This window comes from Nonlabens sp. MB-3u-79 (assembly GCF_002831625.1).
GTDB lineage: Bacteria > Bacteroidota > Bacteroidia > Flavobacteriales > Flavobacteriaceae > Nonlabens.
Map to the genome: position 1 here is coordinate 692,057 of NZ_CP025116.1, position 115,343 is coordinate 807,399.

Sequence of the window (115,343 nt, forward strand, 5' to 3'; positions counted from 1 at the left end):
GAACATCTGCATTTACCGTACCTACTGCTTGAAAAACATTACGGGAGCTACTAAAGTCAACCAATCTTATACTGGACTTTATTATATAAGTTCCACTTACAGGAACGGTATACGTGTTGTTGGTCGCACTCCATATTCCACCACCCACATTGCTAGTGACAGTGGGTAATGGGACCGTATTGAAACCATTCCTTGTAATTGTGGCATTGGTATCACCTCCAACTCCATTTCCTAAAGAAGCTGTAAAAATAACTGATGACCTAGCTATCTTCTGCCAAAGGACCCCATCAAAAAAATAATAGCCCTTGGTGGTAATATTAACCGTCTTTCCTGCAGGTGCTCCAATAACTGCTTCAGTTGCATATACCATAGCACCGGTTTGTGCCGCTGTATATCTGGCATCCTTACCTTTTATTTGGTCACCTGTTAATCGTGGAGCCATAATACCTTCGGCAGTAGAGCCATCGATTGCTATGGCAGTAATGTCTAAGGTAGTTTGTGGAGTATTAGTATTTACGCCTACTTGGGAAAAAGCTGCTGTTACAGCCATAATGACAAAACTGAATATTACTAATTTTTTTAACATATACAAAGGGGATTATAGAACTTGTGTATAAAGATTCACGCTGTAAATCTAAGCTATTTAATGAGATAAAAGTTTTATAATAATAAAGCTACTAGACAATTAAGGCGATCCAATCTATGAGCCCCCTATGTTAGTATACCTTAATAAATGAAGGTATAAAAGTAGCATGTTGCCTTAGACGGGTAAGTTAAAACAATAGGAAAGACGTGGAACTAAGCAAACACAAGAGGGACAGAAACTCTTGTGCACATCGAGTTGGAAATTCCTGTGGAATTTCCAAAGTAGGGGAAAACAAGCAATTACTTTAACATTCCTATGTCTAGTGAAACTCAGATCTACCTATTAATATCTATAAATTTTAAAATTGGAAATAAATAAACTGCTCACCACTGCCTTTTGCTATAACTATCAGGAAAATCATTACGGCCCAAAACACACCTAAAACCCAAGGTGATGTTTTTTGAGATAATTCTTTCATGGAGCTATTCCGCATCAACCAATGACACAAAAACAAGAAACCAACAACAGTACAAACTTTTATAATACTAAAAGTATCTAGTATATTTTCTCCATTGGTTTGCATATAAAACATAGATTTTATCATATTCCAAGCAGTATCAAAGGATCTCGCTCTAAAAAACACCCAAGTAATATTTACACAGGTAAAGGTTATAAATGCTAAAACGATACCATTCCATTTGGTTATTTTAAAGGGCAGGTAATGTTTTTGTACCCTTTCAAGAATCAGATAGGTGCCATGCAGCCCCCCCCAAACCATAAAAGTCCATGCGGCTCCATGCCAAAGACCTCCTAAAAGCATGGTTAACATAAGCGCAACATACATTTGGGTAATACCATTTCTATTGCCACCTAATGGGATGTATAAATAATCTTTCAACCAACTCGATAATGTAATATGCCATCTTTTCCATAAATCTGAAAAACCTAACGAAGCGTATGGATACTTAAAGTTATCTGGCAAAACAAAGCCGAGCATTAAAGCAATACCTATAGCACAAGTAGAATAGCCTGCAAAATCAAAAAATATTTGACCGGAAAAGGCTAATGTACCCGTCCAAGCATCTACACCGTTTAATAATTTAGAAGAACCAAAAACATCATCAGCTGTATCTGAAAGTAAGGTGTCTGCTAACACCACTTTCTGAAAAACACCAATAGTCAGTAAAAAGAGTCCCCACACAAATTGATTAAAAGTGGCTCTTTTTTCTTCATAAAATTGTGTGATTAAATCTTGAGCTCTTACAATAGGTCCTGCTACAAGTTGTGGGAAAAAGGTAACATAAAGTGCAAAATCTAAAAACGTTTTGGCGGGTTGGATTTTACGTTTATACAAATCTATGGTGTAAGACATGGTTTGAAAGGTGTAAAATGAAATACCCATAGGTAAAATAATATCCATAGGTCTGGCTACAAACTCAATACCAAAGGTGTTTAACAGACTTACAAAAGATTCCAAAAGAAAATCACCATATTTAAAAAAGGCTAAAAATCCTAAATTAACAAACATGCTGAGCAGTAGCCAAAACTTTCTCTTTCGAGGGTTCTCTTCTGTGGTTAACTGTTTTCCAGCCGTCCAATCTACGAGTGTAGAAATCCAAAGTAAAATAACTAATGGCGGATTCCACAAGCCATAAAAAATATAACTTGCCAAAAGCAACATTCTTTTTTTATTAGACCAATTGAATATTTTTGAATAGTATAAGGTTAATACAATTACGAAAAACACGACAAAACTTAGGGAATTAAATAACATGTTTAGTTGGTTTTTAGGTTAGTAATGGTATTGTCTTTTAGCATTATTTTTGCCAATTCAGTGGTAAATAATTTGGCATCTTTAACCGATAAATGCGACCATTCTGGGCATTGCATGTGCTTAAATTGCTCGTAATCTTCAAAGTGATATGATTTTACCTTGGTTTGTGAAACCAAATCGTCCCAAAAATCTTTTTTTGGTAAAGCAAAGTTCTCTCCAGCTCTTACGCCGCCCGAAGATGGGCAACGAATTAAAATGATTTTTCCGCCTCTTGCTTTAAATTTTTCAGCATCTTTTAGAAAAAATGCCATTGTAGCTGCTTTATCCGGTGGTGGAGCAGATTGTCCCAGATGTTTCCAAACATTCATTATGCTATTTGCAAACGCAGTATCTGTGACTGTTCTTTCCATCATTTTTAAATTTCTATCCAATGTTGTTATTTGGCCAAATTCATAAAAAGGTGGCATTGGGCTAGGTGGAATTCGGGCGCCAATTTTAATCGTTTTTAATAAGGCTTTCAGATCTATATTACCGTCTAAATCTTGTTCTCCAGAGGACAATAAGGCAAAGCTTTGTTGCAAGGGAAGCGATAACTGATGATTAAATCGTTGTGCATAAGTTCTGTCTTTGTAATAATCCACTCTAGATTGTGGCCATGCCCAAGGTTCTGCATCAGGAAATGTGGTTGAAAAGAATAAACCAGGAGTTACGCCAACAATTAGAGTGCCGGCATAATCTGTATTTTCAACAATATCATGAAAAACAGGTAAGGGAGAACTTCCCACATTTGCTAATTGAATCGGGCGTTTTCCCGTTTCATTTTCCCATTGATCTAATTGAATATCAAAAAGTGTTCTTGATGAACCAATTAGGACTGTATTTTCTGGAGATAAATTGGTAAGTCTATGGCGTTGCACAGACCAAAGTGCTTTGTTATCGTCTATATTTGGCTCATAACCTTCTGATCGCCAAAATAGTTCCAATGTTGTAACAGCAACAACAGTTAATAGAAGCGCAACTATTAATGATTTTTTTAGATTCATAATGTTTTGTTTTAAGGCTATAAGAGCGCATGTTTACAAATTCTCAATTTATTATTGAAATATTTAAGTGTTTTGAAATGAGATATATCCATTAAGTGCTTTACCTGTGTAGAGATCACACCAGCTGCTTCCATCGTATTTTCTAAATCATCAGAAGAAGTGAATGCTTTGGCAGTTTGATGATTTTCTGTTTTTCCCCCAACGAATAATAGGCTAGGATTATTAATATTACGAAGGATACCTATCATACTGTCGGCCTTATTGGCAGTGTGCTCTAAATAAGCTTTGTGTCCAATATTGAAGTCTACTACTTCGTGAATTACATGCATTGTTGTTTGCTTTGTGTTTTCAATTATTTATGTTCTTATATGGTAATAATTAAAGGCCACAAAGATGCACAAGCAGATTCGATTTTTCATTGATCTGAGATAAAAAGTACTATAAAAATGTTGATCTATGGTAAGAAATTATTTTTTGATTGCAGCTTTTTGCGCAAGCGGCTAAAAGATTCATGGGTTATCCCTAAATAAGAAGCTAATGAATAGTAGGGAACTCTAAGTTCAATACCAGGATAGCGTTTAAGCATATTTGCATAACTCATTTTTGCTGTAGTATCCAGGTCTAATACTTTACAAACTTTAGCATCATGGTGCCTCATATGTTTAAGAAGTATGAATTCTTTATGATCAACAAAGTTTATATAAATATGATTGAAGTTTTCGGATTAGTATAAGCGGTCGTTTTAATGCCGCTTATACATTGTTGTATGCCGTTTTTTTATTTTTCAATTTCCTCAAGAACGAATTCAGATTTTTTGCCATAAAGCGTTGTAGTCAGATGCAATTGCTTACCGACTAATTCATAGTCCAGTACCCAATTCACACTGTCTTTTAGTAACACATTTATTTTTCCACCCGATGGTTTTAATTCGTAAGTTCCATTCATTCTCAATTCCGAATCAATTCTTTGCGTATAAATTCCGCTCTCATTGAATTCCATTACATTATTGTCGTAGGTCTTTTTCGCATCTTTTATGAAATTTTCTAATTCTAATGAATCGGTGAATATCTCTTTAAAATGCTTTGAAATTGAAACAGAATCGGTCTGAGTATTCAGATAAAAGTCTCGACTATCAACTGAAATAATTTTCCATTCTCCAACTACATTCGTACGTTCATTTTGAGCGCAAGAAACAGTCAGATTAATTAAAAAGAGTAACGTCAATATTCTATTCATAGGTTTGAGTTCAAATGACACACAAGTGGTTATACCACCTTAAACATAATCGATAGCCCTTTAACATATGGGATAAAAGCAAGTGTGGACCAGCAGCTGCTTATAGGTGTAAATATGATGTTTTATACTGTTTTTGTAACAAGACCTAGTCGTTGATAAAATCGTCCACTTGCAGCCCTCTATTTGCGCTATAGCTCCGTCCATATGGCCGCACAACTGCATACTACGGGTATTTCAATGTAAGGGCGGGCCATTTTATTTAGCGGTACTTGGCTCTAATAAATAATCTACATAGGGGTTCTTATTTTTTGACCAAGTTAAATCGGTTTGATCTCTAATTGTAGATGGGCTATTTGGCATTGGCTTATAGTATGGATCTCCTTTATCAAAACCTATAGCAGTTAGTTTTATTCTACCGTCAGTCATCATATCAATTTTTGAATAACCAAAAAATGTAGCTGATCCTGGGCTACCACTATTTCCTGCTATAATTTGATAAGTACCATCGCCTCCAGGTTGCATACGTTGGTAATCATGCACATGTGCCGACAGCATCGCTACCACACGATTTTCTTTTAATTTAGGCCACAACACTGGTCCCTCAGGAATTCCTGCATGTCCCGTTTCTGGTTTTCCACTTACATAATATGGCTTATGCCCTAATACAAAGACATGATCAATAGCTGGATTTTCTTGATATTCAGTTACCTTATTGACAATCCAAGGAGTAGGGATTTGACCTTCTAAACCATAAGGATTTTCTTTTGTTGATGAATTATATGTGTCCGTATTCATCAACACAAATCCAATATTTTCTCTTACAAAAGAGAAGGTCATTTGATTGTTAATACTATCCATACCTATAACATGATCTCTATCATCCGGCATATAATCACTCATCTGATTCATCCATATTTGAGTAGCTCCTTCCAGTGGCCATTCATCATGGTTAGGTACGTTATAATCATGCCAATACAACATTTCATGGTTTCCTGGAACGGCAACCATTTCAATACCAGAATCACTGATACCACTAAAGTCTTTATTATTATACAATTTGTTCCATGCTTTAAGTTGGCTTTCCAGATTCTCAGTTGTAGATTCTGCCAAAACCATATCTCCTAAAAAGAAAAACAAATCTGGTTTACGCTCTAATGCTGCTATTTCTTTCCAAATACGTTTTAGGGGCTCTAAATTTGCCGTAGAACCATTGGTTACGGCTGCGTCATGTTGCTGGTGTCTGTCTACCCGGTTACAACCTAAAAATGTAAAACTAAAACGAACTGAATCTTTAGGAGTAATTTTTAAACCTTCTTTTTTTGTCAGTAAAGTTGTATTGGAATTTTCTTTTGAGCGACAACTTATAAGTAATCCTGTTATTATCAATAGTAAACTGAAGTATTTGATCATTTGATTAGTTGTTTTTAAACCTATTAATATCTCTTTATTCTGTTTATTAATGATACACAAAGTGTTGGTGTATGAAATATAGCGCGGGTTAGCACTTAACTTAGCAAGTACTCCCCCAACGGAAAATCAGCTCGGATTTTCAGAAGTAGGCGAGAACTAGCCATTAATTATACGCGATGTTGGCAACCGTTATTTTTTAAGTATTTTAAAAGTAGCATTTTTATCATGGCAGGAAATAGTTAGAAAGTATATTCCTGGAGCACCTTCAATTTTAACATTTACCACATCTGTGTTTTGTAGATTTTGACTTGCCATTTCATTTCCGTAAACGTTCCTAACGATAAGAGTAACATTATCACAGTAACTTCCAAGTTGGATAGATACATTTTCGTCTGTCGGATTAGGATATATAAGTAATTCACTTTCAAAAATATTATCAATCAAACCAACTGTGTTTAAACTAATGCAGGACGATGTATCGGAACAACCATTATAGTTAACGATAACCGCATAACTTCCGTTAGTTGCAGGAGTATAAGATTGGTTATTAGCTCCCGTAATGGACGCTCCAGTGGAGCAGTTGAGCCATTGATAATTAGCCCCTGCCTGGTTTGCAGTCAACGATGAACCATTTTGTGTAACAGACATGTCGAGTGGGTTAATTGTCAAATTTAATATTACACTCGAGTCACAACCTGCCGAATTGGTATATGTAAATGTTGCTGATGTATTGGAGGAGTAATAAGTAGTTCCATTAATCCATGTGTAGGAGCCACAAGCAGTAATATTGTCTATTCGTTTATTGCAGGAATTAGCGCCCTGCTGATACATTAAATTCCATGCTATTTCTTGCCCCACTTTATGCGCCATCCATGAGCGCCATTGGGTTGCGTCTGAGCAAATATTTGGTGCAGGCGGTAATGTACAGTCACTTGTAAGTATAGTGTACATGTATGTTCCAATTGCTTTATTTACGTCACTACTCAAATGCCAAGGATCACCAATTGGATAAATCAAGACCCCTGGTATTTCTTCTATCATCTGAGCTATGATAGTTCGCAACGGAACATTGCGAGCATATGGCAATTCTGATTGATTAATCATCTGTCGAGCTGTTCCTAAATCTGTCTCTACATCTGTAGCGTTTAAACGCTTATCCAACCCATATAACATTGTCACAAGCCCTGTGCTTGCATCATCTTGTAGCGGATAACCAAAGGAATAGTCAAAATTAGTAGAATCAATTCGATACAAATGGGTCGACCCCATACTTGATCTACCATAGTTCAAGTGAACTGGCGCAGTAGCTCCATATTGCAATGTTTTTTGATTTCCCGAAATTACCCATTGCAAACCAGTTAATATTCCATTTTCTGTACTTGTTCCACCATGGTTATACACCAGGTTTGTGTCACTTATGTTACAGCTTTTAAAAGGGGAAATAAAGGTAGGCTGACCAGTGAAATGAACCTGACCTAGAGCGGTATTTCTAGTGTATTCGGCAACATCTGCAATTGTATCATTATAGTTGTACTGGGACGATGAAGCACTTCTTTTCAAAAGAGTTGAATAGATTGAAGCAGCAGCTAAATAGGCTCCATTAGGTGTAGGGTGTGGACTTGAAACATCTCTTAAGTTACCGGGTAATGACTGCCATGCTAGGCCAGCAGGAATAACTTGAACAGGAACAGTTGCTCCTTCTGCTGTTCGGTAGGCAAACTCTTCAAAATGGTTGATAAAGGTTGAATCTTTTGCCCATTCCATCATAAGTAATGGGACTGCACCACCACTATGAATTACGGATCCAATTTTATTTACTCCTAACGAAAAATAACCAGGCATTGTGGAAATAATATACGGGTCTGCATTAATTACCACATAGTCCCAATCTGTACCGTTATTTCCAGTTAAATTATTTATTCTAGCTGTTCGGTTATCAGGCCAGTAGTAGTATTGCGTAAGAGAATGACAATAGTAGTCGCGATTCGCTGTGAATTGCCCGGCAATACCTGTGCTAACGGTTTTGGTTCTATAAATATCTTCCGATACTACATTAATATTTAAACTGATGAGGGGGTCTAAAGATAGGATACTTTGTAATTCTGTGGTAATTTGATTAGGCGAAAACTCTTCAAAATTGTCCTCAATCGAATTACTGGTTCCCATAACCAAAATGTTTAATGTTCCGTCTCCGTTGACGTCAACTGGAGATGGCTGTGCTTCTACCGTTAAAGTAGATAGCAAACAAAATAATGTGCTAATCAAAATCAATTTAAATCTTAATTTCATATTTTAATTATCTTTAAGTGTGCTCATTACAAGACGAGAATAAAATTAGATGGTTGCTAACGTGTTTGTGTATGATTAGTGGCGGTCAACCTTGTAAATAGCTTGTCACAAGGTTGAAAGATAATTAATCTGTATCGACTTTGATTACGGCAAAACGTAGCCATTAATTATACACGATGTTGCCACACGTTTTTATTTTTTATTTTTATATGTTAATATACTTCCTCTTGGAAAGTACATTAGACTTAAAGACTCTTCATTATATCCAAGTATTTCATATTTCAGAGTATCCGATTTATTTGTCAATATTAAAAACTCTCCTAGTTTTAATTTAGTATCAGCATATTCGGGCAATTTATCAGTCACTTTGTAGTCATAAATATCGCTTGAGTCAGTTTCCATTCCTTGATAAAACATTATCCATTTCCGATTCTTAATTTCAATTCCAGCGAGTGTATCTTTTTCGTCAATCCAAATTCCGTTTTTAAAATATGTTGTATTCTCTTTAATTGAGTTTTGAACATTTGAATCGTATTCGCTATTGCTATTTACAATTTGCATATAAACGAAAAAAAAAGTTATGGGAATCAATCCAATAATTATTTGCCAGAACTTATAATTCTTTAATTGTTTAGTCGGTTTATTCAGGAATAAAAAAAGTATTCCAATAATCATTGAAATGAAGAATAAATATGTGGGCCACATTTGTTCTGTAAACATCCGAATATTCATCACAATTCCGTAAATCAAATATGAAATGGCAAATAGTCCAAGAGGTGTTTTAAGGTTTGTCATTCTTGAATTTAGGTTTATTTTCAAATGTGTGGTAACTGTTTATATCTACCCAAATATATTCCTTATCAACTAAAAATCTCTGAATAAGCAAATGTTTACTGATTCTTTATCCAGCCGTCTCGTCTTCCTCAACTAAGGTTTAAGGAAGTAATCTTCATCTTTATGCCTGATTTACTAAATAAAGAAAATCCCATATCAGGCGTTTTTAAGAATACAACCACCTTTAATGTTCTTACATTGGTTCTTACATCTTAAAAACAAAAAACCCTTAACTCGCTATTTACTAGCTTGTTAAGGGTTTGTATCAGTTGTCCCACTAGGACTCGAACCTAGAATGACGATACCAAAAACCGGAGTGTTACCATTACACCATGGGACAAAATCGGTCGCAAATTTATAACAATTCTCAATTTCAGCAAATAAAAATCGTATAAATTTATAAGGAACCTTCTTTAATCCAAAAAACCAGCTTTCATAAGCCTTAAAACCAAATGGATGCATCGCTTTTTTATGAAATCAGGGCTGCTTGACATACGCTAACTTCCTATTTAGCGTTTAGAAAAGTCATAACCAGAGGGGATGCTATAAGAAAAACACCTGCCTCAGCACATTCTTTAAACAAAGCAGAATGCAAAAAAGGAGTTTTTTATGCTAATAAGTTCAGATCATACTTCTTATTTTATGGGTATTAAGGTCATAAAATCTTATTTTCGCCAGAGTTAATCACAACTATGAAATTCAACTACGCACAATTAAATAAAATCATAGGCTGGGCTGTATTTGCCATAGCATTATTCGTTTTTTGGAGTACGGTAGAGCCTACCGTGAGTTACTGGGATGCCGGTGAATACATCGCCACTTCTTCCAAACTCGAAGTAGGGCACCCACCAGGAGCACCTCTTTTCCAGATGATGGGTGCTGTTTTTTCCATATTTGCCCTTGAAGCAACAGATATTGCTTATACTGTTAACCTTTTGGCCGTATTCTCTAGTGCGTTTACGATTCTATTCATGTTTTGGTCGCTCACCCTTTTATTAAAAAGACATATTCTAAAGGACAAGGCAAATGATATCATGGTTTTAGGAGCTGCAGCAGTAGGTTCTCTTGCCTTTGCCGTAACAGACAGCTTTTGGTACAACGCCGTTGAAGCAGAAGTCTATGCCCCAGCTGCATTACTGATGAGCGTCCTGTTTTATATAGGCTTATTGTGGGAACGCGACATGTTATTACCTCGTGGCGACCGCTGGCTTATTCTTATTTCTTTTGTAGTTGGACTTTCTTTCGGAATTCACTTTATGGGAATTCTTACCATCCCTGCCATAGGATTACTATGGTATTTTAAGCATTATAAAAAAATCACCCTATTCAACTTTATCGTGGCAAATGTTGCGGTGATTGCTGTATTGCTTTTTGTATTTAAATTGTTGCTCCCCTACACCCTTAGTATTTTCGGTTACTTAGAAGTGTTTTTTGTCAACGATATCGGACTTCCTTTTAACTCGGGTACCATTATCGCCTTATTACTTATTGTTGGGTTATTTGCTTTTTTAATCTCGCTTTCGCGAAAGCGTAACAAACCACTCCTCAACACCATCACGCTCTGCATCATGTTTGTTTTAATAGGATTTTCTTCCTGGACCATGTTGCCTATAAGAGCAAACGCAGGAACACCTATCAATGAGAATGCACCTAATGATGCGCGTGCCTTACTGGCTTATTACAACCGAGAGCAGTACCCATCACCTGGATTATTTTACGGCGAGTCCTTTACAGATATGTATGCTGGATACAATCCGGACAATCCAGATACAGAAGATAACGAGGCTTTTAAAGACGAAAAGCCGAAGTATGAAAAAGATTATAAATTAGGTAAATACGTCATCGTTAATAATTATAAAGATGCGATTCCTAATACCAACGACCGTCATAAAGGATTTTTCCCCCGTATGACAGATCCTTCCCGAGCCACGAACTATATAGAATTTATGGGTGGTCTAAATTATACTGTCAAAGAAGAATATAAAAACAACCAAGAACTCCTATCGGTACTCGATGATTACGAGCGCAGGCTGCAACGCGGTGCCATTGACGTAGATGAATATATAGAAGTGCTGGTCTCCCTGCGCGATGCGGTAGATATAGATAAACCTAGTTTTGTCAATGACATGCGCTACATGGCTAACTACCAGATCAGTTATATGTACATGCGTTACTTTATGTGGAATTTTACGGGTAGACAGAACGATGTGCAAGGAGAATGGGACTCCTATGACGGTAACTGGCTGAGCGGTATCAGTTTCATTGATGAATGGAGACTAGGTACTCAAGACGAATTAAGTGATGATATGCTCCATAATAAAAGCCGCAACACCTATTTCTTCTTACCGCTTATTTTAGGAATCTTAGGCGCTGTTTTTCATGCCCGTAAAGATTTAAAGTCTTTTTATGTGACTTTAGCCTTATTCCTTTTTACCGGGCTGGCCATCATCGTATTCCTGAACCAAGCGATGTTTCAAGTAAGAGAACGAGATTATGCTTATGTAGGGTCCTTTCTGGTATTTAGTATGTGGATAGGTATGGGCTGTTATGCCGTTTATGAAATGCTCTGCGACCTTATGAAATCTAAACTCGCACAGGTCCTTTCCTTGACAGCTTGTTTTGCCGCTGCACCACTACTGATGGGATATCAAAACTGGGACGATCATGACAGATCTGATAAATACACCGCTCTTGCTAGTGCAAAAAAATACTTGGACAGCTGTTTACCTAATGCCTTGATCTTTACCATAGGAGATAATGATACCTTCCCTTTGTGGTATGCACAAGAGGTAGAAGGTTACCGTACCGATGTACGAGTCGTGTGTACATCCTTATTAAGTACCGACTGGTACATGGACGATATGAAAAAGAAAGCTTGGGATAGTGAACCTGTTCCTTCTACGCTTACACATAGCAAATACAAATTTGGAACGCGCGATGCCCTGTACTATACCGATAAAGAACGCATACAGCAGCGCATGAGAGACTTAAATCAAGATGCCACCTATATGTTTCCTGACACCATGAAATTAGATCAATGGATGGATTGGGTAGCCAGTGATAAAAAAGTCACTCAAGAGCAAATGAGAAATGAGCACTTTGAGCACACCTTCCCTACTAAATCTATTTCTATACCGGTTAATAAAGAAGCGGTTCTTAGAAATGGTGTCGTAAAACAAAAGGATGCTGATAAAATTGTAGATGAAATAGTCATTAACATAAAAGACGATGTGATCTATAAAAACAGAATGTTCATGCTGGACATTATCAATGCTAACAACTGGGAACGTCCTATTTATTTCTCTGGTGGTGCCTTCGGTGATGAAGATTATATATGGATGAAGGAGTATTTGCAGCTCGATGGTTGTGCCTACCGATTGATCCCTATCAAATACACTCCAGAAGATGAGCGAGATCCATTTGATATGGGAAGAATAGATCCTGATTATGCTTATCAAGTGATTAAAAACTGGGAATGGGGTAATAGTGGCTCAGCAACTATTTATCACGATGTAGAAACCAGACGCAATAGTGTGGGTTACAGAAGTAATATTGCTCGAGCCTCTGAGGCTTTAGCTAAAGACGGTCAATTTAAAAAGGCAGAAGAGCTTTTAGATCTGGGAATGAAACACATGCCTTTAGAGTATTATGGCAACTACTCCATGCTGGAACCTTTTGTTTCTGGTTATTACGAACTGGATAAAAAAGAAAAAGCAAGAGACTTATTGAACAAGATTATTTTAAAATATCAAGATGAATTGGATCATTACAACGCTTTAACACTCGCTGAGCAAGAGGTGAACTACTCGCGTATACAACAGGCAGTTGTTCGATACAACTCTATCACTGAAGTAGCTGTTTATTACAATGATCAAGAAATGATCGATAAGCATGTAGACACCTATAACGACTACTTTGAACCATTTGTCAGGTATTTAAATGACGCCTATTACATTCGTAAAGATGGTGAAAACTTAGAAGGAGTCTTTCCAGATTCTGCGGCAGCAACAGAATTGAGAGATCTTCTCGATAATTCGGTTGATAATGTAACCACGGCACGAGAAGAATTGCCTGCAGATACGGTTGAATAAAGATGGGGTTTTATCCAGATCGAGTTCCAGATTGGTTTTCTAAGCTTTTTTCTAGTTACCACTGGCATGGCGACCGGGAGGATAAAAAGGTGTACCTAACTTTTGATGATGGCCCTACTCCAGAGGCAACCGAGTTTGTCCTGCGCGAACTCGCAAAACACCGGTTTCAGGCGACGTTTTTCTGTATAGGGGATCAAGTCGCTAAAAACCCTGAAATCTATGATCTTGTGCAAGAAAATGGTCATCGTGTGGGAAATCATAGCTTCCATCATTTAAACGCTTGGAATACTAGCAAAGATGATTACCTCAACAATGTGGATCATTGCGCTGAACTGGTTAGCTCCAACCTTTTTAGACCGCCTTACGGACACATCACAGTTAAAACAGCTACAGGCTTAAAAGAAAAAGGCTATAAGATTATTCTTTGGGATGTTCTTTCAGGAGATTTTGATCCCAATAGAACTTCAGACTCTTGTTTAAAGGCTCTTAAAAAGAACACTCGTAACGGCAGTGTTATTGTCTTTCACGATAGTGAAAAGTCATTTGAACAGCTACAAAAGATCTTACCTTCATACTTGGAATTCCTGAAAGAAAATGGATGGACCAGTAAAGTCATCTCTGAGGCCTAACATAAGGCCAAATGTATAGGGTTTTGTAAACGAACCTTTTATATAATTGGAGCTTTAGTCGTGGTTACCCAACCTTGCAACAGAACTGTTTTATGGACCTCCATCCACAACAGGCTAATGAAATTTTTGTAGTTGGTGGATCAATGTATTGTCATCTTGTGCACCACTTTGTCGCCACTTCATCTCTCCATTTTTATAGATGATAAAAGTAGGAACCCCTTTGATTCTAAGCGCTTCTGAAAGCTCTTGATTTTTCTCAATATCAATTTTAATAACCTTGGCCTTATCACCTAAAGCAGCTGCAACATTTCGAAGCACCTCATTCATAGCAACCGTATCTTCGTTCCAGTTCGTAAAAAAGTTAAACAACACTGGGACATTTGCACTAATCAGCTCACCGAACTTTGACATATTCACAAATTAATTGTTTTCAAATGTACATAAAAACAACAATAGAAACACAAATCAATTTCTAACAGGCCTTTAAACATTGATTTTTGCACTATTTCGCACTTTTTTTTAACGTAATCACCGTAATTTCTGGCCATATTCCCGCTCGACCTGAATATCCTAAAAAGCCAAACCCTCTGTTGACATTTAAAAACTGACCAGCTTCTTTATAGATTCCAGCCCATTTTTTATACACAAACCAGGCCGGGCTTAATTTGATAAACCCAGGAATCTCAATACCAAATTGCATTCCGTGTGTATGACCGCTTAGGGTAAGCTGGTACTTTTTATCGTCTCCTTTTACCTGTAAATCCCAGTGCGTAGGATCATGACTCAACAGTATTTTAAACTCTTCATTAGTTAGACCAGTTGCCGCTTTTTGAAGGTCACCATATTTAGGAAAACGACCTCCTCCCCAATTTTGAACCCCTACTATTTGAATGGAATCGGCGCCACGTATTATTTTATCATTCTCATCGAGCAACAACTTCCAGCCCATATCCTTTTGGACTTGATACAATTGCTGCATGTTTTCTTCTTTAGCTTTCTCAGATTCCCACTGCACATAATCTCCATAATCGTGATTCCCTAATACGGAATAAACGCCATCTTTTGCGCTAAGAGATCCGAAAACACCTTCCCAGCCGTCCATTTCTCTAGCCTCATTATTAACCAGGTCTCCCGTAAACAAGATGACATCGCCTTGTTGTTCATTAGCGAGATTTACAGCATACTCCACTTCTTCCCTATCGTCAAAACTCCCGACGTGAATATCGCTCAACTGAGTAATTTTATAACCGTCAAAAGCCTCTGGAAGATCATCAAAAGAAAGTTCGTATTCTCTAACTTGGTAATTGTATTTACCACGCCACGCACCGTATAAAATAGCACCAAAAGGAAGCGCGGCCATTGCCAAACCAACTTTTGCTATAAACGCTCTTCGTCCAGGTAAAAAGGACGAATCTGGTTCTTGCTTTCCTGAAAACCTACTGATCAAACCTTCTAAACTTCTGTAAATATCCTCGCCAAACATGAACGTAAAAAACACAAGTTTTAATACAAAAAATGCCAGCACTAACGTAATGGCAAAATCCCTGGAGTCAGACATCTGAGTTCGATCTGGATGCCATAAAAATTGTAAAATCACATTTAAAATCACTCCTATAGATACCGCTAGGTACACCCATTTCCACCAGTGGTCTCCGGATAAGGTGCGTATTAATTGAAAAGCATAAGTTTCTAGTGCGATAAAAATCGCCAGGACAATAAGGGGTATAGTCATAGCGCAAAATTAATGCGATTATATTTTTAAAACGTTGGTATAGCGTTAAAGCCTTCAAAGGAAAAATTTATTCAAAAGTCAAAAGACATTTGACTCATCTTTCAAGCTTCGACAGTCGTGAACAGAATTTTTCTTTGTTGGATCTACTTGTAATTAAGGTATAAACGAATCGAAGTGGCCTTTCCAGAGCATTTCAGATATTTATAAAATAAGAATTGGCAAGCTTCGTATTTCTTTAACTTAAAGAAGTGGATTTAAAAACCCAACTTGTTTTAGTTTTGCGACTTCATTCAACCAATTCAACACTCCATAAATTTTGGCAAAAAACGATCCTTACGCCGCATTACGTTTTAGAGAATTTAATATTTTCTTATTGATGCGATTTTTATTGGTCTTTGGTTGGTCCATGCAGTTCATTGTGATTGAATGGCAAGTGTATTCACTTACCAAAGACCCTTGGTCCCTTGCTATCATCGGCCTCATGGAGTTTGCCCCTGCATTTGCCATGGCTTTATTTGCGGGTCATATTGTAGATCAAAGAGAAAAGCGCAATCTTCTAGCCTTATGCATCGGCGCTTTTTCATTGATTAGTTTGGGGTTGTTTTTATTGACTTGGCCAGAAGTCGTTGGCGATTGGTCAACTGATACTGTTTTGTATTCTATTTATGCTTTGGTCTTTTTCGGCGGGTTTTTGAGATCCTTTTTCGGGCCTATATTATTTTCACTGATTGCGCTTATCGTCCCGAAGAAGGTATATCCTAATGCAGCAACTTGGAGCAGTTCGGCCTGGCAAATTGCCTCTGTTGTTGGCTTGGCTTTTTCTGGTTTTGCGATCAGCTGGTTTGGTGTGCATTGGTCTTTGTGTATTGTTTTTAGTTTGGTCGTGCTTTCCTTTTTTAGCGTTTTTCTAATTTCTAAAAAGCCCATTTTAAACACTAAAATTAATGAACCCATTCTCAAAAGTTTAAAAGAAGGGCTGAGTTTCGTTTACAAAACCAAAGCCATTTTAGGAGCCTTAACTCTAGATATGGTTTCCGTTCTTTTTGGAGGTGCGGTTATTTTACTACCCATTTTTGCTCAGGATATTTTATGTGTAGGTAGTGAAGGTTTTGGAGTACTGCGTGCGGCCCCTTCGGTAGGCGCGATACTCACCATGATTGCAACTGCTTATATTCCTATTAGCAAGAATGCAGGGGTTAAATTACTAGTGGCTATTTTTGGTTTTGGCGTCTGTATTATTGTGTTTGGCTTGTCCTCTATCTTTTGGGTATCTGTAGTTGCCTTGTTTTTTAGCGGTGTTACTGATGGTGTTTCTATGGTCATACGCCAGACGATTCTTCAACTTAAAACACCAGATCACATGCGGGGCCGCGTGGCTTCTGTAAACTCCATGTTTGTAGGTTCTTCCAACGAGTTAGGCGCTTTTGAAAGTGGTCTCACTGCCAAATTAATGGGTACTGTTACCGCAGTGGTCTTCGGTGGCACCATGACTTTAATCACCGTTGTTACCACAGCAATTGTATCTCCAACCTTTAGAAAGCTGGATTTGAGAAAGGATTTTGAGCATAATGATAAGGACTAAATTCACTCCTTACGGCAACTCTTTATAACAATTCCGCTTTCGCGAAAGCGAAACACATACCCACCTATTTGCCCTAATTAGAACCCTTGATGATTCCGTCATTAGCATTTTTCTGTGTATAAAAATTGAGTTTTATATATTAGGAACTGCATTTAAGTCTGCTGAGAATTTTATCTTTAACCTCCACAAAAATTTACCATGACAAATAACGGTACAGACGATAAAAGATTATTTCTCCTAGATGCTTATGCCTTGATTTTTAGAGGTTATTACGCACTTATTAAAAACCCACGAATCAATAGTGCAGGTATGGATACCAGTGCCATTATGGGTTTTACCAACTCGTTATTTGACGTGATAAGAAGAGAAAAACCAGAATATCTAGCCGTTGCTTTTGACAAAGGAGGCAGTCATGAACGTGTAGAGCTTTATCAAGACTATAAAGCAAATCGAGACGCGACTCCAGAGGCGATAAAAATAGCAGTTCCTTATATTCAGCGTATTTTAAAAGCCATGCATATTCCTATTGTGGTAGAAGAAGGAATTGAGGCCGATGACTTGATAGGAACACTTGCCAAACAAGCCGAAAAAGAAGGTTTTACCACTTATATGGTCACCCCAGATAAGGATTATGCACAGCTGGTGTCTGAAAATATTTTTATGTACAAACCTGCCCGAATGGGAAATGGAATCGAAATATGGGGCATTCCTGAGGTGCAAAAGCGATTTGAAGTAGAGCGACCAGAGCAAGTGATCGATTACCTCGGGATGATGGGTGATGCGAGTGATAATATCCCTGGACTACCTGGCGTAGGAGATAAAACAGCTAAGAAATTCATAGCCGCTTATGGTTCTATGGAAGGTCTTCTTGCAAACGTTGAAGATCTTAAAGGAAAAATGAAAGAGAAGGTGCGCGATAATGCAGCCTTAGGGATTCTTTCTAAAAAATTAGCCACCATACGATTGGATTGCCCAGTGACATTTAATGCCAAGAACTACGAGCTAGACGATCCCGACGTAGAAGCCGTTCATGAGATTTTTGACGAATTGGAGTTTCGTCGTGCTAAGGAAACTATGGCAAAGATTTTTTCTAAAGAAGTCGCGCCAGAGAGTTCTTCAAGTTCGAATTCGAGTTCAAGTTCTTCTGCAGGAGCAGGTCAATTCTCCCTTTTTGATGCTGCCGGTTCAGGAACAGCCGCAGAAACTGAAACAACTGGTCGTAAAACACTTGCTTCTAGCGATCATTTATACCAGCTGGTAGAAGAAGGCATGGGAACTAAGTTGTTCTTACAATCCTTAATGCAACAATCTAGTGTTTGTTTTGACACAGAAACTACAGGCTTGGATCCACTAGCAGCAGAGCTAGTAGGAATTGCCTTTTCATGGGAAAAAGGAACCGGTTTTTACCTTCCTATTCCTGAAGATCAAGAGGCAGCACAAAACATGGTGGACCAGTTAAAACCATTTTTTGAAAGTGAGCAGATTGAAAAAATTGGCCAAAATTTAAAATATGACATTAAAGTATTGGACAAATATGGTGTTCGTGCTAAAGGACCTATGTTTGATACCATGCTGGCTCATTACTTGATCAATCCAGACATGCGCCATAATATGGACGTGCTCGCAGAAACCTATCTCAATTATACGCCACAATCTATTGTAGAGCTAATAGGAAAAAAAGGGAAGAACCAACTTTCCATGCGCGACGTGGAACTGGAAAAACAAAAAGAATACGCCGTTGAAGATGCTGATATCACCTTTCAATTAAAAGAGAACTTCACGCCAGAACTTGCTAGTGCAGGAACTGACAGTCTTTTTAAAGATATAGAAATGCCTTTACTACATGTACTGGCTGCAATGGAAATAGAAGGAATCAATCTGGACGAAACCTTTTTAAGATCGCTTTCTGGAGCTTTAGAAACAGACATTACCCAACTGGAAGCTGCTATTTATGAAGCTGCTGGAGAAGAGTTCAACATCGGCTCTCCTAAGCAATTGGGGATTATTCTTTTTGAAAAACTTCAATTGGTAGACAAGCCTAAAAAGACCAAAACCGGTCAGTATTCCACTGCCGAAGATGTGTTGAGCTACCTCTCTAAAGATCATGCGATCATTCAAAATGTATTGGACTACAGAGGCCTGGCAAAATTAAAATCCACTTATGTGGATGCGCTCCCAAGTCAGGTAAATCCTAAAACAAAGCGTATTCACACCAACTATATGCAAGCTGTTGCTGCGACAGGACGTTTGAGCTCCACCGACCCTAATTTACAGAACATTCCTATCCGAACAGAGCGAGGTAGACAGGTGCGTAAAGCATTTGTACCTAGGAATGAAAACTACACCCTACTCGCAGCCGACTATTCTCAGATAGAATTGAGAATTATTGCTGCATTGAGCGAAGAAGAAAATATGATGGCTGCCTTCCAAAATGGTGAAGATATTCACGCTTCTACCGCGGCAAAAGTTTTTAATGTAGCCTTAGAAGATGTCACCAGAGAACAACGTAGCAATGCCAAAACAGTCAACTTTGGGATTATCTATGGAGTGAGTGCTTTTGGACTGAGCAATCAAACCGATTTATCTCGTAGTGAAGCTAAAGAACTGATCGACACCTACTATGCCAGCTACCCTAAACTACGTGCGTACATGGATGATCAAGTTAATTTTGCTCGTGAAAACGGCTACGTAGAGACCGTATTGGGAAGACGTCGTTATTTAAAAGACATCAATAGTTCTAACGCAGTGGTGCGAGGCGCAGCCGAGCGCAATGCAGTAAACGCACCTATACAAGGAAGCGCAGCCGATATAATTAAACTTGCGATGATCAATATCTATAAAAAGTTTGAAGAGATGAATTGCAAATCAAAAATGTTGCTGCAGGTGCATGATGAATTGGTTTTTGACATTCATAATGACGAGCTGGAAGACATGAAAAAACTCATCCAAGAGGAGATGCAAAACGCTTATAAAATGTCGGTGCCGCTAGATGTGGAAGTAGGTACAGGACAAAATTGGTTAGAAGCGCATTGATAGTAGGCAGTAGGCAGTAGGCAGTAGGCAGTAGGCAGTAGGCAGTAGGCAGTAGGCAGTAGGCAGGCAGTAGGCAGTAGGCAGTAGGCAGTAGGCAGCAGGCAGTAGGCAGGGCAGGCAGCAGGCAGTAGGCAGTAGGCAGTAGGCAGCAGGCAGTAGGCAGTAGGCAGTAGGCAGGCAGTAGGCAGTAGGCAGTAGGCAGTAGGCAGTAGGCAGTAGGCAGTAGGCAGTAGGCAGTAGGCAAAAAAGCTCCAAATCAATAAATTGATTTGGAGCTTTTTTGTATAACTAACCTTTTCTAATAGGAAGTTATAAGTCTGCTTTATAAGATATTACTGTACCACCAGCTTTCTATTGATGATGATACCACGGGTATAAACCTTAAGTATATAGATTCCAGTTTTAATAGCACTGATGTCTAATAAGTTGGTCTCCTCTGTTACTGACAATAAAAGTTGGCCTGATAAGTCAAATACATCAACTTGATCTATCGCTTTTGAAGATTCTAAATTCACCACATTTATCGCTGGATTAGGATACACTTGTAGATCTGTCTGGTTGGTATTTTCCTCAGCGATACTTAACGTATTTTGATAGACCCGCACGAAATCAATAACCATGCTGCTCTGTACAAAATTAGGATCTATGGCTCCTGCTACTCCACCCATAGCGATATTTAATAAAAAATACTGGTCTTCATAAAACGGATAGGTATTGACATCTTTTATTACAGGGTTATAGGTGTAAAAAGGCTGGTCATCTATTAAAAATGTGATTTGTTGTGGCGACCAGTTCATGGAGTAGACATGAAAATCATTAGCCACATCTTGTAGAGTAGTCGATTGAAAATTTCGAGTATTCCCAGAACATCCAACACAATTGGTATGTAATGCTGCAGATACATGATTCAATGCTCCTAACCCGTGCTCCATAATATCTATCTCTCCACAAAGTGGCCAGTTGGTCGTTCCATAGGTACTGTCCCAGTAACCACCATCTTCATTAATGTTTTTTCCTAAGGTCCATATCGCAGGCCAGGTTCCATCACCGAATGGTAACTTTGCTCTCACATCTACCCTCCCATAAGTAAAGGCATACTTAGAATTCAATCGAGCACTAGTGAATTGCTTGGTCACTCCTTGATCGGTAAAGGCTTCCCTTTTTGCAACAATATTTAAAAAGCCATTCTCTACGTAAGAATTATCTAACCTATTCGTATAATGCTGTTGTTCTCCGTTGAACCAATTTCCACCAGCAGGCAGTTGTGTTTGATGGAACCATTTGGTTGCATCAATAGGATTATTAGTTCCCGGAGTATTAAACTCATCGGACCATACTAAATCTGTATACACCACATCTATAGGGTTAGGAGTTACTGCTACCGCACCGTTGTTAATCTCGTCTATTAAATAGGTGCCGGCAGTATTTACTCCATAATCTATAAAAACAGTCACTCGGCTGTACTGCCCCATCGCAGAGACAACATTTCCAGTTCCGCTTTCGATAGCGTTTGAGAAATCAAAATTAATGTCTGACCAGGTGTTTGCAGTTCCTGGAGTTTGTTGAATTACTTCTACATCTGGTTGATTCCCAATTTCTAGCTTTAGCACAATACTATGAGCATTGGGATCAAAGGCATAAAATTTTAAGGTCACATTTTGATCGGTACTTAAATCTACAGCTGTAGCTACATCTCTAAAAAAACCTTGATTAGGCTGACTCCCGTTATTAAAAAACTGACCTACATTATTTGCGGCTTGAACAGGGTCACTTCTAAATGAAAAAGAGGATCCAGAAAAACCCGTAAATGAATATTGATTGTTTTCAAAGTCTAGAGGAAATTGTTGCGCCTGCGCAAATTGAACACCACAAAAGAACAGCAACAAAAAACGTAAAGGAAACATTAAACATATTTTCTGCTAAATTAGTACGGAACTATCGAACAATAAAATAAAAAAACGCAACAAATACTATACAAAATCTTGATATGCCCTATAATATAAGGATTATAAAGAGTTAAAGTGACTTTTATGCCCTACCTATACGCTCGTATCAAAACCACTACAGGATCTGTAAATTCATCTATTGATAAAACAAATCCATCGCTGGTAAAAGACTGCATAGAAGCTGATGTTCTTCCTTGATCATCGGCATTTTGATTAACAAATTGTGCAGCAAAGCATCTGTTGGTCGAGGAGTAATTCCCTACTCTATTGATACTTGCCCCACTAGCAGCGCCTGAAATTGCAATTTGTTCTATAAATGGTGCTGTGGTAGTAACCTTAGCATAACCAAATGTATAACCCACACTATTGTCACCATTATTACCATTATCACTCCTCTCATAACCATCGTTAACCGATTCTGTATTACTTATCGCTGTAAATTCAACTGTTCTAGGATTGAAAGGGATTCCAGTGATCGTTTTTGTCCCTAGCATATTGTCACCTGCACTAATCACCATTCTGCCTATAAATACTTGAGGCTTATTCTCGCTAACCACTAAATTCCATTGATCAGTTTCCCACAAGTAGAATCCAGTCGGAGTTACATCGGCAGTTCCTGTATTCCATACCATGGTACCTTCGACTAAGGGCCCACCATTGGGATTTATTAACGGCGTAACGCTACTTAGCGCAATTCTAGGAATAAGCATTCCTGAATCTGCAGAGTTAACATCCAATGCCGCCTCAGGAGAATCAGTTCCTATACCTACTTGAGCCCCAGCTGCATTAAAAAGAAAAAGAAAAATAGATGTGATAGTTTTAAATAACATATGATTTTTTTTGCAATTTAAGTGTTTATCGCATCAAAGCAGAATTTACTCACACCTCAAGCTAAGAATTCGTTCAAACGGACTTAATTAAGTTTATAAACGCATTAAGATACATAAGACCTGTTGAAATTTAACAAAAGTTGTGTCTATTTATCGTAAAATCAGTGAAGTACCAAAGAAGAAATGTCTTAATAATTATGGAGCATAGCAACTCTTCTATCGCCTTTATGAAAAAATCAATGCTTATCTATACGCTTTGAACATCACCACAATCCGGTTGCTCCTGCTACCTGAAGAAGGACCCCCAAGAAAACGATCTACATTTAAGGTAAATCCATCTGTGCCAAAAGTGGTCAATGAGGCACGTATCAATCCTTCTTGATTATCAGAGCCATTGTTGTCTCCATTATCGTGTATAGGGTCAGCATTACTATTCACAAAATAGGCTGCAATACAATGATTTTGAGAAGCATAAGTACCTATATTGTTAATGCTAGAACCATTTGTACCAAAAGAGATCACCTGTTGGCTTGAAATACCACCATAGTTGGTCGCATAACCTGTCATTTGTCCACTAGCCATACGAACATCGTTGCTGTTATTAGTTCCTGATCTGTATGCACCGTCATTATAATCTTGAACTCTATTAATCGCTGTAAACTCAATAGAAGTGGGTTGAAAGCCTACTCCAGTAATTATTTTAGTGCCGGAAGCGTCAATAATCATTTTTCCAAAATGAAGAGTCTTCTGATTGCTACTAAGAACTTGATTCCATGTACCTCCTTGCCAAAAATAATATCCTGCAGGTTGGATACCGGTTACCGCGGTGTTCCACACCATCGTTCCTTCTGCTAACACACCCCCATTAGGATTGATAACAGAAGTAGCATCGGTAGTAGATAATACATCTATTCTAGGCAACAATACACCAGAATCAGAAGAAGCTATATCCAAGGCCGCCTCAGGGGCATTTGTTTCTATTCCAATTTGAGCATCAACCACATAAAGACAAAAAATAAAAAATAAAAAAGTTAATATATTTTTATAAAACATAATGATCATTTGTGCAAATCTATATATTTGTCCCATACAAAAAAAGACTGTTCCTACAATTGGAGTCTATAAATCGATGAACGTTACTTATTTAAGATTAAAAACAAGTGTTTTACTTTTGTTCCATGATTAAAATTATCTAAAGCTCTACTTTTTTGAAACAAAATCAATAAAAACGGTTGTACTACTTGTTAAAAGCATAAGAAAAAGAAGGTAGAACTAGTATGATGATAGCTTTTTAAAGCTCCTGTTTTGAACTGAATTATATGCCATATCCACCTCTATTTTTATGGTAAATAACAGACAAGTCCTCTCTTATCTTCATCAACGCAAAAGAAAGTATAAAGCTAAAACCTCCGGCAGTCTACATAAATCCGCTTGCGTATTGAAGTAAGAAAAACCAACCCTAATACCATCACCAAGCAATGAAGTTATGATGTTGCTTTCTAGTAATTTCTCGTATAATTCTTGATCTCCTTTGATATTAAAAATAGAAGAATGATTTTTTCTAGAGCAAACTACAGGAGTAAGAAGACCGCGTATCTCAAAAGCAGCCTTAGCTGTTTTTGACAACTCCTTTACTGTAGCTGACACCTTCTTCCATCCCAATTCACAAACCTTTAAAATAGCTTGTTGCAAGCTGCTAAAGGCAATCATATCTTGATGCCTAAGTTCAAAACGGCTTATAAATGACACATTAAAATTCATGACATTTCGGGCACTTGTAAAACCGATCTCCTTAGGGAAAATATGTTTCTGTACTTCTTCTTTTACACATATAAACAGTTTCCGTCGCCAGCATGTACCCATTTGTGGCAGGACGCAAGAATGATGTCTATTTCGCTTTCGCGAAAGCGGAATTAAACACTTACCTCTTTAATGCAAAATGCCCTTTCACTAAAGGTTTATTAGGGATTTGAAGTGTGAACCAATAGGTACTGGAAGGCAATGGGTTGTTCAAATAGGTTCCATCCCAGCCCGGTCCTTCGGGAGACATTTGAAATAGTAATTTGGCGTTACGATCATATATGTATATAACTGCCGTTGGAAAAGTATTTAAACCGTCCAGTGTCCAGTAATCGTGAAAACCATCTGCGTTAGGAGTAAAAAACCTTTGATAATCCAGCACTACAAACTCTTGCGTAAGCGTTCCACAACCGTTTTTATCTCTTATCCTCACCGTATGAAATCCTTTATACAATCCATCAAAGAAATTACTGTCTTGAAAAGCACCATTATCAACTGAGAATTCATAATCACCCGGTCCAGAAACAATAAATTGAGCTGTATTATCACCATTTCTAAAGTCTTGCGTCACAATATCATCAATCACGGCAATGTCAGAGGCTAATGCTACTATAGTCAGTGCGCTCTCACAACCAAAATTATTAGTAACCCTTACCGTGTAACTTCCAGGCTGGTTTATAGCTATTTCATTTAATGTAGCACCACTCTCGCCAGTACTCCAGTCGTAAAAATCAAATCCAGACTCCACGCTTAACCTAGTCGATGCCGCGGCATCTACACAAACAATGATATCCTCTTGAGGCGCAAGTACCGGTCGAGGTCTTATCGTAATATTAAAATCTGTGTCACTAAAACAAGATGTCCTCGTTTCTGTAACACGTACAAAAACAGGTTGCGGATTTTGAGTGTTTATAAAATTAGCACCTAACGCATTTTGATTCATCGTACGATCTGTATTACTGGCATAAAAACGCACTTCATGTAAAGAGGGATCAAGACCGTTTAAAATACCTGTATTTTGAGTACTTAAAGTCACATTTAAGAAGCCATCAAAATCATCATCACACAAAAACAAGTCTGCGGGCACTCCTATCGCTGGCGGATTAGCAACAAACAACGGCGCACTAATTGCATATTCACAAGAAAGACCTGTAGGATCAATTACTTTTATATAATAGGTTTCTTCTATCAAAGTTGCTATAAAGGATGATCCCTGGGGATTCAAATTATTTTCTGCATCGGCCGCTGTAAAATGGTAGGTAATATTAAAATTGGCAGAATTTGCAACCAACGTATCAATAATGGTAGCAAAGTCAAAAGATTCTGTCGTGTTATCCGAACAAATAATGGTAGGATCTGCGTCGGTCAGCACATTAGTATCATCTACGGTCAACACAAACTCTGTAAAATCTGTACAATCAGAATCGTTTCTTATGGCACGAACAAATATCTCTTGAGGATTAGAAGTATTTACATAGGGAAAAGTAAGCGCATTGACTCCTATATTGGCATCATTCAAAGACTCATGATAAGTCACAGAGACTCCTGTTTGACCCAAAAGAACATCTGCATCTAAAGGCGTAAAATCAAATTCTCTAAAACCATCTTGAAGACCAAAATCATCACAAACATCAAGATCTGTAATGGGGTTTGCTGTAGGTGATGGAGGTAAGTCTGCACTACCACTAGTAGAAAGAGAAAAACCGCCTTGCCCTATTGCGAGACCCACAATAATGTAGTATACCTCGCCAGCATTAACACTTAATTCTTGTAAAAAACCGTTACCCAACTGGCCAGGTCCTTCGGTAGTGTCAACTTCTGTATCGTTTAATCCAGTTTCACCGGTTACGCCTGCGGCAGCTGGATTGGTACTAGAACATCTTATTGCAGCTCCTAAGTTATTGCAATCGGTCACTGGACCGAAAACAGCAAAATCATAATCGGCTTGAGGTGTATCAGGAGTTAAGGCAAACCTAAACGATCCTGTAGTTTCCATTTCTACTCTAAACCATACTTGATCTGTCTGGAAATTAAAACAAGTAGGTGTTAAATTTCCTGGCTGTGCAAATTCATCTGTCCCAATACCAGAAGGGTTAATTCCTAAATCAGTGTCTCCACAAAGAAGGATCGCATTATTGCAATCATTTGGATTTTGAGCAAATCCTATTTGGAAAAACAACACAACACAAAAGAATAATATTTTTCTCATAGGAAAATTTATGGCCCTACAAACCTAATACTTCCAGCAACTTATTCAAGTCTTTTGCTGTATTAAAATAGGAAAAACTTACTCTTATTCCGTCACCACGCAATGAAGTTATAATATTGTTTTCTAGTAATTTCTCGTATAATTTTTGATCTCCTTTGATATTAAAAATAGAAGAATGATTTTTTCTAGAGCAAACTACAGAAGAGAGAAGGTTTCGTTTTTCAAAAGCAGCTTTAGCTATTTTTGACAAGTCTTTTACTGGATCTGACACCTTCTTCCAGCCCAATTCATGAACCTTTAAAATAGCTTGTTGCAAGCTGCCAAAGGCAATCATATCTTGGTGGCCAGGTTCAAAACGACTTATAAACGTCACATTAGAATTCATGACATTTCGGGCACTTCTAAAACCGATCTCCTTAGGAAAAATATGTTCCTGTACTTCTTCTTTTACACATATAAAACCGTTTCCATCTCCGGCATGCAGCCACTTGTAGCAGGACGCAAGAATGATGTCTATTCCGCTTTCGCGAAAGCAAAACTCTTCAGAACCCACATATTGAGTAGCGTCTGCTATCATAATCATATCAGGAAAACGCTTCTTTAAATCATTTAAAAAATCAAGATCCATTTGTATACCTGAAATGTACTGCACCATGGAAAAACAGAAAAAATCAGGTCGTTGTTTTTCACAAACGCTTATGATGTGCTCCTCCATTTGCTCGTCAATAGCTACATAGTGCGTTTGAAAACCTCTGGTCTCCACAGGCCAGTTGACCGAAGGATAATCCCCTTTTAAGAGTAAAACAATAGCCTTAGGATCCATGCCATTGATCAACGTATTGAAACCCGTTGAAAAATTGGGAATAACAGCCGTAAAATCTGGATCGGCATCCATAAAATTAGCGATGCTATGACGTACCTCATCAATAAAATCATTGCGCTTATTGGTAAAAATAGAAGCTTCATCGCGCATCTTCTCATTGAGCGACCTGCGGTAATCGATAAGGTCTTGAGAGACCAATCCGTGATTTGCCGTGTTGAGATAGATGTATTTTTTAAGAATTGGAAATTGATCTGTCATTTTATCTTGTTGCTAAGAATGTCTACGTGAATAATACCGTAAATTTGAGTATAAAAATAATGAGAATGTTCGGTACCAAGAAAAAAGATACTCAGGGAATTGATTTAGAGCAAAAAGAAATGATCGAGAATGCCCAAAAACGCATCAAACAAAAGCGCAGCCTTTTTACTCATTTTATCATTTTCCTAATAGGCTCCGTAGGCTTAATTATCATTGCAAACCGTCCTAATGTAGAAGAAATCACTACATTGTTAGGCTTAGAATGGTGGGTTTGGGCCATTTTTGCTTGGTTGTTGCTACTTGCTTATCACGCCTTTAATGTTTTTATCACCGAAAGACTTCTTGGCCCAGAATGGGAAAAAAGCCAGTATGATAAACTGGTGAGAAAACAAAAGGAACGCATCACACAACTGGAAAAGAAAATAGAAAAAGAATATGTAGCGCCACCCGCAACACTTGCTATGGATACGCCTGCATCTCATCGTAAAATTACCATGATCGCAGCAGCAGGTAAGAATAATGAATTGGGTAAAGACGGCACCTTGGTATGGCATCTTCCAGACGATTTTAAAAGATTCAAGTCACTGACTTCTGGACATCACATTATTATGGGACGTAAAACTTTTGAAAGTTTTCCAAAACCACTGCCCAACCGTACCCACATTATCCTGACAAGGGATAAAAACTACAAGACCGATGGCGGTATAGTGGTTCACGATATGCAAACAGCTCTAGCAACTGTTTCAGAAGATCAAAATCCGTTTATTATAGGTGGTGGCGAGATTTACCAACTAGGACTCGCTGTAGCAGATGAAATCGAACTGACCAAAGTTCATGGCAGCTTTGACGTAGATACCTACTTCCCAGAAATAGATCAAACAAAATGGAAGATCAAAACCTCCTTGCACCATCCAGCAGATGAGAAGCACAAGTATAGTTTTGATTATGAGACTTGGGTGAGGAAATAGTTTTCAGTAGGCAGTATTCAGTCGCAGTATTAATTAGTTGTGCGAATTTAGTCTCAGTGACAGTTTACAGTCGCAATTTGTTTCAAGTTGGCAGTAGGCAGGTTGATTTATTCTTTTGCTTTGCAAAAGAATAAATGTGAGTAGGCAGTCTTTTAATCTTTTATATCAGTTAAAATATTTTCTTGTCTTCATTTTACCGACTGCCTACTTAACGTAAATGAGCAATGTCATTTTACGCCCTGCCTACTGCCTACTCTTCTTTAAACTAACAAATCACAGACTGCCTACTTTTACTTAAATTTGCGTCATCAACAAAACATTACTAAATGAAAGCATACGTTTTTCCAGGTCAAGGAGCTCAATTCACAGGAATGGGTAAAGACTTATACGATACCTATACAGAAGCAAAAGAATTATTTCATCAAGCAGACGAAATCCTCGGCTTTGAGATTTCAAAAATCATGTTTGAAGGAACTGCCGATCAACTAAAAGAAACTAAAGTAACCCAACCGGCTATTTTTATTCACTCCGTGATTCTTGCAAAAATGATGGGTGCAGATTTTGCTCCAGATATGGTAGCAGGACATTCTTTAGGAGAATTAAGTGCGCTTACCGCAGCTGGTTCTTTATCATTTGCAGATGGCTTGAAAATCGTTTCAGCTCGCGCCCTAGCCATGCAGGCCGCTTGTGAAGCTCAAGCAAGCACCATGGCAGCCATCATAGGAATGGCAGATGATGTGGTTGAAGAGGTGTGTAAAGCTGTAGACGGTGTGGTCGTAGCAGCTAATTACAATTGTCCTGGACAGCTCGTTATTTCAGGAGCCATTCCAGCAGTAGAAAAAGCTTGTGAGATCCTAAAAGAAAAAGGAGCCAAAAGAGCATTACTGCTTCCAGTAGGTGGTGCTTTTCATTCTCCATTAATGGAACCAGCGAGAGAAGAACTGGCTAAAGCTATACAAGACACCGAATTTAAAAAACCTATGTGTCCTATCTATCAAAACGTAGCTGCTTTTGCGGTTGAGAATACAGACGATATCAAAACCAATTTGATTTACCAACTGACAGCTCCCGTAAAATGGACACAATCCATTCAACAAATGATCAAAGACGGAGCAACAGAATTTATAGAAGTAGGACCAGGAAAAGCACTACAAGGATTGATCAAGAAAATTGATCGTGAGGCGCAAGTGAGTCAAGGAACTGTGGCATATTAAGACAATAGTTTATAGAGAGTAGAATATAGAAAACAGAAGTTATATCTATTCTCAGAAAAAAAAACCACCCCTAGAAAACGCAGTTTTCTAGGGGTGGTTTTTAAATTTTATTACCTCTTAAACTTATGGGGTCAACAATAATGAAATATTACTTACCGTTTTAGAACAATCACCACCATTAGCACATGGAGTACAAATTCCAATACCTGCCTCTCCAGCAGGATTGTTTGGATAAGATGGAATACATCCTGTCTGCTCTTGACTACAAGCGGTTGTTTTACAAGATGTACCACTAGCTGCGAGTAAAGTATTATTGCTGCTTTTTTGCACATAGAAACTCACTTTTACTTCTGGTCCCAAAAAAGTTAGATAATAAGAATTTTCAATTTCATCAATAGAAACATTTTCAAGCATAGGGTGTATACCAGACTCTTCCAAGTGATTTTTGTTTACCGCTTCAATTAAAGAATTCTTATCAGCAGTTAATACTGGCACTCCATCTTCTAAAATACCTATTTCTAACCATAAAGAGTAACCTGATTCTTTAATCAATTCACTTTTTGCAGATTTATTGCTCGTTTCAATATTAGCTGTTGAGTTATCCTCATTACTACATGAAGTAAAGAAAAATAATATTAAAAAAAAGAGAAAAGTTGGATTTTTCATATTTAATTTGCTCTTAATCAAAAATAAATGATAATGATAATGATAATGATAAATTTAACATTAATTTGACTTATTAATTCTTGCAAAACTTATCTTAAAATAGATTTTAGCATCTGTTTATCAAATAATTAAATTACAATTTGTGAGTATAAAGATCAATACTCAGAAAACCATTAAACGCAAACAAAAAAATACCAAGCCATTTCTAGCTTGGTATTTTTTTTTATAATTCTGTATGTGATCATCAAAAATGGCTCAAGCCATTCCTGATGGATAATTACAACTCTAAAGCCTTCTTCACATCACCACCCATCAAGATCTCGATAGGGTTTTCCAGGGCTTCTTTAATAGCTACTAAGAATCCTACAGACTCTTTACCATCGATGATGCGGTGATCATAAGAAACGGCTAGATACATCATAGGGCGTGCAACAATATCACCATCTACTACTACTGGGCGCTCTATAATATTGTGCATTCCTAAAATAGCACTCTGAGGCGGGTTGATAATAGGTGTACTCATCATACTTCCAAAAATACCACCGTTTGTGATCGTAAAGGTACCACCAGTCATTTCGTCCACAGTAATATCTCCATCTCTAGCGCGTAGGGCTAATCTTTTCACTTCTTGTTCTACTCCTCTAAAAGATAGGTTTTCTGCATTTCTAATTACAGGAACCATCAGGCCTTTAGGTCCAGATACCGCAATAGAAATATCTTTATAATCATAAGTAAGCATTTCCTTACCGTCAATCATAGAGTTCACTGCTGGGTACATATCCAGGGCTCTAGTTACTGCTTTAGTAAAGAAAGACATGAATCCTAGAGAAACACCGTGCTTTGCTTTAAACGCATCTTTATATTCGGTACGCAATGCAAAAATAGCATGCATGTCAGCCTCGTTAAAGGTCGTGAGCATTGCTGTTTCATTCTTGACACTTACCAGACGTTCTGCTACTTTTCTACGCAACATAGAAAGTTTAGTACGCGACTCGCCACGAGATCCAGGTCCTGGAGTTCCCATAGCTGGTTTTGCATTTACAGCATCTTCCTTAGTAATGCGTCCGTCGCGACCAGTTCCAGGTACAGACGTAGCGTCCATTCCTTTTTCATCGAGAATTTTCTTTGCAGCAGGACTTGGAGTACCGCTAGCATAAGTTTCTTTTGCTTGTGCAGGTTGTGGCGCTTTTGAAGCTGCAGCGGTTTCTTTTCCTGCGTTATCTTTTTGCATTTCCTTAGCGACATCTCCATCGCCGCCACCCATACTAGATGGCGCGTTGTCTACGTCTTTAGATCCTCCGTTAGGATTTGCAGCTTCCGTGTCTATAAGACAGATTACAGCTCCTACTTCTACGGCATCTCCTTCTTCAGCCATTAGGGTAATGATACCGCTAGCTTCAGCTGGTAATTCTAGAGTTGCTTTATCGCTATCTACCTCAGCAATGGCTTGATCTTTCTCAACCCAATCGCCGGTGGCAACTAACCATTCTGCTATTTCTACTTCTGTAATCGACTCGCCTGGTGAAGGCACTTTCATTTCTAGAGCCATAATTTATTTGTTGGTATTAAATACATCTTCTATTATTCTTGCCTGTCTTCTCTTAGATCTTGTGGAACTTCCTGAAGCAGGGGCTGCGTACATATTTCTTGAGCACACGCGCCATGTTCTTGTTTCTGGCATGTGTAACATCAAGTGGGAATATGCTCCCATATTTCTAGGTTCTTCTTGTGCCCAAACGACATCTTTAGAACCGTATTTTTTAATTATTTCTTGCATTTGTTCTACCGGAAGCGGGAATAATTGTTCTAGTCTTACTAAGGCAACGTCTGTTCTGTTATTTTCTTCTCTGTATTCTAAAAGATCGTAATAGAATTTTCCTGATACAAATACTAATGTTTCCGCTTTCGCGAAAGCGTCACCATCCACATCAATAACTTCTTGAAAATGCCCTTGCTCCAGTTCAGACACCTTGCTTACTGCTCTAGGAGAACGCAACAAAGATTTAGGAGTAAACACCACCAAAGGCTTGCGGTAATTGACCAACATCTGACGACGTAATAGGTGAAACAAGTTTGCTGGCGTGGTACAGTTGGCCATAAACATATTGTCCTTTGCACACAACTGTAAATAACGTTCTATACGCGCACTGGAATGCTCTGCTCCTTGACCTTCATAACCGTGTGGTAATAATTTTACCAGACCATTCTGATTCTTCCATTTATCTTCTCCAGCACTGATGTACTGATCCATAACGATTTGAGCACCGTTAGAGAAATCTCCAAATTGTGCTTCCCAAATAGTCAAGGTGTTAGGTCTTGCTAAGGCATAACCATATTCAAAACCTACCACCGCATACTCTGACAGGTGTGAATTGTATATATCCATGTTTCCTTTTACACCATCGATATGATTGTGTAAAATGAATTCGTTCTCTTGATTCTCTGATTTTACGACTGCGTGACGGTGAGAAAAAGTACCTCTTTCTATATCCTGTCCACTCATACGTACATCAAAGCCTTCCATCATCAAACTACCGTAAGCAAGGTGCTCGCCCATTGCCCAGTCCAGCTTATCATTATCAAACATAGCCTGACGGGATTCAATAATCTTTTTTACTTTCCTAATAAAAGATTCTCCTTTTGGGAGTTGAGAAATGGTTTTAGTGATTTTTTCTAAAACAGCACGGTCTACACCAGTAGCTACTTTTTTCATCATCTCTATTTCTGTAGCCGGTTCAAAACCTTCCCATTCATCTTGCATAAATGGAGTAATCAAGGTATTCTCCATTTGTCTTGAGGTCACTAACTCCTCTTCCAGTCTGTTTTTGTATTGACTTTCTAATTCTTTGACCTTGGAGTTATTAATCACTCCTTCTTGAAGCAATCTCTCTGCATAAATATCACATGGATTCTTTTGCTTAGCGATCGCTTTATATAATTGTGGCTGTGTAAAACGAGGCTCATCACCTTCATTATGACCGTATTTTCTATAGCCTAATAAATCAATAAACACATCCCTAGCAAATTCCATACGGTAATCCAGCGCAAAATTCATCGCGTGAACCACTGCTTCAGCATCGTCTGCATTTACGTGAAGTACTGGTGATAAAGTTACCTTAGCAACATCTGTACAGTACGTACTGGATCTTGCATCTAGATAATTAGTAGTAAAGCCTACTTGATTGTTAACCACTAAGTGTATGGTTCCTGCTGTTTTATAAGCGTCTAATTGTGCCATTTGCACCACTTCATAAACGATTCCCTGACCAGCAATAGCCGCGTCACCATGAATTACAATGGGCAATACTTTAGAGAAGTTCTCTGGGGTATGTCTGTCTTGTTTGGCACGAGCTATTCCCTCTACTACGGCACCTACCGCCTCTAAATGAGACGGATTAGGAACTATATTGATATTGATATCGTTGCCGTTATCTGTTTTTCTTTTACTGGTATACCCCAAGTGGTATTTGACATCACCATCAAAAATATCTTGTTCGTAATCTTTCCCGTCAAATTCTGAGAAAATATCCTTTACGGGCTTGCCAAAAATATTAGTCAATACATTTAATCGGCCACGGTGCGCCATACCCAGTACAAATTGATCCACTCCTTTGTCAGCAGCATTTTCAATTAGGGCATCAAGTGCAGGAATTAATGATTCATTTCCTTCTAGAGAAAAACGTTTCTGTCCCACATATTTAGTATGAAGGAAAGTTTCAAAAGAAACGGCTTCATTCAGCTTCTTAAGAATCTGTAATTTTTGATCTTTATTAAAAGCAGGATGATTGTCATTTTTGTGCAACCAGTTTTGGATCCATTTGATCTCATCTGGTTTGCGTATGTACATGTACTCCACCCCTATACTCTCACAATACACTTTATTAAGGTGAGCAATGATGTTCCTAAGACTGGTTCTTCCCAAGTTTATTAATTCTCCTGAATTAAAAGGAGTGTCTAAGTCTGCATCAGAAAGACCAAAGTTGACCAGGTCTAGCTTAGGCTCATAATTACGGCGCTCTCTAACTGGATTTGTTTTAGTAAACAAATGACCTCTTGATCGATACGCATCAATTAATTTTACAACTTGAAATTCTTTCTGTAAGTTTTCTGGAACACCCACCGAAGCACCTTCATGCTCTACTACTAGGTCGCCCTCGTGAGCGCTCTCCATTCCAAAATCAAAACCTTGAAAAAAGGAACGCCATGAAGGCTCTACCTGGTCTGGATTAATTAGATATTCATCATAAAGTTGTGCGAAGTATGCAGTATGTGCTGCATTTAGAAATGAAAACTTGTCCATATATGGAAGGAAATTTATCCTTTTTATCAATTGTTATTGCAAAAATAAAGAAATGTGCCGTCATGTCATAAGCTTTTGTACTTTTATAACAGTGAACTCGTTAAAACCTTTGCAATAAACTCCTATATTTTTCTTTTCAATAATGAAATTCATTCTTTTATATCAGGCTAAAGATGCCGTACAGAATAAAAAAACTTCCTTTAGTTTTAAATGATCTATTTTTCACTTAAACCTAAAAAGTCTTAAACAATTACGAACCAATTATTAATGCCTACAGTATGAAAACCTATTCCTTGAAAAATATCAGCATCATATCCGTATTTGGACTCTTTTGTTGTCTTTCTTTTAGTCAGCAACTGCAAGAGTCTAAATTTTGGGACCGCGTTCTATTTGGAGGTAACATAGGTGCTAACTTCGGTAGCAACTTCAGCTCGGTGCTTATTGCTCCACAAGCTATTTATCAAGTGAACGAATATATAGGTCTAGGAGTTGGTTTAAATTACAGCTATTCAGAACGAGACCTCAATAGATTTGACGACTTTAAATCCACTATCGCAGGTGGTAGTTTCATTGCTCTTGCACAACCTATAGACTTCCTTCAGGTCAGTGCAGACTTTGAATACCTCAACGTGAATAGGAACTTTGCCGACTCCAGTTTTGACGATAACTATTGGGTCCCTGCCTTTTTCTTAGGCGCTGGTTATCAACAAGGAAATTTTGTAATAGGCGCGAGATATGATGTGCTCTTTAATGAAAGACGCAGTGTATATCAAAACGGGATACAGCCGTTTATCAGGGTGTTGTTTTAAATGGTTGTTCTGTTTCGCTTTCGCGAAAGCGAAATACAGCACACCATAGAAATCACATGGTAATTTACTGCCGCAACCTGAACTGGATCTTACTCCATTCTCTCATTAAAAAACCTAGTATGATTCCCTTTTCTAAGTTTTTTTCTTGCACGTCTGCCAAGTAATACAATTGCTGAAGTTTAGAGTCACTGTCTTCGATAGCTTCATTTAATAAAGAAACAAGAGCCTCTAAAAATTCTTTAGGCTCATTAAATTCAACAGCTTCAAAACCAGAACGCTCGAGATCTTTATTCACTTGGCTTTTATACACCATAAAGACATGATGTCTATCTTCTAGTTTATCTTGTAAAATGGTGAGCTTTTCTGACATGAGATTTCTTTAAAAACCAAATTTAAAAGTTTGCTAACACAAGTCGGCGATTTTATGATGTATTCTTACATTTCATTTATTCGTTTGTAGTTTTCGCAACCTTTAAGATTGAAGAACTCAAAAGGCGATAGAGAAAAAAGAGAGCTCTAGATATTAACTTAAAGATTTCCGCCTACGCGGAAATTGGTGCATGACTAAAAAAGAACTGTTTCATATAGCCGAAGACTATTTCCAGCAACAAGGCTGGACGGCTTTTCCATTCCAAAAACAAACTTGGGATGCCTTTATATCTGGAAAAAATGGATTGCTCAACGCGCCTACTGGAAGCGGTAAAACCTACGCGCTTTGGGTAGCCATCGTTTTGAACTACATCAAATCAAACCCAGATTACAAGACCAAAAATAAAAAAGGCCTAAAAGCCATCTGGATCACTCCACTGAGATCGCTTTCTCAAGAAATTGCGCAAACATCCCAAAAGTTTGTAGATGGAATCGGACTGCCTTTTACCGTAGGAATACGCTCTGGAGATACCTCCACAAAAGAAAGAGCCGCGCAAAAAAAGTCCCTACCCGACTTGTTGATCACCACACCTGAGAGTTTGCATTTATTACTCGCTACAAAAGACCACGTAAAATTATTTCAAGATTGTAATGCCATTATCATTGATGAATGGCATGAACTGCTAGGCACCAAACGCGGCGTTCAAATGGAACTGGGACTTTCGCGTCTTGCTGGTATCAATAACAACCTACGCATTTGGGGAATTAGTGCCACCATCGGTAATCTCGAGCAAGCCAGACAGGTGTTATTAGGGGTAGATTCTTCTCGCTTTCGCGAAAGCGTGCTCATCAAAGCAAATCTGAAAAAGAAGATTGAAGTACGTTCCATCATACCAGAAAGTATGGATAAATTTCCATGGCGTGGTCACCTGGGTTTGCATTTACTGGAGGATGTTGTCAAGATTATCAATAAAAGCAGGTCTACGCTCATTTTTACCAATACAAGAGCACAGTGTGAACTTTGGTTTCAAGCGCTAATGCACCAACATCCAGAATTTGCCGGAGAAGTTGCGATGCACCACGGTTCTATCAATAAAGAAACGCGTATTTGGGTAGAAAATGCGATAAGAAATGAATCCTTAAAGGCTTGTATTTGTACCTCCTCGCTAGATTTAGGAGTAGATTTTGCGCCTGTAGAAACCATTATTCAAATAGGCAGCCCAAAAGGTGTTGCTCGATTTTTACAACGTGCAGGAAGATCTGGACACCAACCTGGAGAAACTTCTGTGATCTACTTTTTGCCAACTCACGCACTGGAATTAATAGAAGCCAGCGCATTACAAAAAGCAGTGACCACACAAGCGGTGGAAGATCGTTTGCCCTATTTGAACTGCTATGACGTGCTGATTCAATATTTGTGTACCCTAGCGGTGTCCGGCGGGTTTTATCCCAAAGAAATTTATCCTGAGGTGAAGGCAACTTTTTGTTATCAAGAGTTGACTTATGAAGAATTTGAATGGTGTTTAAAATTTATCGTTTATGGAAGTTCTTCCTTAGCTTCTTATGACGAGTATAAAAAGGTTTCTATAAATGAAGACGGCAGGTACTTTATAGACGATCGAGGTATCGCTATGAGACACCGATTGCAAATGGGAACCATCGTCACTGGAACTGATATTACGGTAAAATACGTCACTGGCGGTTACATAGGCTCTATTGAAGAGTACTTTATAAGCCAGCTATCCCGTGGAGATGTATTTGTTTTTGCAGGTCGCACGCTAGAATTCGTAAGACTCAAAGCAATGGTGGCACAAGTGCGCAATTCTGCTAGAAAAAAAGGCAAAGTGACCAGCTGGATGGGAAGCCGCATGCCACTAAGTTCACAACTAGGTGAGTTATTAAGAGAGGAGATGCAAAATTTCCAAAGCGAAAGCAAACGCACTCCAGAAGTCAAGGCTTTAAAAGACATTATCGCAAGACAGCAAGAAGAAAGCATTGTACCGCAAAACCATGAATTCCTAATTGAAACCTTTAAAACCAGAGAAGGATACCATTCGGTTTTTTATCCTTTTGAAGGAAGGCTGGTTCATATGGCAATGGCAGGATTGATCGCTTATCGCATCAGTTTGTTACAGCCTATTAGCTTTTCACTTGCCTATAATGATTACGGATTTGAAATCTTAAGCGATCAAGAATTTGATATGCAAAACGTGCTGGATAATAATTTAATCACTTCAGAAATGATACTGGAAGATTTAGAAGCCAGTGTGAATGCTACCGAACTTGCCAAAAGAAAATTTAGAGACATTGCCGTGATTGCAGGACTTGTTTTTACTGGCTATCCTAATAAGGCTGTAAAAGTAAAACACCTGCAAAGCAGCAGCCAGTTGCTTTTTGAAGTCTTTAGAGATCATGAACCAGATAATTTACTCTTCCGTCAAGCCTATACAGAAACCTATGAGCAGGAAATAGAAGAATACCGATTGCGGGAAGCTTTTGAACGTATAGAAAATCAAACTATCGTCTGGAAAGCTTGTGAGCGACCTACACCCTTCTCTTTCCCTATTATTACCGATCGCTTAAGAGAAAAACTGAGTAGTGAAAAACTAGCCGATCGCATCAAAAGAATGCAGTTGAAATGGGAATAAGGTCGTTATTAGATATAATTATAAAAGCAAAGCCAAACTTCTAGTTTGGCTTTGCTTTTAAATACTGATAAAGGTTAAAGGATACTTATTCCTCTTCTTCTACATAATCTGGATATAAAAACGAGTTATAAGGAAAACGTTCTACATGAATCTCACGTACTTTATCATAGACTTTCTTACGAAAATCTTCCATATTCTCTTTCTCCGTAGCAGAAATAAAAATAACATTTTCGCCTAATTTTGACATCCAAGTCTCGCGCCACTCCTCTAAAGAATAATGAGCAGAAGTACGTTCTTCCATTAAATCAGTCTCGTCATAATCTTGAGCTTGATACGCATCAATCTTATTAAAAACCATTATGGTAGGCTTATCTACCGCGTCTATTTCTCCTAAAATGCGATTTACTGAAGCGATGTGATCTTCAAAAGACTCATGAGATATATCTACGATATGAAGCAACAAGTCAGACTCCCGTACCTCATCAAGTGTAGACTTAAAAGATTCTACGAGTTGCGTCGGTAATTTTCTAATAAAACCTACCGTATCTGTCAATAAGAAAGGCAAGTTGCCTATCACCACTTTTCTAACTGTGGTATCTAATGTTGCAAAGAGTTTGTTCTCAGCAAATACATCACTTTTAGAAACGACATTCATCAAGGTGCTTTTACCTACGTTGGTATAACCTACTAAAGAAACACGCACTAATTGACCACGGTTCCCGCGTTGCGTAGACATTTGCTTATCTATTGTAAGCAGTTTTTTCTTGAGTAATGTGATGCGGTCGCGCACGATACGTCTATCGGTCTCGATTTCCGTTTCTCCAGGACCACGCATTCCTATACCCCCTTTTTGTCGCTCCAAGTGAGTCCACAAACCTACTAATCGAGGTAATAAATATTGGTATTGCGCCAGTTCTACTTGAGTTCTCGCATAACTGGTTTGCGCTCGTTGAGCAAAAATGTCAAGAATCAGGTAGGTTCTATCGATAATTTTTGCCTCGAGTATTTTTTCAATGTTCTTTTGTTGTGCAGGAGAAAGCTCGTCATCAAAAATGATGGTTCCTATGTTGTTTGCTCGCACATATGCAGCAACTTCTTCCATTTTACCTTTTCCTATAAAAGTTTTGGGATTGGGTTTTTGCATTTTTTGATGGAAACGTTTGCTAACGGTTGCACCAGCGGTATAAGCTAGAAACTCCAGCTCATCCATATATTCATTAAGCTTTTCCTCGTTTTGCTGTTTGGTAATAACACCTACAAGAATTGCTTTTTCGTATTCGTGATTTTCTAATTCTAACATAAAAGTTTTTAGACGTTTACAAAGATACTTTTTTCCCTTAAAGCAAAGTGAAATTTAGTAATAGCTTGTGAAAAGCAGAGGTAACATTTAGAGTCCTAACAACTCGTTAGCACCATAAACAATCGGATAACATATCAAGAATTAAGATAGGTATAAAAACCCGCATTACCAAAAAAGTGACAGGCTCCTATTTTCACTTCTTCAAAAGCTCTTGCGCATTTTCAATAGCAAGCATGGTTCTGTCTTTAAGTTGAACGATTTCTTTTACTTCTTGTTCTAAAATAGGTAGTTTTTCATCTAAAGCCTCTTTAGTCTCTGGCGTTGGCTCTCCATAAGGAAACTTTTCAGAATAGTCTTGCATCCATGACATCATAGCATCGTGTGAAGCTTTTAGATTTTCTGCGGCAGTGGCTATTTCTGATAACTCATTATCGTTTTCATTAGCGACTAACTCTCCTTTTAGCTCCATCAAGACTCCCATTTTAGGCATGATTTCATCGTGGACTTTCATCGCCTCTGACTTCAATAAATCATATGACTCCATTTGTATCTGTAATGCAACTTCTTCAGGAGTCGGGTCATTTTTACAAGCTATTAAAGTGAATAAAGCTATTGCGATGAGGTATAAGGTCTTTTTCATTATTCAGATTTTATGACAAAGATAGTGGACAGAAAGTAACGTCAATTCATCAATCAACGATAAATTTCACTCTATTGTAATTTGATAGAACATTCTAAGACTTATTTTTGAGAAGTGATTTTCACATCTGTATTTTAAACCACAAGCCTATTGTTTCCCATTGCATTCCATCCTATTTACCAGCATCCTTTGCCTGAAGGACATCGCTTCCCGATGCTCAAATACGAATTACTGCCGCAACAATTACTGCATGAAGGGACTGCAATTCCAACAGACTTCTTTGAACCCAGTAAACGCTGTGATGATCAAGATATTTTAAGGGTACATACAGCTACTTACCTTCAAGAATTGAAGGCTCTTTCCCTAGATAAACGAGCCGCTAGAAAGCTGGGCTTCCCATTAAGTGAACAACTGGTGGAGCGTGAGCTACGCATTGCACAAGGAACTATTGAAGGCTGTCTAAAAGCTTACGATCATCGTGTAGCTATGAATATTGCTGGTGGCACTCATCATGCTTATACCGATCACGGCGAGGCGTTTTGTTTACTCAATGATCAAGCGATTGCAGCGAGGTACTTGCAACATCACGGTCTTGCTGAAAAGATTCTGATCGTAGATCTCGATGTACATCAAGGAAATGGAACCGCTGAGATTTTCCAAAATGACGATAGTGTTTTTACCTTTTCTATGCACGGCGCTGGAAATTATCCGTTTAAAAAGGAACTTTCAGATTTAGATATCGCAGTTCCTGACGGTTCAGGAGATGAGGATTACCTCAGACTACTTAAAAACACACTGCCGGATTTGATCGCCCAAGAAAAGCCAGACTTTATTTTCTATTTGTGCGGTGTGGACGTTTTGCAAAGTGACAAACTAGGCAAACTGAGTATGACCCTTGATGGTTGTAAAGAACGAGATCTTTTTGCTTTGTCCGCTTTCGCGAAAGCGAGATCAAAAAACAACTCTTTAATACCTATTCAATGCAGTATGGGCGGTGGCTATTCTCCAGAAATAAAAACCATCATTGAAGCTCATGCCAATACCTTTAGAATGGCTCGATCTATTTTTAACTAAAAGCTAGATCACAAAAACAAGTTATTTTTTAGTGATACCAATTTGTTTTTTTTAAATGACGTATTAAAAATTTGAATTATTTTTTATCCCGTTTAGGAATAAAATCTAGCATAGCAGTAGCTACGGTTCTATTTTATGACGAAAAATGGCTGAAAAATAAACTAATTTTATGCGGCGTTTGAAAGATAAATTGGTATAATACCCCCTCTACGACAGCCAGCCTTTGGATCGCCAGCTACGAGCAAAAGCCCATAATAACAATCCCAATAAAGGAATCAGGATAAAAAAGAATTGATCTGATACATTCATCATGTTCCACGCTCCAGTCCGTAAATGATATCCCGTAGAAATAAAAATCGCTATTAGAGAAATCAATGAAAGTAAAACAGCCATTTTACGCTTAAATAGCAGGGCTACACTAGCAAAAAGAGCTGTAAAAATGGCTATCCCATAATTAAAAAGATACCAAGAAGGTCTATTATTATAAAGTTCTAACTGTTCTTCATTCATAAGATCAGTTACCAATTCTGGATCAAGTATTTCTATAGTTAGAAAACCTAATCCTATAAGGTTCCACAGTAGAAAAAAAATTGCAACAATCCAGAATCCTATTTTAGGTTGATTAGAATAAGTCATAACATAATGTTTTAATAATAAGAGCTTAAAGTTACTAAAAAGTCAACAAAAGTCAATTCCTATTTTGGTCCTATTAAAAATAGGTGTTGATAAAATTAGCCTTCGAAATCGTTTGAGTTGTCAAAAAAAATTAACTTGCGCATGCAAAAACAGCCAGAATCATGAACAACCGATCTATGAAACCAGAAAGTCTAATGATGTCTTATGGTTATAAACCAGAACTATCTGAGGGAGCTATAAAATGTCCTATATTTTTAACCTCTACGTTTGTCTTTAAAAGCGCAGAAGAAGGAAAAGCCTTTTTTGAGTTGGCTTACGGTAAAAGAGAGAAACTTCCTGGTGAAGAAATGGGGTTGATCTACAGTCGTATTAACAATCCAGATCTAGAAGTACTAGAAAACAGATTGCGTCTTTGGGATCAAGCAGATGATTGCGCCGTTTTTTCGAGCGGAATGAGTGCTATTTCTACGGTTCTTTTAGAATTTTTAAAGCCTGGAGACTTGTTGTTATTTAGCTCTCCTACTTACGGAGGTACAGATCATTTTATCAATCATTTCCTTCCAAAAATAGGCGTTCATACTTTAGGCTTTACCTCTGAAATGACAGAAGATGAATTATATGAAACTATTGCAAATTCAGGTCATGCAGACCGGTTAACTCATGTTCATCTGGAGACCCCTGCAAATCCTACCAATGCACTTATAGACATAGAAATGATACGTCGCGTGGTAGACCGTTTTAAAACAGAAGAAAAAGTAATTGTTGCTGTAGATAATACTTATATGGGACCCCTATGGCAGCACCCTTTAAAACACGGAGCTGATCTGGTGATGTACAGCGCCACTAAATACATAGGCGGGCACAGTGATTTGATCGCTGGAGCAGTTTTAGGAAATGCTGAGTTGATGGTGCGTGTGAAAACACTGCGTACCTTTCTAGGGAATATGGCGTCACCTCACACTGGCTGGATGTTGTTGCGTAGTCTAGAAACTTTGAAAATAAGAATGGAAGCTATGCAAGCTAATGCTATTCAAGTAGCCAATTTCCTAAAAGACCACAAGAAAGTAGCTCAAATCAAATACTTAGGACTTATCCAAGAAGGGACTCGCAATTACGAGATTTACAAAAAACAATGCTCTGGTCCAGGTGCCATGGTTAGTTTTTGTATTAAAGGTGGTGAAAAGGAAGCTTTTAAATTCCTCAACTCTCTAAAGCTTGTAAAACTTGCCGTGAGTCTAGGCGGGACAGAAAGCCTTGCAGAACATCCTAAAAGCATGACACACGCAGGCGTGGACGAACAACATCTAGAAAACATAGGAGTAACTGATGCGCTGGTAAGATTATCTATAGGTGTAGAAAATTATGAAGATTTAATATGGGATGTTTCTCAAGCATTAGATCAAGTTGCTGTAAACGAACATGCTATGGCAGAATAACATCTATGATCTGAGAAAAGTGTTTTAAAGAGAAAAAGTGCTCTTTGACACTTTCTTTGGTCCTAATTATGCGAACTTTGCATAAGCCCCGTTACTATACTATGAAATTAAGATTACCTCTCCTATTACTGTTTATAAGTGTTGCTTTTTTAAGTACTGCACAAGAACAAGTTGTTAGCCTAGCAACTCCATTAACTGATAATTGTAAAAGTTTATTAGATAAAAAATTAGATTTTCTAATAGATGGAAGTTTTCAAGATGAATCTTCATTAAAGAAAGAAATCGCAAGGTTGAAAGAATGTGGTTTAGACGATTTTGATGTGAAATTTTTTGCCCGCATGGAATCCATGTCAGCCATGTTGCGCAAGATGACCCAAAAAAAAGAACTGGAGCAAATGAGCTTTGAAGATCTATTTACTGAAATAGAAAAAATAAAAGCGACAAGTGGTTTTATACAAGTTAAGAAAATCACCTTTTTATCAGAAACCCTTGCAACTCGAAAAGGAAATTTAAAAAACTGGAATGAGGATGTCAAAGTTTTTCAGGAATTGGGCGCTTCAAAAAATGTGATCTCACAAGTATTTGAATATTTAGAAACCCATCCTGATAATACAAAAAGCTATCAGGAAATTTTAGAGTCTTTGAAGAAGTAAATGCGCTTTCTATGGGAGAACGCAGGTTTTTAGAATTACTACTGGTTATTCATTCTGAGCGACCATTTATTTTGCTGTACGAGCCCTTTTCCATGATTGGACCTATTCAAATAGAACGTGTCCGACAAATTATTACACAAGTAAAGCCATGTAAAGGAATAGTTATAAGCGATCATTATTATGATAAGGTTCTCGAAATGGCAGATGAAAGTTTTATTTTAAAGGATGCCACTTTAATTCCTGTAGCTGCTTATAAAGACTTAAAAACAGCCTTTATTTGTGATTCAATATAATAGTGTCACTCAATTTTTTTACTTCTGCAAAAGTAGTTTTGTGTAATTTTGCGTTTGGACTACTCATGTAATTAAATTCGGAAAGCAATTCTTCTACCAATTCTTTTGCTTCTTTTGGTTTTTCTCGTTCTAATAAAAATTGAGCTAATACCAATCGCTCTGGATAATTAGAATACCGTAAATCAAGCGCTCTAAGATTTTTCTCTGCATTATTAAATTTCCCTAAAGCCTTATAAGACAAACCTAAATAAAATAAGATTTTAGACGCTCTGAATTCTGAATTGGCTTTAAGAGACTTTGCAACTGCCACAACCTTTTCATAATTTTTCAAATAGTAATTTGTCATTACTAGTTGTTCTTGAACATACACGTCATTTTTGTGAGGGCCATCTAAAACCGTTTGGTAATTAAGTAGCGCTTCTTGATACTCTTCTCTCTTAAAATAGGCGTCTGCAAGCGCTACCCGGTTTGCAAAAGTGTCTGAAAACTCCACCTTTTCAGTGAGCTCCTTTATTCTTTTAGAAGGGTTAATGGTAGAGGTGATCTCGTTGCTTATTCCTTGAGCATCTTTATTGATAAAGACATTCATAAATAAATAGATCAACGATCCAATTACTGGCAGAAATAAAACAATGGCGTACCAATAGATCTCTCTTCTGTTTTTATAAGCGTCATAACAGCAATATACTTGTAAAGCAAGGGTGAGGTAATATATCATTGGTAATTAGACTATATATAATTGATTATTTTACAAAACTTCGACTACGCTTTTCCCAGTTCTTACGGGCGAGCAGTTGCATGTCTTCTACGTTATCACTTTCATCCATAATTTCAAGACCCAACATGGTTTCAATAACATCTTCCATAGTCGCAACCCCTTGAACACTTCCGTAATCATCCACAACGAGAGCCATGTGTTCTTTACTAGCAATCATAGTTTCAAATAATTTAGGTATAGGTAAGTTTGCTGGAACCATAGCTATTTCTCTCCTCAAGTCCTCTAAGGTATCTGCTGGTTTATCATAAATGATGTCTGCTAGAATATGATCTTTTAGGACATAACCTTTAATATCATCTCGGTTTTCACCAAAAACAGGAATACGGGAAAATCTCAAATCTTGATTTTGCTCAAAGAAGTCTTTAATCTTCATGCTTTGAGGAGCCATAAACATAACCGATCGGGGCGTCATGATATCCTTTACCTCGATCTTATTAAAATTCATCAAACTTTTAATATACTGACCTTCGCTAGGTGCAAAAACCCCTTCCTGCTCGGCCGTTTCTGTAATAGCAACAAAATCTTCTCGAGTCATCGTATTCATGTGAGCGCTTTTTCCTATTGCCTTAGTAGTCAGCTGTAAAATCCATAAAACACCTAACCATTTTAAAGGGAAAATCATCAAATTCAAAGCGGCAGTGGTAAAACCAGCAAGGTTTTTCCAGTAGGTAGCACCAATAGTTTTAGGAATAATCTCAGACACTACAAGGATTAAAACGGTCATTATACCAGAAACTATTCCCACAAAAGGAATGCCCAGATAACTGCTGTTATAACCACTCTCACTTACCATATTTTCAGCTTGTACACCTACCAAAATAGCACCTACCGTATGTGCTAAAGTATTTAAAGTAAGAATTGCAATCAAGGGCTTATCTACATCCTTTTTTAATGATTTAAGAGACCCTATATAAGACCTTCCTTCTTGTTCATTTACTTTTATAAAAGTAGAAGTAACGCTCAAAAGCACTGCCTCCAAAATGGAGCATAAAAAAGAAATAAATATTGAAATGACTATATAGGTAATAAGTAATCCCATAATTAATTAATTTATTCTTGTAAAAATAGACTATTCTATTTCTTTGAATATTAATTTGTTGCTAAGACCTTACTTATCTATCATTCTTTAAAGCTTCCCATTCTTCTCTAGAAATGGAATAAACAAAAAATCGTTCTGGATTAGAATCATCTTTAAGAGGAGCCTCTAAGGTCATACCATTGTATAGTGCTACCTGTATAGAGCCTGTATTTTCCTCGTGAATGACAGAAACAAGGCTGTTTCCAAAATCTTTATCATAAGCTTTTTCAAATGCAATATCTCTTAATCTTGCCGCAGCTTCTTTTGCATATCCCTGATTCCAAAATTCTGGCAAAATCGAATAACCAACTTCAAGTCGTCGCAACCCATTTACCTTTTGAATAAGCAAACCTGTTTGCCCTACAAATTTTTTGGATTCTTGATGAATCATGACATTCATACCACCACTACAATTCTCATACCTCCAAAAAGCCTTTTCAAACCATTTATTACATTTTTGCTCTGTTGTTAGTCCAGTTTTCATTCCTAGAAACCTAGCGGTGTCTTTTTCTTTAAAAATAGGCAGCCATGTAACGAAGTCCTCTTTTTTTAAAAGTCTAAATGTAGTGCGCAAGGTTTTCTCTCCTTTTAGAAGGTAATTCATTGTAGTAAAATGTGAAATGGATTATTTTATTTAGGTAGTTTTCCTGTAAACAACCAAGCTTTATCAAAACCAAGTGCTCTTAATTTATGGAGCTCGTTAATCGCGTCATTACGTTCTACAAAACTGGAAAAAGCAACATTGTGAAGACCGTACTTATTAACTCCTATACGTTTTGCATCAAAACCTTTACGCTTTAATTGAGCGACACGTTTATCTGCATTTTCAGAAATTCTAAAAGCACCAGCAACCACATGGTATGTTCTTTCTAAGGGAGCTACATTTATATTAATTCTGGGTAGTGGATCACTGATAAGAAAACTAGCGCTTTCTATTTTTGCATCTACCAGCTCATCTGCCATTTGATTTACAACTAGAGCATCTTTTTCTACTTGTTCTACATAACCGCTAAAACCTGCATAACTAAGACCTAAGAGAACTGCACCTACCGCAGCATAGCGCACCCAAGAACCATAATTAGTATTGGGGATTTCTAACACAGCAACAGGGACATCATCACTAAGCTCTTTATTAGACACTACCTCTGGAGCAACTGGAATGCGGTCTATCGCAAAAGTTTCATGAGAAGAAAGACCAAAAGCCTCTGGCAAATAATTAACCAAGTACATAGGAGTAAACTGCAATGCCTTTTCTTCATTGCGGGAAAATCTACCCACCTTATGAATGGTAATAGAGCCATTATCATCTATTTCCTGATCTAGAAATCGCACATAATTACGTATTTCTTGAACAGCTTCTTCATAAGAAAGATGAGCAGCACTGGCTACATAATTAGCTAACAATCCATCATTTTGTTTGATTTGAGCATTAAAACTCAAGCCTTTTTTAGGCGGATATATGGTATGGCTACTTGCAAAATGCTGAGCAGGAACTCGGCGCGAAATAAACGCACCAAAATCTGGAATGACAACACACTCCTGTCGGTACAATAAATCTGATATGTAAGTTTGCATTTGCATATAACAAAAATAAAAATTTAAATAAAACGATCAACCACTTTGACCAACTAGTTATTAAGAATCTCAGGAGTTTTTATGTAATTAATGCTGAGCTAAAGATTCTGCTTTCTATTTTTATTTAAAAATAGGCATTTACGCTCAATTTCATTAGGTGTAAAAGCTGAACTTTTACACTCATTTAACCCAAAAAAAATAATTTTATTTTATTTAACGACAAAGCAAAAGCCCTTTATGATCACTAACTTGCTCATACGGGTAAACAATAGCGGCCCCATTTACAAAGAAACCCACATGGGAAGATTTCCGGCGGAGCCTTCCTATACTGTAAGCAATCTTATTTTAGCATTTTAATCACTAAGGTGAAGAAAAAATGGTTTTTACCTTTTTGTGTTCCTGTTTTTTTTTGGCGGATTTGTAGGTGATTCTGTTTATCACGCCAGTCGTATTCATGGATTTTAGTTGATTTTAGATTGGATGCCGATTGTTCTTTTCTGCTTTTTTTGTTCGCTTTATTTCATTTTCAAATCTCCAATAGCTCGTGGGGAAAAACGATGTTAGGTCTTGCCATTATCAGACTCCATATCATTGCTAAAACACTTCCTATCTCAAAGAGTTACCGCCGTTTCCTTTAGAACAATGAATAAAAAGTTTAATATCGAATTTCTGTATATGGGAACACACTGGATATGGAATAGCTTCGGCGATTTTGCTGTGTTTTTATTAATGAGGTACATTTATCAGGACTACGAGAATTCAAAACGACATATGATTAGAAAGAACCTTAAAAATGATTAAATTTGCCAGCTTATAACGGGAGACCATGCTGGACAAAGTAAAAGAACATATTGATAAGGTGCGAGCCTTCAAAGCCGATTCTAAAGAGGCAATTGAGGGTTTCAGAATACAATATTTAGGTAAAAAGGGCTTATTAAAAGACTTTTTTGATGCCTTTAAAGAAGTGCCTAATGAGCAAAAGAAAGCCTTCGGTCAGGCGATAAATGAACTTAAGGAACTTACTAAAGAAAAAGTAAGTTCTCTTAAAGAAAGTATAGAATCTCAAGAAGAAGAAGCTGGAATTTATGGCGACCTTACTCGTTCGGGTTACCCTATGGAAATAGGTGCGAGACATCCCATTTCTATTGTAAAAAACCAAATAATAGATGTGTTCTCTCGCATAGGTTTTAATGTCAGTGAAGGTCCCGAAATCGAAGACGACTGGCATAATTTTACAGCTCTCAACTTGCCAGCGCACCATCCAGCGCGAGACATGCAAGACACCTTCTTTATACAAACAGACCCAGACGTGCTTTTGAGAACCCATACGTCCAGCGTGCAAGTGCGCTATATGGAAGATAACAAACCACCTATTAGGACTATTTCACCAGGTCGTGTTTTCCGTAATGAGGCTATAAGTGCTCGTGCACATTGTATTTTTCATCAAGTAGAAGGTCTATACATTGATAAAGATGTGAGTTTTGCAGACATGAAGCAGACTTTGTTATATTTCACTCAAGAAATGTTTGGTAAATCTAAAATACGCTTGCGACCTTCCTATTTCCCTTTTACAGAACCTAGTGCAGAGATTGATATTTACTGGGGCCTAGAGACAGAAACTGACTACAAAATTACTAAAGGAACTGGCTGGCTCGAAATAGGCGGCTGTGGTATGGTGGACCCTGCCGTACTAACTAATTGCGGTATAGACCCTGAAGAATACAGTGGTTTTGCATTTGGTATGGGTGTAGAACGTATTGCGATGTTATTATATCAAATAGGCGACATTCGTATGTTTTTTGAAAATGATGTGCGCTTTTTGAAGCAGTTTTCTAACGCACTATAGCTTTCTCTCTTTACCTTCAGTTATATCCAGTATCTAAATTGGTTTTTTCCGACTTGTAGGAGTTAAAAAAAGGATTCCATTTATTTACACGACCTTTTAAAATTAAATTGGTAACATGATTTCTAAACTCATTTTTGTTTACAATGCCAACTCCGGAAAGCTGAATTCACTTCTGGATAGTGCGCACAAAATCGTAAGTCCAGGCACCTACGAATGTCAACTATGTGACCTTACTTTTGGTGTATTTAAAGAAAATGAATTGTGGGTACGCTTTCGCGAAAGCCTAGCAACTACGTTCCCCGACCTAAAGTTGGAATTCCTTCATAAAGATGAGTTTGAAAAACAATACTGGTCCAAGTGGTTGCCTAAATACAGTTATCCCATCTTATTGAGCGTGAGAGATGAGGAGCAGGATTACAATGATGGTTTTGGCACCAATTCTGGTATGGACATATTTTTAAGCACTGAAGAAATGAATCTGATTACAGACACAGAAGCGCTCATTGAAACGATTCAAGAAAGGTTGAAAGCATGAAAAAAGACATTATTATACCCGTAGTAAAAGACGTTTATATTGCTGTTGTTAAAGAATGGGATAAAGATTTCACTTCCCATGATTGGTTGGTATACCTAATTAACAACAGTCTTGACCCTTTAGAATCAGTAATGATTATAAGTCGCGGCAAACATAAAGATGGTCGCAAAACCTCTACCTTCCGGCATGCTTTTAAATTCATAGCTGCAAAAACAGCTATGAAAGTAGAGCTGATTATGGAAGAGGTGTTTGCTTTTGAAAACGAATTTGTACTTACCTACTTTATAGGACCTACATTATACGATCACGTATATACGGCTGCTCCATTTAGCATTTCTGAGGAGGCATTTAATAAATTACCTGTGATGGATCAAGAAGGTGTTTTATTGAAATAATACTGTTCTGAGCTTATATTCTTTTGTTTTCCTTCTTGTGAAAATAGCATTTTCGATTTCTGTTGATTCAGCGTTTTTCCTGCTTTAAAATGGCTTTATGACCATTTTAAAAGGGGCTTTATATCATATTATTCACAATTTTTCATAAAAAAAGATCTTTCTCGTTAATAGGAAGTTAAAAGCAGTTAGTTCTATGAAGGTCTGCGCACTAAGGGAATCTAAGTGAAATACTAACTAATTAATACGTTTTGAAATTATGAAAAAATTAAACTTTTTGAGCTTTGCTCTAATCGCAATGGTGTTCTTTACAGGATCTATTGCAAATGCACAAACAACTAACATTGTAGAAGCTGCCGTAGCCTCTGAAGATCACACAACTCTAGTTGCCGCTGTAAAAGCTGCAGATTTAGTAGGTGTTTTAACTGGGGAAGGACCATTTACTGTATTTGCTCCTACTAATGCTGCTTTTGATGCATTACCAGAAGGAACTGTAACAAACTTATTGAAGCCAGAAAATAAAGCAACTCTTACAGCAGTACTTACTTATCACGTAATCGCTGGAAAATTTAATGCTGAAGATGTTATAGGACTTATCAAGAATAACTATGGAGAAGCAACTGTAGCAACTGTAGCCGGAGGAGAGCTTACCTTATCTTTAGAAGATGGAAATGTGATAGTAACTGATGCAAACGGAAACAGCGCAACAGTAATTGCAGCAGATTTAAACCAAACTAACGGCGTGATCCACGTAATAGATACCGTATTACTTCCTAAAATGTAACCCATAACTTAGATTTTAAGAATGAGAAACCCCAAGTGTAAGCTTGGGGTTTTGTTTTTTAATGGGTTTCTTACTCCGTAAACCTTTCATCGGTTTCCATAACAGTACCACACTGATCACAAGTTCTCATTTCTTCAGAACTGTAATATTCTTTAAATCTCGGTAAAAAGTCTTTTTCTATATCTTCTAAAACAAAAAAGGTCTCGTGTAACTTGTGATTACAGTTGTCACAATACCATAACAAACCGTCCACAGCTCCAATATCTAAACGCTTGCGCTCAATAACAAGACCAATAGAGTCTTTATGCCTTACAGGAGAATGCGGTACATTAGAAGGATGCAAATACATGTCTCCAGGGCCTAATTTCATCGTTCGCTTTTTTCCATCTTCTTGAATATGCACTTCGATCTCTCCTTCTAATTGATAGAACAGTTCTTCTGTTTCATTGTAATGATAATCTTTACGCGCATTAGGACCGGCTACAATCATAACGATGTAGTCACCAGCATCTTTGTATAGGTTTTTATTACCTACAGGCGGTTTTAAAAGATCTCGATTTTCTTCAATCCATTTATTAAGATTGAAAGGTGCTTGAATAGGCATTTGTATAGCTTTTTAGAAATTTAAAGGTAAGGAATTGTTCGCGGAAATATCAAAAGTTCTTTATACCTGTTAGCGTAGCAGCCTAGAACTTTTATAAGGAGTACGTACTATTTTAGAGACTGCTTGATCTCAGCCATCAATGCTCCTCCCCCTTGAGAAATAACTTTTTGTGATTGCGCTTTAGCAAAAGCGAGACATTCTTCCATCTCTATATTATCAAACCATGGCATGGAATCATTCACGTCTATGCGTTGCTTTCCATCGAGACTCATCAAGGTTCCCTTAAAAGATAACTGATCATTCTTTACAATCGCAATGGCTCCTATAGGAGCTGTACATCCACCTTCTAGATCGCGTAGGAAGGCCCGTTCCATATCCACACAAATCGCTGTTTGCTGATGGTTTAATGCCGAGACAGCTTGAAGCACTTCTTTATTTGCTTTCATGGCAGCAATCATCATGGCGCCTTGAGCTGGTGCAGAAATAAAACTATCCAAATCTGTATATTCAAAACCGTAATTGCCCCGTAATTTAGAAAGCAAACCTATACGATCTAATCCAGCTTTTGCAAAAATTGCTGCGCTCCAGTCATTGTTGCTATGTAATTTTGACAATCTTGTATTGACATTACCTCGTAGATCCACCACATTGTGATGACTATACATATTTAGCCATTGTGACTTGCGGCGTAGACTTCCAGTAGCAATTGTCATATCCTCATCAGGATGAAAGCCTTTTTTGTACACTAAAATATCCTTAAAAGAAGCACGCTCCATTACTGCCGCCTGCACCATTCCCTTAGGCAACTGTGTAGGAACATCTTTAAGACTATGAACTGCGATATCAATTTCTCCTTTTATCAAAGCCACGTCCAGTGTTTTGGTAAAAATGCCAGTGATACCCATTTCGTATAATGGCTCGGTAAGATTAAGATCGCCTTGAGATATTACAGGATGTAATACCGTTTGATGTCCTAATGCCTCTAACTGAGACTGCACTGTTTTTGCTTGCCACATTGCTAGCTCACTATCTCTGGTTCCTATTTTTATAATTCTAGACATAAATTTACTGCTGTTTAATAATGTGGTTTTTAATGATTTTCTTATCCTTATACCATTTTATCCAAGTTCCTGTAAGAACAAAGATAACGGCAAGTAACAGGCACTGAGCTATAGTTAGTAGGTAAAAACTTGGAATAAAGCTTATTCCTGAAGTATAAGTTGCAGGTAAATAATCTCTGTGTAACGAGGTCATCATCAGAGTAAATTGTTCCATCCAAAAACCAGAACAAGACAAAAGACTTACTAAAAATAAAACCCAAGCTTTATTACCCAACTTAGGATGGAACAATACCAATGGCAATACCATACTGCAAAATAGCACTACTAGATACATAGCCGCATAAAGTCCCGTAGCTCTTTCAAAGTAAAGAAGCTCATTCACTTTTAAAAATTGAACTAAGGTGATGACCCAAATGAGCATGACATTAGTAAGTAGGAAGTACCTCATCATTTGCAGCGCCATCCTTCCTGAGCACTGTGGCACCAATGAAAATAGATAAATGAACACTATTATTATAAATCCTAGTCTTACAAAATGAGCATTTAAAAATTCTTGGATTTGAAGAAGTATGGACATTGTAAAAGCTTTACGCTAATTATGAAATTACCTTTTCCAGCTTAAAAATCTTGTTCAATAAATCAATAGCCTCTTCGGTATTTTCTTCTTCATCGCGCAGATGATTTGCAAAATGACCGGCAATTTTTTGTATGATTCGGTCAGCGATAAAGTCTGCTTGCTCTTGATTAAAATCTGTAATTTTAGTTCGATGACTTTTAATCTCTGCCGCTTTGAGGGTGGTAAGCTTTGTCTTTAAAGCATTCATCGTAGGAGCAAAACGTCGTGATTCCTGCCAAAGCTTGAACTCTGCATGGATTTCAGAAATGATTGCATGTGCTTCTGGAATAAAATTCTCCCTGTTTTCCAGCGTGCGATTAGTTACTTTAGAAAGCTCGTCTAGATGCACTAGAGTAACATTGTCTAGCTCTCTTACGTCTTCTTTTACATTCTTAGGAATAGAGAGATCAAGAATTAATAAAGGATTATTCGTGCAAATTAAGTCTTTGGAAACAGTAGGGTTTTGTGCTCCTGTGGCAACTATAAGGATATCGCTTTGAGCTATTTGCTCTTCTAGTTGCGCATAATCTTTTACTACAAGATCAAATTTACCAGCGATAAGTTCTGCCTTATTCTTCGTACGATTGATTAACGTTATTTCTTTATTATCCGTATGCTTGATGAGATTTTCACAAGTATTACGGCCTATTTTACCCGTACCGAACAAGGTGATGCGCTGACTGGAATTTCTTTCAAAATTTTCTAAGATGTACTGCACACTAGCAAAGCTCACTGAGGTCGCTCCACTGCTTAAATCAGTCTCCGTTTTAATGCGTTTGCTCGCTTGAATAACCGCATTAATCAACCGCTCCATATAAGGGTTGATCAATCGCTGAGCTTTTGATTTCCTGAAAGCCAATTTCAATTGACCAATAATTTCAAAATCTCCTAAGATCTGACTGTCCAATCCGGTACCAACATTAAAAAGGTGATCGTTTGCCTTTTCATTTTTATGAACATAAGCGACCTTTTCAAATTCCTCTACCGTTCCTTTAGAATGCTCACACAACAATTTAATCAACTGAAATGGATGCTGAGCAAAACCGTATAACTCTGTACGGTTGCAAGTCGAGATCACAGCAAGCGATGGAATTCCTTCTGCTTTAGCTTGTACCAACAAATTATCTATCGCATCTGCACTTAAGGAGAACGCACCGCGTATCTCAGCATCTGCCTTACGGTAGCTGATTCCTATTGCATAAAATGTATGATAAATTGCTGCTGCCGCGGCCATAAATTACTTTTAGTAGTAGTCGACAAAATTAGTGGAGCTTTTAGTTTAAAAATAACGCTATAGGTTCCTTTTTCGTCGCTATGAGTTACATTTGCACAATTAAACTGTAAGATAGGCTATTGGTGGTGTATGTCTCGCTTTCGCGAAAGCAGAATAGGCACTATTTAGAGTCGTTTTAAATAAGAATACTCATGGAAAATATCGCTAAAGGTGCTGCTGAAATTACGATTATAGAAGATGGATTTCACATCATTAGATTAAAAAATGACACTGCTGAAAAAGCCTCGTTTTTACATCATGTAGACAGTAGTTTTTTACAATTTCACTATTGTCTTAAAGGAAATATGCAACTGGCTTTTAATGAAGGTAGTTATCAACTGGATTTAAAGGAACAAAACTCGTATTTACTATACAATCCTTCGAGAGATTTACCTATGAATCTGAATATCGGTCCACAAACTTGGTTCATTTCTGTGCTGATTTCTATCAAGAAATTTCACTCTCTTTTTTCTCCAGACGCACAACACGTAAGCTTTTTAAGTCCTGAGAATAAGGATAAAAAATACTATGTTGATGGTAAAATATCGCCATCTATGGCGGTAGCACTGCACCAACTCATGAATTACAACCTCAACGATACCATCAAACAATTGTATTTTAAAGGAAAGTCTTATGAATTGCTCTCCCTCTATTTTAATACTGAGGAAGAAGCAAATATAGATGCCTGCCCGTTTCTAGCCGACGAAGAAAACATGCGCAAGATCAAACGAGCTAAAGAAATTATCATCGAGCGCATGACTGATCCTCCTTCCCTTAACGATCTCTCGCGAGAAATAGGTTTATCACTTAAAAAACTTAAAGAGGGTTTTAAAGAGGTTTATGGAGATACGGTTTATGGTTTTGCCCTAGACCATAAAATGGATTATGCGCGACAGCTGCTCGACGGTGGCCAGCACAATGTCAACGAAGTGGGTTTAAAAGTAGGCTACAGCACAGGAAGTCATTTTATCAGTGCCTTTAAAAAGAAGTATGGAACAACTCCTAAAAAGTATATCTCTGGGAAGTAGCAGTAAAATAGTTTCCATCAGGCGGTGTCATGCGCTCCGCCAATGAAGTTCATAAAAAAACCGCCTGCAAGCAAAGACTGCTCCACAGGCGGCTTCCAACCAACCAAATCTTTATGCGGTAACAACCGCCTTATTCTTTATTCTTCTGAGCTCTATTAAAATCGAGCATTCTATTCTTTGTACTATCAACGTCGCTGCTGTTCTTTAATTGTATGAATCCGCGGCCTTTGAATATGTAGGTAGTTCTACTTTGTAAATGATACAATACTATCGTGTGATCGTCTCTATGTAAAGATCTAAAAAATCATTCCCTATAAAATCACAACCCCACGTTAATTGCTTGTTAATACTTATAGACCTCTGATCTTAAACAATATAAGACCTAGTGTAGTCCTAAAACGCAGTACCTAAAGTTAGTACGTTTATATCTATATAACTTTCAAAAATAAGAGCATTATTTCCTTGTAAAACCTCAAGTAATTCTCTTAATCAAAATAATGGACAACTCCTATAACCATTTCTTTATCACAGCTCATTCATATTTAAACAAGAAATGCAGATCCTAAAAAGGCGGTAATTGTTTTCATCATAGTTGTGTTAAAAAGTTACCGCCGAGATTTCGAAAATCGCGCCAGTTTTTAAACAACTGATTAAAAGATCGTTGCGTTTCCGCTTTCGCGAAAGCGGAATAATAAATAAGTTAATTAATGTTCTAAATCTAGAAAAAACTAAACCCTGTAGAGTCTTGGGGTTGCTCGAGGTCTTCTTGATCTGCATCCATATCTTCAAGATCATCAGCACGCAATTGTCTGTCCACACGATCTGCCTCTTCTAGGATTTTAGGAAGTAAAAAGGGAGCAAGAGGTGCGATGTGCTCATAAACAATACTGTTCTCCCTAATATCCTTTCCGATAATATGAAATTCTCCACTAGCCGAATTGATAAACATTAAGATCACACTAGCTAAAAACCCCATTTTTACAAGGCCAAAAGCTGCTCCTGCAATTTTATTAATAAAACTAAGCTGGACGGTTTTTATCACTTTGGTAATCAGCTTACCCACATAGGTAATGACAAAAATAATCACCAGGAAGGTCACTATAAAGCTGGCGATAGTAATATAAACATCATCCCACTCTACCTGTTCCCGCAACCAATCACCTGCAAAATTTGAAAAATAAATAGAGCCGTATATAGCAGCTATAAGAGCAATTAAAGAAGTTAACTCCACAAAAAAACCATTCAGGTATCCTTTGTAAAGACCTATTAATAAAACAATGCAAATAACTATATCTAACCAATTCATCGGGCTAAGTTAGGGAAAATTACCTGTTCTCAATTCATCACTGTGCTGCTGATTTTTGTGAGTAGATTCAGGTTTGAGTTTGAGTTCAAGTTCTCTGGCCTATCCTAAATCCTTTCCAAAGGAAAGGACCGCTATTTTCTTTATACTGGCTTTTGAGAATAGATTCAGGTTCGAGTTCAAGTTCAAGTTCAGGTTCAAGTTCGAGTTCTCTAGCCTAGCCTATCCTAAATCCTTTCCAAAGGAAAGGACCGCTATTTTCTTTATACTGGCTTTTGAGAATAGATTCAGGTTCGATTTCGAGTTTAAGTTCATCTTCAGTTTACCGCTTCTTTCCCCAACCCTAAAGGGTGGAAGCTATTCTTTTAATTATCATTCCGCACTTGATGCGGAATCTGTGTATACTTCCTCGGTTTTTCATTTCATACATTCCCACCTCATCAACACCGCAACACCCATCCCAACCTTCCCTCAAGGGAAGGAGTTTTACTCCTTTTTTCGAGTTCAAGTACTCTAGCCTATCCTAAATCCTTTCCAAAGGAAAGGACCGCTATTTTCTTTATACTGGCTTTTGAGAATAGATTCAGGTTCGATTTCGAGTTCGAGTTCAAGTTCAAGTTCGAGTTCAGATTCTCTAGCCTAGCCTAAATCCTTTCCAAAGGAAAGGACCGCTATTTTATTTATACTGGCTTTTGAGAATAGATTCAGGTTCGAGTTCGAGTTCAAGTTCAAGTTCAAGCTCTCTAGCCTATCCTAAATCCTTTCCAAAGGAAAGGACCACTATTTTCTTTATACTGGCTTTTGAGAATAGATTCAGGTTCGAGTTCGATTTCGAGTTCGAGTTCAGGTTCGAGTTCGATAGATTCCTGTTTCCGTTCCCCAGCCCTAAAGGGTGCGGAAACAAAATTTAAAGCAACTAAAACAATATAAATCACCCTAATAAGCAATACAACTAACTAAAAGCATTTCCCTTTATTTCTAAGGAAAAACAGAGCTTGTGCCGATGAATATCGGTATTGGCGACGATCGTGGCAACGCCACGTGAGCAACCAAAAGGGTTTTTCGGTTGATCCTCACCCTACGAAAATTAAAAAACCTCAAAGATCAAAGATCTTTGAGGTTTTTTATACTCTATATGCTGACTCATTTGTCGTCAACCGGTAGGTCTTGTGATTTTAAATCTTACGCAACCAAGTACTCATGCTTACACGAGATTCTAGGTAGTTCTTTAGTTCTTTAATAGCCACACGTTCTTGTGTCATCGTATCGCGATCTCTTACGGTTACCGCATGATCTTCTTTAGTGTCGTGGTCAACAGTTACACAATAAGGTGTACCATTAGCATCCTGCCTTCTGTAACGTCTCCCTATCGCGTCCTTCTCATCATACTGCACTTTTATAGACCATTTCAATTCGTCTATGATCTCGTTTGCTATTTCTGGAAGTCCGTCTTTTTTCAATAAAGGCAAAATCGCTGCTTTTATTGGAGCGAGAACTGCTGGTAATTTTAAAACCGTACGCTCACTGCCATCTTCCAATTTCTCATCTTGTAGAGAATTAGAAAAAACCGCTAAAAACATTCTGTCCAAACCAATAGAAGTTTCTAATACGTAAGGAACATAATTTTTGTTTTCTTCGTGATCAAAGAATTGCAGCTTTTTACCGCTGTGTTCTTCATGAGCTTTCAGGTCAAAATCAGTACGAGAGTGAATTCCTTCTAGTTCTTTAAAACCAAATGGAAAATCAAATTCAATATCAGTCGCTGCATTGGCATAGTGCGCCATTTTTTCATGATCGTGAAAACGGTAGTTCTCATCTCCCATTCCTAAAGATCTGTGCCATGCCATGCGCTTTTCTTTCCAGATTTCAAACCATTCCAACTCAGTTCCTGGCTTTACAAAATATTGCATCTCCATTTGTTCAAACTCCCGCTGACGGAAGATAAATTGGCGAGCAACAATCTCGTTTCTAAAAGCCTTTCCCGTTTGTGCAATTCCAAACGGAATTTTCATACGTCCAGATTTTTGAACATTCGAAAAGTTGACAAAAATTCCCTGCGCCGTTTCTGGTCTTAAAAATAATTCAGTAGCAGTATCAGCACTGGCACCTATTTTAGTACCGAACATTAGGTTGAACTGGCGTACGTCTGTCCAATTCTTAGAACCTGTATCAGGATCTGCTATTTCTAGTTCTTCTATGAGCGCTTTTACACCAGCAAGATCTTCAGCTTGTAGCAATTCTGCTAGTCTTGCCGTAGGTTCTGTAGCGTTTTTCATATAACCCATCACTCGCGGATTGGTCTCCCGATACATCGCTGCATCAAAGTCTTCACCAAAACGTTTTGCTGCTTTAGCAACTTCTTTTTCAGCCTTTTGAAGGTTTTTCTCGCAATAATCTTCTACCAGCACATCAGCACGGTAGCGTTTTTTAGAATCTTTATTGTCAATCAATGGATCGTTAAACGCGTCTACATGACCAGAAGCTTTCCATACCGTAGGATGCATAAAAATAGCCGTGTCTATACCTACAATATCTTGATTGAGCTGCGTCATTGCCTGCCACCAGTACTCTCTGATATTTTTCTTTAACTCGACTCCATTCTGTCCGTAATCGTAAACAGCACTTAAACCGTCATAAATTTCACTAGATTGAAACACATATCCGTACTCTTTTGCATGGGAGAGTACTTTTTTAAACTGATCGTCGTTGTTGTTTGCCATAGCTGCAAAAATAGAAAAAGCGTTGGAATGGTTGAGCTATTTTTATGTATTTCGCTTTCGCGAAAGCGAGAACGTTACAATCTCCTATATCTACCTTCAAAAAGCCTAGTGAAAACATACCCTACATTTATAAACTCCTGTTCTGAAGCACGACGTTTATAAATACGATTGTTTAAAACACAAGATGATGGAACTCAAAAACAAAAGAGGTTGAAATAAAATAAATACCTACCTCAACGTCATCTCACTACTACTTACAAGTACAGGACCATTGTATAGGTTAATTCTATAACGTCCTTTTACAATATTGTCTTCATTTACTCCTACTACCTCACAAAGGTCTAGTTCTTTACCCTTGTAGTTGAACTGAACTACTTTAGAATAAGCCAACTTTTGCCCATCAAATTCCTTTGATTTATTTTCTCCTAACACATTGTTGTCTGGATTGATCACTTGAAGATAGAAAGAAGTCACACCAGTAGTGGCTAGTGGGTTTTCTGGAAGTGTAAAACACACTTTAATGTCATCTACGCGGCTGGCACGATCGTTTTCTATCTGCTTACCAGAACTTCTAACTATAATGCCTACAGGTGTGAAATTTGTTGGAATCAATGCCGATGCCCGAGCCATGTTAGAATTCAAATTAGCTATAGTCGAATTTTGATCTTGACTTTTTATAATCTCGGTGTTTAACGCGGCTAAGGTGTTTTCATTTTCTAAAGCCAGGTTCTGATTCACTACCTCGAGCGTATTGATTCGGTCTTGAAGCAATTGACGGTCTTTTTTAATATTGGCTAATTCCCTGCGCAATATGGAAATCACTTTTACGTCAGTTTTTAGTTTGCTGACACTATCAACCAATCGTTTAATGCGATCCCTCGCATCTGTAAGATCGGCACTTAGCACATTTCCTTTTTCAATCTCGATGCTATATTCTGATGAGATGTTGTCCAGCTCCATTTGAATCTGTGCTTTTTCATCGTTCAATGCTATCTTAATGCCTTCATTTTCTTGATAGGTATTGTAGGACCATACTCCTAATCCTAAAAGGGATAGAATAAAAATTCCTAGTAAAACCTTGAGAATACGGTTGTCTTTTTGCTCTGCCATGTGGGGTTGTTTATCTTTATAACTTACGAATCTAAAAAAAAAATTGTTCTGACGTGGTTTTCTGACTTTATTAACTTGTTCTTTCCTATAGTTTGCATGGGTTGCACTCATAGCTTAACAACGGGAGAGCAAGTGATATGCACTGCTTGCAGGTCTGAAATCCCTATCGCTCTCAATCATTTGGAAAAAGACGATAAAGTGAAAGAACTCTTCTTTGCTCGCGCTGATGTACAAACGGCCACCAGCTTGTTTTATTATGAAAAAATAGGTGTCGTACAGCAATTAATCCATCAATTGAAATACCAAGGACGGGAAGAAGTCAGTGCATTTTTAGGTAAGTGGCTGGCTGCAGCACTACAAAACGATCCGGCTTTTCAAGAAATAGACTTGGTGATTCCAGTACCCGTGCATCCTAAACGACGTGCAAAAAGGGGCTATAATCAAGTAGATGGTTTTGGAAAAGAACTAGCAATTGCATTGGGGGCACGCTTTCGCGAAAGCGTGCTCATCAAAAGCCGCAACACGATCAACCAAGCTCAGCTAGGGCAGGTAAAACGCAGTGACGAGACGCAATCGCCCTATAAACTTATGGAACAAATTGCTCCTGGAACACATGTTCTTCTTGTAGACGATGTGATTACTACAGGAACAACGCTGGCGCTCTGCGCTAAAGAGTTGCACAAAAATCCAGGTATTCAACTGTCCATTGCCACTATGGCGGTATCCGTTTAAAAAAACTCATCGACTCAAAGACTCATGAACTCAAAGACTCATCCCCTCATCAACTTATCAACTCAAAGACTCGCAGCTCATATCAACCAAGCATTGTAAAATTTGCTTTATTTTTGAAGTAATCAAAATAAAAACAATTTCTGATGAACAATATTCTAGTTGCTACCGAAAATAAAATAACTACGATTACTATTAATAGACCTAATAAACTCAATGCACTCAACAAAGAGACCATTGAAGAGTTAAGCCTTGCTATTTCTGCAGCCGAAGAAGATGTAGATACGCGAGTAATCCTACTGACAGGAAGTGGAGAAAAAGCATTTGTAGCCGGAGCAGACATCTCAGAGTTTGCTAATTACTCTCCTGAGGAAGGAAAAAGACTGGCTGGAAAAGGACAAGAATCGCTTTTTGATGCGATAGAAAATTGCTCTACTCCAGTGATTGCAGCTGTTAACGGTTTTGCGCTAGGTGGCGGACTTGAATTAGCTATGGCGGCACATTTTAGAGTGGCAAGCGACAATGCAAAACTCGGACTTCCAGAAGTATCCTTAGGCGTGATTCCAGGTTATGGAGGTACGCAACGTCTACCTCAACTGGTAGGAAAAGGTCGCGCTATGGAAATGATCATGACCGCAGGAATGATAGACGCTGCAACAGCCCATTCTTACGGACTGGTGAATCATGTGGTAACCTTAGAAGAGCTGATCCCAACCTGTGAAAAACTAGCTTCTAAAATCATGAGAAATAGTCCAATGGCCCTAAGCGCTGCCATAGACGCGGTAAACGCTGGTTATATAGATGGTACCGATGGGTATCAAGTAGAGATCGATAACTTCGGCTCTTGTTTTGGAACCAATGAGTTTGTAGAGGGAACTACAGCATTTTTAGAAAAACGTAAGGCAGAATTCAATTAAACAAATAATAGCAAATTAACTTCATGAAACGACTTCTTTTAATTGCACTATTATTTTCAGGTATTTTTTCCTCTGCCCAAATCAGTTTTAAACCAGGTTTCTTTATAGAAAATTCTGGCAGCAGGGTTGATTGTATTATTAAAGATACTGGAAGTGCCCAAACCCCAGATCTATTTAAATATAAACTCAATGAGTCTGGTGATATTTTGACTGTTAATTCATCGGATATTATAGAAATAGAGGTTTTTAATAGGTTCAAATACCTAAAAAGGACGGTTGATCTTGATAGATCAAAAACAACTTCAAACATTTCTTCCTTAGATGAAAATAGTCAACCGAATTTTAACAAAGAGAATCTGTTATTAAAGGTATTAGTAGAAGGTGAAGCATCCCTTTACAAGTTTGAAGAAGGTAATGTTTTAAAATATTTTCTAAAGGTTGGCGACGCCGAAATAACACAGCTTGTTTATAAAAGGTTCCGAACGGCAGGTGGAGTTGGAACTAACGATGAATTTAAGAAACAACTCTATGATAGTCTAAAATGTGAAGATCTAGCTCCTAAGAAATTCCAAAGAATCGACTATTACCAATCCGATATTACAGATTTGGTCATTAGTTACAACGAGTGCAAAAACGAGTCCTATATTAACTATAGTGAAATGGGTGGCAAGGGCATATTTAAGCTTAACTTAAGACCTGGTATCAATTTCTCAAAGCTCGACTCCAAAAACTCATTTGGCAATTTAGAGCTTGACTTTGACAACGAAACTAGTTTTAGAATTGGAACTGAATTAGAATATATTTCTCCGATCAACAATTATAAGTGGTCTATTTTTGTAGAACCCACGTACCAGCAATATCAAACTGAGTATGAAGTAAATACCAGACCTGATTCAGCTTTTCCTGACTTCGTAACTGGAACCGTAGACTACAGCTCTATAGAACTACCTATAGGTTTAAGACATTACCTTCATTTAAATGAAAATTCAAAATTATTTCTTAACGCTGGTTATATGCTAGATTTTGTCTTAAAAGAAGATGTGGATTTTGAAAACAGTGCCGTGGATTTCGTTATTGAATCAAAAGGTAATTTATTTTTTGGTTTTGGTTATAAATTTCAAAATAAGTATAGTGTAGAATTTAGATTTAATACTCCTAAAACTACAACGGGGGAATCGAGCTCATGGAAAACTGACTATTCCACTACATCTATCATATTTGGCTATTCGATATTCTAAGCTTACTTTTCCTTTTTGAAGGCTTATAACTTTGAGTCTTACTTCGGTACCGATCAATTTACAGAAGAAACTACAGCCTTCTTAGAAAAACCTAAGGCAGCGTTTTAATATTTTAGAAAATTATTTTTTATATCACAAGGGGCGGAATTAATTCCGCCCCTTGTGATATATCGTGCGTATCAATTAATCTATCCTCTAAACAAAAAGAAATCGTTTTTCATATCCTCGATTTTTTCATCCTTGTTAGTAATGATATAATCCAGTGCTTTTTCTGTGAATTCCAATCCTTTTTTAGTAAGAAAAACGACTTGGTTCTGAACGCTAATCATGTTGTTGTTTTCAGCTAAATCTAAAACGGTTTTAGACCGCACTTTGCCCCAGTTGATATGTTCTTGTAAATGACCTACTCTCCTTTCTTCTTCACTATCATGATTGTTCAAGTGAAGTAAAAACGTCAGTAGGGAAACTTCAATACGCTGCCTTTTGTGTCGGAAGAGTACTGCGATCAATCCCATAGAAGGAGCAAAAAGATATACCAGCAAAAATATCAATCCTAAAACCGTAGTAATAGATCCACTTATGGAAGCGTCCAGCCATACGGCAAAATAATATCCCCCTATAGCGCTCACAATTCCGAACAGTACAGATAATAGAATCATTTTATTTAAATCTGTAGTCAACAAATAGGCAGAGGCGGCTGGTGCAATCATCAAGGCAACTACCAAAATAGCTCCAACGGCATCAAAAGAAACCACTGTAGTTACCGAAGCTATACTCATCAATCCGTAATGCATAACAACAGGAGAAAAGCCTAAAGCAGAGGATAGACCTATATCAAACGTACTTAGTTTTAATTCTTTATAAAAAGCAAAAAGCAATGCTAAGGTGATCAATAAAGTAGTAGAAATAGTCCACATACTTTTGGGCCCATAGCTCTCATTCCCAATCATCAATTGATCAAAAGCAGCGTACTCTAGCCTTCCTACAAGGACAGCGTCTGCATCCAGATGAATATCGCTTGCATAAACAGAGATCAACAACACTCCAATACTGAACAAAGCTGGAAAAACAAGTCCTATGGCTGTATCCTCTTTTACCAATCCTGTTTTCTGTATGGCTTCTACAAGAACAACGGTTATAATCCCGCTAAAGGCAGCTAACAAGATCAACCAAGGTGAAGCAAGGTCTTCTGTGATAAAAAAACCAATGACTATCCCAGGTAGTATAGAATGGCTGATCGCATCACTTATCAACGCCATTTTACGCAATACTAGAAATACTCCAGGTATAGCACATGCAACCGAAGTAAGACATGCTATCAATATAACGGCTAGCTCTGAATTCATGACTCTGGAATATTAGTATTGTATAAGTTTTGGGCCGTTTCAAACCCTTCTTCTGTTAGAGACCAGTCCTGACCTTGAATTTCTATCCAATTCTTATCGGCAAGTGCCCGTAAAGTACCTTTAGTAAAACCTTGAAAACTGTTCAGGATTCTAATAGCATGAGGTCTGGAAATATCTTCGTGTTTCTCTACGATACCGTACATAAAATACAGTGTTTTTTTAAGCTCTAAATCTCTACGGTTTCTAATCAATCGTATTTGTTTAAATAAAACTCCACGACCCGGAGAAAAAATAAAAGAAAAAGCTACAAAAACCGCCGCGACTAACACAATTACTGGGCCTGTTGATAGGTTGTTATAAGTGGCACTTATGGCTGTTCCAAAAACTCCTGAAAACATACCAAAAACGGCTGCTAGCAGCACCATCATACCAAGGCTATTGGTCCATTGTCTTGCGGCTGCAGCAGGAGCGAGCAACATGGCGCTCATCAATACAACACCTACAGTTTGCAAACCTATCACTATGGCAAGAACAATAAAAAAACTGATCAATCCGTCTATAAAACGGGTGTTAAAGCCTAATGTAGACGCATAATTTTTATCAAACAGCAACAACTTAAATTCTTTCCAAAACAACAACATCACCGCAAGACTAATTCCGGTGACAATAACCATGACCATCACATCACTTTCTACTAAGGTAGCTGCCTGACCGAACAAATATTTATCCAACCCTGCCTGATTTGCATCTGGCTGTTTTTTTAAATAACTCAACACCAATTCACCAAACCCAAAGAACAAACTCAAGATCAATCCCAAGGCAGTGTCTGTTTTTAAATGTGTTTTAGTAACGATTCCGCGTATCCAAACGGTACCTATTAAACCGCTGATAAGTGCTCCTAAAAGCAAAACGTTAGAATCTTTAAGACCGGTAAACAAAAACGCTAGTGCAATTCCAGGTAAGGCTGCATGAGAAATAGCATCTCCTAAAAGGCTTTGCTTTCTCAATACCGCAAAACTTCCTAACATACCACAAATAGCTCCCAAAACTGCTGTTCCCAGTGTAATGGTGCGTAGGGTATAATCGGTAAAGAAATCTGTTAGTTCCATTTTAAAATCAAAATCAAAAAGAAAACTAAACTCCAGTTTAGCCTTCCATTTATCTATGTTATTTATAGCAGTTCCGCTTTCGCGAAAGCGAAATTTCAAATTAGTATACTGTTATAATTCTAATTGTTTCAATATTCGTTACTCATTAATCGGTGTTCGATATTCAGTCATTGGTTTTTTTAGTATTTTAAATCTTTCCTTGCTAACACCTATCCCAGCCTTCCCTCGAGGGAAGTAGCTTTTCAGAATAAGCTTTAGCTTCACAACAAAACGTTTTCGACTACCGCTCCAACTGGCATTTTCATTTCTTATTTTTCTTTCTTTCTTTCTTTCCGCTTTCGCGAAAGCGAGATGATTATCATTATTTTACCTTTTCAAAAGAAATTCTGAACTCCTATCTATTTTTGAACCGCCACTTTATAATTGATCCCATAGGTTTTGGTCAAGTTATCATCATTAAAAATATCTTTTACTGGACCAGTGGCAATGTGTTTTACATTTAAGAAAGTCACCCAATCAAAATATTCGGGTACTGTTTGTAAATCGTGATGCACAACGATGACTGTTTTTCCAGCTTTTCGCAATTCCTTTAAAATATTGATAATCGCAATTTCAGTAGTCGCGTCTACTCCTTGAAATGGCTCGTCCATAAAGTAGATAGCTGCATTTTGTACCAATGCTCTTGCGAGAAAAATACGTTGTTGCTGCCCACCAGAAAGTTGTGAGATTTGCCTTCCTTTAAAGGCTAACATCCCTACCTTCTCCAATGCTTCTAGGGCTTGCTTTTTTTGCTTAGCCCCTGGTCTTTTAATCCATCCCAGTGCCCCGTAAGTTCCCATCATCACTACATCTAAACCTGTAGTAGGAAAATCCCAATCTACACTGCCTTTTTGAGGTACATACGCCACCTTATCCCGTTGCTTTTTATAAGGTTTCCCATAAATAGAAACAGATCCAGCAATCGGGTTGATAATACCAAGAATAGCCTTGATCAAAGTCGATTTTCCTGCGCCGTTAGGACCTACAATAGCCATCAACACGCCTTCTGGAATAGAAAGGTCTATATCCCAAAGTACAGGCTTGTAGTTATAAGCTACGGTAAGGTCATCTACTGCAACAGCAATTTTTTCTCCCATTATTTAAGTGCGTTTACAATTGTGTTCACATTGTGTTTATACATTCCAATATAGGTTCCTTCTTCTGTTCCGGCACTTCCTAACGCATCGCTAAACAACTCGCCACCTATGATAACGTCATGATCCTGTGCGTTTACAGCCGCTTGTAAAGCTTCTACCGTACGTCTGGGAACACTACTTTCAATAAAAATAGCTTTAATTTTATTCTCTATAATGAATTCAGTAATGCGCTGTACATCTTTTACCCCAGCTTCTGTTGCTGTAGAGATTCCTTGGAGCCCTACTACTTCAAAGTCAAAGGTTCTCCCGTAATAATTAAAAGCATCGTGAGCTGTAACGAGAATTCTTTTTTCTTTAGGCAACTCTGCTATCTTTTTGTCCAGATCTATTTTGAGCTCTTTTAATTTCTTTAAATAAACATCTCTATTTACTTCAAAAGCTGCTGCATTTTCTGGGTCTAATTCTGAAAGTCTTTTAGTTACATACACGCTAATATCGTTCCAGTAAGCTAAATCAAACCATATGTGTGGGTCGTAATTGCTTGCAAAATACTCGCTGCCTATTAGTGTGTTTTCTGCTACTCCGTCGCTTATAGCAATGGTTGTTTTTGCTTGTTCGTTCATTTTTTCAAAAACCTCAACCAGCTTGCCTTCTAGGTGTAAACCATTATAAAAAATGACATCTGCTCGATCGAGTTTTCTAAAATCCCCCTGACTGGCTTTGTACAAATGCGGATCTATACCGCTGCCCATCAGTCCATTTACTTCAATCAAATCGCCCCCTATATTCTCCACGAGATCGGTAATCATAGTCGTGGTAGTGACAACTTTGAGCTTGCCATTTTCTTCTTTTTTATCTCCGCAGCTTATCAGTAATAATACTGTTAAGAGGCACATTATTTTTTTCATGAGATTTTATTTTATTGTTCCGCTTTCGCGAAAGCGAGATTGTATTTAGACATCAAATGATTCATAAGGAATCCGTTTTTATATATTCCTGATTTAGCATTAAATAAATTGGGTTAATATTTTAGTGACTTCCTGTTCATCTAAAAACCCTGAATACTGGTAAAGTATCTCAAGGTCTTTATTTATAAGTACAAGTACTGGGTATGATTTGTCTTCGTTTTGACTTAACAACTCTTGAGCTATTTCGTGGATTCCAGTTCTATGACCAGTAGGTTTGTAACTAAATTTTACATTTTTAAAAATTACATCTTCTTTACTTTCTGCATCAAAAGGGACGTAATAGAAATTCTGATTCATTATTGCTGTTACTTTTTTATCTGTAAAGGTGTCTTCTATCATTGCTTTACAGTATTTACACCATTGTGTGTGTAAAAAAATAACAGCTGGTTTATCTTCTTGCTCAAATACTAAATCCAGTTCTTCAAAACTATAGTTTTTTACAGTGCTGCTTTTTTGGGCAACCGTTACTAATGGAAACAAACAACCTAATATGATAAATAAAACAGTTTTCATAAACTTCATATTAATTAATACGGAATCTAAAACCTAAAAAACCTCTTATTCCTTGATTACTGGCATATACATAACTTGGGTCAAAGGTAAGTGCGTTAGGGTTGTTAGGTGTGGCAACAGCCTGTCCACTTTGATCAAATTGTACACCTTCATCAAATGGGTCAAATGCTCTTGCAATACTATTAGATGCCGGCGTAAAGTTCAAAAGGTTTTTAACACCGCCATAAACTTCCCATTGGGTCCCAAAGGTTTTAGAAAGCTGGATGTTTTGAACGCTAAATACTGGTGAAAATTCATCCCTAGGATCGGTATCACTTATAAGAGGTAATCTCATAGGTCCATAAAGATTTCCTGTATAATCAATGTTTAAATCCCAAGGTTTTATCTTGTAACTTATACTCCATACACCACTATATCCTTCGGTTAATATTTGTCTTGTACGCACTCCATCTTCCGTGATGGACACGTCTTGTAACGTTGCACCAGCTAGAACTTTTAAACCGTTTCTAAAGACAACATCTGCATTTAAAGAGATTCCTTGAGAAACTGAAAATCCATCTAGATTGCTATAAATAATCCTGTTAAAATCAGTCTCATAATCTGGCAGTATTCTATTTGTAAAATAGGTGTAGAATGCTGTTGCGTCCAAGTTAAAAAAGGTATTGTTTTTAGTTCTAAAGGTTTTCACATAATTCACATTTGCATTCCAGGACGTTTCTGGCTCTAATTCTCCTTCAAAAACAACTTCTCTAGCACCAGTTAGTGCCGCATGATCTTCTGTAAATACATTTGCAACTCTAAACCCGTTACCCGCACTTAGCCTTAGGACGTTAGATTTATCTCGAGAAGACCACTTGTAATTTACACGTGGTGAAAACACATTTCCATGAATACTATTGTAATCATATCGCACACCTAACAATAACTTTTTGCGATCTGTAATAGCTATTTCATCTTGTACAAATACTCCTGGTAAATGAATTACAGATGGTTGGTCTCCCAAACCGTCAGCGGTTGCGGTCGCAAAGGTATTGTCGTTATAATAGGTATAACGATAAGCTGCACCTGCGAGTAAATCATGTGAAGAACCTAGTTTTTTACTCCAAGTAAGCTGACCAAATCCTATGTATTGATCTGCATCATAAGAAGTGGTCCCATAAAATGAATCTTGTGAATGTCCATTCCCGCTAAATTGAAAGCTCAAATCCTCATCAGTAGGCAAATCATATCTTCCAAAGGCTTCCCATCTACTGGTGTAAATACTTTCTCCATAAACCTCATCTCCACCTCGGTCTGCACTGGTCCAGTCCATCTCGCCGCCCCATCTATCTTCATAAACATACCTTCCTGCAATGGAGAATAACTTACCGTCTTCTCTATCAAAGTTTATTTTATTAAAAATAGAAATTCTATTCTGCAAAGTCATGTCTGTAAATCCGTCACCGTTATTATCAATTGGATTCTGATAATTAAAATAACTAACCCCTAAAATACCAGAGGTCTTATCTGACAATTGATAACCTGTTCCAACATCTGTACTTACTTCACCCCATGATGTAGTGAAATTATCAAAGCTTAGCTTATTTGCTCCTGTTGGCTTTTTAGTAATTACATTGATCACTCCACCTACTGCTTCAGAACCATATAATGTAGATGCTGGACCTTTCACAATCTCCACTCTCTCTATAAGCGCTTGGGGAATACCAGTAAGACCATATACGGTAGATAGACCACTTACTATAGGTAATCCATCAATCAACACCATGGTATAAGGACCTTCTAGACCATTTATGTGTATATCTCCCGTATTACAAACACTACAATTAAGTTGTGGCCGCACACCGTTTACATTTTGTAGAGATTCAAAAATGGAAGGTGTTGGGTTTTTCTTAAAAAAACTTTGAGTATACACCTCAACTGGCACAGGACTTTCTAATTTTCTGACTGGTTTGAGCGTACCAGTAATAACTATTTGATCTAAAAAACCTAGGTCTTCTTTTAAATTTACTTTGAGGATAAATGGTTTTTTATCGCCACTTAAATTCACCTCTACAACAGAACTTTGATAGCCTATTGCACTTACACTAATTTCAACGAGTCCTTGTGGTAAATTTTCTAATTTAAAAACTCCTTTTTGATCAGAAGAAGTTCCTTTTTTCAGTTTTGGCACATATATGTTTGCAAATGGAACTACTTCGTTTGCACTAGTAATTACACCTTCTATGGTAGCAGTGCTTTTAATTTCTTTTTGTTCAAATTCTTGCGCAGCACTCAAATTTGAAATAAAAGCTAAAGCGATAAAATTCCATCTTAATTTCTCCATCATTTAATTTTGACAAATAAGCTTTCTACTGTTTGCTTTGATATATATAATTCTCGACCATCTGACTTAACGCGGCAAGAACCATCAAATTCTTCTATTTCTAATAATTGAATTTGAGCACCTAGATTGATCTCGTGTTTATCTAAGTATCGTAAAAAGTCTCTTGAGGTATTTACAACCCCAGTTAAAACACCTTGCTGCCCTATTTCTAAATCCCCTAAAGCTACTTGAGTATATTTCTCATAATTACCTTTAGAATCTGGAATGGGATCTCCATGTGGGTCATGTTTAGGATAATTCAAAAACTTATCCAGCTCATTAGTTAATTTAGGAGACTGAATGTGCTCTAATTGCTCAGCGATTTCATGAACCTCATCCCATGAAAAATTTAGCTTTTCAACAAGAAAAACTTCCCATAGCCGGTGTTTTCTTATGATCTGATTTGCACATTGGACGCCACTTTCTGTAAGCCTTGCTCCTTTATAAGGAATATATTCTGCTAGATTTTTATCAGCAAGCTTTTTAAGCATATCTGTAACTGACGATGCTTTGGTCTTCATACGTCCAGCAATATCATTTGTAGAAACGAGGGCTTGACCTTCTTGAAGGTGGTAAATAGCTTTGATATAATTCTCTTCAGAAATAGAATGCATTTGGTAAAGGTAAAATATTATTTTTGTAAAGGTAAACTAATTTTTAGTCTTGCCTAAAAATAGATATATAAAAAATCTATACTCCTTTTTAACTTGTCTATTCATCTATTTATAGAAATGCATTTCTTCCACATATTCCTGCACTTGATGGTGCATAAAATAACGAAGATCTTTCCCTTCTGCAATGCCTTTGCGTATCATGCTAGAGGATATTTCCATGATAGGAGCCGGAATGGTTTTTATCTTGGGGTGATTTTCAAATTCTTTAGGAACCTCACCAGTGGAAACCCTTGGATAGACGATAATGCTATAATCTTCTAAAATTGCTTCGTAATTTTTCCATTTATGAAGACTTTTTAGATTATCTGCTCCCATAATAAGTGTAAATTCCTTTTCAGGATATTTTTCAGAAAGGTGCGCCAAGGTATTTACGGTATAATTAGGCTGTGGAAGATCGAATTCAATATTACTAGCTTTAATTTTATCATAATTATCAGTAGCTAGATGCACCATATGAAGTCTTTGGTAATCGTCCAGCAATGTCTTTTTCTTCTTAAAAGGATTATGAGGTGTAATGACCATCCATATTTCGTCTAGATCACCGCTTTCCACTAAATAATTTGCAATCGCAAGATGACCTATGTGCACCGGGTTAAAAGTGCCAAAATATAAACCTATGTTATTTTTCTTAGCCATCACTGACTTTCTTATTTATAAATTCCAGAACCGTCTGATATGCCAAAGCTTTTGCTTCAGATAAGTCGTCATTTTTTATAATGACGTCAAACTGGGGCGCTGTTGCCATTTCTGTACTGGCTTTTGCAACACGCATCGCAATTTTTTCTGCGGTTTCTGTCTTGCGCTTTTTTAATCGTATTTGAAGCTCATTTATAGATGGGGGCTTCACAAAAATAGACAGTGTACGATTGGGAAACTTTTCTTTCAAACGCAGCCCACCTACTACGTCTATGTCAAAGATGACGTTTTTACCTTGTGCCCAAAGTCGTTCCACTTCATCTTTTAAAGTTCCATAAAATTGATCCTGATACACTTCTTCAAATTCTAAAAAATCATTTGCTCTAATACGGTTCTTGAATTCCTTGGTTCCTAAGAAATAATAATCTTTTCCTTCCACTTCACCTTCGCGTGCTTCTCTTGAAGCCGCACTTATGGAAAAGGCTAGGTTGAGTTCTTCTTTAGTTAATAAGTGTCTTACTAAAGTGGTTTTCCCTGCTCCTGAAGGCGCACTAAAAACAATCAGTTTAGGCAATACTTCCATTACAATACGTTAAGTAGTTGTTCTTTAATTTTCTCTAATTCGTCTTTCATCTGTACTACCATTTGTTGCATGCTAGCGTTATTTGCTTTGCTTCCTATGGTATTTACCTCACGACCTATTTCTTGAGATATAAATGCGAGTTTTTTACCTTGAGACTCAGGGTTAGCCATAGTCTCCACAAAATAATTCAAATGGTTTTCTAATCGTACTTTTTCTTCAGTGATATCGTATTTTTCTAGATAATAGATGAGCTCTTGTTCAAATCTATTTTGATCTACTTTTTCCTTTAAATCAGACACGGCTTTTTCTAGGCGAGTTCTCACCCCTGCAAGCCTATCCTTATCCTCTTCGATAACCTGTTCTAGAAGTTCTTTAATATTTGTAATGCGTTTATTGAATTCTAACTCTAAGACATTGCCTTCCTCATCTCTATATTCCTGAACAGCAATTATTGCCATCTCTGCCGTTTTTTGAATAGCTGAGACATCCTCTTTTGGAGCCTCATTACTTTCTTGTGAAAAGACATCTGGGAATCGAGTAGCCATTTCTAACAACTTCAATTTATGACCTGAATTTTCAAATAGCACACCCTCTAATTGCGCCATTTGTTTCATATAGTCCTCTACCAATTCAAGATTCAACTTAGAATTTGCTGTGACGCCTGTTTGTTCTATATGAACAGAAAAATCTACTTTACCGCGCAATAAAGACTTTGCAACAACTTGTCTTAAAGGCAACTCTTGCTGCCTGTATAGGGAAGAAAGTCTTATATTAAGATCTAGATTTTTACTGTTGAGTGTTCTTATCTCAACCGTTATTTTTTTATCTGATAATTGATGGACGGCTTTACCGTAACCCGTCATAGAAGTAATCATTCTCTACACTTTTGATGCAAAGATAATCATTAAGAATAGCAGAAGATTTGATCAACGTGTTATATCATCCATTTTACCGCGCAACCTACTTAGAGATTGTTGTCTGATCCCTAAAAAAGAAGCTATTTCTTTAAGCGGCAGTCGATCTACAATACGGTCATAACGTTCGATAAATTTAGCATAACGAGTTGTAGCATCGTGACTTATCATACGAGATTTCTCGTCGAGCATATTGTGATAACGCTTCAACATTAGTTTTTGAAATGCAGGAGAAAGTCCTGAATACAATTTACTCATGTATTCAAAATCTTGATGTTTAAAACATAATATTTCACCTGTTTCCACACATTCTATTTGTAAGTCTGAAGGTTTTTGATCTATAAAGCTATACATAGAAGTCATCACACTACCATCTGCAACAAATCTTACCGTATGCATTTTACCATTTTCATCCATAATACTACCTTTAAGTATTCCTGATTTAACAATGTAAATACTATCAGCCACATCACCTATATGCAACAAAACCTGTTTTTTACGCACTTTCATAACCTCAAGCATACTAAAAATTTCATTAGCATACTCTAGTGATGGTTTATCTCCCTCTCCTGTTAAATCATATAAAAACGATGGTAATTCCATAAGATTGAATTTAATTATTACATTAATACCTAAATAAATTTCGTCCAAAATCTTTGTAACTCAAATTTACATAAAATATTTTCTTATTGACCTAATGATTAACCTTTATCATAAATTTGACCCAAAATAGTCGGGATATCTATAAATATTTTTTATGCCTCCCGACTTTTTAACAATTATTACAGCATATATCTTATTCATAGAGAATGACATAGCCTAGAATAGAAGCCACTTAATTCATAAGAAAGGGCATTTGAAAATAGAATTCGAGTAGGACTTACTTTAATTGATTATTTTGATAAGAAAGTAGAATTTCACATCAATTTAATAGGGTAAACAGCCGCTTTTAAACTCCAAAATAATATATTGCTAGACTTATGAAGGACAGCATTCTATCCACAAAGATTTTAACAGAGTCACAAGTAGAACTCGTTCTAAATACTGGAATAAGTCTTACCCATTATGACTTGCTAAAAACAGAACCCATTCACATGGATTCTACTGAAAACTGGGATCAAGTTATAATTACGAGCCAGAATGCCATTCCTGCGTTATTAGCCCATCGTAAATTCATAAAAAATGTTTATTGCGTAGGTGAAGTTACAGCCGTTTCTTTAAAAAAAAATGAAATCCACCCTATACATATTGCTAATAACGCTGTGGATCTTGCAAAAATATTAATCACCAACTATCCAGAAAAGAACTTCTTATATTTATGTAGTGAACAACGTAGAGATGAACTTCCAGCGATATTTCTCCAAGAAAAAATACCTTTAATAGAACTTTTTGTTTACCGATCTATTGCCGTCATGAAAAGCTTTGATCGTATTTTTGCAGCGGTAACTTTTTATAGTCCTAGAGGTGTGCACGCTTTCGCGAAAGCGAATCCCCACAACAAACCTCTTACCGCAATTTGTATAGGAAAAACCACCGCTAACACTGCTGCTGCTTATTATAAAAACGTAAAAATAGCAACAAAGCAAACCATAGAAAACACACTGATAACCGCAATAAAAGCGTTACGCAATGATTAAAAACGATCTTTTTTTAAAAGCCTTAAGAGGTGAAGAAGTAGCACGTCCACCAGTATGGATGATGAGACAAGCAGGAAGGTATTTACCAGACTTCATGAAGCTCAAGGCAAAATATGACTTCTTTACCAGGTGTCAAACTCCAGAACTTGCTACAGAAATAACCGTGATGCCTATCGATCAAATAGGTCCCGATGCAGCCATACTCTTCTCTGACATTCTTGTGATACCGCAAGCTATGAATATTGAAGTAGAAATGAAGAATGGCATAGGTCCCTGGTTACCTAACCCTATTAGAACGGTAAAAGATCTGGATCGAGTAATCGTTCCTGACGTAAAAGACTCTTTAAGTTATGTGTACGAAGCTATAGATATGACTAAAAAAGTACTGGATAATCGTGTGCCTTTAATAGGTTTTGCGGGATCTCCATGGACTATTCTATGTTATTGCGTACAAGGCCAAGGAAGTAAAAACTTTGATAAGGCAAAAGAATTTTGTTTCACACAGCCTGAAGCAGCACATATCCTGCTACAAAAAATTACAGACACTACCATTGCCTATCTTAAAGAAAAAGTAAATCACGGTGTGGATGCCGTTCAAGTTTTTGATTCTTGGGGCGGCATGCTTTCTCCTACTGATTATCAAGAATTCTCTTGGAAGTACATACAACAAATTATTGATGCCTTGAAACCACATACAGAGGTGATCGTTTTCGGCAAAGGATGCTGGTTTGCTTTAGGGGATATGGCAAAAAGTGGCGCAAGCGCTCTAGGTGTGGACTGGACTTGTAGCGCCAGAAACGCACGTTACCTCTCTGGTGGAAATATTACACTACAAGGTAATTTTGACCCATCAAGACTATTCTCTCCTCCAGCTGAAATCAAAAAAATGGTCACTCAAATGATCAATGAATTTGGTAAAGACCGGTTTATTGCTAATCTAGGACATGGGATTTTACCTAATATCCCAGTAGAAAATGCTCAAGCATTTGTGGATGCGGTGAAGGAATACGGTCAATAAATATGATTTATGTTTAAAAACATCCTGACAGGACTTATATCTTATAAAGACAGTTTTAAACTGATCAATGAATTGAAGCTTTGGTCGTTTTTCTTTGTTCCTATGGCCATAAGTTTGCTTTTTGGGATTGCTATTTTTTTTGCAGCTTATGGACTGTCAGACCATCTAGGTAGATTTTTTGCAAAGGTCTGGGTTTGGGAATGGGGAAGTGAAACCTTTACATCTATAGCTACCTGGCTAGGTGCTCTTGTTATACTAATTTTAGGATTCATTCTTTATAAACACGTAGTGATGGCATTGAGCGCACCATTTATGTCGCCAGTTTCTGAACGTATAGAAAAACACCTCTACCCAGAACTTTACGATCCTCATACACATAGAAAAACAAGCAATACACAACAATTGATACGTGGCTTACGCATCAACATTAGGAACTTATTTTATGAGATAGGCATTAGTATTCCGCTCCTCATTCTTTCATTTATACCGGTGGTAAATTTTGTAACCACTCCACTCCTGTTTTTAGTACAGGCTTATTATGCTGGTTTTGGAAATATGGATTACACTTTAGAACGACATTATGAATATAGAGATAGTGTTTCCTTTATAAAGAAGAATAAAGGTTATGCCATAGGTAACGGAATCGTTTTTATGGCCATGCTCCTTATACCAGTAATAGGTATAATTCTTGTTTTACCAGTTGCCGTTACCGCAGCGAGTAAAACCACACTGAAATTATTAAAAGAACAACAGACACAGATGCCCCATCAGCAACAAGGATCTGCTCCAAAACTAGAATCTTGAAAGAACAATTTTATTCCTTTATAGTAGGTCTTCAAAACACCATTACCTCGGCATTAGAAGCCGTGGACGGGAAGGCAACCTTCCATCAAGATGAATGGCATCGTGAAGAGGGTGGTGGTGGCTTTTCTCGTATCATACAAGAGGGAAACGTATTTGAAAAAGGAGGTGTCAGTATCAGTGCCGTTCACGGCGATCTGCCAGCAGCAATGCAAACTTATTTTAAGGTAGAAGACTGTAATTTCTACGCTACTGGATTGAGCCTGGTACTGCATCCAGAGAATCCAATGGTTCCTACTGTACATGCAAATTTCAGGTATTTTGAAATGTATGATGCTACAGGGAAAATGGTAGATTCTTGGTTCGGTGGTGGGCTGGATTTAACTCCTTATTATTTATTTGAAGAAGATGCGCGTCATTTCCATCAAGTATGCAAAGAGGTTTGCGATCGACATGAAATAGCAGACTACGCTCTTTTTAAGAAAAAATGTGATGCGTATTTTCATAATCCGCACAGAGAAGAAGCTCGTGGAATAGGCGGTTTATTCTACGATTACTGCAAGGCTTCAGAGCAGTTCTCGATGGAAGATTGGTTTGCTTTTCAAACCGATATGGCAAGTCATTTTCTGGACGCTTATGTTCCTATAGTTGAAAAGAGAAAAGATTTACCCTATACGGCTGAACAACGCAACTGGCAAGAAATACGTCGTGGACGCTATGTAGAATTCAATCTGGTACATGATAAAGGAACCCTTTTTGGACTTAAGACAAATGGCCGTATCGAGAGCATTTTAATGAGCCTTCCACCACATGTTCAATGGGTGTATGATCACCATCCAGAAACTGGTAGTGAAGAAGAAAAATTGCTTCGGGTATTACAAAATCCGGTAGATTGGGTTTAGCCTAAACCCTTCCTCTGGAAAGGGAACATACCATAGATTTTAATGGATATCGAACACCGATTAATGATTAAGCAAATTTTATTTTTTTAAATAAAAAGCCTAGGAGTGGATCTTCAAGTATTTTAGGTTGTACGTCAACAGGGCTTATCCTAGGACTCGCTGTTATAACTAATTATTCATTCTCATTACTCGAACTCGTTTTAAATAATTTTTTAAATATTCCGCTTTCTATATTTAAAAAAATAGAAGTTTATGTGGAACTTGATTCAGTGCGAATGCGAAAATCTTATACTTTTTGATTCAAATTCACAAAATAAACAATCGCTGCTATCACCATTAATCCCGCTAGAATCGCAAGGAATATTTTCCAAAAAGAATAAGGTCTGGTTCCATGAATTTTTCCCGTCTGTCCATTCACATAAAAATTATAACGTTTGCTATTAAATTTATAAGAACTGATATAAACCGGTAATAAAATGTGTTTAAAAGTCTCGTCGCTCAGCTGCATTTCTAGTCTATGAACAGGTTGCGTGTCCCCGCCTATATCACGACGCGCCCAAGCTGTGGCAATATCCCTAGCTTTTTCTTTAAATAGCGGAAACTGTTGTACCGAAATAGATGGTCGCAATTATAAAAGTCTACAATTTAAATTCGGCAGACGGCTATAGCTATTGATGAGTATTCCTTTTGCGATTCCTCAGTCTAATGGTCTAAAATGGAGTCCTGTTCATAAGGTTTTTGAGCAAATTTTGGATGTTTACGATTGCTGTTATAGGTAATTCTTTAAAACCTCATATTTATAAGTTAACTACTTGATTTACAGTTATTAAATAATTTTTATTCTACAAGACATTCATGAAAACAGACCCTTTATTCATGAATCTAGACTGGTATAATTTGCACAACACTTATACAATACTCTATATTTAAACTGTTGCTAATGAATGATTTATGAAAGCGTTTAAATCATGAGTTACCAATATTATCAAATTACAATGTAAGAACCTATTAAACCAGAAAGTCCTTTATAAGCTAAAGGTCCTCCAAGGCTAAACTGAAACAACACCATTGTAATTTTAGAAGTAGCGCTACATAAAACACTAACTATCAATTATGGAGTTTGCTTTCACAATGGATCGAATCGAGCATCAACTTTAATTTAAAAAACAAAATTATGAAAACCATATACCTATTACTCATAGCATTACTAGCCACTGCTTGCAACAGCGACGACACAGTAGATCCCGCATCCTTATTACCACCCATTACCATGACTGGAGAAAACACCTTTGGCTGCCTTATAGACGGCAAGTTCTTTAAACCTCGAGATGGCAGAAGTACGATTAATAGTGATAATAAGGGGTTACGAGTTGTATTATCTGAAGACAGTAATATTGAACTATTAGTTACAGATTTTAAGTCGCAAAACACAGGTAGTTTAGATTTACATATTGAAGATTTACTTAACATAGGTGAAGGAGCTTATCAAGTTGACGGTTCTAATAGTCTTTTGAACATTGATGGAAATAATAATACATATGTACATGGAAGAATTTATAATAGTAATACTAATAGGCTTGAGTGGTATGTCTCTTATGAAAACAGTGGCATTATTGAAGTAAATCGCATTACTAGAAACTCTAGCACAGGTAATATCATTTCAGGAACTTTTGAAGTCCAAATGATATCAATTGCAAATCCACAAGACACAGTAAGGATTCAGTCAGGTAGATTTGATATCAATACCCTCACTTTATTACAAACTGATTTTAATTAAAAAGACTGCCGTTGGAGCGGCAGTCTATAAATATTTAACAACTAACAAGCATTTTTATTAACCATTAAACACTCAAAGTTATGAAAAGAATTCTTCTTAGCATAGGAATAGGATTATCCTTATGCAACGCTACGGCACAAAATCAAGAAAAAACCCTTGATGATGCCCTAGTTACCGTCAATCAAGCTAGTGTTACTAGCGGTATCATTTATGAACGAGTAGTACAATTTGCAAATCTCTACAACTTTAACAGAGAACCAGATTTTGACACTGCCGACTATACTTATTTTAAACAAGCACTAAGCGAGATGCATCGTGCGAGTAATGAAGTGCTCTTTATAAATCGATCAGCATTAGATAGCCTGATGCAACAAGAAACAAATCATGTAGTTCCATTAGGTATATTGAATACGGATTTTCAACTACTGAATTACCGTTTTGAAGAGGTGCAGCAAGGTGGTTTAACCTATGATGAAAACACCCAAGAATTTTCTCAAATCTCTGGGCAACCCCCTTTTTATACCTTACATGCTACGGTTATTGCACCGCTGCACAAGGCTATTGCAGGAACTGGAATCACCTATAAAATTGATCCAACCTATCTTTTTCAAAATCAACAGCAACCTATTAAGACACTTACGGCAGATTTTGGGGATGGGGTTCCTAGAAATCTGATCAACAACTATAATTTACAGACGCAACAAATACAAGTTAATTACAACACTGATGGAGATAAGATAGCTACCTATCAAATAATTTATGAGGACAATACGAGCATCACTACAAAATCTAGTATTTATTTCAAATACCAAACACAAATAGGGCCTAAAACATTATCCCCTTTTTGCGCAGGAGATACGTATAAGGAAAATGGCAGAATAATAGCCGATATTCCTTTTACAGGGTATGAAGTAAATGATCCTACTATTTTAGCCGAAATTGATTACCGTATTTACTATTCAGAAAATGATGCCGGCAACAACCAACTAGACCATCCCATCATTATTCTCGATGGTTTTGATCCAGGGGATAAACGCAAAATAGAAGACTGCGATTGTGGTCAAGATCTTGACTGCGCCGCAGCAAATAAAGAAAATGGGCAATTCAATCCTAATCTTCATAACAGTATGTATGACTTTCAAGACTATTTAAATCGCGATGGGTTTCAAGAAAACGCACTTACAACATTAAGAGCAGAAGGCTTTGATGTCATCATGGTCAACCATCCTACTTATGATACCGCAGATATAAACACTGGCGAGATGTTTACCATAGATGGTGGTGCTTATTATATAGAAAGCAATGCCATGGCCTTGATCAAATTACTTCAAGAAACGAAGTCAAGAATGGCATCCACAGGAAGTACAGCTCAAATAAAGCTTGTGGGACCTAGTATGGGAGGACAGATATCTAGGTATGCTCTGGCTTATATGGAAGCTATGGAAGAGCAAACACAAGACAGTGATACCTGGGATCATAACGTATCGCATTGGGTGAGTATAGATAGTCCGCATTTAGGTGCAAATATTCCTTTAGGGGATCAAGCACTAATTTTCTTAATAAAGGAAATGTTGTCAGACGACGACAATGATGCTGCTGAAGATTTTTACGATAAACAATTATCTTCTCCTGCTGCAAAGCAACAACTTATTGAATTTCATAGACAAGCTCCTGGGCAGTCCCATCATCATGTAGACCAAAATTTATTGAATGCACAAACACTATTACAAGGATTTAGTCAAGACAGAGGAAATTCTTCTTTTACTGAGCATTATAATAATCAAGCCATAAATGGATTACCCAATTCTAATGGCTTTCCTACTAAATCTAAAAACTTGGCCATCATTAACGGTTCTCTTACTGGAAGTAGGTTATCTACCTTACCAAATGAAGATGGAGGTTTTTATTCCTATGCTGCTGATGGTGAAAAAGTACTTGGTGTGAAAAGTTTTGCCAGAGTCAGAATCAATTTACCATTAGGAAATATTGTTTTCCGCACGCATATTGCTACACTAGACTCGCACTTTATGTCTTCTGGTGCTAATGAGCGTGTGGCAAAGTTTTATAAGATTCCTACTACAAAAACAGTAATAGCACCTAACAATAATCAACGCGGCACTATGGACAACGTTCCTGGCGGATGGTTTTTAGCACAACAAGAAATTGCAGATGCCGTTACTGGTACCCGAAGCTTACACCTCACTTCAGATGCAACTGATAGTGGCACTGTAGCAACAGATGTGATCGGATGGATTCATGATGACATCATTGGCATTTCTGCTACCGATGATACACAAGTAAGGACATTGAATCCTATAAATTCCTTTATTCCTTCGTTTTCAGCGATTGCACATCTTAATCCTGATCAAAACTGGAATAACCCCTTAAATTTTGATTTAACCTGTGGCTCCAATAGGCTCACTCCATTTGATAGCTATTATGGCGAGTCCGTAAATACTCGACATACCAGTTTTAATCAAAATAGTATAGATTGGCTTATTGAAAGTTTAAAACTCCCAAGTGGTCAAGTATTACCACCTCAATTCCCTGTGAATATATCCTCTTTCTCTAGTCCATCAACCATGTGTGTAGGAGATATTGTTACTATGGGATTTGAAGATGAATGTAAAGTGGCAGTGCAACCTACTTACGTGGTTAGTGATAATCTAGCCATCATCTCTAGAAATGGATACTCTGCTCAATTTGAAGCTTTAGAAAACGGGCCAGCTTTCGTACAAGTGATTTTGGACAATGGAGTAGGGCCTAGTCAAAGTTTTAGTCGTCAACTATATATTGGAACCCCTAATCTTGATAACGCTTTTCTTTCAGAAATAAATTCTAATAATTTTCTATCCATATATCCCGCAAGTGGCTTTTGTGATCTTGTAGCTTTACGCATAAATGGAATAGAACGTTATGATCTAGTAGAGGAGATAGAAATGCAAAAACTACCTACATCTATTGCCTATTGGGATGGCAGTCAAAGAACTGGAAGAGATAACACGTTAGGTATCTATCCAGACTGTAATGAGTTATTTCGATTTCAAGTAAGAGCAAGAAATGCTTGTGGCTGGTCAGAATGGGTAGAGTTTGTAACAGACCTAGACGGCTGTAGCAACGATTGTTCTACAACAAACCCTAGTGGCATCGTTAGTAACAATTTTGTGATTTCGCCAGTTCCTGCCAGCACCATAATTGCTGTTGATATGGTACAAAATCCGGAGTGGACATTTTACTCTAGATCCTGTAGCGATGGAATAACTGACCTAGGAGGAAATAGTCATTGTACTTATTTTGTAAGTCTACAACTATATGACTTTAGTGGCAATCAAGTGTTAAACATCACTAGACATGAGTTAGGAACTTCATTTGATGTTTCACATTTAACTACAGGAACTTATGTCATGCACATAACTCACCTTGGTCAAACTGAAGTCCATCAAGTCCCTATCAATTAAGTTCATTAGCTGTTTAAATTAAGAAAAGAGCTTGTTTTGAATTTCAAAACAAGCTCTTTTATATCAATACTTTGAAAAAACATCCAACTACTAATTCCTCCCATTCTCCTCTGGATAAAAAGTGTACACTGGATCACTTTGCCAAATTTCTTTTGTTTCTACACACATAGCCGTTAATGGTCCTTTGTAGGCAGCTGCCGTATCGAGATTCCAAACATTTGCTGCATTCATAGGCTGGTACTCCCCCCAACTATGTGTAGGTGTATGACCTATAAAAATCTCTTTGTAGAGTTTTAATCTATTAGGATACCTGTCGTTATCTTCTTTTAAATTAGGGTCTAGCGCCAGTGCCATTTCCCATAAAGTGCGGTCCCAGCAGGTAATACTTTTAAAGTATTCATATTCAGGACCCCTTAGGTTGTGAAAACCTGCATGAAAAAACCCATTCCCATTCAGCTCATAATAATTGTGAAGATCGTTCTTGAGAAAATCAAAATGCACTTCGATTTCTTCCTTAGTTTTACTTGCATAACTATCCACAGTACTTTCCCCCCCATGAAGCAACCACAATTTATGCGGGTGCCTTGCCTGTAAGTTATCTACCACTAACTCATCGTGATTGCCTCTGAGGTAAATAGGAGGAGTTTGTTTGTTTTGTTTACGCTTTCGCGAAAGCGAAATTAAAAAATCTACCACTTCATAATTTTGAGACCACCCGTCTACATAATCTCCTAAGAAAATAAGCTGATCGTCATCTTTTAATTTTATTTTATCTATTAATTGAACGAGGGCTTTGTAACCGCCGTGAATGTCTCCTATTGCAATGGTTCTCATTAATTATGAATTGTATTTTACTTTGCGCAGTACGCGCAAAGCTTCTTTGTATGCTTTATATGTGTCTGGATAAGCCTTGAGCAAGTTTTTATACGCCTTCATCTTTTCTACTGGTTCCCCTACGTTATTGAATTGACAAATCAACATGGTTTCTGGCAACTGTCTTAAATCTATCAATTCTTGCTCTTTGAGGTCAATACCGTTTGTCATCTTGTTTAAAAGAGATAAGTTAGTGTTGTATATGTGATGTAACGTCCTGCGGTCATAATAGGGCGGATTAAACAGGATCTTGTTTTCCAATTGGTAGGTCCCGTTAGGGAAAAACCTCAAGGTCTGTCGCTCCAGTGGGTGGTACTTTTGGTTATCTCCTATTCCTAATTCCACAAATTCTAAAATGCTAAAACTATCTTCATCAAACGAAATTTGCACCTCATCAAGCGTGCTATAAAATAGTCGTACTTGTTCATTCACCATTTCAATATCTACTCTGGAATAATAGGTCTCGCCATTTTTATGCTTTACTTTTCCTGACCAGCAAATAACAAATTGCTCTTTAAAAACCTTGTATTGTGTTTCCAGTCCTTGACTTTTACGAGCTAAGAATTCAACCACACTGTCTAAAGTGTGCTCGATATTATTACTCGCTTTTTTTTCTAGTTGTTCGACAATTTGAGAATTGACATCTTTGATCTCTACATCATAAGCTTTAGGCATAGAAATACTTCCATCTCTAAAGAAAACAGTGCCCCCATAATATTTCCAAATATTTTTACGCAATGCAGTAAGCCCATCTTGAGCTCTAATAGTTACTAAGCCCACTACTTTACCAATTTCTAAATGAGGGAAAGCAATATTCTCGTATTGAATAATCGGAGCATTAGTCAGATAAGCATTGATCAGGTTTTGCAATTTAGAATCGTCAAAGAAATCGACTCCTATTATACCATTGACCTCATCGTCAATCCCGATGACTATATAACTGTTGTTTTTAGGATTGGTGTTGGAAAGTGCGCAAATGTGTTTGAGGAACTTAGCTTTTCCTTCTTTGTTACTAAGATCAATACGTAATTTTTTATCATAAAAACTATTCTCGTCGTTATGCGCCAGCAAATTTTTAACTAGAAGTCGTTTATTGATCATAACCCCTAAGATAGCTAAAAAGTTAAATGACTACTGCCCTATAAGGAGATAAGAATAAAGACATCCCTACCACCTTATGGTTAACTGGTCTAGGCAAACCAAAAGTTAAGCAATTGTAATTATGCCTCATACAAAGCATTAAGGAAGTTTCTCTACTACAGGCGTCTATAAAGAGTAATTCTAGAAAAATTTCACAATCTTTTGTCAGACTCTAAACATGGGAAACAGCGTTTTAATTAGTTAGAAACATCTAGTTCCTTAAATAGGAACTAGAATACTATCTTTGCCTCTATGCAAATTCCCGAAGGAAAAAAAATATACTTCTCTAGCGATAACCACTTAGGCGCGCCAACTCAAGAATTGAGCAAACCTCGTGAAAGAAAATTTTTAGCTTGGTTGGACCAAGTTAAAGAAGATGCTGCTGCTATCTTTTTATTAGGTGATTTGTTTGATTTTTGGTTTGAGTATAAGACGGTAGTTCCTAAAAATCAAGTGCGCGTTTTAGGCAAACTGGCTGAAATCGTTGACAGTGGTATTCCAGTATATTTTTTTGTCGGTAATCATGACTTATGGATGTTTGGTTATTTTGAAGAAGAGTTAGGAATTCCTGTTTATCATACACCTCAAACATTTGAATTTAATACCAAGAAGTTCTTTATAGGCCATGGCGACGGATTAGGCCCTGGTGATAAAGGTTACAAACGTATGAAGAAAGTGTTTACCAGCCCTTTTTTCCAATGGTGTTTCCAATGGATACATCCTGATATTGGGGTACGTATTGCACGACATCTATCCGTAAAAAATAAACTCATCTCAGGTGAAGAGGATGCTCAATTTCTAGGTGAGGAAAATGAATGGCTTGCTCAGTACGCGAAGCGTAAACTAGAAAAAGAGCATTTTGATTATTTTGTGTTTGGCCATAGACACTTACCTATGGAAATAAAAGTAGGGGAAACATCTACCTATATCAATCTAGGAGACTGGATTTCTCAATACCGCTATGGCGTATTTGACGGTAAGGATTTTCATCTTATTCAGTTTTAAGGTTACCTTATTTTAAAAAAAATAGCCCTGTTGAAAAACGAGGCCCTACAAAAGATACTTCAAAAACTATTAGAAACGCTTTGTTTTTCAACAGAATACCGTTTTATCTGCTATATAGAAGTAACTTTTTTTTCTTAAGCTGACAGAATAAAGATTAATAATTTATTAGATTGTTCTTAAGGATTACTTAAATAGGCAACAGTTAGGCCTTAATAGTAATACATTTCAATATAATTGATAAATGCTGGTTTTTTTAAATTTACAGGTATGGTTAGTGATTTTTCTGAACGAATTGTTGATCAAATAAAGTCCATAACTCAAGCACCTATAGCCATAGCATTATTAGATAATAATCTAAGATACATAGCACATTCTTCAAAGTGGTCCGACGACTTTAATTTAGCTTATACTAATATAAAAGAGATGTACCATTACGGTCCTTTTCCTGCACTAAGTAATGAATGGAAAAAAGTGCAACAGCGCGTACTTAAAGGCTCCGAAGAGTACTATGATGAAGAGCTGTTAATAACAACAGACGGCAAGCAGCGGTGGATAAAATGGAATATGAAGCCTTGGCGCAATTATCACAATAATATCTCTGGGGTGATCATGGTAACTGAAGATGTAACCGAAGCAGTCCAACTAAAGAGAAGAAATCAGTATAAAGGTGACTTGCTTTTTAAGGAATGCTTACGGGAACATATAGGCACATGGGAATACGATCATATAAGAGGCGAGTTGCATTGGTCAGATGCGACAAGAGCCATACACAAGACACCTATGGGTTTTATTCCAAAAGCAGACGAAGCACTCAAATTTTATAAATCTGGGGAATCTCGTGAGAAAATTACAGAAGCTTTTTTCCAAGCAATTACTAAGGGGACTTCTTACGATCTTGAATTGGAGTTAACAACTGCAAAAGGAACTCCTATTTGGGTTAGAGTTGTAGGGATAAGTGAATTTATCAACGGTATATGTTTACGTCAGTATGGAACATTAGAAGATATTACTTATAGAATAAATAAGGAATAATATAACATTCAAAAAGAAGTATATCTAAACGTCTCATAGATCCATTTAACGATCTTTGTCTGGTCATTTAAAGTTTTGTCTTAAAATCACAGTCATGGGAAATTCAACTATAAAACCTGCTTTTTTTAGCATCATGTTTATACTAACTTCTTTGTTGTCAGTTGCTCAAGAAATGATAACAGAGAACAAAGTCTCCTCTAATACATTAGACGAAATTACCTTAATCGTTAAAAAGTCTTCTTTTAAAAACGACGCAGTATTTCTTGAAAATAAAAACTATTTGCGTAAAGCAGCACGACTCAGTCAAGGTGATATGGACATCTTTAAAAATCAAATTAGAAAAACCGTTCGTTCCTTCAAAGATATTAGTGATATTAGATGGGGGGAACTTTACGATGCCTCTAAACTAGTTACTTTTTTAGGAAAGGTCGAAGAATTACCTTCTGTCCTTTAAGAGTTAAGATCTCTTAAACGCAGCTGTAAAGAAGTACTTCCCTGCCACTCATTTTCATCGATAGAATAAGCAATATCGAACTTTTTACCGTCGGCAATATGCTCATATTTACTTCCCATATTAAAACCTATAGCATTAAATGCAATGCTTTCCCCTTTTTTTGTGGCAACTTTAATTTTAAGATGGTCTTCCTCTTTACCTACACATTTACCATAACCTGTATCGACCACATTTTTAGTCATAAAAACTGGGGTCATATTTCCTGGGCCAAATGGCGCCATTTGCTGCAGAATACGATAAAACTTAGGTGTAATGTGCTCTAGTGGAAGTTTAGAGTCTATATGAATCTCTGGGGTTAAATGTTGTTTTTCTATAGTGGCAGCTACTACTTCTTCAAAGCGAGCTTTAAACTTTTCGTAATTCTCTGGTAATAGTGTGAGCCCAGCGGCATACATGTGTCCCCCAAATTGCTCGATATAATCAGCACATTGTTCCAGGGCATTATACACATCAAAACCTTTGACACTACGCGCGCTTGCCGCAAGCTGATCACCCGATTTAGTGAATACTAATGTAGGTCGGTAATAATTTTCTATTAATCTAGAGGCCACTATTCCTATCACGCCCTTATGCCAGCTTTCGTCGTAGACTACGCTCGTAAATGTATCTTCTTCTTTATTAGTTATAATTTGCTGTATGGCTTCTTGCGTTATGGATTGGTCCAGTTCTCTTCTATCTGAATTATAGTTCTCAATCGATGCTGCAAATTCTTGTGCTTTTTCTAAATCTGTTTCTTTGAGCAGCTCTACTGCATGAAGTCCATGCTTCATTCTTCCAGCAGCGTTGATGCGGGGAGCAATGGTAAAAACTACGTCCGTAATCGTAAGTTTTGTTTTGTTTAAATTGGCGATAATCGCCTCAAAACCTGCTCGCGGGCTCGTATTAATAACATTAAGGCCGTGATAAGCAAGAATTCTATTTTCCCCGGTCATGGGTACAATATCTGCTCCTATTGCCGTAGCCACTAAATCTAAATAAGGTATCAAAATTTCAAATTCCCAATCGTTTGCAATGGTTAACGCCTGACATAATTTAAAACCAACACCACAACCGCACAATTCGTCATAAGGATAAGAGCAATCTGGGCGTTTAGGGTCGAGAATTGCTACAGCATCTGGCAGTTCTTTCCCTGGTCTGTGGTGATCGCAAATAATAAAGTCGATCCCTTTTTCTTTAGCATAAGCTACTTTATCGATGGCTTTTATACCACAATCTAAGGCAATGATAAGCGAGAAATCATTGTCAGCTGCAAAGTCAACTCCTTTAAAACTGACTCCATAACCTTCCTCATAACGGTCGGGAATATAAGTAGAAACACGGTCGTAGAAACTTTCAAGAAAAGTGGACATCAATGCCACACTAGTAGTTCCATCTACATCATAGTCACCGTAAACAAGGATGTTCTCATTGTTACCTACTGCTTTTTGAATCCGCTTTACTGCTAGGTCCATATCCTTCATAAGATAAGGGTCATGGAGTTCTTCTAGGTCAGGTCTAAAATAGGATCTCGCTTTCGCGAAAGCGTCCACACCACGCTGCACTAACAAACCAGCAAGAAAAGGATCAATGCCTAGTTCCTGAGCAAGTTGTTGTTGTTTTTGAGAATCTGGTATGGGTTTTAGAGTCCAGCGCATTTGGTAAAGATAAGATGTAAAAAAGAGTCATGGAATATAAATGTGACTTACCCGTTTCTCTTTAGCGACCTTTCCATTATCTTTATTACGTAAATTACACAACCAACCTTACAAAATTTCAAGAATGCCATTAGTAAACCCATTAGATGCTAGTCATGATACTGAAACAGCAGCACTAGCCGATTTCTTCAACGAGACTTTAGGGTTTTGTCCTAATTCTGTATTGACCATGCAGCACCGCCCAGCCATATCAAAAGCTTTTATCAACCTAAATAAAGCCGTAATGGCAAACGAGGGTCGTGTCACTAGCGCATTGAAAAGAATGATCGCTTGGGTTTCTAGCAATGCTACTGGATGCAGGTACTGTCAAGCGCACGCCATAAGAGCTGCAGAACGTTATGGAGCAGAACAGGAACAACTGGATAACATCTGGGAATACCGCACGCACGCTGCTTTTAACGAAGCAGAACGTGCTGCTTTAGATTTTTCTTTAGCCGCTAGCCAGGTACCCAACGCCGTAGATCAAACTATAAAAGAACGTTTACACCAGTATTGGAATGAAGGGGAGATAGTAGAAATGCTAGGGGTGATATCACTCTTCGGTTACCTCAACAGGTGGAATGATTCAATGGGTACCACTTTAGAAAATGATGCCATAGAGAGCGGCAATCAATATTTAGGGAAACATGGTTTTGAGGTGGGAAAGCATGTGTAACTGAATGAGTTTATCCTTTTACAAACTCCATAACCTGATCCTTTCCATCAGTAGTGTGCTCAATAGAAAAACCGCCTGCAGTTTTATAACCTACACCTATAAAGTTAGTCGTTACTGCAAGATAACAACCTCCCTTACTCTTCTTTAAGGTTCCTATGATCATATCACCTCTGAAAATAGTATAGCCTTCAGTAGAGCTCCTTAATGAAAAAGAATTATCTGTGGTTGCATAGTCCTTTTTTAGTCGTGTTACTTGAGATTGCATCGCAACTGCCGCTGCATCTATAACTTGGCGATCCTTTACTTGCTCATCAAATTCAGGGACTTTTCCAGCAATAGTAGTTACTTCTGCTGGTTGTTGAATTCCTATTTTTTCTTCATTAGCTACTTGCTCATCTACTACTACTTTAGGCGTGTACTTATAATCTACCTCATCAAAAGAAGTCATCGCATCTCTTAATGCTTCAAAATAGGCTCTATCGTTAGATTTGGTAGTCCCTACTCCTTTTTTACTAGTAAAAACAACAGTCCCTGTACAATCCACCAATTGCAATACCATAAATATCCGAAGGGTTCCTGATTTATCCACTTTTAATTGAAGTGCGTTGCACTCGCCACGGTTCATATCTGCTGGAAGAACTTCAGAATTTCTGAATGCTATAAAGTTGTGTTTTTTAAGTTCAAATACGACCAGCTCATTAAAGCTGTATTCATTAGCCTCATTTTGAAACTCGTACTGATTATTTACAATAATATATTTATATTGATTCAGCGCTACATCTTGTGCGTTTGCAAACAATGATGTTGTAATAAATAAAAATAAGAATAGTTGTTTCATAAGACTTGTAACTTACATTATTAGGGCTTTCCTAGAACGATTCCATTCTATTGATGTTGTCGGGAATATAGGTTTCTGTTTTCTTAAAAGAATAAAAGTTGATGCTCCTCTTCCATAGGGCCGAAAGTGGAAAAATACAAATTAACTAAGAACTAAAGAGTCATACTAGAATCAAAATATCCTTAACAACTCTAATAAACAAGTCTAATTTATGAACAATACTTCGTAAAAATACACTGAAACCCTACCTTTGAAACTTACACGCCATTCCAACCAATCTCATGAAAAAATTAGAACTCCTTAAAAAGTACTTTGGTTACGACAGTTTCCGACCACTGCAAGAACAAGTTATAGACGATGTTATTGCTGGTAAAGACCTTATGGTAGTCATGCCTACCGGTGGAGGGAAATCTATGTGTTTCCAGTTACCTTCCTTATTGTTGGATGGTATCACCTTAGTGGTCTCGCCATTAATTGCCTTGATGAAAGATCAGGTAGATGCATTGCGGGCTAATGGTATCTCTGCTTCTTATTTTAACAGCTCCCAAGATGTCACACAGCAACAAGAAATGCTGGAAGAATTGCGTTCTGGAAGCTTAAAACTTATATATGTGGCTCCAGAAAGCATAGGGCTACTCAACAATCACTTGCAAGAAATACCTGTTTCTTTGATCGCGGTAGATGAGGCGCACTGCATTTCTACATGGGGGCATGATTTTAGACCCGCCTACACGCAACTTGCTTATTTTAAAACCAGCTTTCCAGAGGCTAATCTCATCGCTCTAACCGCAACCGCAGATCGAGCTACAAGAGCAGATATCAAAAAGCAATTGGGTATTCAAAATGCAGAAGAATATGTCGCCTCTTTTGATAGGCCTAATCTAACCTTAGAAGTACGCCCAGGAAACAATCGTTTACAGCAAATACGTCGCTTTCTTCAAAAGAATAAAGGGGAGTCTGGAATTATTTATTGTTTAAGTAGAAAAACCTGTGAAAGCCTTGCTAGTAAAATTGCTGCTTACGGTTTTGACGCAGCGGCTTACCATGCAGGATTGAGTCACGAAGAGCGAGAGAATGTACAAGAAAAATTTATCAAAGACGATCTTAAAATAGTCTGTGCAACCATTGCTTTTGGAATGGGAATCGATAAATCCAATGTCCGCTTTGTATTGCACTACAACATGCCTAAAAATATAGAAGGCTATTATCAAGAGATAGGTCGTGCGGGTCGTGATGGCGTTAATTCTCATGCATTATTATTTCATAGTTATGCAGACATGATCCAACTGCGTAAATTTGCAGAAGGCAGCGGTAATGCAGAGGTTCAGATAGCAAAGCTAGAACGCATGAAGCAATTTGCTGAGGCCTTAACTTGTAGAAGAAAGATGTTGCTTTCTTACTTCAATGAATATCTTGACGAAGACTGCGGCAATTGTGATGTTTGCCTCAATAAACCAGACTTTTTTGACGCCACTTTATCAGCACAAAAAGCATTGAGTGCGGTAATTAGAACTGGGGAAAAAGCATCTCTTAATCTACTCATAGATGTGTTGCGTGGAGCGCAAAATGCAGCGGTCATAGAAAGTGGGTTCCAGCAAATAAAAACCTATGGTGCAGGAAAAGAGACCTCTTGGAACGACTGGCAACAATTTATTGTGCAAATGATCAATCAAGGACTGGTAGAAATTGCTTTCCATGAATTCAATCATTTAAAGATAACACCACAGGGGAAAGAAGTGCTTTTTGATGGACGCAAGGTGTCCCTGGCGGTGATTCCTAAACCAGAAGAACTGGCTGCCAAAAGAGCGCAACACACCCAAGAAGAACTACCTACAGAGGTCAACCGCGATCTCTACGAAACATTGCGCAAAACTAGGCTCCAACTCGCAAACGCCGGCAATCTAGCTCCGTATATGGTTTTCAGTGATGCAACACTAAAGGATATGGCTGCTAGAATACCACTAGACGATAATGAATTTGCAGATATTACTGGTGTAGGAAGTCATAAGCACGATACTTATGGTGTACCGTTTCTTAAAATAATCTCTGAATTCAAAGATTCCCGCACAGATGATTTCATCTATAGAGAGGAAATCGCAAAGCCTAAGCGTCAAAAGAAAAAAGTGTCGGGCCCTAAAAAGGATACGGTTATGGAAAGTGTCAAGCTTTTTTGGGATGGAAAAACGATCAAAGACATTGCCGAAATAAGAGGCTTCCAATCATCAACCATCATGGCACATCTCACTAAAAGGTATGAGTCTCATAACGATATTGATCTTGAAAAGCTCATTGACGGCAAAGATTACGACCTCATCGCCGCTGACTTTGAAAAAATAAAAAATGAAGAAAGTCTTAAAACCGTTTTTGAACATTTTGACGGTAAAATAGATTATGGCTCCTTGCGTATAGGCCTTTCTTTATTAAAAGAAAAAACGAAGGCTTAACATTAAGGAGCCCCCTTTTTAACTTCTTTCTACAAGACTTGACTATAAAAACACATAATGAAGACTGCTCTCTATAATAATAGGAAGAGTCAGATTCTACTCTATATAAAGGTGTCTCCATAACACCTGGACGTTGCTTATACATATAGTTAGCACATTTGTCAGAAAATGAAATACTTCAAAGTAAAATAGAGTAACTTTATGGAGAGAAATTTGTTTATAAAATTGAGGTGTTAACTATAAATGCCTTGTAATCATTCATTTAAAATTTATGATGATGGGTAAAAAAATAGTACTAGAACAACTATTTCTAACTTTTAAAATGAATGATTAATTAAAAAGATCTGTGTGAAAAAAGAAAGCAAATTAGGTGCTGGAATAGCATTAGGATGTGGAATTGGAGCTGCAATTGGAATTGTAACCGGCAATCTAGGTGTATGGATTGGTGTTGGGATAGCTATAGGTGCTGGAATCGGAAATAGTTTAACAAAAAAGGGTGGTAAAAAAAACGATCCTAAATCTTGAAATATAGAAAACAAAAGCAACTAACTTAAGCCGTATATAATTTATTGCTAGTTCTAGCCTACTTACTAAAATCCTTGCAGATTTTGTTTTTGCTAACTTGGGCGCTGTATCACACAACAACACATATACAGCCCGATTGGCAAGTCATATCGCAAATAAAAGACATGAAAAAGGGGCAGAATATGTTTTGCCCCTTTTTGATTTAAGATGATAAGATAGCGATTTACTTATCCTACAACAGGTTCATTCACCCAACTAAATTTAGCCGCCTCTTCAGGTATCTTAATACGTGTTGAAACGCGTTCCATACGAGCTGGAAGCTTCATTAAATAATCACGTGCTTTTTCTGCTTCTTCTGTCAGGTTGGTCATGTTAGCAATGTCCCATTGTTCAATGAGCCTTTGCATAATGTCGATATAGTCTTGAGCGGTATAAACACCTATACGCTGTGCACTGTTTGAAAAATCTTCAAAAGCAGCTCCTATAGACTGTCCAGATTCTCTAAGGAACATCGCTGGCATTACAATTTTGTGCACCATCATTTCCTTAAATGCTACCATCATGTTGCTAGCATCTACTTTGAAAATCTCACTTACAAAAGTGCTATAAGCCCTGTGGTGGCGCATCTCATCTCCTGATATAATGCGACACATTTTAGAAAGAGCTGTATTCCCATAGCCACGTGCTAATTTTGCCACACGGTTGTGAGAAACATAAGTCGCAAGTTCTTGAAAACTGGTATAAATAAAGTTTTTATAGGGGTCGCGATCTGTACCTATATCAAAGCCATCGGTAATCAAGTGATGTGTTGTGATTTCTACTTGACGCATGTTCACACGACCAGATAAGTACAAATATTTGTTGAGTGTATCACCATGACGGTTTTCTTCACCAGTCCACTGGCGCACCCATTTGGACCAGATATTTCCCTTTCCTTCTACCTGATTAATACCTTCTACATCCATTAACCAAGATTCATAAGTAGGTAATGCTTCCTCGGTGATCGTATCTCCTACAAGTGCTACCCAAAAATCATACGGGAGCTCTTTAGCGAGCTCTCTTAATTCCCGTACTTCTTCAAAAAAAGTGTCTTCTTGAGAATTAGGTAAAAAATCAGAAGGCTGCCAAATTTTATCTACTGGAATTAAGTATTCATCCATGAAGGATTCTACTTTACTTTCCAAAGATTGCATCACCTCAATGCGTATATTTTTAAGTGGTTTATTCATAAGAAAAATTCTATTGTAAAGGTAGTCGTTTTGAAATTGTTCTGCTTTCGCGAAAGCGAAATTATTATCTAACTCTTAAACGCAGTGGAAGTAATGCTGTTGTGAATTACTTCTTGAGTTTCTAAAATTAACTCCTCGTGATCCCTTCCTTGAATAGGAATAGGCTCATGAATCGTAAGCTTTATTTTATTACCTATACCGTAAGGAAACTTACCGTAGCGGTTTATTTTCCAACTGTTGTTTATCGTCACCGGTACAACAACAGCGTCTGGTACATATTTAAATATAGTTTTTAAACCGTTCGTCTGGAAAGATTTAGGAACTCCCGTCCTGCTGCGAGTACCTTCTGCAAAAATCACCACACTTCGTTTTTTTTCATATACGTTTTTCGCAAATTTAATCAATGCAGTAATCGCTTGTTTGCGATCCTTACGATCTATAGAACAGTTTTCTCCTATCCTTAAATTTAAGGAAATACTAGGTATCCCTTTTGCGAGTTCTTTTTTAGCAATGAATTTTGCGTGATAGTGTCTAAGGTAATAAATTAATGGCGGTATATCAAACATGCTCTGATGGTTGCACACAAAAATATAAGATGGTCCAGGTGGTAAATCAGTTTTATAGTTGATGCTAAAAGTATTCAACAACGGCAATTGGGACTGCATTAAAAACCAATTAAGTATATAAACGCTTTTACGATGAGCGTTATAGCCCCCTAGCTTATAACAGATCATCTGTATAGGGTGGAAAATAATCAGCAACAAAAAGAAAACGATGATGTGTATAACCGTTAACGGGTAAGAGATGATTTTTTGCATTCTGCAAAGGTAAATCCTTAGTTTACATGAAAGAACGAGATAGAGCAAAATCGATATGCGTGCATAGTAATTAGGAATTACTAAATATTACACACGTAAATCAGAAACTGCTTGTGATAATTTCAACACAAGATGCTGAAAACTAAAAAAGTGCTTTTATCTTGAGACAAAAACACTTTATATTTTAAAACTAAAACTGATTAACAGCTCTCGTTGTATGCTTCTTTCAGGTTTTCAGCAATCAGTTCAGCCGGTCTTCCTTCAATATGGTGACGCTCTAACATGTGAACTAATTCACCGTTCTTGAACAAAGCCATACTAGGCGAGCTAGGTGGAAAAGGAATCATCGCTGCTCTCGCTGCATCTACTGCATCGCGATCTACTCCTGCAAAAACCGTTACAATATGATCTGGCTTTTTTGCATTATCTAAAGACATTTTTGCTCCTGGACGTGCATTTGCAGCAGCGCAACCACAAACTGAATTCACCACTACTAAAGTAGTTCCTTCTTTGCTTAGTGCTTCTTTTACGTCGTTTTGTGTATATAAATGTTCAAATCCTGCGTTACCTAAATCGTCACGCATCGGTTGAACTAATTCTGCTGGGTACATAATATAAATTTTTTACAAAGGTAAAGACTTCTAGTGCTTTATGAAACAGCTATGGTATCATTTAAGTTTATTATGTGAATGGTTTTTTGAATAGTAGGATTCTTTCTGGATTTAAAAAAGACAGAAGTCTATAAAGCAGGGGTCCTATAGACTTCTGTTTCAATAGTGACAACCTTGTGTCAAAGCAGAGTGATTTTAAAATCTAATGGAGCATGGAAAGCGAACACGAACTACTGAAAATTTAAAAGCTTGTACCTAAATTACACTTGGTAATTTTGAAATGTTATCGTGGAACTTATAAAGGTATCGAACCAAATTTTATGGAAAGTCTTTCTAAATACTAAACAACTTATCCATTTACAAATGTTTAGTATCTTTAAGACTTTCTATTCCATACTTAATTATGACAACCAAAAGAAAATGTCCTGAATGTGATGAAGAAGTGCGTGGCAGAGCCGATAAGGTTTATTGCAGTGATTACTGTCGTAATGTAGCAAATAACAAACTAAATAGAGATACCAATGCCTTAATGCGCAATATTAATAATAGACTGCGTAAAAACCATCGCGTTTTACAAATGCTCAATCCTAAAGATAAAACTAAAGTAAGTAGAAATAAGCTACTTGCTAGCGGCTTTGACTTTACCTTCTTTACCAGTATTTACACCACTAAAAAAGGGGGTGTTTATTACTTTATTTACGATCAGGGATACTTGGTTATGGAAGACGATTACTACCTGATTGTAAAGAGAGATTAACAATTCAATAAACTGATGACACCTGCGTTATGAGATCCTATTAAACCCAGTTCCCGAATGAAATTTAATTCAAATAAAAATATCTATAGATGGATCATGATTGTCGCGGCAGTGATGATCACTTCCTTGATTTTATGGAACACGTATGATTTTTTCCAGCAATTGAAGGAAAATGAACGTAAAAACATACAGGAATTTGGAATCTCTCAAAAGGATCTTGCTAATCAAGGCTTAGGAGCAGATTTAGGCGAATTAGGTTTTACTGTAGCCAGTAATACCACGACAGTACCAATGATTTTAATCGATTATAAAGGAGGAATCGAGACGCGTAACCTCCCTGAAAACATAAGTGATGACCCGGAAAGGATAAAAGAGCTAATTAAAATTTACAAACAAGAAAACGATCCTATCGTAACTCAATTTGAAGGAAAGCCATTCAGCACTATATACTACGGCAATAGTGACATTATAACAAAGACCAAATATTACCCCATGGCTCTGGTCGTTATTATGTTATTGTTCTTCTTTGTTATTTGGTTTTTTTATAGGTCCAACAAGGCAGGTGAGCAAAACAAACTTTGGGCTGGTATGGCAAAAGAAAGTGCGCATCAAATAGGTACACCACTTTCTTCTCTTGTAGGCTGGACTACCATTTTAAAAGACACTGATATTGATCCATCCTATATAGTTGAAATGGAAAAAGACATCAACCGTCTTAAAATGATTACTGATCGATTTTCTAAAATAGGCTCCATTCCAAAACTCATTGAAGTAGATATAGTAGATCAAACTCAAAAAGCAACTGATTACATTGCAAATCGATCCTCAAAATTAGTCAAATTTGAAATAGACCTTCCAGATCAACCTATACAAGTCAAGTTAAATGAACCCCTATTTGAATGGGTGATAGAAAACCTCATTAAAAATGGTATTGACGCTATGAAAGGAAAAGGAACGATCTCCATATACCTAAAAGCAGATGTATACAATGTCTTTATTCAAATAAAAGACACTGGTAAAGGAATTCCAAAAAGTCAATGGAATCAAATTTTTAAACCTGGATTTACTACAAAAAGACGTGGTTGGGGTTTGGGGCTTTCTCTCGCCAAACGTATTATCAAAGATTATCACAATGGTAAAATACGTGTTATGGAAAGTAAAAAAGACCAAGGAACTACCTTTGAGATTACATTAAATAAAATCTAGAAGTCTGCCACATTATGAAAACGGTAAAAGAACTGTTTAAAAAGCAGCTGCAATTACAAGGTGAACCAGCTTTAGAAGAACTTGTCATCCAGATACCTCATGCCGTCAATGACGAAAAAAAAGACGAAGAATCCATACGATTTGAAAAAGTGCCAAGGGTAGCTTTAAAGTAGCAGTAAAAAACCTACAAGCTTATACATATACCTATTAAAAAGGTTACCGCATTAGAATCAACTAGCTTCTAGGTAAAGTAACCGTAAATGTGGTGCCTTCTCCATAAATAGTTTTCATATGAATGGTGCCGTTAAAATTTTCTACGATTTGTTTCACCATGGCAAGGCCTAATCCCATACCGCTATTTTTTGTAGTAAACTTAGGTTCAAATATTTTCCTTTCGTGCTCTGCAAGCACACCTGTTCCATTATCTGATACGGTTAGATAAATCTTTTTATCATCATGTTTAACAGAAACTACAATTTTATTTTCTCGGCCTGGATGACTGGCCTGGATAGCATTTTTAACTAAGTTTGTAACCACACGTATCAACTGAGTTCTATCAAATACCGCTTTCAAAGAGTCGGCATCTTCTATGTAATAAATATTGGACTCATTAAAAATATCTAATGCCAGTTGGGTCACCATACATACATCAGTTTCCTCATTTTTCTGCGCAGGCATGGTGGCATAGGTAGAGAAAGCACTTGCTATATTGCTCATTACATCTATTTGCTCTATTAAAGAGTTCGAATATTCGTTGAGTTTTTCTTTAAACTCGGCATCAGTTGGGTCAAATCTTCTTTGAAAACTTTGCACAGTGAGTCTCATGGGTGTCAACGGATTTTTAATCTCGTGTGCCACTTGTTTGGCCATTTCTCTCCATGCTTGTTCCCTTTCACTGGTGGCAAGTTTTACGGCACTCTCTTCCAGCTCATCTACCATTTTATTATAGGACTCTACAAGCGTATTTATTTCTTCTGTGCCTTTGTGATCTATTTCTAATTTACGATTGCGTTTTGATAAATCTAACTGTTTCAGATTATCAGATATACTTCTAATGGATCTGGTAATATACCTTGCTAGGAAATAACCGAGTACGATAGAAATAAAGAACATCAAGGCATAAACTAAACCGAGTCTCTTTAAAAACTCCTCAAGTTCATAGCTCATAAAGTCATCATTCTCAATATAAGGGAGATTGAGAATGGCTATGTTTTTAAATTGATTATCTGTTAGATAGGAATAACTGGAACGATAACTTTGCCCACCAATTTCAAATTTCTCTACATAACGTCCATCTTCAGAATCTCTTAGTTTTTTCAAAATACGGCTAGAGATCTGACTGTGTTTGCTATCGCTTACAAACTGAGCTTTTGAGCTTTTTCTGAGCTTTCCTTGGAGGTCATGCATATAAATAGGCATCTCATGGATGGCACTTAGTCCGTAAATTTCTTCTTTAAAAATATTTTTAAGGTTATCTGTGGTGACCTCAAAATCTGTTTTTTCAATGACGTAGGATATATTTTCTTTAATAGCCTGTTCTTTACGAAACAGTCTTTTTTCATGATAATCTTTGGCTTGTTCTTGGAATTGATAGATCGACATTCCAGCAATGAGAACACTGGCAATAATGGTAAGCACCATCATGGAGAAAAAGATGCGATTTCTAAGGCTATTTGTATACAATCTCATTAAGGTAAAAATAACAATAATTGAGCCACTTGTAACTTCAAGCTGTGGTTTAAAGATCCCTTTGCTAAATTATTCCACTTTTGCATCAAATCGAGTACAGCATCATCTCTTGTTTTCCTTATAAAAGTGAAAGTCAAAACAGGCATACCTCTCATCAGCCTTTAAAAAATGGTTATGGAGTCTGTGGGTAAATCAATAACTTTGCCCTATGAAAATAGATAATCTAGAACAAGGATTTTACGGTATTGGAATTATGAATGGCAAGACTCCAGAAAATCTAGGGGTTTTATGGCGTACGGCTCAAAACCTAGGAGCTAATTTTATCTTTACGATTGGGAAGCGCTATGCAAAACAAGCCTGCGACACCCATAACGCAGTAGGTGCCCTTCCTTATTTTCACTACAAGACCTTTGATGATTTTTACACCCATTTACCTAAAGGTGCTATGATAGTAGGTATCGAATTAACTGATACTGCAATGCCACTAGAGGCGTTTAAGCACCCACGTAGTTGCGTCTATCTACTAGGCGCAGAAGATCATGGACTCACTAATGAGGCGCTAGTAAAATCGCAACATATTATTAAGTTCAATACTCCTAAGAGCCTTAATGTAGCGGTTGCTGGCAGTATAATCATGTATGATAGAAGCGTAAAAGGAACAAGCATCTACCTAGATGGCAAAGCGGTCTAATCGATGACATTTGTCCAATTATTTTTAAATAATACTGATTATTAACCATTTAGAAACATAAAAGTTTTTACTTTTATGTTTCTAACAATTACAATTTATTATAATGAAACAAGGAACTGTAAAATTTTTTAATGAGTCTAAAGGATTTGGATTCATTACTGAAGAAGGAACAAATCAAGAATGCTTCGTTCATGTTACTGGGCTTATCGATGAGATAAGGGAAGGTGATCTAGTAGAATACGAAGAAACAGAAGGTAAAAAAGGAGTGAACGCTGTAAATGTAAAAGTGGTTCAATAACTTAGATTTATATTTGTAAATCGTCAAGTCCCATTTCAGTACTATGAAGTGGGATTTTTATTTAAAATAGTATGATGAATAAAAAAATAAGCTATTACAAAGAATCAGGAAGCTATCATGCTCCTAGCCTTTTAATAAGTGTACTCTTCTTAATCTCCTTATCGCTGTTGTTAGCATATCTTTATAATGCTCTAACTTTAGTCATGCCTATTATATACATTAATGTATTATTAGTATTTGGGATTGGAATAGTTTTAGGGTATTCGGTCCTTGTGTTGTGCAAATTAAGTAAGGTTGGCAACTATAAAATAAGAATAGGGCTCGCTCTTCTTATTGGAATTATCACTCTATACTTTCAGTGGTCTGCTTATATAGGCTATCTCATAAATGAAGGTTCACATAGTCTGGAGTCCTATATAAACTCTTTGGGATGGATATTCTATGATTCTATAGAAAAAGAAGTTCTCGTAGAATTATATCATTACGGCGCTTATGAAGTTTTTAATACCCAAGTAACTGATTATGCACTATTTTTTATCTGGCTCATTGAGGCGGCAATTATAATTGCCATACCAATTCTTGCAGTTTTTAGGTATGTGCCTTTACCAATTTCAGGCACTTACAATAAATTCTATGATCAATATACACTGGAGAAAGACTTTAGATCCTTAGGGTCAGGAGAGCTTACTGCTTTAAGGATTCATGAAGGTCCAGCTGCTGCCCTACAAGAATTTGAGGGCGGCAAAGCAAACCGACATAGCAAGATAAAAATATTTTATTTACCTCAAGAAAGTAAACAATACCTAAAGGCTGAAAATATTTCTATACAGCGTGGGAATGAAAGTAAGACAGCAGTAGATGTAATCGTTAAATATTTAGAGATTTCTACACCTCAGGCAAAAGAATTACTGGAAACATTTAGGAACAGAAAGGATGGTTTTCAATTGTTATAAATCTGAATTTAGAGTATAAAAAAAACCGTCTAAGCTCAACTTAGACGGTTTTTTTATGATTTTATGAGATGTTATTATTTAACCCCTAACGCTGCTTTTACGTCTTGAGTAAGGTCATAACCGTCAGCCATGATGATACCTGTTCCAGTGGTTGAATCTAACACATAATCAAAACCTTTTGCACGAGCTACTTTAAAGATAGCTTCTCTTACCTGCTTGTAAAGAGGCTTTAATAGGTCAGTTCTTTTCTGACCCATAGCTTTTTGTGAGTTTTGATAATACTCTTCTAACTTCTTCTGACCTTCTGCCAGCTCTGCAAGTATCCTTTCGTTTTCTTCCTGAGTTCTTTGTGGAGCTGCTTCTTGGGCGGTCTGATATCTAGTCTTCAATTCTTTATCCATTGCGGTCAACTTAGTTTCATAAGTTTTTGCAAGGTTTCTCAACAACTTGTCAGCAGCGATAGCACTGGGCATAGACTCTACTAACTCTTGAGAAGCTACGTGACATAACTTTGTAGGTTGTGCATCTTGTGCCTGACCTAGTTGGACACCTGCAAAGATGAATGCGATTACTACTATTAGGGTTTTTACTTGTTTCATTTGTATATTAATTGTTATCAATTTTTTTAAATGTCGTGTTTAATCGACTGCAAATATAAGGAGTTCCTATATTATTCACCATCAGGTGTGGTTTTCTTATTGTTTTCTGCTTTTTTAGCTTCTGCTTCTGCTTTTCTTTTTGCTACTGCGGCAGCTCTAACCTCAATAGTACTATCTCTCTTACGCTGGCGTTCTTCCAACATTTTATCTCTACGCTCTTTATATTCAGCAGCCTTTGCAGCCCTTGTGGAGTCCCGTATCCTTTTTTGTTCATTGCGTTCTGCATTGCGATCAGTAATGGCTTGTTGCATTTCCTCTTTCTTGTCTTCTCTAACCTGCTCTTTTTCTTCCTTCTGCTCTGCTTCTTCTACAGATAAGTAGGGCTCAACTTTATCCTCTTGTTTCTGATCTGCCTCTCTTTTCTTACCAGCTCTTCCTATTGCTCTTAAAATTTGATCACTTATATCATGACGCTCTGCGCTGTATAACATAGCCACTTCTGAGCTATCTACTATATAATCGTATTTTCTTTGACTTCCTATTTTTTGAATTTCATTAAAAACTTGATCCTGTACTGGCTGTATTAATTGTTGTTTTTGCAACAAAAAGTCACCTTGTGCTCCAAATCTTTTTTGCTGATACTCAGCAAGTTCTTGTTCTTTTAGGGCTATATCTTCTTCTTTTTCTTCAATAAGCTCTTTGGTGAGTAGTACTTTCTCATTTTGAAGAGTGGCTTTCATTTGAGAAATTTCATTTGACATTTTATCAATCTCTCCTTTCCACTTTTGCATTTTTTGCTCCAGTTGTTTTGATGCCTCTTGATACTCTGGCACACTTTCTAGGATGTACTCCATATCTATGTAGCCCACTCTTACTCCCCTTTGCGCTTTCGCGAAAGCGAAACTAAAAAAGGCCGCTATACCGATAATTAAAATCTTATTTTTCATAAGCTTATTGTTTAGAGAAATAATCATGCCATACTTAAAATTGTTGACCAATTATAAAGTGAACGTTCCAACCACTAGGATCATTGCTTACTGCATTAGGAACGCTGTCAAATCCATAAGCAAAATCTACTCCTAAAAGACCGAATGCAGGCATAAATATACGTAATCCTACTCCGGCAGATCTTTGTACATCAAATGGATTATAACTTCTAAAGCGGTCATAAGAACCTGCAGCCTCTGCAAAACTAAGTACATAAATAGAAGCGGCTTGCTCTAAAGATATCGGGTAACGCAGCTCCATGGAAAACTTATTGTAAACCGTGTCCCCGTCTGCACTGTTGGTAAGCGCACTGTTATCATATCCACGCATTCTAATGATATCTCTACCATCTAATGAAAATGCCCCTAGTCCATCACCACCAACAAAAAATCTTTCAAATGGGACCAGGCCACGTTCATTGTTATAGGCTCCTAAGAAACCAAACTCTGTCTTGGTCTGTAAAATTAATTTTTCATAAAGTTGTGTGTACCAAGTCCCTTCAAATTTAATCTTATAATATTCTAAGAATTTAAATTTTTCTTGATCTATCTTACCTCGATCTGCTATGCCGTTGGTTTGAAATTCTGGGTTGTCCTCTAGGTTAGCATAATCTACTCCATTCCAAACAGAATAAGGAAGTGTCATCTTTGCCGTAAGTGAAAAGGAAGAGCCATAAGTAGGGAAAATAGGATTCACACCTACGTTATTACGACTTAATCCCAATGTATAAGCTAGGTTATTAGAAAACCCGTTAGGGAAATTAAATAAATTGGTTTGGTAATTCTTCAAGTTATAATGTTGAAAAGATATCGCTTGAGAGAATTGAAAATATTGATCTGGCCATTCCAGTCTTTTTGCAATACCTACTGTCCCTCCAGTAATTAAGAAACGTTGATCTCTATCTACTTCTCTAAAATTTTGTTGGTTCACACGATATTGCTCACTATGTGAAAAGGAGACATTAAAGGATACTGGCTTTTTACCACCTAACCATGGCTCGGTAAAGTTAAGACTGTAGGTTCTAAAAATAATACTGGCTTGGGCTCTTACAGCAAGTGTCTGACCATCTCCCATAGGAACTGGCTGGTAGGCTTTTCCCTTAAATAAATTCCTTAAGGAGAAGTTATTGAATTTCAACCCTAAGGTACCTACAAATCCACCACCACCATAACCACCTTGTAACTCTATTTGGCTAGCGCCTGCTTCAACAAGTTCATAGTCTACATCTACCGTTCCTTCTTCTTGGTTCACATTAGTCAATTGTGGATTGATCTTCTGTGCATCAAAGAAACCCAATTGACCTACTTCTCTAATGGAGTTGATGATCTTCTGACGGGAATATTTTTCTCCTGGAGAAGTCCTGATTGCTCTATAAATAACGTGATCGTTAGTCCTTGTATTACCACTTACGCTAATGTTATTGAAGTAAGCTTCTTTACCTTCTACAATTCTAATCTCAAAATCTATAGTATCATTTTGAACACGAGTTTCTACTGCGTTTACACTCGAAAAAAGGTACCCACTATTTTGATATAAGTTAGTCAAATCCTCAGAATCTGGATCTTCTGGATTGCTTATTCGTTCATCAAAGGCAACACCATTATAGACATCTCCTTTTTCAATTTTAAGCAATCGCTTTAATTGTTCATCGGTGTATACGGTATTCCCGATAAACTTGATATCACCAAAGTAATACTTGTTTCCTTCCTCTACACCTATATTAAGGGCTATGGTTTTTTCGTTCTTCTTTATTAATGTATCAGAAAGAACACGGGCGTCGCGATAACCGTTCTCTTTGTATTTATCGACAACAGAGAGCAAATCTTCTTGAAAATCTTCTTCTACGTATTTAGATCTTTTAAAGACCCTTAAAAAGAACTTCTTCTTAGTGTTAGACATAGCACCTCTTAGCTCCTTATCCTTAAGTTGCTCATTTCCATCAAATGTGATACTAGAAATTTTTACCTTATTACCTCTGTTAATATCGATTTTCATGTTCACGATATTACTCCCAGCGGTGTCTTCTACCGTGCGGGTTTTCACCTTAGCGTCTGCATAAAGGAATCCTTTTTTACGGTACTTATCTTCTATAAAGGATCTCGTGGTGGTCACTAAGTTTTCTGTTGCTTTTCTACCTTTAGTAAGTTTTAACTCATTTTTGAGGTCTTTGATCTGACCTTTACGCAATCCTTCTATGGTAACATCATTAAGGTTAGGCACCTCAATAATATTAATTTCTAGATTGATCGTATCGATAATGTCGTCATCTGGATCACCAATAATATCTGTTGCAAAAATTCTAATGTCGCTGAATAATTTCAGGTCCCACATTTTTTTCACCACTTGACTTAAACGTTCTCCAGGAACATATACTTCTTCTCCTTTACGCAATCCTGTAAAAGCGATAACCGTATTTTCGTTATACGTCTGGCTTCCTGCCACCGTAATCTCACCTATTTTATATTTGGTGGCATCACCTATGGCAAGGTCACCTCTCTTTTCCTGAGCGTATGTTACCGTACTTAAAAATAAGCAGGTTACCAATAGTAGCGATTTTGCTAACTTTTTAATCATTCTATAATTGTTCACTTGTTTTACCAAACCTTCTTTCTCTATCTTGATAATTATGTATAGCTTCTACCAGATGTTCTTTTCTGAAATCTGGCCAAAGCACTTCTGTAAAATATAATTCTGCATAAGCGATTTGCCATAAAAGGAAATTACTTATTCTTTGTTCTCCACTGGTACGTATCAACAAATCTACATCTGGCATATAGCTCGTATATAAATGTTTATTGATGACATCAGTATCAATCTGTTCTATTTTTAATGTACCATCCTTTACTTGACTGGCCACATTTTTAATCACTGTAATCAACTCTTCTCGCGAACCATAACTCAAGGCCAGAGTTAAATTCATCCTGTTGTTATTCTTAGTAGCTTCAATTACTTCTGCTAGTTCTCTTTGAGCTGTTTTAGGTAAAAGCTCTAATACTCCCACGGCCTTAAGAGAGATGTTATTCTTTTGTAAGGTGGAAAGTTCCTTTTTAAGGCTAGAAACCAGCAACCTCATCAAGGTATCTATTTCTAACTTGGGTCTTTTCCAGTTTTCTGTGCTAAAAGCATATAAAGTCAAATGCTCTACACCTAACTCTGCACAGGTCTCTACGGTCTGACGTACTGCTTTAGCACCTTTTTCATGACCGCGCACTCTCATCAGACCCTGTTTTTTAGCCCATCTACCGTTACCATCCATGATAACTGCAATGTGCTTAGGGATTCTGGTATGATCAAGTAGTTCTTGTGCCATTTTTAAAAGTTACAATAACAAGGTTTACGACCGAAAGCATAAGTAAGAGTCACTCCACTAAATACGTACCAGTCATTATTATTTACATTACCAAATCTTAAACTATCAAAATCTTTACTTCTCACTGGGTTGCTTCCATCTAAATTATCCGAAAAAGTATATCTAGCGCCTATCTCTGCAGCGAGTATCAATTTAGGGGTAATATTTGTCTTTACTCCAAAAATTATAGGGATCGCAATATCTGTAGTTTCACCGTATGCTTCCAACTGATTTGTGTTATTTAGTGCAAACAAGTCATAATGAAATGCGGTAAGTCCTGTATATAAATAAGGAACGATCTGTGGTCTACCAGAATACAACTCCCATTCCCAGAAGGTGTATTCTACTCCTATACTGGCTTCTATCATGGAGTAATTGTATTTTAAACCTCTTAGATCTCTAGAGAGATCGTCACTATCATTATCATCACCTACCATATTTGCAGAAATCACACTAGCTCTAAAACTATGTCTAGGACTGCGATTCCACTTAAAAATGCCGCCAATGGCAACATCTGTAAACTGAATGTATTGTGTACTTCCTACATCCCCTATTACATTTGAGGTACCTGCAAAAATACCGGCCTCATAGGTTTGCGCTTTCGCGAAAGCGAGACTAAAAAAGACAATAAACGTAAATAGTAACCGCATGGAATTTTTAAAACGTGCAAATATAACAATTCTCTTTACCCAGCATGATGTTTGCGTGCTCGATTGTAGAATAAGAAAACAAGGAATGATTGATTTTATTGTTTAATTGCGTTTATCTTCTCCCCAAAGCAGTTTTTCTCGTAGAGTTTTGATAAAACTCTGACCTTTTAACTCGATGAGATCAATGGTGAAATCTGCTTTTTTAAGTGTGAGAACGGTTTCATTAGGAAAAGAAGCTATGCGGTTGTCTAAGGAGGTAAGAAACTCTTCTTCTCTACCGCTCACTTTTATAATAATCTCTGTGTGATCTGGAATTACTAAAGGCCTCGCATTAAGGTTGTGTGGAGCAATAGGTGTAATTACAAAAGCGTCTGTATCTCTCGATATAACTGGTCCACCGCAACTAAGACTGTATCCTGTAGAACCTGTAGGTGTGGAAACAATTAATCCGTCTGCCCAATAAACGGTTAATAACTCGTTATTGAGTTTGGTCTCAATTTGCATCATACTGGTCGTATTCATGCGACTAACCGTTACCTCGTTAAGTGCAAAGTTGTGTGGCGCTGCATGATTTTCTTCATGGTCTGACACCAAAGTGATCAACGTACGTTTACTCAAGGTATAGGACCCGTTACTTAAAGCCTCTACCGCCTCCACAAGCTGATCTTTATGCAATGTCGCTAGGAAACCCAGTCTGCCCGTGTTGATTCCTATTACTGGAATACCAACATTGCCTATATAAGCAACAGCTCTTAAAATAGTACCGTCCCCTCCTATACTTATCAATATATCATAGGAGTTATCTAGTTGATCAAAGGACTGCTGTTTTAAAGCTATATTATTTTGCTTTAAAAGATTGTGAAAATTAGATTCGACAAGTACTTCAGAGTTTTTAAGCTCTAACAGAGTAATTAACTCTTTACAAGTATTGATCGTATCATCGTGTAGATAACGACCGTATATAGCAACTTTTTTCATTTACATGTTCAAATATTTGTTCAAATAATCTGATCGTTCTTTTAAAGTATCTAAGTAAGAGTCTTCTTCTGCTGCGCTTACTATCTCATAATTATACCTTCTAAAGGTTTGAAGAACAGCATTTAGATTTTGCGCACTCAATTTTAAAGTAATCTCAGATAAATGATCCTTATAAGCACTCACAAAACATCCATAGATCTTTGAATCATTAGACTCGACTATTTGCGCAACCTCACTAAAACTATAATCAGTAGAGCCTTTTTGTAAAACGACAACAGCACCAGGCTCATTCATAAAAGGGGCGTCGTTAAACAACTCCATAATGTCCTTAAGTTCATAGTAACCTAAATACTCGTTATTCTTACCTAAGACCGGCATGATATTCGATTGATTTTGAGCAAATACTGCCAAAATATCTAGCCAGTGTGTATCTTCTTTTACATGAAATACGGTGAAAGAATACTTCACCACCTCAAGGGTTTGACCAGATTCAAAACAATGAGCATCATTTTCAGAAAGACATCCTAAATAAGCCCCCTTTTCTAAAATAGGAAGATGAGAATAGGTAAGTTGAGAAAATATTTCTTGTGCTTTACACATCTGAGATTTTATGTCTAAAGGCTCTACATCATTAATGATATATTGATGGATATTCATTGAAATCAAGTTTATTGCAAATTAATCAATTCTTCACTTATGCGTCTGACAGAATCCGTTGTATTTTTGAAAATAAAAGCAACTATGGCAATTTTAAGTGTAAATGTCAATAAAATAGCAACATTACGTAATTCTAGAGGTGCTGATGTGCCTAATTTAATAAAGGTAGCTATTGATCTAGAACGTTTTGGTGCGCAAGGAATAACCATTCACCCTAGACCAGATGAACGTCATATTAGATATCAAGACGCTAGAGATCTTAAAAAAGTGGTGCAAACTGAACTGAATATAGAAGGTAACCCTATTGATAGTTTTATCAAGTTAGTAAATGAAGTTCAACCTGCGCAAGTAACTCTAGTTCCTGATGGACCAGACGCACTTACTTCTAACGCGGGATGGGACACCATTAAACACCTAGATTTTCTTACAAAAATGGTCAAGCATTTTAAAGACCGAGGAATACGCACCAGTATCTTTGTGGATCCTGTTATCGAGATGATAGAAGGAGCGGCACGCACTGGAGTTGATCGTATTGAACTCTATACCGAAGATTTTGCAAGAATGTACCCTCAGGACAAAAACAAAGCAATTGCTCCCTACCTAATAGCAGCAACTAAAGCTACTGAATTGGGACTGGGAATTAACGCTGGTCATGATCTCTCTCTAGAAAATATTAAATTTTTTAAGGAACAAATTCCAGATTTAGTGGAGGTTTCTATAGGTCATGCTTTGATATCAGAAAGTCTTTACCTAGGCCTTGAAAATGTGGTCAACATGTATAAAGCAAAACTCGCATAATGCTACATTCTATAATTTTAGGAGAAGGACAGCCTTTTTTAATTCTACATGGGTTTTTAGGAATGGCAGACAATTGGAAGACACTTGGTGCTAAATGGAGTGAAAACGGGTATCAAGTTCATTTGATTGACCAGCGCAATCACGGTCGCAGCTTGCACAGCGATACATTTAGTTACGAGATCATGGCTCAAGACATCAAAGAGTACTGTGACGCGCATCAACTTCAAAACATCATACTTCTAGGTCATAGTATGGGCGGTAAAGTAGCGATGAAATTTGCTTCCCTTTATGAGTCTTATCTCAATAAACTCATCATTGCAGACATTGCTCCTAAAGAATATGCTCCCCACCATAGCGATATCATCAACGGCCTGAGAAGTATAGATTTTGACATCGTCAAGTCTCGCAATGAGGCCGATGAAATGTTAGGGAAAGTGATTCCTGATTTTGGTACGCGCCAGTTTTTACTGAAAAGTCTCTATCGAGTTGATAAAAATCGATACGGGTGGCGTTTTAATCTAAAAGTTCTAGGCGCAGCACAAGATAAAGTTGGTATTCAAGAACCTATTGTTAATCCCATAAATACGCCCACTTTATTTATACGAGGTGGAAAGTCTGGATATATTTTAGATAGTGATATGATGCTTATAGAGCACGCTTTCGCGAAAGCGGAATTAAAAACAATAAAAGGAGCAGGACACTGGCTTCATGCCGAGAAACCTCAAGAATTCTACTCTTTTGTTGAGAATTTCGTAATATAACTTTTACTATGCTTGCACAATAATAAACGAAAACGCTTGCGTAATATCAATTTAATATTAAATTTGACACATACAAAATTAACTTACCTTACAAACCTTTGATTATGAACAAAATAAAAGTTTTTGTTGTCCTTTGTTTGATCTCTACTTTTGCTTATGCAGGAGGGTATCGTGTCAGTACACAAAGTAACAAGCAATTAGCAATGGGACATACTGGTGTTGCCGTTGTGAACAGTGCAGACGTACTATTCTTCAATCCTGCTGGAATTGTCCATTTGGAAAATAAATTGAATATAAGTGCCGGTGGGTTCGGCGTTTTTTCTGATGTGAAATTTCAAAGTGAAGAATTCGGAACTTTTTCTGAAACAGATAGCCCTACGGGAACTCCCGTTTATCTTTACGCAACATATAAAGTAACCGAAGATTTTGCTGTAGGTTTAGGAGTTTATACTCCTTATGGTAGTAATGTAACATGGCCGACAGACTGGTCTGGTTCTCACTTAGTCAACGAGATTGAATTGAGCGCTATTTTTGTACAACCTACTTTATCTTATCAACTATTTGATAGTGTAAGTATAGGTGGTGGACCTATCCTAGCCATAGGTGGGGTTAACTTTAATAGAAATGCAAGTAGAACCCTTACTGATGAAGAAGGAGATCGTTCTAATATAGAGATTGACGATGCTGGCGTTACAGCATGGGGTTGGGCTGCAGGACTTATGTTTACTCCAGACGATAGATTTACACTAGGTGTTAACTACCGATCTCTAATTAACATTGAAAGTACAGAAGGAACAGCCACATTTTCTGATTTCCCAAATAGCTCCTTAACTCCTGCGAATGGAGAAACAGGTTTTACAGCAACTTTACCTTTACCTGCTGAACTTACCGTAGGGGTGTCTTATAAGTGGGACAAACTATTACTTGCTTTTGATTATAACCGAGCTATGTGGAGTGAATACAACAGTCTAGACTTGGAGTTTGGTAACGGTGCAACTTCTATTAACCCAAGAAATTACAAGGATTCTTCTACCTGGAGATTAGGTGCTCAATACACAGCAACTGAAAAACTAACTGTAAGAGCTGGATACTACTTTGATGAATCTCCAGTACAATCTGGCTATTTTGCTCCAGAAACACCACGTAACGATTCTAACGGGTACACGTTTGGTCTTTCTTACCAAGTAAGTCCTAAGTTATCTATCGATGGATCTATACTCTATCTTAAATTTAAAGAGATCACAGAATCTTATGACTTCTTCTCTGATACAGGCTCTCCTGTACCAGCTCCTTTTGAAGGAACTTACAAGTCGTCAGCTTTTATCGCTGGTCTAGGTGTAACTTATAGCATGTAAAACAATAAAATAATGAAAAACTTAAATATAAAATTAATCGCTCTTTTTATTGCCAGTGCTGCAATGCTAAGTTGTGAAGAAGACTTTGACAACGATATCCAAGACGGTGGTGTTTACACTTCTGGAGAAGCAGACTTTTCTAAATACGTAACTGTAGGTAATTCCTTAACAGCTGGATATGCTGATGGAGCTCTTTATCTAAATGGTCAATTGGACTCGTATCCTAATATTATTGCTGGACAAATGCAATTTGCTGGTGGTGGAGAATTTAATCAACCCTTAGTAAATGATAATACTGGTGGTCTGCTTGCCAATGGTGTTCAGATTTTACCAAATCGTTTTGTGCTGGCATCTGACGGTATGGGTGCTCCTACAGGACCGGCTCGTTACACAGGCGCGGCTCCTACAACAGACATTATTAATAAAGTAACTGGGCCATTAAACAACTTTGGTGTACCTGGTGCAAGAGTATTTCACCTTGCTGCCCCAGGATACGGATCTTTAGCCGGTGTAATTCCTGGCACGGCAAATCCTTATTACACACGTTTCTCTAGCTCTGATACTTCTACGGTAATAGGAGACGCTGCTGCGGCAAATGGTACGTTCTTTACCTTATGGATAGGTAATAACGACATCCTTGGTTATGCAACCAGTGGAGGTGCAGGAGTTGATAATAACGAATTGAATATTGTAGATCCTGCGATGCAAGGAAACAACAGCATTACTAACAATTTAGTTTTCGGCGGAGTCTATCAGCAACTAGTTGCTGGCCTTATGGCAAATGGTGCTAAAGGAGCATTAGTAAATATTCCAGATGTAACTTCTATTCCTTACTTTACTACCGTTCCTCCAAACCCTATTCCTTTAGATGGACCTACAGCGGCATTTGTGAATTCTAATTACGCACAATACAACGGTGGTTTACAACTCGCTGCAGCAAATAGCCTTATAACAACTGCTGAAGCGGCTCAAAGAACTATTAACTTTAGTGCTGGACAAAATTTTGTAGTGATCGTAGATAATGACTTAACTGATATTTCTGGATCTCCTGTTCCTTTGCCTAACTGGAGACAAACTACCTCAAACGATCTTATCGTTTTTCCTGCTGCGGGAATTTTAGGAACACTAGCTGATCCTTCTAATCCAGCTTCTGTTATAGGTGTTGGTGTGCCGGTGGCAAACGAATTAGTACTCACTACTACAGAACAAGCCAGAGTTACTAACGCACAACAATCCTATAATGCAACCATTGAAGCTCTTGCTGCTGCTAATGGCCTTGCTTTTGTAGACGCTCGTGCGGCACTTGCTCAAGTTGCTACTACAGGAGTTCCATTCAATGGCGGGTTATTAACTTCTACTTACGCTACAGGTGGTGGCTTCTCCCTTGATGGAGTGCACCCTTCCGCTAGAGGTTATGCATTTACGGCAAACACTATAATTGACGCTATTAATGCACAATACGGTTCTACCCTACCTAAAGTAGATATAGGAGCTTATTCAACTATTCAATTAAGTGATACCGTTCAATAAATAGAACAAAACTTTATTTAAAAATCTGCTGCAGACTCGTTCTCCAGCAGATTTTTTATTTTTACAAAAATATCTAATTATGAAGTTCGTTATAAAACTGCTCCTTACGGCTGCTTTAGTCATGGGCCTTTCTGAAATATTACCAGGTATAGAGACGACCAATTATGTAAGTGCC

General features: G+C 37.3%; 105 protein-coding genes and 1 tRNA gene (2 of these 106 running past the window's edge). 43 read left to right on the forward strand and 63 right to left on the reverse strand.

Features of this window, described 5'->3' with window-relative positions; genetic code table 11:
- The 9 genes from CW736_RS03075 to CW736_RS03120 form a co-directional block, all read right to left on the reverse strand.
- Positions 1 to 586: the 5' portion of a hypothetical protein gene (locus CW736_RS03075; protein ID WP_101012514.1), read on the reverse strand. 167 nt of this gene lie to the left of the window's left edge; 586 of the gene's 753 nt are visible here — the first part of the coding sequence; it begins with the start codon at positions 584 to 586; the stop codon falls past the left edge of the window.
- Between the two features lie 358 nt (positions 587 to 944).
- The gene (locus CW736_RS03080) at positions 945 to 2,267 is read right to left on the reverse strand and encodes an MBOAT family O-acyltransferase (RefSeq protein ID WP_232735406.1); all 1,323 of its coding nucleotides are present in this window, start codon (positions 2,265 to 2,267) and stop codon (positions 945 to 947) included.
- Between the two features lie 95 nt (positions 2,268 to 2,362).
- Positions 2,363 to 3,403, reverse strand: a complete 1,041-nt coding sequence (locus CW736_RS03085; protein WP_101012516.1) for a hypothetical protein — start codon at positions 3,401 to 3,403, stop codon at positions 2,363 to 2,365.
- A 17-nt stretch (positions 3,404 to 3,420) separates the two neighbouring features.
- Positions 3,421 to 3,732 (reverse strand): hypothetical protein, encoded by a 312-nt coding sequence (locus CW736_RS03090; protein WP_101012517.1) that lies wholly within the window; start codon positions 3,730 to 3,732, stop codon positions 3,421 to 3,423.
- A 448-nt stretch (positions 3,733 to 4,180) separates the two neighbouring features.
- Positions 4,181 to 4,639 (reverse strand): hypothetical protein, encoded by a 459-nt coding sequence (locus tag CW736_RS03100; protein ID WP_101012519.1) that lies wholly within the window; start codon positions 4,637 to 4,639, stop codon positions 4,181 to 4,183.
- Positions 4,640 to 4,894: 255 nt separating this feature from the next.
- Entirely contained in the window at positions 4,895 to 6,049 is a 1,155-nt protein-coding gene (locus CW736_RS03105) for a metallophosphoesterase family protein (RefSeq protein WP_101012520.1), read from the reverse strand.
- A gap of 189 nt (positions 6,050 to 6,238) precedes the next feature.
- Complete coding sequence (locus CW736_RS03110) at positions 6,239 to 8,338, reverse strand: T9SS type A sorting domain-containing protein (protein ID WP_101012521.1); 2,100 nt, start codon at positions 8,336 to 8,338, stop codon at positions 6,239 to 6,241.
- Between the two features lie 192 nt (positions 8,339 to 8,530).
- Entirely contained in the window at positions 8,531 to 9,133 is a 603-nt protein-coding gene (locus CW736_RS03115) for a hypothetical protein (RefSeq protein WP_101012522.1), read from the reverse strand.
- 308 nt (positions 9,134 to 9,441) lie between these two features.
- Positions 9,442 to 9,512, reverse strand: a tRNA-Gln gene (locus CW736_RS03120).
- Between the two features lie 352 nt (positions 9,513 to 9,864).
- On the opposite strand from CW736_RS03120, the gene CW736_RS03125 reads away from it, so the two are divergent.
- Both CW736_RS03125 and CW736_RS03130 read left to right on the forward strand, forming a co-directional pair.
- Positions 9,865 to 13,263, forward strand: coding sequence for a DUF2723 domain-containing protein (locus tag CW736_RS03125; protein WP_101012523.1), 3,399 nt, complete (start codon positions 9,865 to 9,867; stop codon positions 13,261 to 13,263).
- 2 nt (positions 13,264 to 13,265) lie between these two features.
- Complete coding sequence (locus CW736_RS03130; RefSeq protein WP_101012524.1) at positions 13,266 to 13,892, forward strand: polysaccharide deacetylase family protein; 627 nt, start codon at positions 13,266 to 13,268, stop codon at positions 13,890 to 13,892.
- Between the two features lie 114 nt (positions 13,893 to 14,006).
- Here the strand turns inward: CW736_RS03130 and CW736_RS03135 are convergent, their stop codons facing one another.
- Together CW736_RS03135 and CW736_RS03140 are read right to left on the reverse strand one after the other, a co-directional pair.
- Complete coding sequence (locus tag CW736_RS03135; RefSeq protein WP_101012525.1) at positions 14,007 to 14,303, reverse strand: thioredoxin family protein; 297 nt, start codon at positions 14,301 to 14,303, stop codon at positions 14,007 to 14,009.
- A 91-nt stretch (positions 14,304 to 14,394) separates the two neighbouring features.
- Positions 14,395 to 15,624 carry a metallophosphoesterase gene (locus CW736_RS03140; RefSeq protein WP_198519331.1) on the reverse strand — a complete coding sequence of 410 codons (1,230 nt, stop codon included), beginning with the start codon at positions 15,622 to 15,624 and terminating at the stop codon, positions 14,395 to 14,397.
- 316 nt (positions 15,625 to 15,940) lie between these two features.
- On the opposite strand from CW736_RS03140, the gene CW736_RS03145 reads away from it, so the two are divergent.
- Both CW736_RS03145 and polA read left to right on the forward strand, forming a co-directional pair.
- A complete protein-coding gene (locus CW736_RS03145) occupies positions 15,941 to 17,206 on the forward strand; it encodes an MFS transporter (protein ID WP_101012526.1) in 1,266 nt (421 codons plus the stop codon).
- Between the two features lie 198 nt (positions 17,207 to 17,404).
- Positions 17,405 to 20,239, forward strand: coding sequence for a DNA polymerase I (polA, locus tag CW736_RS03150; RefSeq protein ID WP_101012527.1), 2,835 nt, complete (start codon positions 17,405 to 17,407; stop codon positions 20,237 to 20,239).
- Here the strand turns inward: polA and CW736_RS03155 are convergent.
- The 7 genes from CW736_RS03155 to CW736_RS03185 form a co-directional block, all read right to left on the reverse strand.
- The gene (locus tag CW736_RS03155; protein WP_157810870.1) at positions 20,173 to 20,499 is read right to left on the reverse strand and encodes a hypothetical protein; all 327 of its coding nucleotides are present in this window, start codon (positions 20,497 to 20,499) and stop codon (positions 20,173 to 20,175) included. The two genes, polA and CW736_RS03155, sit on opposite strands and share 67 nt — an antisense overlap.
- A 72-nt stretch (positions 20,500 to 20,571) precedes the next feature.
- Positions 20,572 to 22,143, reverse strand: a complete 1,572-nt coding sequence (locus CW736_RS03160; RefSeq protein WP_101012529.1) for a family 16 glycosylhydrolase — start codon at positions 22,141 to 22,143, stop codon at positions 20,572 to 20,574.
- Positions 22,144 to 22,274: 131 nt separating this feature from the next.
- Positions 22,275 to 23,015, reverse strand: coding sequence for a hypothetical protein (locus tag CW736_RS03165; RefSeq protein WP_101012530.1), 741 nt, complete (start codon positions 23,013 to 23,015; stop codon positions 22,275 to 22,277).
- 243 nt (positions 23,016 to 23,258) lie between these two features.
- Positions 23,259 to 24,104 (reverse strand): hypothetical protein, encoded by an 846-nt coding sequence (locus tag CW736_RS03170; protein ID WP_232735407.1) that lies wholly within the window; start codon positions 24,102 to 24,104, stop codon positions 23,259 to 23,261.
- Between the two features lie 288 nt (positions 24,105 to 24,392).
- The gene (locus CW736_RS03175; RefSeq protein ID WP_232735408.1) at positions 24,393 to 24,878 is read right to left on the reverse strand and encodes a hypothetical protein; all 486 of its coding nucleotides are present in this window, start codon (positions 24,876 to 24,878) and stop codon (positions 24,393 to 24,395) included.
- A 58-nt stretch (positions 24,879 to 24,936) separates the two neighbouring features.
- Entirely contained in the window at positions 24,937 to 27,024 is a 2,088-nt protein-coding gene (locus CW736_RS03180; protein ID WP_101012532.1) for a T9SS type B sorting domain-containing protein, read from the reverse strand.
- A gap of 16 nt (positions 27,025 to 27,040) precedes the next feature.
- Positions 27,041 to 28,105 carry an aminotransferase class V-fold PLP-dependent enzyme gene (locus CW736_RS03185; RefSeq protein ID WP_101012533.1) on the reverse strand — a complete coding sequence of 355 codons (1,065 nt, stop codon included), beginning with the start codon at positions 28,103 to 28,105 and terminating at the stop codon, positions 27,041 to 27,043.
- Between the two features lie 65 nt (positions 28,106 to 28,170).
- On the opposite strand from CW736_RS03185, the gene CW736_RS03190 reads away from it, so the two are divergent.
- Both CW736_RS03190 and fabD read left to right on the forward strand, forming a co-directional pair.
- A complete protein-coding gene (locus tag CW736_RS03190; protein WP_101012534.1) occupies positions 28,171 to 29,073 on the forward strand; it encodes a dihydrofolate reductase in 903 nt (300 codons plus the stop codon).
- Positions 29,074 to 29,399: 326 nt separating this feature from the next.
- Positions 29,400 to 30,287 (forward strand): ACP S-malonyltransferase, encoded by an 888-nt coding sequence (gene fabD / locus CW736_RS03195; protein WP_101012535.1) that lies wholly within the window; start codon positions 29,400 to 29,402, stop codon positions 30,285 to 30,287.
- 123 nt (positions 30,288 to 30,410) lie between these two features.
- On the opposite strand, the gene CW736_RS03200 is transcribed toward fabD, so the two are convergent.
- From CW736_RS03200 to CW736_RS03210, 3 genes are all read right to left on the reverse strand, one after another.
- Positions 30,411 to 30,953: a hypothetical protein gene (locus CW736_RS03200; RefSeq protein ID WP_101012536.1), complete on the reverse strand. Its 543-nt coding sequence runs from the start codon at positions 30,951 to 30,953 to the stop codon at positions 30,411 to 30,413.
- A gap of 277 nt (positions 30,954 to 31,230) precedes the next feature.
- On the reverse strand, positions 31,231 to 32,502 hold the full coding sequence (odhB, locus tag CW736_RS03205) for a 2-oxoglutarate dehydrogenase complex dihydrolipoyllysine-residue succinyltransferase (RefSeq protein WP_101012537.1): 1,272 nt from the start codon (positions 32,500 to 32,502) through the stop codon (positions 31,231 to 31,233).
- Positions 32,503 to 32,505: 3 nt separating this feature from the next.
- Positions 32,506 to 35,253 (reverse strand): 2-oxoglutarate dehydrogenase E1 component, encoded by a 2,748-nt coding sequence (locus CW736_RS03210; protein ID WP_101012538.1) that lies wholly within the window; start codon positions 35,251 to 35,253, stop codon positions 32,506 to 32,508.
- 293 nt (positions 35,254 to 35,546) lie between these two features.
- Between CW736_RS03210 and CW736_RS03215 the strand changes: the two genes are divergently transcribed.
- Positions 35,547 to 36,062, forward strand: a complete 516-nt coding sequence (locus CW736_RS03215; protein ID WP_232735409.1) for an alpha-ketoglutarate decarboxylase — start codon at positions 35,547 to 35,549, stop codon at positions 36,060 to 36,062.
- 64 nt (positions 36,063 to 36,126) lie between these two features.
- On the opposite strand, the gene CW736_RS03220 is transcribed toward CW736_RS03215, so the two are convergent.
- Complete coding sequence (locus tag CW736_RS03220) at positions 36,127 to 36,432, reverse strand: hypothetical protein (RefSeq protein WP_101012540.1); 306 nt, start codon at positions 36,430 to 36,432, stop codon at positions 36,127 to 36,129.
- 190 nt (positions 36,433 to 36,622) lie between these two features.
- On the opposite strand from CW736_RS03220, the gene CW736_RS03225 reads away from it, so the two are divergent.
- Complete coding sequence (locus CW736_RS03225; protein ID WP_101012541.1) at positions 36,623 to 39,079, forward strand: ligase-associated DNA damage response DEXH box helicase; 2,457 nt, start codon at positions 36,623 to 36,625, stop codon at positions 39,077 to 39,079.
- Positions 39,080 to 39,164: 85 nt separating this feature from the next.
- Here CW736_RS03225 and hflX read toward each other — a convergent pair whose 3' ends face one another.
- Positions 39,165 to 40,379: a GTPase HflX gene (hflX, locus tag CW736_RS03230; protein WP_101012542.1), complete on the reverse strand. Its 1,215-nt coding sequence runs from the start codon at positions 40,377 to 40,379 to the stop codon at positions 39,165 to 39,167.
- A gap of 193 nt (positions 40,380 to 40,572) precedes the next feature.
- Positions 40,573 to 41,019 (reverse strand): hypothetical protein, encoded by a 447-nt coding sequence (locus CW736_RS03235; protein ID WP_101012543.1) that lies wholly within the window; start codon positions 41,017 to 41,019, stop codon positions 40,573 to 40,575.
- A 150-nt stretch (positions 41,020 to 41,169) separates the two neighbouring features.
- Between CW736_RS03235 and CW736_RS03240 the strand changes: the two genes are divergently transcribed.
- Positions 41,170 to 42,093: a histone deacetylase gene (locus tag CW736_RS03240; protein WP_101012544.1), complete on the forward strand. Its 924-nt coding sequence runs from the start codon at positions 41,170 to 41,172 to the stop codon at positions 42,091 to 42,093.
- A gap of 207 nt (positions 42,094 to 42,300) precedes the next feature.
- On the opposite strand, the gene CW736_RS03245 is transcribed toward CW736_RS03240, so the two are convergent.
- Positions 42,301 to 42,729 carry a hypothetical protein gene (locus tag CW736_RS03245; RefSeq protein ID WP_101012545.1) on the reverse strand — a complete coding sequence of 143 codons (429 nt, stop codon included), beginning with the start codon at positions 42,727 to 42,729 and terminating at the stop codon, positions 42,301 to 42,303.
- Positions 42,730 to 42,890: 161 nt separating this feature from the next.
- On the opposite strand from CW736_RS03245, the gene CW736_RS03250 reads away from it, so the two are divergent.
- The 3 genes from CW736_RS03250 (at position 42,891) to CW736_RS03260 (ending at position 45,111) form a co-directional block, all read left to right on the forward strand.
- Positions 42,891 to 44,165 (forward strand): cystathionine gamma-synthase family protein, encoded by a 1,275-nt coding sequence (locus CW736_RS03250; protein ID WP_101012546.1) that lies wholly within the window; start codon positions 42,891 to 42,893, stop codon positions 44,163 to 44,165.
- Between the two features lie 101 nt (positions 44,166 to 44,266).
- Entirely contained in the window at positions 44,267 to 44,818 is a 552-nt protein-coding gene (locus tag CW736_RS03255) for a hypothetical protein (protein ID WP_101012547.1), read from the forward strand.
- Positions 44,819 to 44,829: 11 nt separating this feature from the next.
- Positions 44,830 to 45,111, forward strand: coding sequence for a hypothetical protein (locus tag CW736_RS03260; protein ID WP_101012548.1), 282 nt, complete (start codon positions 44,830 to 44,832; stop codon positions 45,109 to 45,111).
- Here CW736_RS03260 and CW736_RS03265 read toward each other — a convergent pair.
- From CW736_RS03265 to CW736_RS03280, 4 genes are all read right to left on the reverse strand, one after another.
- On the reverse strand, positions 45,092 to 45,829 hold the full coding sequence (locus CW736_RS03265; protein WP_101012549.1) for a hypothetical protein: 738 nt from the start codon (positions 45,827 to 45,829) through the stop codon (positions 45,092 to 45,094). The genes CW736_RS03260 and CW736_RS03265 overlap by 20 nt on opposite strands.
- Positions 45,830 to 45,854: 25 nt before the next feature.
- Positions 45,855 to 46,928 (reverse strand): CNNM domain-containing protein, encoded by a 1,074-nt coding sequence (locus CW736_RS03270; protein ID WP_101012550.1) that lies wholly within the window; start codon positions 46,926 to 46,928, stop codon positions 45,855 to 45,857.
- A gap of 73 nt (positions 46,929 to 47,001) precedes the next feature.
- A complete protein-coding gene (locus tag CW736_RS03275) occupies positions 47,002 to 47,571 on the reverse strand; it encodes a GNAT family N-acetyltransferase (protein WP_101012551.1) in 570 nt (189 codons plus the stop codon).
- 26 nt (positions 47,572 to 47,597) lie between these two features.
- Entirely contained in the window at positions 47,598 to 48,542 is a 945-nt protein-coding gene (locus CW736_RS03280; protein WP_198519333.1) for an SPOR domain-containing protein, read from the reverse strand.
- Between the two features lie 826 nt (positions 48,543 to 49,368).
- Between CW736_RS03280 and pheS the strand changes: the two genes are divergently transcribed.
- From pheS to CW736_RS03300, 4 genes are all read left to right on the forward strand, one after another.
- Positions 49,369 to 50,388, forward strand: a complete 1,020-nt coding sequence (gene pheS, locus CW736_RS03285) for a phenylalanine--tRNA ligase subunit alpha (RefSeq protein ID WP_101012553.1) — start codon at positions 49,369 to 49,371, stop codon at positions 50,386 to 50,388.
- 115 nt (positions 50,389 to 50,503) lie between these two features.
- Positions 50,504 to 50,923, forward strand: coding sequence for a GTPase (locus tag CW736_RS03290; protein WP_101012554.1), 420 nt, complete (start codon positions 50,504 to 50,506; stop codon positions 50,921 to 50,923).
- On the forward strand, positions 50,920 to 51,318 hold the full coding sequence (locus CW736_RS03295; protein WP_101012555.1) for a hypothetical protein: 399 nt from the start codon (positions 50,920 to 50,922) through the stop codon (positions 51,316 to 51,318). Before CW736_RS03290 ends, CW736_RS03295 begins: the two co-directional genes overlap by 4 nt.
- A gap of 256 nt (positions 51,319 to 51,574) precedes the next feature.
- On the forward strand, positions 51,575 to 52,099 hold the full coding sequence (locus CW736_RS03300) for a fasciclin domain-containing protein (RefSeq protein WP_101012556.1): 525 nt from the start codon (positions 51,575 to 51,577) through the stop codon (positions 52,097 to 52,099).
- A 70-nt stretch (positions 52,100 to 52,169) separates the two neighbouring features.
- Here CW736_RS03300 and CW736_RS03305 read toward each other — a convergent pair whose 3' ends face one another.
- The 4 genes from CW736_RS03305 to hemA form a co-directional block, all read right to left on the reverse strand.
- Entirely contained in the window at positions 52,170 to 52,703 is a 534-nt protein-coding gene (locus tag CW736_RS03305) for a 3-hydroxyanthranilate 3,4-dioxygenase (RefSeq protein WP_101012557.1), read from the reverse strand.
- A 107-nt stretch (positions 52,704 to 52,810) separates the two neighbouring features.
- Complete coding sequence (hemC, locus tag CW736_RS03310) at positions 52,811 to 53,764, reverse strand: hydroxymethylbilane synthase (protein WP_101012558.1); 954 nt, start codon at positions 53,762 to 53,764, stop codon at positions 52,811 to 52,813.
- A gap of 4 nt (positions 53,765 to 53,768) precedes the next feature.
- Positions 53,769 to 54,341, reverse strand: coding sequence for a hypothetical protein (locus CW736_RS03315; RefSeq protein WP_101012559.1), 573 nt, complete (start codon positions 54,339 to 54,341; stop codon positions 53,769 to 53,771).
- 19 nt (positions 54,342 to 54,360) lie between these two features.
- Entirely contained in the window at positions 54,361 to 55,614 is a 1,254-nt protein-coding gene (gene hemA, locus CW736_RS03320) for a glutamyl-tRNA reductase (protein WP_101012560.1), read from the reverse strand.
- A 191-nt stretch (positions 55,615 to 55,805) separates the two neighbouring features.
- On the opposite strand from hemA, the gene CW736_RS03325 reads away from it, so the two are divergent.
- On the forward strand, positions 55,806 to 56,681 hold the full coding sequence (locus CW736_RS03325; RefSeq protein ID WP_101012561.1) for an AraC family transcriptional regulator: 876 nt from the start codon (positions 55,806 to 55,808) through the stop codon (positions 56,679 to 56,681).
- A gap of 718 nt (positions 56,682 to 57,399) precedes the next feature.
- Here CW736_RS03325 and CW736_RS03330 read toward each other — a convergent pair.
- From CW736_RS03330 to CW736_RS03345, 3 genes are all read right to left on the reverse strand, one after another.
- On the reverse strand, positions 57,400 to 57,987 hold the full coding sequence (locus CW736_RS03330) for a CvpA family protein (protein WP_101012562.1): 588 nt from the start codon (positions 57,985 to 57,987) through the stop codon (positions 57,400 to 57,402).
- A gap of 1,172 nt (positions 57,988 to 59,159) precedes the next feature.
- Complete coding sequence (locus CW736_RS03340) at positions 59,160 to 60,704, reverse strand: glycine--tRNA ligase (RefSeq protein ID WP_101012564.1); 1,545 nt, start codon at positions 60,702 to 60,704, stop codon at positions 59,160 to 59,162.
- A gap of 228 nt (positions 60,705 to 60,932) precedes the next feature.
- On the reverse strand, positions 60,933 to 61,814 hold the full coding sequence (locus tag CW736_RS03345) for a hypothetical protein (protein WP_101012565.1): 882 nt from the start codon (positions 61,812 to 61,814) through the stop codon (positions 60,933 to 60,935).
- A gap of 198 nt (positions 61,815 to 62,012) precedes the next feature.
- Here CW736_RS03345 and CW736_RS03350 point away from each other — a divergent pair, with 198 nt between their 5' ends.
- The 3 genes from CW736_RS03350 to CW736_RS03360 all read left to right on the forward strand — a co-directional run bounded on the left by CW736_RS03350 (position 62,013) and on the right by CW736_RS03360 (position 64,698).
- A complete protein-coding gene (locus tag CW736_RS03350) occupies positions 62,013 to 62,546 on the forward strand; it encodes a ComF family protein (protein WP_232735411.1) in 534 nt (177 codons plus the stop codon).
- A gap of 143 nt (positions 62,547 to 62,689) precedes the next feature.
- Positions 62,690 to 63,460: an enoyl-CoA hydratase/isomerase family protein gene (locus CW736_RS03355; protein ID WP_101012566.1), complete on the forward strand. Its 771-nt coding sequence runs from the start codon at positions 62,690 to 62,692 to the stop codon at positions 63,458 to 63,460.
- A gap of 23 nt (positions 63,461 to 63,483) precedes the next feature.
- Positions 63,484 to 64,698 carry an outer membrane beta-barrel protein gene (locus CW736_RS03360; protein WP_101012567.1) on the forward strand — a complete coding sequence of 405 codons (1,215 nt, stop codon included), beginning with the start codon at positions 63,484 to 63,486 and terminating at the stop codon, positions 64,696 to 64,698.
- 188 nt (positions 64,699 to 64,886) lie between these two features.
- Here CW736_RS03360 and CW736_RS03365 read toward each other — a convergent pair whose 3' ends face one another.
- The 11 genes from CW736_RS03365 to CW736_RS03415 form a co-directional block, all read right to left on the reverse strand.
- Entirely contained in the window at positions 64,887 to 66,044 is a 1,158-nt protein-coding gene (locus CW736_RS03365) for a metal ABC transporter permease (RefSeq protein WP_101012568.1), read from the reverse strand.
- Complete coding sequence (locus tag CW736_RS03370; protein WP_101015012.1) at positions 66,041 to 67,153, reverse strand: metal ABC transporter permease; 1,113 nt, start codon at positions 67,151 to 67,153, stop codon at positions 66,041 to 66,043. Before CW736_RS03370 ends, CW736_RS03365 begins: the two co-directional genes overlap by 4 nt.
- Before the next feature lie 398 nt (positions 67,154 to 67,551).
- Positions 67,552 to 68,289: a metal ABC transporter ATP-binding protein gene (locus CW736_RS03375; protein ID WP_101012569.1), complete on the reverse strand. Its 738-nt coding sequence runs from the start codon at positions 68,287 to 68,289 to the stop codon at positions 67,552 to 67,554.
- Positions 68,289 to 69,197: a metal ABC transporter solute-binding protein, Zn/Mn family gene (locus CW736_RS03380; protein WP_101012570.1), complete on the reverse strand. Its 909-nt coding sequence runs from the start codon at positions 69,195 to 69,197 to the stop codon at positions 68,289 to 68,291. The genes CW736_RS03375 and CW736_RS03380 overlap by 1 nt, the downstream gene beginning before the upstream one ends.
- Positions 69,198 to 69,296: 99 nt before the next feature.
- Positions 69,297 to 69,770, reverse strand: coding sequence for a thioredoxin family protein (locus tag CW736_RS03385; protein WP_157810871.1), 474 nt, complete (start codon positions 69,768 to 69,770; stop codon positions 69,297 to 69,299).
- Between the two features lie 10 nt (positions 69,771 to 69,780).
- On the reverse strand, positions 69,781 to 72,093 hold the full coding sequence (locus CW736_RS03390) for a TonB-dependent receptor (RefSeq protein ID WP_101012572.1): 2,313 nt from the start codon (positions 72,091 to 72,093) through the stop codon (positions 69,781 to 69,783).
- Positions 72,093 to 72,746 (reverse strand): metal-dependent transcriptional regulator, encoded by a 654-nt coding sequence (locus CW736_RS03395; protein ID WP_101012573.1) that lies wholly within the window; start codon positions 72,744 to 72,746, stop codon positions 72,093 to 72,095. Before CW736_RS03395 ends, CW736_RS03390 begins: the two co-directional genes overlap by 1 nt.
- Positions 72,747 to 72,851: 105 nt before the next feature.
- Entirely contained in the window at positions 72,852 to 73,442 is a 591-nt protein-coding gene (gene nadD, locus CW736_RS03400; RefSeq protein ID WP_101012574.1) for a nicotinate (nicotinamide) nucleotide adenylyltransferase, read from the reverse strand.
- A complete protein-coding gene (gene gmk, locus CW736_RS03405; RefSeq protein WP_101012575.1) occupies positions 73,435 to 74,025 on the reverse strand; it encodes a guanylate kinase in 591 nt (196 codons plus the stop codon). Before gmk ends, nadD begins: the two co-directional genes overlap by 8 nt.
- A complete protein-coding gene (locus tag CW736_RS03410) occupies positions 74,025 to 74,900 on the reverse strand; it encodes a YicC family protein (protein WP_101012576.1) in 876 nt (291 codons plus the stop codon). Before CW736_RS03410 ends, gmk begins: the two co-directional genes overlap by 1 nt.
- A 51-nt stretch (positions 74,901 to 74,951) precedes the next feature.
- Complete coding sequence (locus CW736_RS03415) at positions 74,952 to 75,542, reverse strand: Crp/Fnr family transcriptional regulator (RefSeq protein ID WP_101015013.1); 591 nt, start codon at positions 75,540 to 75,542, stop codon at positions 74,952 to 74,954.
- 377 nt (positions 75,543 to 75,919) lie between these two features.
- Here CW736_RS03415 and CW736_RS03420 point away from each other — a divergent pair, with 377 nt between their 5' ends.
- From CW736_RS03420 to hemF, 4 genes are read left to right on the forward strand one after another with little or no spacing between them, the layout of a single operon-like run.
- Positions 75,920 to 76,576 (forward strand): uroporphyrinogen-III synthase, encoded by a 657-nt coding sequence (locus CW736_RS03420; RefSeq protein ID WP_101012577.1) that lies wholly within the window; start codon positions 75,920 to 75,922, stop codon positions 76,574 to 76,576.
- Complete coding sequence (hemE, locus tag CW736_RS03425; protein WP_101012578.1) at positions 76,569 to 77,594, forward strand: uroporphyrinogen decarboxylase; 1,026 nt, start codon at positions 76,569 to 76,571, stop codon at positions 77,592 to 77,594. The genes CW736_RS03420 and hemE overlap by 8 nt, the downstream gene beginning before the upstream one ends.
- A gap of 9 nt (positions 77,595 to 77,603) precedes the next feature.
- The gene (locus CW736_RS03430; RefSeq protein WP_101012579.1) at positions 77,604 to 78,398 is read left to right on the forward strand and encodes an EI24 domain-containing protein; all 795 of its coding nucleotides are present in this window, start codon (positions 77,604 to 77,606) and stop codon (positions 78,396 to 78,398) included.
- Positions 78,395 to 79,297: an oxygen-dependent coproporphyrinogen oxidase gene (hemF, locus tag CW736_RS03435; protein ID WP_101012580.1), complete on the forward strand. Its 903-nt coding sequence runs from the start codon at positions 78,395 to 78,397 to the stop codon at positions 79,295 to 79,297. The genes CW736_RS03430 and hemF overlap by 4 nt, the downstream gene beginning before the upstream one ends.
- Before the next feature lie 286 nt (positions 79,298 to 79,583).
- Here the strand turns inward: hemF and CW736_RS03440 are convergent, their stop codons facing one another.
- Positions 79,584 to 79,925 carry a hypothetical protein gene (locus CW736_RS03440; RefSeq protein WP_198519334.1) on the reverse strand — a complete coding sequence of 114 codons (342 nt, stop codon included), beginning with the start codon at positions 79,923 to 79,925 and terminating at the stop codon, positions 79,584 to 79,586.
- Between the two features lie 546 nt (positions 79,926 to 80,471).
- On the opposite strand from CW736_RS03440, the gene CW736_RS03445 reads away from it, so the two are divergent.
- Positions 80,472 to 81,074: a DUF6252 family protein gene (locus tag CW736_RS03445; protein WP_101012581.1), complete on the forward strand. Its 603-nt coding sequence runs from the start codon at positions 80,472 to 80,474 to the stop codon at positions 81,072 to 81,074.
- Positions 81,075 to 81,154: 80 nt separating this feature from the next.
- On the forward strand, positions 81,155 to 84,532 hold the full coding sequence (locus tag CW736_RS03450) for an esterase/lipase family protein (protein WP_101012582.1): 3,378 nt from the start codon (positions 81,155 to 81,157) through the stop codon (positions 84,530 to 84,532).
- A gap of 90 nt (positions 84,533 to 84,622) precedes the next feature.
- Here the strand turns inward: CW736_RS03450 and CW736_RS03455 are convergent, their stop codons facing one another.
- Positions 84,623 to 85,366, reverse strand: a complete 744-nt coding sequence (locus CW736_RS03455; RefSeq protein ID WP_101012583.1) for a metallophosphoesterase family protein — start codon at positions 85,364 to 85,366, stop codon at positions 84,623 to 84,625.
- Between the two features lie 3 nt (positions 85,367 to 85,369).
- Positions 85,370 to 86,506, reverse strand: coding sequence for an ATP-binding protein (locus tag CW736_RS03460; RefSeq protein ID WP_101012584.1), 1,137 nt, complete (start codon positions 86,504 to 86,506; stop codon positions 85,370 to 85,372).
- Positions 86,507 to 86,797: 291 nt separating this feature from the next.
- Here CW736_RS03460 and CW736_RS03465 point away from each other — a divergent pair, with 291 nt between their 5' ends.
- The 3 genes from CW736_RS03465 to CW736_RS03475 all read left to right on the forward strand — a co-directional run bounded on the left by CW736_RS03465 (position 86,798) and on the right by CW736_RS03475 (position 89,036).
- On the forward strand, positions 86,798 to 87,550 hold the full coding sequence (locus CW736_RS03465; RefSeq protein WP_101012585.1) for a UDP-2,3-diacylglucosamine diphosphatase: 753 nt from the start codon (positions 86,798 to 86,800) through the stop codon (positions 87,548 to 87,550).
- Positions 87,551 to 87,817: 267 nt separating this feature from the next.
- Complete coding sequence (locus CW736_RS03470; protein ID WP_157810872.1) at positions 87,818 to 88,582, forward strand: PAS domain S-box protein; 765 nt, start codon at positions 87,818 to 87,820, stop codon at positions 88,580 to 88,582.
- A 94-nt stretch (positions 88,583 to 88,676) separates the two neighbouring features.
- Entirely contained in the window at positions 88,677 to 89,036 is a 360-nt protein-coding gene (locus CW736_RS03475) for a hypothetical protein (RefSeq protein ID WP_101012587.1), read from the forward strand.
- Here CW736_RS03475 and recJ read toward each other — a convergent pair.
- Positions 89,033 to 90,730: a single-stranded-DNA-specific exonuclease RecJ gene (gene recJ, locus CW736_RS03480; RefSeq protein ID WP_101012588.1), complete on the reverse strand. Its 1,698-nt coding sequence runs from the start codon at positions 90,728 to 90,730 to the stop codon at positions 89,033 to 89,035. The two genes, CW736_RS03475 and recJ, sit on opposite strands and share 4 nt — an antisense overlap.
- A gap of 124 nt (positions 90,731 to 90,854) precedes the next feature.
- Here recJ and CW736_RS03485 point away from each other — a divergent pair, with 124 nt between their 5' ends.
- Complete coding sequence (locus tag CW736_RS03485; protein ID WP_101012589.1) at positions 90,855 to 91,445, forward strand: carboxymuconolactone decarboxylase family protein; 591 nt, start codon at positions 90,855 to 90,857, stop codon at positions 91,443 to 91,445.
- A gap of 10 nt (positions 91,446 to 91,455) precedes the next feature.
- On the opposite strand, the gene CW736_RS03490 is transcribed toward CW736_RS03485, so the two are convergent.
- The gene (locus CW736_RS03490) at positions 91,456 to 92,283 is read right to left on the reverse strand and encodes a hypothetical protein (RefSeq protein ID WP_157810873.1); all 828 of its coding nucleotides are present in this window, start codon (positions 92,281 to 92,283) and stop codon (positions 91,456 to 91,458) included.
- A 281-nt stretch (positions 92,284 to 92,564) separates the two neighbouring features.
- Here CW736_RS03490 and recQ point away from each other — a divergent pair, with 281 nt between their 5' ends.
- Positions 92,565 to 94,727 carry a DNA helicase RecQ gene (gene recQ, locus CW736_RS03495; protein ID WP_101012591.1) on the forward strand — a complete coding sequence of 721 codons (2,163 nt, stop codon included), beginning with the start codon at positions 92,565 to 92,567 and terminating at the stop codon, positions 94,725 to 94,727.
- A 348-nt stretch (positions 94,728 to 95,075) separates the two neighbouring features.
- Positions 95,076 to 95,252, forward strand: coding sequence for a hypothetical protein (locus CW736_RS14190; RefSeq protein ID WP_198519335.1), 177 nt, complete (start codon positions 95,076 to 95,078; stop codon positions 95,250 to 95,252).
- 227 nt (positions 95,253 to 95,479) lie between these two features.
- Here the strand turns inward: CW736_RS14190 and CW736_RS03500 are convergent, their stop codons facing one another.
- The 3 genes from CW736_RS03500 to CW736_RS03510 form a co-directional block, all read right to left on the reverse strand.
- Positions 95,480 to 96,481: an acyl-ACP desaturase gene (locus CW736_RS03500; protein ID WP_101012592.1), complete on the reverse strand. Its 1,002-nt coding sequence runs from the start codon at positions 96,479 to 96,481 to the stop codon at positions 95,480 to 95,482.
- 68 nt (positions 96,482 to 96,549) lie between these two features.
- Positions 96,550 to 97,299 (reverse strand): lysophospholipid acyltransferase family protein, encoded by a 750-nt coding sequence (locus CW736_RS03505; protein WP_101012593.1) that lies wholly within the window; start codon positions 97,297 to 97,299, stop codon positions 96,550 to 96,552.
- Between the two features lie 200 nt (positions 97,300 to 97,499).
- Positions 97,500 to 97,910 (reverse strand): BrxA/BrxB family bacilliredoxin, encoded by a 411-nt coding sequence (locus tag CW736_RS03510; protein ID WP_101012594.1) that lies wholly within the window; start codon positions 97,908 to 97,910, stop codon positions 97,500 to 97,502.
- 403 nt (positions 97,911 to 98,313) lie between these two features.
- On the opposite strand from CW736_RS03510, the gene CW736_RS03515 reads away from it, so the two are divergent.
- From CW736_RS03515 to CW736_RS14010, 3 genes are read left to right on the forward strand one after another with little or no spacing between them, the layout of a single operon-like run.
- On the forward strand, positions 98,314 to 98,667 hold the full coding sequence (locus CW736_RS03515) for a hypothetical protein (protein ID WP_101012595.1): 354 nt from the start codon (positions 98,314 to 98,316) through the stop codon (positions 98,665 to 98,667).
- A gap of 57 nt (positions 98,668 to 98,724) precedes the next feature.
- A complete protein-coding gene (locus tag CW736_RS03520; RefSeq protein WP_101012596.1) occupies positions 98,725 to 99,873 on the forward strand; it encodes a sensor histidine kinase in 1,149 nt (382 codons plus the stop codon).
- 14 nt (positions 99,874 to 99,887) lie between these two features.
- Positions 99,888 to 100,046 carry a hypothetical protein gene (locus CW736_RS14010; protein ID WP_157810874.1) on the forward strand — a complete coding sequence of 53 codons (159 nt, stop codon included), beginning with the start codon at positions 99,888 to 99,890 and terminating at the stop codon, positions 100,044 to 100,046.
- A gap of 61 nt (positions 100,047 to 100,107) precedes the next feature.
- On the opposite strand, the gene CW736_RS03525 is transcribed toward CW736_RS14010, so the two are convergent.
- Positions 100,108 to 101,562, reverse strand: coding sequence for a sensor histidine kinase (locus CW736_RS03525; protein ID WP_232735412.1), 1,455 nt, complete (start codon positions 101,560 to 101,562; stop codon positions 100,108 to 100,110).
- Between the two features lie 208 nt (positions 101,563 to 101,770).
- Here CW736_RS03525 and CW736_RS03530 point away from each other — a divergent pair, with 208 nt between their 5' ends.
- The 3 genes from CW736_RS03530 (at position 101,771) to CW736_RS03540 (ending at position 103,504) form a co-directional block, all read left to right on the forward strand.
- A complete protein-coding gene (locus CW736_RS03530) occupies positions 101,771 to 102,253 on the forward strand; it encodes an RNA methyltransferase (RefSeq protein WP_101012597.1) in 483 nt (160 codons plus the stop codon).
- Between the two features lie 103 nt (positions 102,254 to 102,356).
- Positions 102,357 to 102,551, forward strand: a complete 195-nt coding sequence (locus CW736_RS03535; RefSeq protein ID WP_101012598.1) for a cold-shock protein — start codon at positions 102,357 to 102,359, stop codon at positions 102,549 to 102,551.
- A gap of 74 nt (positions 102,552 to 102,625) precedes the next feature.
- Positions 102,626 to 103,504 carry a hypothetical protein gene (locus tag CW736_RS03540; protein ID WP_157810875.1) on the forward strand — a complete coding sequence of 293 codons (879 nt, stop codon included), beginning with the start codon at positions 102,626 to 102,628 and terminating at the stop codon, positions 103,502 to 103,504.
- 74 nt (positions 103,505 to 103,578) lie between these two features.
- Here CW736_RS03540 and CW736_RS03545 read toward each other — a convergent pair whose 3' ends face one another.
- The 7 genes from CW736_RS03545 to CW736_RS03575 form a co-directional block, all read right to left on the reverse strand.
- Complete coding sequence (locus tag CW736_RS03545) at positions 103,579 to 104,103, reverse strand: OmpH family outer membrane protein (protein ID WP_101012600.1); 525 nt, start codon at positions 104,101 to 104,103, stop codon at positions 103,579 to 103,581.
- Between the two features lie 71 nt (positions 104,104 to 104,174).
- Positions 104,175 to 105,050 (reverse strand): OmpH family outer membrane protein, encoded by an 876-nt coding sequence (locus tag CW736_RS03550; protein ID WP_101015015.1) that lies wholly within the window; start codon positions 105,048 to 105,050, stop codon positions 104,175 to 104,177.
- 34 nt (positions 105,051 to 105,084) lie between these two features.
- Positions 105,085 to 107,664, reverse strand: coding sequence for an outer membrane protein assembly factor BamA (gene bamA, locus CW736_RS03555; protein ID WP_101012601.1), 2,580 nt, complete (start codon positions 107,662 to 107,664; stop codon positions 105,085 to 105,087).
- A 1-nt stretch (position 107,665) separates the two neighbouring features.
- Positions 107,666 to 108,400 (reverse strand): isoprenyl transferase, encoded by a 735-nt coding sequence (locus CW736_RS03560; protein WP_101012602.1) that lies wholly within the window; start codon positions 108,398 to 108,400, stop codon positions 107,666 to 107,668.
- Between the two features lie 2 nt (positions 108,401 to 108,402).
- Positions 108,403 to 109,089 carry a DUF6089 family protein gene (locus tag CW736_RS03565; protein ID WP_101012603.1) on the reverse strand — a complete coding sequence of 229 codons (687 nt, stop codon included), beginning with the start codon at positions 109,087 to 109,089 and terminating at the stop codon, positions 108,403 to 108,405.
- 102 nt (positions 109,090 to 109,191) lie between these two features.
- Positions 109,192 to 110,067, reverse strand: a complete 876-nt coding sequence (locus CW736_RS03570; RefSeq protein WP_101012604.1) for an NAD kinase — start codon at positions 110,065 to 110,067, stop codon at positions 109,192 to 109,194.
- The gene (locus CW736_RS03575; protein ID WP_101012605.1) at positions 110,068 to 110,724 is read right to left on the reverse strand and encodes a CBS domain-containing protein; all 657 of its coding nucleotides are present in this window, start codon (positions 110,722 to 110,724) and stop codon (positions 110,068 to 110,070) included.
- A gap of 84 nt (positions 110,725 to 110,808) precedes the next feature.
- On the opposite strand from CW736_RS03575, the gene CW736_RS03580 reads away from it, so the two are divergent.
- From CW736_RS03580 to CW736_RS03600, 5 genes are all read left to right on the forward strand, one after another.
- A complete protein-coding gene (locus tag CW736_RS03580; RefSeq protein WP_101012606.1) occupies positions 110,809 to 111,522 on the forward strand; it encodes a pyridoxine 5'-phosphate synthase in 714 nt (237 codons plus the stop codon).
- The gene (locus tag CW736_RS03585) at positions 111,522 to 112,283 is read left to right on the forward strand and encodes an alpha/beta fold hydrolase (protein ID WP_101012607.1); all 762 of its coding nucleotides are present in this window, start codon (positions 111,522 to 111,524) and stop codon (positions 112,281 to 112,283) included. The genes CW736_RS03580 and CW736_RS03585 overlap by 1 nt, the downstream gene beginning before the upstream one ends.
- 104 nt (positions 112,284 to 112,387) lie before the next feature.
- Positions 112,388 to 113,638 (forward strand): OmpP1/FadL family transporter, encoded by a 1,251-nt coding sequence (locus tag CW736_RS03590; protein WP_198519336.1) that lies wholly within the window; start codon positions 112,388 to 112,390, stop codon positions 113,636 to 113,638.
- 12 nt (positions 113,639 to 113,650) lie between these two features.
- Positions 113,651 to 115,168, forward strand: coding sequence for a G-D-S-L family lipolytic protein (locus tag CW736_RS03595; protein WP_101012608.1), 1,518 nt, complete (start codon positions 113,651 to 113,653; stop codon positions 115,166 to 115,168).
- A gap of 79 nt (positions 115,169 to 115,247) precedes the next feature.
- Positions 115,248 to 115,343: the 5' end (the start) of a phage holin family protein gene (locus CW736_RS03600; protein ID WP_101012609.1), read on the forward strand. Its footprint extends 252 nt past the window's final position; 96 of the gene's 348 nt are visible here — the first part of the coding sequence; the start codon lies at positions 115,248 to 115,250; the stop codon falls past the right edge of the window.

What these genes read in the sequence shown, in the direction of transcription:
- CW736_RS03080 (WP_232735406.1), bottom strand. Translation starts at nt 2,267, where the DNA reads ATGTTGCTTTTGGCAAGTTATATTTTTTATGGCTTGTGGAATCCGCCA.
- CW736_RS03085 (WP_101012516.1), bottom strand. Translation starts at nt 3,403, where the DNA reads ATGAATCTAAAAAAATCATTAATAGTTGCGCTTCTATTAACTGTTGTT.
- CW736_RS03090 (WP_101012517.1), bottom strand. Translation starts at nt 3,732, where the DNA reads ATGCATGTAATTCACGAAGTAGTAGACTTCAATATTGGACACAAAGCT.
- CW736_RS03100 (WP_101012519.1), bottom strand. Translation starts at nt 4,639, where the DNA reads ATGAATAGAATATTGACGTTACTCTTTTTAATTAATCTGACTGTTTCT.
- CW736_RS03105 (WP_101012520.1), bottom strand. Translation starts at nt 6,049, where the DNA reads ATGATCAAATACTTCAGTTTACTATTGATAATAACAGGATTACTTATA.
- CW736_RS03110 (WP_101012521.1), bottom strand. Translation starts at nt 8,338, where the DNA reads ATGAAATTAAGATTTAAATTGATTTTGATTAGCACATTATTTTGTTTG.
- CW736_RS03115 (WP_101012522.1), bottom strand. Translation starts at nt 9,133, where the DNA reads ATGACAAACCTTAAAACACCTCTTGGACTATTTGCCATTTCATATTTG.
- CW736_RS03125 (WP_101012523.1), top strand. Translation starts at nt 9,865, where the DNA reads ATGAAATTCAACTACGCACAATTAAATAAAATCATAGGCTGGGCTGTA.
- CW736_RS03130 (WP_101012524.1), top strand. Translation starts at nt 13,266, where the DNA reads ATGGGGTTTTATCCAGATCGAGTTCCAGATTGGTTTTCTAAGCTTTTT.
- CW736_RS03135 (WP_101012525.1), bottom strand. Translation starts at nt 14,303, where the DNA reads ATGTCAAAGTTCGGTGAGCTGATTAGTGCAAATGTCCCAGTGTTGTTT.
- CW736_RS03140 (WP_198519331.1), bottom strand. Translation starts at nt 15,624, where the DNA reads ATGACTATACCCCTTATTGTCCTGGCGATTTTTATCGCACTAGAAACT.
- polA (WP_101012527.1), top strand. Translation starts at nt 17,405, where the DNA reads ATGACAAATAACGGTACAGACGATAAAAGATTATTTCTCCTAGATGCT.
- CW736_RS03160 (WP_101012529.1), bottom strand. Translation starts at nt 22,143, where the DNA reads ATGTTTCCTTTACGTTTTTTGTTGCTGTTCTTTTGTGGTGTTCAATTT.
- CW736_RS03165 (WP_101012530.1), bottom strand. Translation starts at nt 23,015, where the DNA reads ATGTTATTTAAAACTATCACATCTATTTTTCTTTTTCTTTTTAATGCA.
- CW736_RS03170 (WP_232735407.1), bottom strand. Translation starts at nt 24,104, where the DNA reads ATGGGACAAATATATAGATTTGCACAAATGATCATTATGTTTTATAAA.
- CW736_RS03175 (WP_232735408.1), bottom strand. Translation starts at nt 24,878, where the DNA reads ATGGGTACATGCTGGCGACGGAAACTGTTTATATGTGTAAAAGAAGAA.
- CW736_RS03180 (WP_101012532.1), bottom strand. Translation starts at nt 27,024, where the DNA reads ATGAGAAAAATATTATTCTTTTGTGTTGTGTTGTTTTTCCAAATAGGA.
- CW736_RS03185 (WP_101012533.1), bottom strand. Translation starts at nt 28,105, where the DNA reads ATGACAGATCAATTTCCAATTCTTAAAAAATACATCTATCTCAACACG.
- CW736_RS03190 (WP_101012534.1), top strand. Translation starts at nt 28,171, where the DNA reads ATGTTCGGTACCAAGAAAAAAGATACTCAGGGAATTGATTTAGAGCAA.
- fabD (WP_101012535.1), top strand. Translation starts at nt 29,400, where the DNA reads ATGAAAGCATACGTTTTTCCAGGTCAAGGAGCTCAATTCACAGGAATG.
- CW736_RS03200 (WP_101012536.1), bottom strand. Translation starts at nt 30,953, where the DNA reads ATGAAAAATCCAACTTTTCTCTTTTTTTTAATATTATTTTTCTTTACT.
- odhB (WP_101012537.1), bottom strand. Translation starts at nt 32,502, where the DNA reads ATGGCTCTAGAAATGAAAGTGCCTTCACCAGGCGAGTCGATTACAGAA.
- CW736_RS03210 (WP_101012538.1), bottom strand. Translation starts at nt 35,253, where the DNA reads ATGGACAAGTTTTCATTTCTAAATGCAGCACATACTGCATACTTCGCA.
- CW736_RS03220 (WP_101012540.1), bottom strand. Translation starts at nt 36,432, where the DNA reads ATGTCAGAAAAGCTCACCATTTTACAAGATAAACTAGAAGATAGACAT.
- CW736_RS03225 (WP_101012541.1), top strand. Translation starts at nt 36,623, where the DNA reads ATGACTAAAAAAGAACTGTTTCATATAGCCGAAGACTATTTCCAGCAA.
- hflX (WP_101012542.1), bottom strand. Translation starts at nt 40,379, where the DNA reads ATGTTAGAATTAGAAAATCACGAATACGAAAAAGCAATTCTTGTAGGT.
- CW736_RS03235 (WP_101012543.1), bottom strand. Translation starts at nt 41,019, where the DNA reads ATGAAAAAGACCTTATACCTCATCGCAATAGCTTTATTCACTTTAATA.
- CW736_RS03245 (WP_101012545.1), bottom strand. Translation starts at nt 42,729, where the DNA reads ATGACTTATTCTAATCAACCTAAAATAGGATTCTGGATTGTTGCAATT.
- CW736_RS03250 (WP_101012546.1), top strand. Translation starts at nt 42,891, where the DNA reads ATGAACAACCGATCTATGAAACCAGAAAGTCTAATGATGTCTTATGGT.
- CW736_RS03255 (WP_101012547.1), top strand. Translation starts at nt 44,267, where the DNA reads ATGAAATTAAGATTACCTCTCCTATTACTGTTTATAAGTGTTGCTTTT.
- CW736_RS03260 (WP_101012548.1), top strand. Translation starts at nt 44,830, where the DNA reads ATGGGAGAACGCAGGTTTTTAGAATTACTACTGGTTATTCATTCTGAG.
- CW736_RS03265 (WP_101012549.1), bottom strand. Translation starts at nt 45,829, where the DNA reads ATGATATATTACCTCACCCTTGCTTTACAAGTATATTGCTGTTATGAC.
- CW736_RS03270 (WP_101012550.1), bottom strand. Translation starts at nt 46,928, where the DNA reads ATGGGATTACTTATTACCTATATAGTCATTTCAATATTTATTTCTTTT.
- CW736_RS03275 (WP_101012551.1), bottom strand. Translation starts at nt 47,571, where the DNA reads ATGAATTACCTTCTAAAAGGAGAGAAAACCTTGCGCACTACATTTAGA.
- CW736_RS03280 (WP_198519333.1), bottom strand. Translation starts at nt 48,542, where the DNA reads ATGCAAACTTACATATCAGATTTATTGTACCGACAGGAGTGTGTTGTC.
- pheS (WP_101012553.1), top strand. Translation starts at nt 49,369, where the DNA reads ATGCTGGACAAAGTAAAAGAACATATTGATAAGGTGCGAGCCTTCAAA.
- CW736_RS03290 (WP_101012554.1), top strand. Translation starts at nt 50,504, where the DNA reads ATGATTTCTAAACTCATTTTTGTTTACAATGCCAACTCCGGAAAGCTG.
- CW736_RS03295 (WP_101012555.1), top strand. Translation starts at nt 50,920, where the DNA reads ATGAAAAAAGACATTATTATACCCGTAGTAAAAGACGTTTATATTGCT.
- CW736_RS03300 (WP_101012556.1), top strand. Translation starts at nt 51,575, where the DNA reads ATGAAAAAATTAAACTTTTTGAGCTTTGCTCTAATCGCAATGGTGTTC.
- CW736_RS03305 (WP_101012557.1), bottom strand. Translation starts at nt 52,703, where the DNA reads ATGCCTATTCAAGCACCTTTCAATCTTAATAAATGGATTGAAGAAAAT.
- hemC (WP_101012558.1), bottom strand. Translation starts at nt 53,764, where the DNA reads ATGTCTAGAATTATAAAAATAGGAACCAGAGATAGTGAGCTAGCAATG.
- CW736_RS03315 (WP_101012559.1), bottom strand. Translation starts at nt 54,341, where the DNA reads ATGTCCATACTTCTTCAAATCCAAGAATTTTTAAATGCTCATTTTGTA.
- hemA (WP_101012560.1), bottom strand. Translation starts at nt 55,614, where the DNA reads ATGGCCGCGGCAGCAGCAATTTATCATACATTTTATGCAATAGGAATC.
- CW736_RS03325 (WP_101012561.1), top strand. Translation starts at nt 55,806, where the DNA reads ATGGAAAATATCGCTAAAGGTGCTGCTGAAATTACGATTATAGAAGAT.
- CW736_RS03330 (WP_101012562.1), bottom strand. Translation starts at nt 57,987, where the DNA reads ATGAATTGGTTAGATATAGTTATTTGCATTGTTTTATTAATAGGTCTT.
- CW736_RS03340 (WP_101012564.1), bottom strand. Translation starts at nt 60,704, where the DNA reads ATGGCAAACAACAACGACGATCAGTTTAAAAAAGTACTCTCCCATGCA.
- CW736_RS03345 (WP_101012565.1), bottom strand. Translation starts at nt 61,814, where the DNA reads ATGGCAGAGCAAAAAGACAACCGTATTCTCAAGGTTTTACTAGGAATT.
- CW736_RS03355 (WP_101012566.1), top strand. Translation starts at nt 62,690, where the DNA reads ATGAACAATATTCTAGTTGCTACCGAAAATAAAATAACTACGATTACT.
- CW736_RS03360 (WP_101012567.1), top strand. Translation starts at nt 63,484, where the DNA reads ATGAAACGACTTCTTTTAATTGCACTATTATTTTCAGGTATTTTTTCC.
- CW736_RS03365 (WP_101012568.1), bottom strand. Translation starts at nt 66,044, where the DNA reads ATGAATTCAGAGCTAGCCGTTATATTGATAGCATGTCTTACTTCGGTT.
- CW736_RS03370 (WP_101015012.1), bottom strand. Translation starts at nt 67,153, where the DNA reads ATGGAACTAACAGATTTCTTTACCGATTATACCCTACGCACCATTACA.
- CW736_RS03375 (WP_101012569.1), bottom strand. Translation starts at nt 68,289, where the DNA reads ATGGGAGAAAAAATTGCTGTTGCAGTAGATGACCTTACCGTAGCTTAT.
- CW736_RS03380 (WP_101012570.1), bottom strand. Translation starts at nt 69,197, where the DNA reads ATGAAAAAAATAATGTGCCTCTTAACAGTATTATTACTGATAAGCTGC.
- CW736_RS03385 (WP_157810871.1), bottom strand. Translation starts at nt 69,770, where the DNA reads ATGAAAACTGTTTTATTTATCATATTAGGTTGTTTGTTTCCATTAGTA.
- CW736_RS03390 (WP_101012572.1), bottom strand. Translation starts at nt 72,093, where the DNA reads ATGGAGAAATTAAGATGGAATTTTATCGCTTTAGCTTTTATTTCAAAT.
- CW736_RS03395 (WP_101012573.1), bottom strand. Translation starts at nt 72,746, where the DNA reads ATGCATTCTATTTCTGAAGAGAATTATATCAAAGCTATTTACCACCTT.
- nadD (WP_101012574.1), bottom strand. Translation starts at nt 73,442, where the DNA reads ATGGCTAAGAAAAATAACATAGGTTTATATTTTGGCACTTTTAACCCG.
- gmk (WP_101012575.1), bottom strand. Translation starts at nt 74,025, where the DNA reads ATGGAAGTATTGCCTAAACTGATTGTTTTTAGTGCGCCTTCAGGAGCA.
- CW736_RS03410 (WP_101012576.1), bottom strand. Translation starts at nt 74,900, where the DNA reads ATGATTACTTCTATGACGGGTTACGGTAAAGCCGTCCATCAATTATCA.
- CW736_RS03415 (WP_101015013.1), bottom strand. Translation starts at nt 75,542, where the DNA reads ATGGAATTACCATCGTTTTTATATGATTTAACAGGAGAGGGAGATAAA.
- CW736_RS03420 (WP_101012577.1), top strand. Translation starts at nt 75,920, where the DNA reads ATGAAGGACAGCATTCTATCCACAAAGATTTTAACAGAGTCACAAGTA.
- hemE (WP_101012578.1), top strand. Translation starts at nt 76,569, where the DNA reads ATGATTAAAAACGATCTTTTTTTAAAAGCCTTAAGAGGTGAAGAAGTA.
- CW736_RS03430 (WP_101012579.1), top strand. Translation starts at nt 77,604, where the DNA reads ATGTTTAAAAACATCCTGACAGGACTTATATCTTATAAAGACAGTTTT.
- CW736_RS03445 (WP_101012581.1), top strand. Translation starts at nt 80,472, where the DNA reads ATGAAAACCATATACCTATTACTCATAGCATTACTAGCCACTGCTTGC.
- CW736_RS03450 (WP_101012582.1), top strand. Translation starts at nt 81,155, where the DNA reads ATGAAAAGAATTCTTCTTAGCATAGGAATAGGATTATCCTTATGCAAC.
- CW736_RS03455 (WP_101012583.1), bottom strand. Translation starts at nt 85,366, where the DNA reads ATGAGAACCATTGCAATAGGAGACATTCACGGCGGTTACAAAGCCCTC.
- CW736_RS03460 (WP_101012584.1), bottom strand. Translation starts at nt 86,506, where the DNA reads ATGATCAATAAACGACTTCTAGTTAAAAATTTGCTGGCGCATAACGAC.
- CW736_RS03465 (WP_101012585.1), top strand. Translation starts at nt 86,798, where the DNA reads ATGCAAATTCCCGAAGGAAAAAAAATATACTTCTCTAGCGATAACCAC.
- CW736_RS03470 (WP_157810872.1), top strand. Translation starts at nt 87,818, where the DNA reads ATGGTTAGTGATTTTTCTGAACGAATTGTTGATCAAATAAAGTCCATA.
- CW736_RS03475 (WP_101012587.1), top strand. Translation starts at nt 88,677, where the DNA reads ATGGGAAATTCAACTATAAAACCTGCTTTTTTTAGCATCATGTTTATA.
- recJ (WP_101012588.1), bottom strand. Translation starts at nt 90,730, where the DNA reads ATGCGCTGGACTCTAAAACCCATACCAGATTCTCAAAAACAACAACAA.
- CW736_RS03485 (WP_101012589.1), top strand. Translation starts at nt 90,855, where the DNA reads ATGCCATTAGTAAACCCATTAGATGCTAGTCATGATACTGAAACAGCA.
- CW736_RS03490 (WP_157810873.1), bottom strand. Translation starts at nt 92,283, where the DNA reads ATGAAACAACTATTCTTATTTTTATTTATTACAACATCATTGTTTGCA.
- recQ (WP_101012591.1), top strand. Translation starts at nt 92,565, where the DNA reads ATGAAAAAATTAGAACTCCTTAAAAAGTACTTTGGTTACGACAGTTTC.
- CW736_RS03500 (WP_101012592.1), bottom strand. Translation starts at nt 96,481, where the DNA reads ATGAATAAACCACTTAAAAATATACGCATTGAGGTGATGCAATCTTTG.
- CW736_RS03505 (WP_101012593.1), bottom strand. Translation starts at nt 97,299, where the DNA reads ATGCAAAAAATCATCTCTTACCCGTTAACGGTTATACACATCATCGTT.
- CW736_RS03510 (WP_101012594.1), bottom strand. Translation starts at nt 97,910, where the DNA reads ATGTACCCAGCAGAATTAGTTCAACCGATGCGTGACGATTTAGGTAAC.
- CW736_RS03515 (WP_101012595.1), top strand. Translation starts at nt 98,314, where the DNA reads ATGACAACCAAAAGAAAATGTCCTGAATGTGATGAAGAAGTGCGTGGC.
- CW736_RS03520 (WP_101012596.1), top strand. Translation starts at nt 98,725, where the DNA reads ATGAAATTTAATTCAAATAAAAATATCTATAGATGGATCATGATTGTC.
- CW736_RS14010 (WP_157810874.1), top strand. Translation starts at nt 99,888, where the DNA reads ATGAAAACGGTAAAAGAACTGTTTAAAAAGCAGCTGCAATTACAAGGT.
- CW736_RS03525 (WP_232735412.1), bottom strand. Translation starts at nt 101,562, where the DNA reads ATGAGATTGTATACAAATAGCCTTAGAAATCGCATCTTTTTCTCCATG.
- CW736_RS03530 (WP_101012597.1), top strand. Translation starts at nt 101,771, where the DNA reads ATGAAAATAGATAATCTAGAACAAGGATTTTACGGTATTGGAATTATG.
- CW736_RS03535 (WP_101012598.1), top strand. Translation starts at nt 102,357, where the DNA reads ATGAAACAAGGAACTGTAAAATTTTTTAATGAGTCTAAAGGATTTGGA.
- CW736_RS03540 (WP_157810875.1), top strand. Translation starts at nt 102,626, where the DNA reads ATGAATAAAAAAATAAGCTATTACAAAGAATCAGGAAGCTATCATGCT.
- CW736_RS03545 (WP_101012600.1), bottom strand. Translation starts at nt 104,103, where the DNA reads ATGAAACAAGTAAAAACCCTAATAGTAGTAATCGCATTCATCTTTGCA.
- CW736_RS03550 (WP_101015015.1), bottom strand. Translation starts at nt 105,050, where the DNA reads ATGAAAAATAAGATTTTAATTATCGGTATAGCGGCCTTTTTTAGTTTC.
- bamA (WP_101012601.1), bottom strand. Translation starts at nt 107,664, where the DNA reads ATGATTAAAAAGTTAGCAAAATCGCTACTATTGGTAACCTGCTTATTT.
- CW736_RS03560 (WP_101012602.1), bottom strand. Translation starts at nt 108,400, where the DNA reads ATGGCACAAGAACTACTTGATCATACCAGAATCCCTAAGCACATTGCA.
- CW736_RS03565 (WP_101012603.1), bottom strand. Translation starts at nt 109,089, where the DNA reads ATGCGGTTACTATTTACGTTTATTGTCTTTTTTAGTCTCGCTTTCGCG.
- CW736_RS03570 (WP_101012604.1), bottom strand. Translation starts at nt 110,067, where the DNA reads ATGAAAAAAGTTGCTATATACGGTCGTTATCTACACGATGATACGATC.
- CW736_RS03575 (WP_101012605.1), bottom strand. Translation starts at nt 110,724, where the DNA reads ATGAATATCCATCAATATATCATTAATGATGTAGAGCCTTTAGACATA.
- CW736_RS03580 (WP_101012606.1), top strand. Translation starts at nt 110,809, where the DNA reads ATGGCAATTTTAAGTGTAAATGTCAATAAAATAGCAACATTACGTAAT.
- CW736_RS03585 (WP_101012607.1), top strand. Translation starts at nt 111,522, where the DNA reads ATGCTACATTCTATAATTTTAGGAGAAGGACAGCCTTTTTTAATTCTA.
- CW736_RS03590 (WP_198519336.1), top strand. Translation starts at nt 112,388, where the DNA reads ATGAACAAAATAAAAGTTTTTGTTGTCCTTTGTTTGATCTCTACTTTT.
- CW736_RS03595 (WP_101012608.1), top strand. Translation starts at nt 113,651, where the DNA reads ATGAAAAACTTAAATATAAAATTAATCGCTCTTTTTATTGCCAGTGCT.